The sequence below is a fragment of the Brevibacterium siliguriense genome, assembly GCF_900105315.1.
Lineage (GTDB): Bacteria > Actinomycetota > Actinomycetes > Actinomycetales > Brevibacteriaceae > Brevibacterium > Brevibacterium siliguriense.
The window spans coordinates 2,124,117-2,239,459 of record NZ_LT629766.1 but is presented as its reverse complement, the minus strand read 5'-3'; the positions used below and the strand labels follow the sequence as shown (position 1 = coordinate 2,239,459).

Here is a 115,343-nt window from a genome sequence, read left to right as displayed (position 1 = left end):
TGCCTTCCTGGATGAGGTCGAGGAAGAGCATTCCGCGGCCGGTGTAGCGCTTGGCCAGAGACACGACGAGTCGGAGGTTGGCCTCCAACAGATGGTTCTTCGCGATGCGACCGTCGTGGATGATCCACTTGTAGTCCATCGTTTCGCGTGGGTCGGTGACCTCTCCGCAGTCGAGCAGGTGCTCGGCGTACATTCCGGCTTCGATGCGCTTGGCGAGGTCGACTTCCTCGGCGGCGTTGAGCAGCGCCACCTTGCCGATCTGCTTGAGGTAGTCCTTGACCGGGTCCGCGGTCGCGCCGGCGGAGACGACCTGCTGGGCGGGCGCATCCTCTTCGTCGGCGTCGGAGACGATGAAGCCTCCGGCCTCGGCCACGGCCGCGTTCTTCTCCTTCTCCTCCGAGTTCTTCGTCTCGGTCGCCTCGGCGGGGCTCTCCTCTGTGGCCAGAGCGTCCGCTGCCGATTCGACCTCCTCAGTGGTGTCGATATCGTCGTCGGCCTTCTTCGCCTTCTTGGCTTCCTTAGCCTCTTTGGCCTCCTTGGCGACGGTGGCCCTCGTCGTAGACTTATTCGACGCAGCGGTCGACTTCGTTGCTGTCGTCTTCTTCGACGCAGCCGTCTCGGACTTTGCGGCAGTCGACTTCGCGGGCGCTGTCTTCTTGGCTCCGGCAGCGGTCGTCTTCTTCGCAGTGGACTTCGACGCCGCAGTGGTCTTGGTTCCACCGGTCGAGGTCGTGCCGGCCGTTCCCTCCGACTTCTCCGTCACCGTTGTGGATTCCTTGTCGACTCTGGGCACGTGTTCACCTTTCGCGAGCGTTGAAACTTCCCCATGCATTCGGACAGTACTAAGACCCAAGTCAAGTGGTCCGCGTGCGGTCCGGGGCGAACGCACAGTTCGCCCATCGTGCAATGACTGGGTCAACGCTTAATTTTCTCACGTTATTCCCCGCTTTGCGAATCGGCCGGGCAAGACTCCGCGGCTGTGCCGCCGGTCAGTCCTTGAGAACAAAAGGACCTGCAAAGCTGTTCCCGTCTGATTTCCTCCTTTCGCTTTCCCCTCGCCGAGGCGGCCGACCGTCCCAGCCGATCCGTCAGTGACGGAACCGGGCCCACGGTGACAGCGTCGATCACAGCGATCCGCTCAGATGGTCGAACTCTGAGTCTCCGTCAGCCAGCGGGGCAGGCATCCCATATTCACCGCACTGACGATGAGTTCGGCCAATCCGTGTTCGGCTTCGAGTTCGATGGCGGCGCGCGCATAGTTCAGCGCCATCGTCGATCCGCCCAGCGACCATTCGAACCAGGCGATGACGGCATAGGTGTTCGCTCTCGCCCGGGGGTGGCCGACCCGCAGATAGTCCTTGAGCAAGGCGATGGTGAGCATAATGTCTCGCGGCCGCGGGGCACGCGGAGAGAGCCCGACCAGCTGCTGAGCGGCCGTGGCTCGGGAGACGATGCGGCGGCTCATCGTGCAGAGTTCGTCTCCGTCGAGTTCCCTGATGAGGCTGGGCGGGAAGTCGGGGTGATCGAAGCTGAGGATCATCTCGAGTGCGTCGCGTGACCAGAGCTCTACGAGCAGTGTGTCGAGGGCCATCACGGTCGGCAGGTCCATCAGATCGTGGATGCGTGCCTCGTCGATCGCCTCCTCCTCGTGCCGCATCGCGTCCAGGCGCGGGTAGACGTCGGCGAGGATCGCAAACGCCTCGTCCGTGCCCATCCACTCGTCGGCGTGTCCGCGACGACTGTCGGCGAAGGCCCCGGCGGGCATCGGAGAGATGACGAGATCCTCCGGGTCGGTGACGGGGTTGGAACCGCCGGCGACGAGTTCAGTGGCACACGCCGAGGTGGTTGCCTCGATCAGCGGTGTGCAGTCATAGCCGTCCTCGTCGATGCGTCCGAAGTGGTCCTGATTGACCCACCATGCGCTGAGAGTGTCAACGCTCCTGGCGGCGAACGTCAGAGCCAGCTCATCGATCGCCGCCCGGATGAGACCACGGTGGACCTCGGCGTACTCGGCGTCGGCACCGGGGCCGAAGGCGCTGACCGGCTGATAGTCGTCATCGTAGAGGACGAGGAAGACTCCGGTGACAGTGCAGGCGCGCATGATGAGGTCGGCGTACCAGCTGCCGCCTTCGGACAGCGTCTGCGCCGCGCTCTCCCTGTCGAAGTCGATGCGCATCGTCGTCGAACTGGTCTGGGCCCCGTTGTTCTCGGTGCCGACGACGACGGCGACGAGACTGCGACGCGGGGTGTATCCGAGAGTGTGAGGGATGATCCCGATGATGTCCTCGGGTGTGCGGGCCGGTGTCTTCACTGCGTCCTCCTGTGTCGGTTCGGGACCTGCCGGTTATCGGGGTTCCCGTAGCTGGGGCGGCTCCCGTGGCTGGGGTCAGGCCCATTCCTCGGGTGGGCTTCCTATCTGGGTCCCACTCCAACCGGTCCGGGGCCGTTCCTCCAGGCTTCGATCAGCGCCTGTGGAACGGACTCAACCGTCCACAGCGCAACGGTGGTCGAGTCATCACCGTCTTCCCCACGAGAATCCGAGTCGAATTGCCTCTGTCGCCTCACTGACATACAAGTAGGGGGTGGCGAAGAGACGGATATACACAGCCCCTGGTTCTCAAGTGGTCGACATCTCGACGGGCGAAGCCCGGTTGGAGAAGCTCGACGGCGAGGCCGATTCCTATGTTCTCCACGTCAACGGGGTCCCCTCCTCGTCGATCACCCTCAGCGATCCGCAGCGATTGGACTTCGAGTACCTGGACTGGATGCGACGCATCATCGACGTCGAGCTCCCTGACCGGACTCTGCGGGCCGCGCACATCGGTGCCGCCGGCTGTGCGCTGGCACGGGCACTGGATTCGGCACGACCGGGGTCGAAGCAGACGGCGATCGACATCGATGCCAAGCTGCTCGACTTCGCCCGCGACTGGTTCGACCTGCCCCGCTCCCCTGCCCTGGCTCTGCGCGCCGGCGACGGGGCTGTGGAGATCGGCAAGTTCCGGCCCGACACCCTCGACGTCCTCGTCCGGGATGCCTTCGACCATGACTCGGTTCCCGTATCCCTGCAGACTTCCGGTTTCTTCGCCGCCTGCGCCGAGTCGGTCAAGGACTCGGGAATCTATGTCGCCAATGTGCCTGATGCCGGCGACCACCACGTCCTCCGGTCTGAACTTCGCAGCCTCGGCGAACACTTCGCCCATCTTGCCGCCGCTACGGAATCGGCGATCCTCAAAGGACGTCGACGCGGCAACGTCGTCGTCATCGCCTCCAACACTCCGCTCGATGCGGAGGGTCTCGATCGCAGTCTGCGCACCGCCGCCTCCTCGGCGACATTCCTGGCTGGGGCGGGCCTGCGCTCACGATTGGGGCTCTGACCTTCGCGCCTGCCTGCGCAGAACGGGAATGTGAGATACGCCCCGATCCGAAATGACGTTGCGACTACAGACACCGAGGAAAGTTCGGCATAATTGAATGCCGACCCAAGAAGGTGAGATGACGGAAACTTCAGAAATTCGTGTTGAGCAGACCAAGCTCGACGAGCTCTATGCCCGCCTCGATGAGCTCCGGGAGGAGACGACAACCCGCCTGGGCACGGTGAGGACCTCGGAGGTAGGAGGCAATCACCAGCACCGCACCGAACGCGATGCCTTCGCGACGCTGTACGAAGATCAACTCATCCGCCTCGACGGCGCCGAGGAGGGACTGTGCTTCGGTCGCCTCGACATCGTCGACGAAGACGACCCCACATATATCGGCCGGATCGGACTCACCGACGAACAGCGTCAGCAGATCCTCATCGACTGGAGGGCACCCGCCGCCGAACGCTTCTACCAGTCGACTGCCGCAAACCCGGAGGGAATCGCCCGCCGCCGTCACCTCGTCACCGCGAACCGAAAGGTCACCGGCATCGAGGACGATGTTCTCGACATCGACGCACTCGATGACACTCAGCGGTCGAATCTGCAGGGCGAAGGCGCCCTGCTCGCAGCACTGACCACTCATCGCACCGGTCGGATGGGCGATATCGTCGCCACCATCCAAGCCGAACAGGATGCGATCATCCGCCGCCCGCTCTCCGGCGTCCTCGTCGTCCAGGGCGGGCCTGGCACCGGCAAGACCGCCGTCGCTCTCCACCGTGCCGCGTTCCTGCTCTACCGTCACCGGGAGAGGATCGCGAAGTCCGGCGTCCTCCTCGTCGGCCCGTCCACGGTGTTTCTCAAGTACATCGAGAAGGTCCTGCCCAGCCTCGGCGAGACCGGGGCCGTCCTGCTCACCCCGGGTCAGCTCTATCCGGGACTCGACACAGATGCTGCAGATACGCCGACCGTCGCCGAGATCAAGGGCCGCTCTGTCATGGCACGGGTGCTGAAGAACCATATCGCGAACTACCAGCGCATCCCCGATGACGATGTCGAGATGCGGGTGCGTTCCCACACGATTGTGCTGCGTCGCCGGGACGTCCAGTCCGCGCGCGATCGGGCTCGCCGCAGCGGAGATCCGCACAATGCCGCCCGTACCGGTTTCGTCACCGGACTGCTGAAGATCCTCGCCGACGATCTCGCCCGGGAGATGGGCTTGGACGCGCCCGGAGAGCGACTGCCGGAGCTGCTGGACGATCTGCGATCTTCCGTCGACGTGCGTCGCGCCCTCAACCTCGCGTGGTTCCCCATCGGTCCCGCCGCCGCTCTGCGTTCCCTGCTGAGCAGACCGCACAAACTGCAGGCCGCGGCTCGCAAGCTCCTCACTCCCGCCGAACAGTCGACCCTACTCGATCAGCGTCGTGACGAGTTCACGGTCGACGATGTGCCTCTGCTCGACGAGCTGGCCGAGCTACTCGGCTCCGCTCCGCAGCAGACCCAGGCTCGGGATGACTCGGCGCGCGAATACGCCGAAGCCGTCGTCGACATGACCGAGACCGGCGGAATGGTCTCCGCCGAGACGCTTGCCGCCCGCTGGGAAGAGCAGGGACCGGCGATGACCCTGGCCGAACGCGCCCTCGAGGATCGGGAGTGGACGTACGGCCACCTCGTCGTCGATGAGGCGCAGGAGCTCTCCCCCATGCAGTGGCGCATCCTCTTCCGTCGCGTGCCGTCGAAGTCGGCCACCGTCGTCGGCGACCTCGCGCAGTCCTCGCAGGTCGACAACGCCCGCACCTGGTCGTCGATCCTCGACGAGTTCGTCGGCGACCGGTTCGCTCTCCAGGTGCTCACCGTCTCCTACCGCACCCCGCAGTCGGTGATGGATCTGGCCAATCGCTACCTGCATCGGCACTTCCCGCAGCTCGAGCTCGTCGAGTCGGTGCGTCAGGGTGGCTCGGATCCGCAGCTAGACTCCTTTGCCGACGAATCCGAGATGCTGGCAGCATTGCCCGAGGCGGTTGCGGCCGAGGTGTCCGCCGCCGAAGGCGGGAAGATCGCTGTCATCGCTGATGAGGGGCTCATCGAGCCCATTGCCGAGGCAGTCGCGGACTTCGATTTCGGGCGTTCGGTCACGGGCTTGGACCACCAGATCGCCCTCATCACCCCTCAGCAGGCCAAGGGCCTCGAGTTCGATTCGGTGATCATCGTCGAACCCGGCCGCATCGCCCGGCTCGGCAGCGAGGAGGGCGTCGGTGGTCTCTACGTGGCACTGACCCGAACGACGGAACGCCTGCGTGTCCTGACATCCGTATCCACGGAGCTGACCGAACTCTTCTCCGCCGAGGCGGTCCGCCAAGCCGGCTGACCCCAAACCCCTTTTACTACCTGACGGCGGCCCAGCAACCTCGCGCGAGGTTGCTGGGCCGCCGTCAGGTAGTAACGAGGGTGAATATTGAAAGGCCGCTTGGGTTCGGCTTCCCCTCCGAACCGCAAGCGGCCGCGCGCCGCAGCGCGCACGTTCAATACTACACAACTGTTTCTGTACCACGGTACTCGAAACGGATATTTCTGACGGAAATCTCAGCAGTCTCAGGATCCGGTCACGCGAACGCTCCGCGAAGCTCAGTCGGCGAAGTCGTCAGGGGTGGGTTCACGGGTCTGCCCGGACTGCAGCAGCGCATCGGCACGCAGTGAATCGATTGCGGCTTCGAAGTCCTCGAGCGAGTCGAACCCCTGGTACACGCTGGCGAATCGCAGGTAGGCGACCTGGTCGAGTTCGCGCAACGGGTCGAGGATCGACAGACCCACTTCGTCGGCGTCGATCTCCGCGATCCCCTGCGACCGGATGTTCTCCTCCACCCGCTGTGCGAGCTTCGCGAGATCATCGTCGCTGACCGGACGTCCCTGGCAGGCTTTGCGCACTCCCGACATGATCTTCTGACGGGAGAACTCCTCGGTGACGCCGGAGCGTTTGATCACCGACAGACTCGTGGCCTCCATCGTGGTGAAGCGGCGGCCGCAGTGACGGCACTGCCGGCGCCGGCGGATCGCTGCGCCGTCTTCGCTGGTCCTCGAATCGACGACCCGCGAATCGGACTCACGGCAGAACGGACAGCGCATCTCTACTCCTCGAACCTGATGTCGACAGCCCGGCCGTGGGCCGGCAGCTGTTCGCTGGCGGCGAGAACACCGATGTATTCGGCCACCTCGTTGAGGGCCGCCCGGTCGTAGTCGATGACCTGGCTGACCTTGATGAATGAGTGCACACCCAGGCCCGAACCGTGAGCGGCGGTGCCCATCGTGGGCAGCACGTGGTTCGATCCGGCACAGTAGTCGCCCAACGACACCGGTGCCCAATCGCCGAGGAAGACCGCTCCCCCGTTCGTGATCCGTGCCCCGACCACGGCGGCATCGGCCGTGTGGACTTCGACGTGCTCACCGGCATAGCCGTTGACGACGGTGATCCCGGCGTCGAGGTCGTCGACGAGGACGATCGCCGACTGCCGTCCGGCCAGAGCCGTGGCGATCCGCTCGGCGTGCATCGCCTCCGGCACCTGTGTCTCCAACTCCTTCTGCACCGCTTCGGCGAGTGCGTCGGAGTCGGTGACCAGCACCGAGGCGGCCAGTTCGTCGTGCTCGGCCTGGCTGATGAGGTCGGCGGCGACGAAGCGCGGGTCTGCCTGATCGTCGGCGAGGATGATGATCTCCGTGGGTCCGGCGACCGCGTCGATGCCGACCCGCGAGCGGACGAGTGACTTCGCCGCAGCCACATAGGCGTTTCCGGGTCCGGTGATGAGATCGACGGGTTCGAGTTCCTCCCCGTCGTCGAAGCCGTAGGCCAGGGCGCCGATCGCCTGTGCGCCACCCATCGCCCAGACTTCGTCGACGCCGAGGATGTGTGCGGTGGCGAGCACGGTCGGGTGCGGCAGGCCGTTGGACTGGGGTGGACTGGCGATCGCAAGTGAGTGGGCACCGGCAGTCTGCGCGGGCACGACGTTCATGATGACCGTCGAGGGGTACACGGCCAATCCGCCGGGCACATAGAGTCCGACGCGTTCGACCGGCAGGTGACGGGTGGTGACGAAGGCGCCGGAGGCCAATTCGGTGCGGACATCGACAGGGCGCTGATCGGCGGCGACCTTCCGAGCTCGGGCGATGGATTCGACGAGCCCGGCTTTGACCGCCGGATCGAGCTCAGCGGCGGCCTCAGCCAGTGCGGATTCCGATACGCGCAGGGCGTCGGGGCGCACTCCGTCGAAGCGTTCGGTGAAGTCCTTCACCGCTGCCGCTCCCCCGCCGGCGACGGTTTCGAGCAGTTCGGCCACACGTCGTTCGATATCGGCATGGGTCTCGGCGGCCCGAGGCAGCTTCTGCGCCAGGAATCGCTTGTTGAGGGTCTCACCACGGAAGTCCAGAATGTTCACCCGCACCATTCTAGTCTCCACGGCAAGACGTCAGTCCTCCGGCCCGAAGTGCGGACGGACCTCAGACGCTGAAGCAGCGGGAGCCCAGCAGCGCCTTGAGATCTCCGTAGAGGCTCGGATTCGGATCGACCCGGATCGACCGGTCCAGGCGCATCACCGTCTGCCGCCCCGGCTGGGACAGGGTGATGTGGACGTCCGTATGGCCCTTGTTGGATTCGAGGATCCGTTTGAGCTTCGCGGCCATGTCTTCGGTCGCCTTCTCCATCGACATGATGAGGTTGAGCGGCCGGTCGTTGGGGTCGGTGACATCGGGAATCGTCATCGACATCGCCATCAGCGAAGTCGGCCGGTCTTCTGAGGTGCGGATGCGCCCGGTCAGGGAGATCACGAGGTCGGTGGCCAGCAGGCTCGCCACCGGTTCGTAGGTGTCGCCGAAGAACATCACTTCGATCTCGGCTTCGAGGTCCTCCAAGGTCACGATCGCATAGGGACGTCCGGAGTTCTTCGACACCTTGCGGGTGACCTGTGTGATCATTCCGCAGACCTTGATCTGAGATCCGTCGTGACGGTGCGATTCCGGATCGATCACCTCAGCGATGGAGGCATCGGATTCGGCAGCCAGCACACCTTCGAGGCCGTTGAGCGGGTGATCGGAGACGTAGAGACCGATCATGTCACGCTCGAAGGACAGCTTCTCCTTCTTCTCCCACTCCGGACGGTCGGGAATGGTCACCGAGAAGCCGGGCGAGTCATCGTCTCCGCCGAGCCCGGCGAAGAGGTCGAACTGTCCGTTGGCTTCCTGCCTCTTGACGCCGATGACCGAGTCGACGGCCTCCTCGTGGACTTCGACGAGTGAGCGGCGGCTGTGGCCGAGCGAATCGAAGCCGCCGGCCTTGATGAGCGATTCGATCGTGCGCTTGTTGCACACGTGGCTGGGCACCTTGTCGAGGAAGTCCGTGAACGAGGTGTAGGCGCCCTTCTCTCCACGGGCTTCGACGATGCCCTCGACGACGTGAGCGCCGACGTTGCGGACCGCTCCCATGCCGAAGCGGATATCGGTGCCGACCGGCGTGAAGTGGAGCGCGGATTCGTTGACGTCCGGGGCAGCACGGTGATGCCGAGGCGCCGGCACTCGTTGAGGTAGATCGCGAGCTTGTCCTTGTTGTCACCGACCGAGGTGAGCAGGGCCGCCATGTATTCGGCCGTGTAGTGGGCCTTGAGGAAAGCGGTCCAGTAGGACACGACACCGTAGGCGGCCGAGTGCGCCTTGTTGAACGCGTAGTCAGAGAACGGCAGCAGGATGTCCCACAGGGCCTGAGCGGCGGCTTCCGAGTAGCCGCGTTCCTTCATTCCGCCGAAGAAGCCGACCTGCTGCTTGTCGAGCTCGGACTTCTTCTTCTTGCCCATCGCACGGCGGAGGATGTCTGCCTGGCCGAGGGAGTAGCCGGCGACCTTCTGCGCGATCGCCATCACCTGTTCCTGGTAGATGATGAGACCGTAGGTGGTGTCGAGGATCTCCTTGAGCGGCTCCTCGAGCTCCGGGTGGATCGGGGTGACCTCCTGGAGCCCGTTCTTGCGCAGCGCATAGTTCGTATGCGAGTCCGCACCCATCGGACCGGGTCGGTAGAGAGCCAGGGTGGCGGAGATATCCTCGAAGTTGTCCGGCTTCATCATCCGCAGCAGAGCGCGCAGGCCGCCGCCGTCGAGCTGGAACACACCGAGGGTGTCGCCTCGGGTCAGCAGCTCATACGCCGCCGGATCATCGAGGCTCAGATGCTCGAGGTCGAGATCATAGTCTCGGTTGGCTTTGATGTTCTCCACTGCGTCGGAGATGATCGTGAGGTTCCGCAGCCCCAGGAAGTCCATCTTGATGAGCCCGAGGCCCTCAGAGGTCGGATAGTCGAACTGGGTGATGACCTGACCGTCCTGGAACCGACGCATGATCGGGATGACGTCGATGATCGGGTCCGAGGACATGATGACACCGGCGGCGTGGACGCCCCACTGCCGCTTCAGCCCTTCGAGGCCTTTCGCGGTCTCGAAGGTCTCACGGGCCTCCGGGTCGGTGTCGACGAGTTCGCGGAACTCACCGGCTTCCTTATAGCGCTTGGATTCGGTGTCCTCGATGTCCTTGAGCGGAATGTCCTTGGCCATCTCGGCCGGCGGCAGCGCCTTCGTCAGCCGCTCACCCATCGAGAAGGGCTTGCCGAGCACACGTGCGGAGTCCTTCAGCGCCATCTTCGTTTTGATCGTGCCGTAGGTGACGATCATCGCCACACGCTCATCGCCGTACTTCTCGGTCACATAGTCGATGACCTCGCTGCGGCGGCGATCATCGAAGTCGACGTCGAAGTCGGGCATGGACACACGGTCCGGGTTGAGGAAGCGTTCGAAGAACAGTCCGTGCTGCAGCGGATCGAGGTCGGTGATGCGCATCGCGTAGGCGACCATCGAGCCGGCTCCCGAACCACGGCCGGGCCCGACGCGGATGCCATTATCCTTCGACCAGTTGATGAAGTCGGCGACGACGAGGAAGTAGCCGGGGAAGCCCATCGAGATGATGATGTCGAGCTCGTAGTCGGCCTGCTTGCGAACTTCGTCGGGAACGCCGTTGGGGTACCGGTAGTCGAGTCCCTTCGCGACTTCCTTGATCAGCCACGAGGTCTCGTCCTCACCGGGAGGGCACGGGAACTTCGGCATATAGTTCGCCGAGGTGTCGAAGGAGACTTCGCATTTCTCGGCGATCTCGAGGGTGTTGTCGCAGGCTTCCGGGAATTCCCTGAACAGGGACCGCATCTCTGCGGGGGTCTTGAGGTAATAGCCGGACCCGGAGAAGGCGAAACGCGAACCGCCCTGGTCGTAGGTGGGTTCGATCAATTTGGAACCGGACTGGATGGCCAGCAGGGCTTCGTGCGCCTTCGCATCCGATTCGTGCGTGTAGTGGAGGTCGTTGGTTGCCACCAGCGGAATGTCGAGTTCCTTCGACAGTCGGATGAGGTCCTTCGTCACCCGCTTCTCGATTGACAGGCCGTGGTCCATGAGTTCGACGTAGTAGTTGTCCTTGCCGAAGATCTCACGGTACTTCCCGGCGGCTGCTTTGGCCTCTTCGTACTGGCCGAGCCGCAGCCGCACCTGGACCTCTCCGGACGGGCAGCCGGTGGTGGCGATGAGTCCGTCGGAGTAGCTCTCGAGCAGATCCTGGTCCAGCCGAGGCCATTTCGCGGTCACCGAATCCAGGGAAGCATACGACGATGCCTTGAACAGGTTCCGCATGCCCGTGTTGTTCCGCGACAGCAGCGTCATATGAGTGTAGAGACCACCTCCGGACAGGTCGTCGCTCTTCTGCGATTCGTCGGTGCGCCACTTCACGCGGGTCTTGTCCCGGCGGTCGGTGCCGGGGGTGACATAGGCTTCGACGCCGATGATCGGTTTGATCCCGGCGGCAGTCGCCTGAGACCAGAAGTCGAAGGCTCCGAACAGGTATCCGTGGTCGGTCGTGGCGATCGCGGACATGCCCGATGCCTTCGTCGCCGCCATCAGATCGGCGAGCCGGGCCGCACCGTCCAACATGGAGTATTCGGTATGGACGTGGAGGTGGACGAAGTCCTCGTTCGGCACTGAGCGCCGCCTTCCTGAAGTTGCCGGTGTTGCGTCTCCAGCTTAGTCCATCGGCAACAAAGGAGAGGGACTCCCGACCTCAGTTCGGCCGGATGCGGTCGAGAGCGGTCTGCAGATCCTCGGGGTAACCGCTTTCGAATTCGACCCACTTCTGCGTGTCGGGATGGTGGAAGCCGAGTTTGACGGCGTGCAGCCATTGCCGTTCGAGACCGAGTTCCTTCGCCAGCACCGGATCGGCGCCATAGGGCAGGTCGCCGACGCAGGGATGCTTGGTGGCCGAGAAGTGGACGCGGATCTGGTGGGTGCGTCCGGTCTCCAGATGGACTTCGACGAGGGCGGCTCGGCGATGAGCTTCGATCACTTCGTAATGGGTGATCGCGTTCTTGCCTTCGGTGCGCACTGCGTAGAGCCCGTCATGCTTCGGGTGCCGGGCGATCGGGGCGTCGATGGTGCCGAGCACGGGATCGGGCAGCCCCTGCACGACCGCGTGATAGGTCTTCTCCACCGTGCGTTCCTTGAAGGCGCGTTTGAGCACGCTGTAGGCGTATTCGCTCTTCGCCACGACCATGAGCCCGGAGGTTCCGACGTCGAGTCGCTGCACGATGCCCTGGCGTTCGGGCGCGCCCGAAGTCGCGATGCGGAAGCCCGCTGCGGCGAGCCCGCCGACGACGGTGCGTCCGGTCCAGCCGAGGGCCGGGTGGGCTGCCACGCCGACGGGCTTGTCGACGACGACGAAGGCATCCTCGTCGTGGACGATCCGCATTCCCGGCACGGGGTCGGGCACGACCTCGAGCGGCTTCCTGGGTTCGGGCATCATGATGTCGAGCCGTTCGCCGGCGATGACGCGATCGGATTTGATGACCGGGCGACCGGACATCTCCACTCCCCCGTCGGCACAGATATCGGCGGCAGCGGTGCGGGAGAGGCCGAGCAGCTTCGACATCGCAGCGTCCACACGCTGTCCGTCGAGTCCCTCGGGGACGAGGATGGAGCGTTCAGTCATGAGAGTCCTCTTTCACACGGGTGGAGTCCGAGCCGTCGATGTCGATACCTCTGAGGCTGACGATGACAAGCGTCACTGCGGCGGCGGAGATCGCGATGTCCGCGACATTGCAAATGAACAGCGACAGATCGATGAAGTCGACGACGGCTCCGTGCAGGAATCCAGGTTCCCGGAAGAGCCGGTCGACGAGGTTGCCGAAGAGACCGCCCAGCAGCAGACCGAGTCCGATCGCCCAGGCTCGCGAGCCGAGCTTGCGGGAGATCACGAGGATCGCGATGAAGACGCCGATAGCGATGATCGGGAAGACCCACGTCACGCTCGATCCGAGGCCGAGTGCTGCACCGGGATTGCGGTAGAAGGTGAATCCGGCCAGAGAGCCGATCACAGGCACCGGAGGCCGATCTTCGAGAAGGCTGACGGCGAGGAACTTCGTGAACTGATCGATCACGACCACGATTGCCGCGATTGTGAACAGCAGGGCCATCATGGCGGCGCGAGGTCTTTTCACCCGTGAGGCAGGATCGTTCATTTGGTTCATTCTAGCCCACCGCCACTCGGCTCCGGCGCAGGCTTGAGCTCGCCCGGGGCGCGAACATGACGGAGGCCCGGGTGCTCCGCAGAGTTCCCGGACCTCGGTCGGTGATGCTTGGAGATCAGAGCTTGTGGTTCGAAGAACCGCCCAGTGGGCCGTTTCCGTCGAGGGTCTCCGGAGCCAGGCTCGTGGAGTTCTCGAGGTCTCGCAGCTGATCGTTGAGGTAGCTCTTGAGTCGAGTGCGGTACTGGCGCTCGAAGTTCGACAGCTGGTCGATCGAACGCTCGAGGGTCGACTTCTGCGTTTCGAGGGTCGACAGCGTTTCGTCGCGCTTGGTTTCGGCCTTGCCGACGATGTCGGCGGCTTCCTTCTCCGCGCCCTTGATGAGCTCGTCGCGCTTGCGCTCACCTTCGGCAACATGCTCGTCGTGGACGCGCTGAGCCAGAGCGATGAGACCATGAGCGTCTCCGTCGCCGCCGGCTGCGACAGCACCGAGACCGGCGCCTGCGGCTCCACCGGCAGCACCGGCGGCGACCGCTGGTGCAGCAGAGCTGTCCTTCGGAGCGGGAGCAGCTTCCTTGACGGCCGGAGCCGGGGTCTCTTCGACCGGTGCCGGAGCGGCAGGTGCCTCGGCCTGAGCCGGAGCCTCCTCTTTCTCTTCCGGTACGGGAACAGCGGCGGGCATCGCCTGAGTGGCGTCGATGTCCTGTGCCGGTGCGGTGGAGGCGCCGCCGGCTTCGAGTTCCTTCACACGCTGTTCGGCGGTGGAGAGCTTCTGACGCAGTTCGTCGTTCTCCTGGTAGAGACGGCGAATCTCAACGACGACCTCATCAAGGAAATCGTCGACTTCGTCCTGGTCGTACCCGTCGCGGAACTTCACATGCTGGAACCGCTTGTTTACTACGTCTTCAGGCGTGAGCGCCATGAGGTCACCTTCGGTCGATCTACATTCATTACGCTGCCGTCCAGAAGGACGGCTTCAACGTCACATTAGCGTAACACCTGCAGTTTTGTCCCGCAGTAATGGCGTGTCTCGCATTCAGTGACGAAGTTCTACGCATTCGAGGCTAACAACTCGGACATGCGAACAGCCAATCCCGGTCAGCATATTCATCATTTACCGGGTATTCACTCAAACGAATAGCGGTAATCGACCGGCGCATTCTGCAGGAAGCTACCGACTCCGAATCACAGTGACTCGTCAGGCGAGATCACTGCCAGGACGGGGATCAGGCGGAGGCGTGCGAGAGGTTGAAGAACACCGACGCGATGATCTGGATGCCGATGAGCAGAACGATGAATCCCAGATCTAGCGAGACCTGCCCCAGACGCAGCGGCGGAATGATCTTGCGCAGCAGCTTCAGCGGCGGATCGGTGAGTGTGTACACGATCTCGGCGAGGACGAGGAGGAAGCCGGTGGGCCTCCAGTCGCGGGAGAACACCTGGACCAGGTCGAGCACGACTCGCGCCAGGAGCACGTAGACGTAGAGGCTCAGCGCTGTACCGAGGATGTAGAAGATGATGGCCACGTGGGTCCCCCGCGCCTTTCGTTGTTGCTTGAGGTCTGAGGCTTCAGCCTATCGTCTCCAGCTGAGGACGAGTTGAGAGATTCGCTGGAGTGCTCAGCTTTGGTTGAAGAAGCTGGCCTGAGTATCCGAATCAGCTTCGGTCTCGCCGGCGACTTCGATGTTCTCGGGCGTCAGCAGGAACACCTTGTTCGTGACTCGTTCGATCGATCCGTGGAGGCCGAAGATGAGGCCGGCGGAGAAGTCGACGAGGCGCTTGGAGTTGTTCTCGTCCATCTCCGAGAGATTCATGATCACGGGGGTTCCCTCGCGGAATGCGGCGCCGATGACCATGGCGTCGTTGTAGCTGCGGGGGTGGATGGTCCTGATGCGATTCATTGAGGTTCCTGGCGCCGGGGTGTCTACGGGACGGATCGGTGACGGATGGATCGGTGTCACCGGTGCCGGAGTCCGTTCCTCCGCCGCTGCCGGTTCATCGTACTGTTCGGCGTCATCGAAGGTCTCGACGACCTCGCGCTCCCGGTGGGTCGGTTCACGACGGTCGGTGTGCTGAGTGGTCTCGTCCTCTTCTTCGACGAAACCCAGGTATTCCAGCGTCTTCTTGATTGCTGACATGTCTAAAGCTCCTCGGACTTCGGCACTTGCTCACCTGTCGCCCAAACTATCGCACGCGAGCATCTGGGCCGGTGAGTCCTATGGGTGTGTCGCGGTCTTTTCTTCCTGGAGCCAGATGATCCCGGCGAACCGGCCCGTCCGCTTCTGCCTGCGGTAGGAGAAGAGATCATCGGATTCCTTCGTGCAGGTGCGTGAGAAGTGATCGATGGTCACGTCCGCCCGGCGCAGCTGTTCGGCCACGGCTCCGGCGACATCGAGTGCCGGTGTGCCGGTCACCGACACCGAGGCGGCCGTCGGCTCGATCGCTGCGACCTCGCTCCTCAGCTCTGCCGGGACCTCGTAGCAGCGGGGGCAGACCGAGGGTCCGATGACCGCGTGGATGTCCCGTGCACCGGCGTCGCGCATCGCGGCAACCGTATTTCCGACCACGCCCGCGGCCATCCCCGGGCGTCCCGCATGGACTGCGGCGATGACGCCGGAGTCGGCGTCGGCAAGCATGACCGGGGTGCAGTCGGCGACCATGATCGCCAGTCCGAGCCCGGGAACCGCCGTCAACTGGGCATCGGCTTCGACCGGCGTCTGCCGCAGCTGCGCTTCGTCGTTGATGGTGTGCACATCGGTTCCGTGCACTTGGGAGACGAACGAGAGCCGCTCCCCGCTCAGGCCGATGACCTGAGCGAGAGCGGCTCGGTTCGCTGCGACGAGTCCATCATCGTCTCCGACGTGGCGGGCGAGGTTGAACGAGGAGAAGTCCCCGCTCGAGTATCCGCCGTGCCGGTCGGTGAAGGCGACGTGGGCGGTGCGACCGCCCGGGATGACGAACCTCGAGCGCAGCATACTACTTGAGGAAGTCTGGGATATCGAGGTCGGAGTCGAAGTTCGAGCTGCTGCGCTCACCCGGCAGCGTGGCGGGAATCTGGTGTTCCTCGCTGCGACGCGGAGCAGCTGTCGGCTCTTCGGCTTCCGGTGTCTCGGTCTCGGATTCGGACTCGGCGACGACGGGCGACTCGGTCTCGGTCTCCGCCGGAGCGGAAGCCGGGATCGGTGCGGGAATCTGGTCGGACCCGGCGGTCTCCGCGTTCGGCGAGGTGTTGTCGAATCCGGCGGCGATGACGGTCACGCGGCATTCGTCGCCGATGTTGTCGTCGATGACGGCGCCGAAGATGATGTTCGCCTCGGGGTGCGCGGCTTCCTGGACCAGGCGTGCGGCCTCGTTGACCTCGAAGAGTCCGAGGTCTCCGCCGCCGGTGATGCAGAAGAGCACTCCGTGGGCGCCGTCGATGCTGGCTTCCAGCAGCGGGGAGGCGATGGCGGATTCGGCGGCCTGCACTGCGCGGTCGTCTCCGGTTGCCGCACCGATGCCCATGAGCGCGGTGCCGGCATCCTGCATGACCGACTTGACGTCGGCGAAGTCGAGGTTGATCAGGCCCGGGACCGAGATGAGGTCGGTGATGCCCTGAACACCGGAGCGCAGGACCTCATCGGCGGAGCGGAAGGCTTCGACGACGGAGACGCTTCGATCGGAGATCGAGAGCAGACGGTCGTTGGGGATGACGATGAGGGTGTCGACCTCTTCGCGCAGGGCCGCGATTCCGGCTTCTGCCTGAGCGGAACGACGACGTCCCTCGAAGGTGAAGGGGCGGGTGACGACACCGATGGTCAGTGCGCCGAGCGACCGGGCCACGCGTGCCACGACGGGGGCGGCGCCGGTTCCTGTGCCGCCGCCTTCGCCGGCGGTGACGAAGACCATGTCCGCACCTTCGAGGGCATCGCGGATCGCGTCTTCGGAGGATTCGGCTGCCTTGCGGCCGATCTCCGGGTCCGCTCCTGCGCCGAGGCCGCGGGTCTGGTCGCGTCCGATCTCGAGCTTGACATCAGCGTCGGACAGGACGAGCGCCTGAGCATCGGTGTTGATTGCGATGAACTCCACGCCGCGCAGGCCGACGTCGATCATCCTCTGCACAGCGTTGACACCACCGCCGCCGGTTCCGGCAACCTTGATATCCGCTCCGGATTGTGGGAATTCAGCCAAGTCGGTTCCTCGTCTCAAGCGCTTCGGTCACGCAGGGTCTGCGTGTGCAATCGGTCTGTGTTCTCTGCCCTGAGGCTATTGGGCGGGACAACATCACTGCAACCATTCTCCCCGGAGTGTCGGACTTCGGCCAAACTTCACGCTCGGTGTGTCGGGGCCAAACGGAGGCAATAGTGACGGCTCGGGCGCGCTGAGCCGTCGCGGAAGCCCGACACCGAGTCAGCCCTATGTGGCAGGGCTCAATCCGTCACCGGCACCGAGGGCACGGAGACATCGATCTCGGTGCGGCCCTCGGCGGTGAGCTGGGCGGCGGTGCGCACCTTGAGGCTGGCGTCCGAGGAATCTCCGAAGACGACCGTGGCTTTCTGCTGTCCGGTGTCGAGGCGTCCCTTGAGGCTCATGGCATCCTCGGCCTCGATCGTCACGAGCAGACGGCGCAGCTCCGGTCGCAGTTCGCCCATGAAGCGGATGACCGCGGCCACGGTCTCTCGGTCCGGCTGGTGTCCTCCGCCGCTGAGCACGGTGAGCTTCTTGGGGGCTGTGGCCACCGTGCCGAGATCGACGGCGTCGGAGTCATAGAGTCGATAGCCGGATTCGCCTTCGATCGCAATGACGGGAGTGCGGTCGGTGATTTCGATCTTCAGGGACCGGGGCCCCGCGTAGTGGACGGAGGCCGCTTCTGCCTCCGGGAACTCCCCAAGTACGGAGTCTTCGACCGCGCCGGGGCGCACCTGCGGCAGCGGCTTGCCGCTCTGGCTGTCGAGTACGAAGTTCGTGACTTTGTCGGTGTCGACCAACTTGCTGCCGCTGACCTGCACCTTCTGCAGGGACAGCAGTGGCGAGAACCAGGCGACGGCGACGAGGGCGATGAGCGCTGCCACGATGCCGATGGCGATGAGGCGGCGTCGCCAGGTCTTCAGACGCCGGGCTCGGATGACTCCGGTGAGGTCCGCGGTGGAGTTGTCACCGGCCCGAGCCGGGGGAAGCGGCACCATGGGCCTCAGCTCTCCAGTGCGCTCAACAGCTCGGGTCCGAGGATCGTCACGTCACCGGCTCCGACGGTGAGTACGAGATCACCGGGCTGCACACGGGCTGCGACGAAGGGGACCGCCTCGGCGAAGGACTCGAGGAAGGTCACGTTCTCGTGCGGGACCCGGTCCGAGATGAGCGCGCCGGTGACTCCCGGTACGGGATCTTCGCGTGCAGGGAAGACGTCGAGGACGACGACCTCATCGGCAAGGCCGAGGGCCTGTCCGAACTCCTCGCGGAATTCCATCGTCCGCGAGTACAGGTGCGGCTGGAAGATCGCCCACACCCGTCCGCCATCGGTGACGACTCCACGGGCGGCGCTGAGCACGGCGCGCACCTCGGTGGGGTGGTGGGCGTAGTCGTCGATGACGCGCACTCCGGCGGCGATTCCGCGTTCTTCGAAGCGGCGTCGGGTGCCTCCGTAGCCGGCGAGTCCGGTGGCGGCGCGTTCGACATCGGCACCCAGGCTGTGCGCCACGGCGATCGCGGCGGTGGCGTTGAGCGCGTTGTGCATTCCCGGCTGCCGCAGTTCGACCGGCAGCGCTTCGTCACGGCCGGGCAGGTCGAGGATGAAGGTCGAGCCGATTCCGGAGTCGAGGTCACGCAGCACGATATCGGCGTCCTCGGAGGTGCCGTAGAGGACGACGTCGGCCCCCTGGCTGCGGGAGTGCAGGGCGACGTCGAGGGATCCCGGGTCGTCGGCGCAGGCGATGATCGTTCCGCCGCGGGTCTGGATGCCGTCGCAGAATTCGATGAAGGCTTCTCGCACCTTCTCCGGGGTTCCGTAGTGGTCGAGGTGGTCGGCTTCGACGTTCGTGAGGATGCCGATGGCCGGTTCGTAGAGGAGGAACGAGCCGTCGGATTCGTCCGCTTCGGCGACGAAGACGTCGCCGGTGCCCAGGTGGGCGTTCGTGCCCGTCGTCGACAGCACTCCCCCGATGACGAAGGACGGGTCGACTCCGCAGGCCTGGAGCGCCACGGTGGTCATCGAGGTGGTCGTAGTCTTCCCATGGGTGCCGGCCACGGCCACGGCCCGGCGGTCGACCATGAGCGAAGCGAGTGCTCCGGAGCGGTGGAGGATGCGCAGCCCCCGTCGCTGTGCTTCGACGAGTTCGGGGTTGTCCTTGCGGATGGCTGAGGAGATGACGAGGGTGTCGGCCTCGCCGAGGTTGTCCGCCGAATGTCCGATCGTGACTTTGGCGCCCAGTGTGCGCAGGACGTCGACGACGTTGGATTCCTTCGCGTCCGATCCGGTGACTTCGACTCCGTTCATGACCATGATCCGGGCGATTCCGGACATACCCGATCCGCCGATGCCGATGAAGTGGACGGCTCCGAGGCCGCCGACGGGAACGATGTTCTCGGGGCTTGTGTTCGCAGAGGTCATGTTCAGCCTTCCAGCGCGTGGTTGACGATGGCGGCCATGCGGGCCGCGGCATCGGTGGGGTAGTTCAGCTGCAGGGCCGCCCGGCTCATCTCCGCGAGTCGGGGCTCGTCGGCGAGCAGCGGCAGGATGGTGTCGACGACGGTCGACGGGGAGAATTCTGCGTTGTCGACCATGAGTGAGGCACCGACCGAGACGCTGCCGGAGGCGTTGAGGCGCTGTTCGCCGTTGCCGATGGCCAGGGGCACGTAGAGGGCCGGGACTCCGGCGACCGTGGCTTCGGAGACCGTGGCGGCTCCGGATCGGGCGACGAGGAGATCGGCGACAGCGTAGGCCCGATGCATTCCGTCGACATAGTCCACGACGTGGTAGTCGCTGAGTTCGGCGGCGACCTCGCGCAGTGCGTCGCCCTTTCCGGCTCCGGTGATGTGGAGGACCTGGATTCCGGCTTCCTGGCAGGCGGTCGCGGTGGCGAGAAAGGCTTCGTTGATCTTCTGTGCGCCGGAGGATCCGCCGGTCACGATGAGGACCGGACGGTCATCGCGCAGCCCGAGGTCGGCACGGAATCCCGCGCGCTGTCCTTCGTCGCTGCGGTCGAGGTCCGTGATCTCCGTGGGCATGGGCATGCCGACGAGAGTCGAATTGCGCAGTTCGGTGTCCGGGAAAGTGATGCCGACGCGTCCGGCTGAGGTCAGTCGGGCGCCGAGGCGGTTGGCCATTCCCGGTTTCGCGTTGGCTTCGTGGACGATGAGCGGGATCTTCGTCTGTTTGGCGGCGAGGAACGCCGGTGGGCACACATAGCCGCCGACGCCGACCACGGCGTCGATGCTGCGGGAGGAGATGATCTGTTTGACGGCGGAGACGTTGCCGCGGAATCGTCCGGGGAATTTCAGCAGGGCGGGACTGATCGACCGCGGCATCGGCACCTTGTCGATGGTGAGCAGTTCGAAGTCTGCGCGGGGGACGATATCGGCTTCGAGCCCGTCGGGGGTGCCCAGAGCCACGACATCCCAGTCGGGATGCTGCCGGCGCAGCTCGCGGCCGATCGCCAGCATCGGCGAGATATGGCCGGTGGTGCCTCCACCGGCGAGGAGGATGCTCGTCATCTCATTTCCTTTTCTTGCGGGCAAGCACGGCGAGGGAGGATCGCAGGCGATCCTTGTTGGCGGCGATGGCCGCCTCGGCGCCCGGCTCTGTGCGGGCGAAGGACAGCACCACTCCGACTGCGAGGAGTGAGGCGATGATCGAAGAGCCGCCGTAGGACACGAACGGAAGCGGCAGACCGATGACCGGCAGCAGCCCGGTGACGACGCCGATGTTGATTCCGGCCTGGCCGACGATGAGGGCGAAGAAGCCGGCGGTGGCGACCTGGACCATGAGGCTGTTCGAACGCATCACGACTCGGACCATTCCGTATCCGAGGACGGCGAAGATGAGGATGACGACAAGGGAGCCGACGAGGCCCAGCTCCTCTCCGATGATCGCGAAGATGAAGTCGTTGTGGGCTTCGGGCAGCCACGACCATTTCTCACGGCTGGCGCCGAGTCCGACTCCCAGCCATCCGCCCGATGCTAAGGAGAACAGTCCGTGGTTGGACTGCCAGGCTTGGCCCATCGTGTCCGCCGAGGTCTGATCGGCATGCCCGGTGAGCATCGCCTGGATGCGGTCGAGGCGGTTCTGGGAGCTGAGGACGAAGAAGACGACGGCCGCGGCCAGCACGCTGCCGAGCAGCAGGAAGTACTTCATCGGGAATCCGCCGACGAACAGGCAGACGACGGCTACGGCCATGATGACGAGTCCGGTGCCGAGGTCGTTGCCTGCGACGACGAGTCCGGCGGCGGCGAGTATTCCCGGGACGATGGGGATCATGGCGTGGCCGAAGGTCGTCATCTTCCCGGCCTTCTGGGCCAGCATGAAGCCGAGCCACAGGGCGAGGGCGACTTTGAGGAACTCCGAGGGCTGGATCTGGAATCCGCCGAAGCCGATCCAGTTCGCATTGCCCTTCGTCTCTTTGCCGAGCCCTGGTGCGAAGACCAGAGCCTGCATGAACAGCCCGCCGAGGATCGCGAACCACGCGATCCGCTTCCAGAACTGCAGGGGCATCCTGCTCGCCGCGAACATGAGGACGAGGCCGACTCCGGCGTACATCGCCTGCTTGTTGAAGTAGGCGAAGGAGGAGCCTGCTCCCCCGTCGTATGAGGTGATCGATGAGGCTGAGAGCACCATGACCAGGCCCAGCCCCGTGAGCAGCACGACGCAGACGAGGATGAGGAAGTAGGTCGTCAGCGGATGAGCGGAGAGGCCGGCGATGTCACTGCGGAGATGTTTCCATGCCTTCCTGATCACCGAGGCGGTCTTCTCAGGACTCTTCCCGGCGGCCTTCGCGGGCTTCCTCACCGGCTTCTTCACGCCTGTGGAGTTGGCGGCGACCTTCTTCACCGAAGCGGATTTCGAGGCAGACCCCGTGGTGCGGGATTTCGCTGCGGGAGCTTTCGGTGCGGGCTTCACGCCGGAGCGCTTCGTCGCAGCCGTCGTTCCGGCGTCTCTCGTCCGTGTCGGAGCGGATGCGGAAACAGTCGTCTTCGCTAGCTTGCGGCGGCGACGTTCATCCGCCTTCGCGGTGGTCTGCCGTCCCATCTCAGCGCTCCAGGTGCGAGTTGACGGCCTCGGCGAACAGTTCGCCGCGAGTGTTGTAGTTGAGGAACTGGTCCATGCTCGCGGCCGCAGGTGCCAGGAGAACCGTGTCTCCGGATTCGGCCAGGCCAGCGGCGGCGGCGACGGCGGCCGCGGCGACGGCTTCACCCCGGCGCTTCGGAACACCGGAGTCCACGGCCAGGGCCGGTTCGATCCTCACGACTTCGAGGTCGGGCATGGTCGCAGCGATGGCCTCGCGGAAGGACGAGTCGTCGGAGCCGATGAGCACGAGTGCTTTCAGACGGTCGCGATGGTCGGCGAACAGCGAGGTGAAGTCCGCACCCTTGGGCAGTCCCCCGGCGATCCAGATGATCGAGTCGAAGGCGGCCAGCGAGGCATTCGCGGCGTGGGTATTCGTCGCCTTCGAATCGTCGACCCAGCGGATCCCGTCGGCTTCGGCGACGGTGACCATGCGGTGGGCACCGAGTGAGTGGCTGCGCAGTCCTGCGGAGATCGCCTGGCCGGGCACGTCGATGGCGCGCGCCAGACAGGCGGCAGCCAACGCATTGGCGATCTGGTGCGGAGCCGGCCGCGAGCCCGCGACGCCGGTGGCGGCAGCCACATCATCGAGGGAAGCGAGCTCGGCAGCCGATGAGTAGCGCTGAGGGATGAACGCCCGGTCGACCAGCAGGTCCTCGACGACGCCGAGCTCACCGGGGCGGGGCACACCGGAGGTGAAGCCGATGGCTTTGGCCCCTTCGATGACGTCGGCGTCTTCGACCATGTGCAGGGTCACTTCGTCGGCGCAGTTAAACACGCAGGCGAGCTTCGCATTGTGGAAGATCTTCGCTTTGTCGTACGCGTAGGCTTCGGGGCTGCCGTGCCAGTCGAGGTGGTCGGGTGCGATGTTGAGCACGGCCGCGGCGTCGGCGCTCATCGACTCCTGCCAGTGCAGCTGGAAGCTCGAGAGTTCGATTGCGAGGACTTCGAGTCCGGGTTCGAGCACCGCTTCGAGCAGCGGGGTGCCGATGTTGCCGCAGGCCTTGGCCTTGAGTCCGGCGGCCAACAGCATCGATTCGAGCATCGTAGTAGTCGTCGTCTTGCCGTTGGTGCCGGTGATGGCCAGCCATTTCGCGTCGTTGGTGCCGCGGATTCGCCACGCGAGTTCGACTTCGCCGATGATGGGGATTCCGGCCTTCGCGGCCGCCGCGAGCACGGGCTGGTCGGGGCGCCATCCGGGTGAGGTGACGACGACGTCGAGTTCGCCTTCGGGCAGACCTTCGACGTGTTCGGGTCCGCGTCGGATGTCGACGTCGAAGACCTCGAGGATCTGCGCCTTCTCACTGACATCGGCGGTGGCGTCACCGTCGATGACGACGACGTCGGCTCCGCGTTCGCCGAGGTGGACGGCTGCGGGGATTCCCGTCACGCCGAGGCCGGTGACGAGGATTCGCAGTCCGGCCAGGGATGAGCTCGGTCCGTTCAGTGCGGCCGGGATCTCCTTGGGGGTGATGGGTGCATCAGCCAATGCGGGCCACCCAATCGGCGTAGAACAGGCAGATTCCGGCGATGACGAACAGGGCTGCGATGATCCAGAACCTCACCACGATCGTCACTTCCGCCCAGCCCTTGAGTTCGAAGTGGTGCTGCAGCGGCGCCATGCGGAAGACGCGTTTGCCGGTGGTCTTGAAGGAGGCGACCTGGATGATCACCGACAGGGTGATGATGACGAAGAGTCCGCCGAGGACGATGAGCAGCAGTTCGGTGCGCGACATGATCGCCAGTCCGGCGAAGGCGCCGCCGATGGCCAGCGAACCGGTGTCGCCCATGAAGATCTTCGCGGGCGAGGTGTTGAACCACAGGAAGCCGAAGCAGGCCGCGGCCATGGCGCCGGCGACCATGGCGAGATCGCGGGGGTCGCGCATGTAGTAGCAGGCGTTCGTGGCCTCGGACATGAGGTTGCAGTTCTGCGTCGACTGCCAGGTGCCGATGACGACATAGGCGGCGAAGACGACCACCGAGGCGCCGGCGGCCAGACCGTCGAGACCGTCAGTGAGGTTCACCGCGTTCGACACCGCGGTGACGATGAGGTTCGCCCAGATGACGAACAGGATGAGTCCGAGGATCGCCGAACCGAACGCGAGGTCGAGGTTCGTGTCGCGGATGAACGAGATCTTCGTCGACGCCGGGGTCTCGCCGAAGGAGTTCGGGAACTGCAGAGCGAGGACGGCGAACGAGATTCCGACGAAGGCCTGGCCGATGAGCTTCGGTACGGGCCGCAGGCCCAGCGACCGCTGCTTCTTGATCTTGATGAAGTCGTCGAGGAACCCGACGACCGCCAGTCCCGCAGCCAGCCACAGGACGAGCAGACCCGATGCCGTGGGCACGGAACCGGTGAACAGGTGTCCGAGCAGGTAGGCGAGCACGGCGGCACCGATGATGACGACTCCGCCCATGGTCGGAGTCCCCCGCTTCGTCGCGTGCGAGGTGGGGCCGTCGTCACGGACGAACTGGCCGTAGCCCTTCTTGACGAGCACCCGGATGAACAGCGGGGTGCCGACAAGGGCGAAGATGAGAGCCAGGCAGGCTGCGAGCAGTACGGCAATCATTGGGCCCCCGATACTCCGGCGATTTCGTCTCCCAGGTACCGCAGACCGGCGTCGCGGGAGGATTTGAACAGGACGATGTCGCCGGGAGCGAGTTCGGCGTTCAGGAGATCCTTCGCCTCGGCCGCGGTGGCGACCCAGGCCGCCTCGTTGCCCCAGGAGCCTTCGAGGTTCGCGGCGTTGAAGATCGGCTTGGCGCCCTCTCCCACGACGATGGTGCGGGTGATGTTGAGGCGCACGACGAGTTCGCCGATGTCCGAGTGCGCGGACACCGACTCGTCTCCGAGTTCGAGCATCTCGCCGAGCACGGCGAAGGTCCGGCGCGGGCTGGTCTCCTCGTCGCCGCGCCCCATCGAGGCCAGGGTCTTCAGGGAGGCCCGCATCGATTCGGGATTCGCATTGTAGGCGTCGTTGAGCACGGTCACGCCCGATGGCGAGTCGATGAGCTCCATCCGCCAGCGGCTGGCCGCCGAGGAGGTCGACAGGGTCGTGACGATCGACTTCGTCGTGACTGCGCAGGCGTGGGCGATGGCGGCTGCCGCCAGGGCGTTGCCGACGTGGTGTTCGCCGATGAGCGCCAGACGCACATCCTTGGGCTCCTCACCGGGCAGGGTGAGGGTGAACGTCGGGTGGCCGGAGGAATCCGTGGACACAGAAGTTCCGCGCACGACGTGGTCGTCGACTCCGACCCATTCGGGCAGGGACTCCCGCTGCGAAAACCACAGTGTGCTGACCTCGGGGGCGAGGACCTCGCGCATCGCGGACACGCGGGTGTCGTCGGCGTTGAGCACGGCGGTGGACCCGGCGATCAGAGACTCGACGAGTTCGGCCTTGGCCCGAGCGGTGTTCTCGATCGAACCGAAGACTCCGGTGTGGGCGGTGCCCACGGCGAGCTCGACGGCGATATCGGGTCGGATGAGGCTGGTCAGGTAGGCGAGGTTGCCGATCGACCGCGCCCCCATCTCGAGAACGAGGAAGCGGGTGGACTCGACCGCCCGCAGGGCCGTCAGCGGGACGCCGACCTCGTTGTTGTAGGAGTTCGGCGGCCACACGGTCTCAGCCTCGCCTGACAGGAGGTCGGCGGCGAGGTCCTTCACCGTGGTCTTGCCGACGGATCCGGTGATCGCGATGACGGTGAGCTCACCGTCTGCGCGCAGAGCTTCGATGCTGTGCTTGGCCAGCTGGCCGAGCGCTTCGGTGGCATCGGCGACGACGACGACCGGCAGCGGTTCGTCGTCGATGGTGGGGACGGATTCGCCGATGATCAGGGCCGCTCCCGCCTCGACGGCGGCGGCGGCGAATTCGATGCCGTCGAAGCTCTCGCCTCGGCGGGCGACGTAGATATCGCCGGGTCCGACTTCTCTCGAGTCGGTCACCACACCGGCGGTCAATGGGGTCTCGGGGTCGATGCCGTACAACTCGCCGCTCAGGGCGGTTGCGATTTCGGCTGCAGTCAGTCGCTTCATATCATCTGTGAACTTTACCTGGTTGTGCGCCGCCCAGTCGCATGGACAGCGCTGAGCGTGTCCTGGCCCGGTCGTCGAAATCGGTGACCGTGGTGCCCACGGTCTGGCCTGTCTCATGCCCCTTGCCCGCTATCAGCACGGTCGCGCGGGGGTCAGCTTCGGCAATCGCTTCATCGATGGCGGCACCGCGATCGGGGACCTCGATGATCTTCTTCACACGTGCCCGACCCGCATCCACCTCGGCGTCAATCCCCTGCCTGATGGCAGCGCGGATCGTGTCGGGATCCTCGGTGCGCGGATTGTCGTCGGTGAGAACGATCACATCAGCCTCACGGGCAGCCGCCTGCCCCATCCCGAAGCGCTTGCCGCGGTCACGGTCACCTCCGGCGCCGAAGACGACGATGAGCTCATCGGAGTCCGCGTGCAGAGTCGCCAATGCCTTCGCGATCGCGTCGGGCGTGTGCGAATAGTCGACGATGGCCCGCGGCAGGATCTCCGGGTGCGATTCCTCGAGCGCCCGCGGTCCGGAGACATCGATGATCTCCATCCTCCCGGGCACCGTGGCCACGAAGCTGCGGCCGATCGCGTCGATCTCTGTTGCCGGGATCCCGGATTCGATGAGCATCGAGGCCGCCAGAGCCGTGTTCGTGACGTTGAAGTCGCCGGGCAGCGGTGAGCGCAGCCGGATGCTCTGCCCGTCGTCGAGGTGGAGCACGAACTCCGCTTCGCCGGGGGTGTGTTCGATGCGCCATTGGCTGCGATCGTCGCGGCCCAAGGTGCGCGCAGGCACCTGCGCGGCCTCGGTCATCCGCTCGCCCCATTCGTCTTCGATGACGATGACGGCCCTATCGGCGAACGTGCGAGTGAACAGCAGGGCCTTCGCCTCGAAGTACTCCTCCATCGTGTTGTGGAAGTCGAGGTGGTCCTGTGACAGGTTCGTGAACCCGGCGACGGCGAAGTGCGCCCCGTCGACGCGGTGCTGGCTGAGCGCGTGGGAGGAGACCTCCATCGAGCAGGTGTCGACTTCGGCCGCGCGCATCTTCGCAAACAGAGCGTGCAGTTCGGGAGCTTCCGGTGTCGTGCGCACACTGGGCACGGTGTCGCCGGCGATGAGGATCGCAACCGTGCCGATGACGGCGGTGCGGTGGCCGAGTGCTGCGAGCATCCCGTCGGCCAGGTAGGTCGTCGTCGTCTTCCCGTTCGTACCGGTGACTCCGATGAGCTCCGGCACCGAGGCGGTCCCGTAGACGGCTGCGGAGACGAACCCGAGCACGGCACGGGGCGCCTCGACGATGAGCGCGGTGACTCCGGAGAGGAGCTGCCTGTCGGATTCGTCCGCGCTCAGTGTTTCGGTGATGAGCTGCCAGCCGGCGTCGTCGGTGAGCACTGCGTTCACCCCGGCACGGATCAGGTCGGGGGCGAATTTCGCACCGTGGACGTTCGCGCCCGGCAGGGCCGCGTAGAGCTGACCGGGTGAGACCGCTCGAGAGTCATGGGAGACTCCGGTGACCTCTGTCTCGGGGTCACCGTGGAGGGTGCCGGGTGCGATCGGCAGCAGCTGTGAAAAACGCATCATTTCCATTCTCGAGCGGGTAGGTCGGGCTTCTGCGTCGACGGGGGGATCTTCAGATGCCGCATCGCGAAGCCCGCGACGTCGGAGAAGACGGGAGCTGCGGCCTGTCCACCGTAGTAGCCGTTGCGAGGCCTCTGCAAAGTCACGGAGATCGCGAGCTCGGGATCTTCGGCGGGCAGGACGCCGACGAAGGAGGCGGTGTATCCGTCATAGCCTCCGCCTTCGGCGGCCGGTGCCTGCGCGGTACCGGTCTTCCCTGCGACTCGGTAGCCTGAGACCTGGGCGGACTTGCCTGTGCCCTCGGCGACGACGCCCTCGAGCATCCGCAGGGTCTCGTCGGCTGCCTTCTCACTGACGACGCGCTGTTTCTCTCCGGCGGGAGTAGAGACGGCGCGTCCCTTCGGTGAGACCATTCCGTCGACCAATCGAGAGGGGACGTGGACTCCTCCGTTGGCGATGGTGGAGATGACGTCGGTGGTCTGGACAGCGTTCGCCGCCACACCCTGACCGAACATCACGGTGTACTTCGTGCGTCCGTCCCATTCCTCGTACGGGTGCAGGATGCCCGAGGTCTCGGCGGGGAAGCCGATGCCGGACTTCGAGCCGAAGCCGAACTTCTTCATGTATTCGTAGCGCTGAGCCTCGGTGAGTTCCTTGCCGGCCAGCACGGTGCCGGTATTCGAGGATTCGGCGAGGATACCGGCGAAGGTGAGCTTCTCGTCGGGGTGCTCGTGGGAGTCGCGGAACTCTTCGCCGTTCGGCGCCTTCCACTTGTCCGGGACGGTGAACTCCTGCTCTGGAGTGACGAGTCCCTTGTCGAGCAGGGCTGCGGCCGTGACCATCTTCGCGGTCGAACCGGGCTCGAACATGTCGGTGAAGATGCGCGAACCGCGGTCGGGGCCGTCGACTTTGCCCGGAGAGTTCGGATCGACCGTGGGAGCATCTGCGGCGGTGATGATGCGTCCGGTCTTGACCTCTTTGATGACGATCGACGCGGACTCGGCTTTGTGCTTCCTCCGCTGCTCTTCGATCGCCTGCTGAGCGTAGTACTGCATCGCGGGATCGATAGTCGTCTGCAGTCCCTGACCGTCGACGGCGTCCTTCATATTGTTGTCGCCGAGGGGGATGATCTCTCCGCGTGCACCGCGTTCGTACTGCTGCTGACCGTCCGTGCCCGACAGCTGTTCGTCATAGGCCTTCTCCAGTCCGGCTTGGGCCGTGCCGTCGGAGCTGAGGAAGCCGACGAGGTTGCCGGCGACTCCGCCGGCCGGGTAGGAACGCACAGAGTACTCCTCAGCGGAGACGCCGAGGACGTCGAGTTTCTTCACCTCACGCCAGGTCTCCGAGGTCAGTCCCTTGGCGACGGGGTTCCAGCGCTTCTCACCGACGAGCTTGGGGTAGAGCAGACCCGGGTCGGTGTTGAGCGGCTTCGACAGGGCCTCGGCCGCACCCCACGCACCGACGAGTTTGCCGTCGACTTCGTACTGGGCGACGTTCTGCTGATCGACGACGAGCTGGTAGCGGGAGACGCTGTCGGCGAGCACAGTGCCGTCGGAGGCCAGGATCTGTCCGCGATCGGCCGGCAGGGTCTGAGTGACGAGTCGGTTCGACAGCGCCTTCTCCGCGAGCTTCATCGAATCCATGCCCTGGATCGACACGAGCCGACCTGAGGTGATGAGCAGAGCGAGGACCGACACCGCGGCGATGATACCCATCCGCCAACGCAGATTGGGGCCGTCGCCCTTGCGTTTCCTCTTCAGTCGGGTCTTGGCTGAGCCCATTGCTCCGTCCTCGGTCCTTGGTGTGGTCGGCGAATGTTTCGGTCAGGCCGTTCCCTGGTCCCGGTGAGCTCGGACTATTTCGGCGCCTCCTGGCTGGGAGCCGCCACGTCCTGGCTCGGGCTGCCCCCGACGACCGGGAGCTTCTCATCCGATCGTAGATTGGGTCGGAGGTCATCACGTGTATCGGCACGCGGGCCGGGCACGACTGTGGGCTCTTTCTCACCGCTGACGTCGATTCCCGGCGCATCGATGATCTTCCCGGTCTTCGCATCGAGGAATTCCGGTGAGGAATCGCGGACGAGGCCGAGCTCCTCGGCGGCTAGGGAGATGTTCTGCGGGGACTCGCGGTACGAGTTGTCCTCGACGAGGCGGTCCTTCTGTTCGGCCAGGGCTTCCTTCTGACTCGTCAGCTGGTCGACCTTATAGGAGGTGTTGGCCACGAAGATGTTGAGCAGCAGCACGGCCACGAGGGTGGTGAGGAGGATCCCCACACACAGCATCGAGAAGGGCAAACGGGACTTCGGCAGCTCGAACTTGAGCAGCCGCAGCTTCGCTCCGCCCTGCTGACCACCGGCTTCGTCGGGCCGGCGGGAGCGTTCGGTGAAGTGGGGCTGACCTGCGGCCGCCTGGGAATTCCTCACGATCGTGCCTCCCTGATCTTCTGCACTGCCCGCAGCCGGACGCTCGCCGCCCGCGGATTGCTCTCTGCTTCGTTCTCGTCAGCCATCTCGGCGCCCCGGATGATCTCCTTCAGCCAAGGCTGGTGCTCCTCGGGCACGACCGGCAGGTCCGGCGGTGCCGAGGAGGTCGTGGCCGTCCGGAAGGTCTTCTTCACGATCGTGTCCTCCAGCGACTGGTAGGACTCGATGACGGCCACTCCCCCGATGTGCAGTGCTTCCAGTGCCGCCGGCAGTGCGGTGCGCAGGACTCCGAGTTCGTCGTTGACCTCGATGCGCAGGGCCTGGAAGGTGCGTTTGGCGGGGTGGGACTTCTTCTTCGTCTGCGGAATCACCCGCGAGAGCATGGCCGCGAGCTGATCCGAGGTCACCCACGGAGTGTGGGCTCGGTCGGTGACTATGATCTTCGCGATCCTGCCGGCCAGTTTCTCCTCGCCGTATTCGCGGAGGATGCGGCGCAGCTCGGATTCGGAGTAGGTCGCCAGAACCTTCTCAGCGGTGAGCTCCTGAGTGCGGTCCATGCGCATGTCCAGGGGCGCGGGCCGGGAGTAGGAGAATCCGCGTTCGTCTTCGTCGAGCTGCAGGGAGGACACTCCGAGGTCGAGCAGGATCGCGCTGATCGCGTCGATGCCGAGGTCGGCGAGGACGTCTGGCAGCTCGTCGTCGACGGCGTGGACGATATCGATGCGGTCTGCGAAGGGGGCCAGACGTTCGGTGGCGATCTCGATGGCCTGCAGGTCACGGTCGATGCCGACGAGGTGGACATCGTCGAAGGTCGTGAGCACTGCCTCGGCGTGCCCGCCCATTCCCAGGGTGCCGTCGACGACGACAGGGGCGAGTCCAGCTTCCCTGGCGGCCTCGACTCCGACGCCGATGAGGTCGACCACGCGCGTCAGGAGCACCGGTACGTGCTGAGCTGTCATTCGTGGGTCCTTCATACGGGGGTGGTCGGGGGGGGTGTGCTGCTGGAGCCAGAACCTTGACCGCCGTGGCCCTGCCACCGGGGAAGTGTGTCAGGACGTCCGAGCTTCGGAAACGGGGAAGTTCCCCGAAACTCGAGCACGGCGGGCAAGGATCAAACCCGAGCAGAATCAGATCACTCCGGGGATCACCTCCTCTTCGCGTTCGGCGAAGGCCTGCTGAGCGCCGACGAGGTAGTCCTCCCAGGTCGGTGCATCCCAGATCTCGACTCGGTTGCCCATGCCGATCACTGCGACTTCCCGTGTCAGTGATGCGTACTGCCGCAATATGTTCGGGACCGTGATGCGTCCCTGTTTGTCAGGTTGTTCCGCAGATGCCGCCGACAGGAACACACGCTGGTAATCGCGGGCTTCCTTATTCGTCTTCGGCGCGTTCTGGATTCGCGCGTGCTCGGCTTCGAACTCCGTGGTGGGGAACAGGGTGAGGCAGTTCTCCTGGCCACGGGTCAGAACGAGTCCGGGCGACAGCTCCTCGCGGAACTTTGCGGGCAGGATGAGGCGACCTTTGTCGTCGAGCTTCTGCATATGAGTGCCCAAGAACATGTCGTCTCACCCCTTTCGAAACCCATCGGCTCCGATAGCAACCACAGTACTCCACTTCCCTCCACAGATTCCAGCATTTCTCCCCACCGATGCTCAAAGTCCATCGTTTCCCCAGGTCAGATAGGTGGAGGAAAGTGGGGAAAATTTCCCTGAGGCGCGTCGCAGGAGTGTCGGGTGCAGCGAAATCGTTGCGTTCACGGTGGGGGTGGGCCGCCTCGGCGAGGGCGACGAAATCGCCCGCAATCCGTGAGAATCCGCGGATCTCAAACGATCCCCGCGCCGAGGTGGAGGTGAGTGGGGAGGAAAGTGGAGGGGCCGCGTGGAGCGAAGTGGGGAGGAGGGTGGGGAGTGGTGTGGGGGCGCCTCGGGGAGGGAATGGGAGCGGGAAGGGAATGCGAGCGGGGAGAAGTGGGAGTGACGAAGCTGAAAGAAACTCGTGTGGCTGGGGTGCCGGCTTTAAGGGACAATGGAGGGTATGTCGACCAGCCAAGAAGGTACACAGACCAATTCCGTGATCGGTGCCGAGCACATCGAGTGGGTTCAGAATCTGACCTCTCGGGCACGCACAGCGATGAACTCGGTTCTCGAGGGCAAGGATGAGGCCGTCGGGCTCTCACTCATCGCGCTGCTCGCCGGCGGACACGTTCTCCTCGAAGACGTCCCCGGCGTCGGCAAGACCCTGTTGGCCCGCGCCATGGGCAAGGTCGTGGACGGCTCCGTGCGCCGTATCCAATTCACTCCGGACCTGCTGCCCACCGATGTCGTGGGCGTGAATCTGTTCAACCAGGAGACTCGTCACTTCGAGTTCCGGCAGGGACCGGTGTTCGCGAACATCGTCATCGCCGATGAGATCAATCGTGCGTCCCCGAAGACGCAGTCGGCGATGCTCGAGTGCATGGCCGAGGGCCAGGCGACGATCGACGGGCAGACCTATCCGATGCCCACGCCATTCATCGTCGTCGCCACTCAGAACCCGATCGACATGGAGGGCACCTACGCTCTGCCCGAGGCGCAGCGTGACCGCTTCCTCACCCGCATCTCCCTGGGGTATCCGGCGACGTCCGATGAGGTCGACCTGCTGGACAACCAGATTCAGAACGATCCCCTCGAGTCCGCCGCCGCGGTGACGAACCTCGAGCAGATCACTCAGGCGCGCACTATCGTCCGCCATGTCTCCGCGAGCCGGCAGCTGCGCGAATACATCGTGGCGATCCTCCATGCCACCCGCAACGATCAGGCGATCCTGCTCGGCAGTTCCCCGCGCGGCGGTGTCCACCTGCTGCGAGCGGCGAAGGCTCGCGCGGCTCTGTCCGGGCGCACCTTCGTCACTCCCGACGATGTGCAGGCACTGGCCCCGTACATCCTCGCCCACCGCATCATCCCCCGCGACGGCGACGACGCGGACCTCGCTGCCGACCTCATCGGTCGGGTGCTGTCCCGCGTGCCTGTCTCGACGAACCAGTGACAGCATGCGACTGAGCACTTCGGGCATCATCTTCGTCCTTGCCGGGGCGGCCCTGATCATCACGGCCTACCGCTTCGCGCTGCCCGGCCTTCTGCCGGCCGGTCTGCTGCTGCTCGGCCTGGTTCTGCTCTCGGCGCTGCTCATCCTGTGGGGCACCCGTCGGGTGTCGATCGCGATGAGCACGAACCTCCACGAGGTGACGCTGTCCCCTTCGGGTGGCCGCTACCCGCTGGCCGCCGAGGGCAAGGAGGTCGAAGTGCAGGCGAGCGTGACCAACATCGGCCAGCTCGCGATTCCTGCCGCGACCATCGACTTCGTTCCGGCCGAGGGATTCGGCGACTCCACCTCCGGCGACGTTCCGGCTCTGGCCCGTGGGGCGTCGCAGACGGTGCTGACGTCGTTCACCCCGAACCGCCGTGGTGTCTCCGGGCTCGATTCGGTCCTCATCACGGTGTTCGGACCCTTCGGCCTGGTGAAGATGAAGAAGAAGGTCCACGGGACCTTCCCCGTGGCCGTGTCAGTTCCGATTCTGCCCGCACGCATCCCTCAGGATTCCTCGATCCGGCCGGCCCGCCTCGATGACGGCAAGGTCCGCACGGGACACACCACGCGCGATTTCCACACGCGTGAATACGTACCCGGCGATGATCTGCGGCACGTGCACTGGCCCTCGACGGCGAAGTCCGGCGAGCTCATGGTCCGGCACGAAGCCGATGAGGAGACGCTCTATTCGCTCATCCTCATCGACCTCGTCGCCGATGAGGGAGCCGAGGAGCCGAGCGATCTCGAGATCGAGTTCCTGCTGGCCGCGGCGACCGCCGCCGGAACGGCGTTCCTCCGGGCCGACTACGAAGTCAATGTCGTCGCGCCCGGACACCGGATCAGATTCAAAGGAGCCCGCGAGATCGACAAGCTGCGTCTGCTCTCCGCCCTTGTGCGTCAGGGCAAGGTCGAACTGCCCGCACACGACAACCCGAATCACATCGTCATCTGCTCCGTCGGTGATCGACGCGGGCAGGAACTCGCCTCGCACTTCTCCCGTCGCGTGCCGGTGACTCTGCGCACCCTCAGCGAGATCGACGATCTGACGATGCTCGGCCTCAGCGAGGATCTGCCGGAGTCATGGACGACCTTCGAGTCCAAGCGATCCCGGTCCGGCACCGGCCGGACTTCTGCCGAACCCGGACCGGGCACCGCCGGCTCCGGTGCTGCCTCCGCAGCTGACGGCAGCGCAATCTCGACTCCTCAGGGGGTGCGCCGATGAGTCTCGATGCCCCTGTCACCCGTCCGCACGGAGCCGATTCCGGGCCTCCGACGCAGGACCATTCGGCACCCGTATCGACGACCGATGAGCGTCCGAGCACGGGATGGCTCGAAGCGATCGTCGTCTTCGCCGCCATGGCCCTGACCGCGGTCGCGGTGTCGGCTGTGTTCAAGGACTTCGCGTGGCTGCCTCCCGTCATGGTCTCCGTCGCCGTCGTCGTCATCATCGGCGCCGTCTTCCGCACCATTCCCGCGCTGCGTTCGACCGGAACCGCGGTCATCGCCCAGTGCGTGGTCGGCATCATCGCCGTCTTCGTCGTCTGCGCCGGAGATTCGCTGGTGCTCGGGTTCATCCCGACCGGTGAGTCCTTCGGTACGGTGATCGACCTGCTCTCCGAGGGAGTCAGCGACCTCTATGCGACCGCTCCCCGGCAGCGAGCACACCGGGCTTCATCGCGATGCTCACGATCACCTTCACCCTCATCACGATCCTCATCGACGGTCTCGTCTCGGATCTGCGGGCGCCGAAGGTCGGCGGCGTGCTGCTGCTCGTGCTGTGGATGATCCCCGTCTACTTCGCCGCCCAGGAAGTGAAGTGGTGGCATGTGGTCGCGATCCTCGCGGCGTTCCTGCTGCTCATGCTCAGCCCCTATCTGCCCGCAACCCGGTGGCGCGGAGGGATGACGGCGATCCTGGCCGGAGCGCTGGCTCTGGCCATCGGCATCGGCCTGCCACTTCTCCTGCCGCCGGTGCCGACTCTTCCGGATCGGGCGTCGAAGGGCCAGGGCGATCTGACGGTGACGAACCCGTTCCTCAACCTGCGCCAGAACCTCGGCGATCGCGATGATGAGACGCTGTTCAGCTACCAGACGACGGCCGAGGAAACGGATCCGATCCGGTTGACCTCGATCGATGACTTCGACGGGGAGAACTGGGCACCGAGTCCGTTCAGCCTCGATCCCTTCGCGATCGCCGCCGACGGCATGCCGTGGCCCGAGGGGATGCCGCGGGACAAGAATTTCAACGAGGAGACGATCAGCGTCGCCGTCGGCGACAACTACAACCAGCAGTACCTGCCGTCACCGTATGCTCCTCAGCAGCCGAAGGACCTCGACCGCCGGTGGATCTTCGACGAGAAGACTCTGACGGTCGTCGGCAACGGTGAGAAGACAGGTGGTCTGCAGTATTCGATGGACTATCTGTCCCCGAATCCCGACGTCGAGGATCTGCAGTCGGCGACCCCGGTCTCCGAAAGCGACTTCGAGACCGAACTCGCCGTCCCCGAATCCCTGCCGTCGAGCGTGAAGGAGACCGCGGAGAGAGTCACTGCCGATGCCGACAATCAATGGGAGGCCGCAGTCATGCTGCAGGCATACTTCCGCGGCGGCGATTTCGAATATTCGCTCGATGCTCCCGAACGAGCCAGCGGCGATGCGATCTCTGACTTCCTGGCCGACAAGAAGGGCTACTGCGTCCAGTTCTCCTCGGCCATGACGATCATGGCCCGCACAATGGGGATCCCGGCGCGCATCGGTGTCGGATACGCCGGCGCAGATCAGGGCGAGGACGGCTACGACGTGAGCATGCAGGATTCGCATGCCTGGCCGGAGCTGTACTTCGAAGGCGCCGGTTGGGTGCGCTTCGAGCCCACCCCGGGCGGCCCTGCCGGCGATCCTCCGAAGTGGACTCTCGCCAACGGCACCGACCAGCAGAAGGAGAGCGACGAGACGGAGTCGGCGAGCCCGAGCGAAGAACCCACAGAGTCCGCGTCACCGACCGGCGGTTCCGAAGAGCCCACCGAGGAGGAGACGAGTACCCAGGCCGCAGAGCCTGCCGGTTCGGATCTCAGCACTGTCTTCGGCATTGCGGTGATCGTGCTCGTCCTGCTGCTGCTCGCCGCACTGCCGGCAATCTGGCGTTCGATCCTGCGGTCGCGCCGGACAAAGGATCCGCACAATCTCGAAGCCGTGTGGACCGAGGTGCGCGCTCTGGCCACCGACTACGGGCAGAGCCTGGATTCGAGTCGGACGCTGCGCTTCAATGAGCTCGTTCTCGCCGGTGCCGCCCCGGCTGCCGGAGCTGCCGGTGGCGCTGCCGCCGGTTCCGCGGACACCACGAGTTCGAAGAGTGCAGATGCGGGGTCCACAGCGCCTGAGATCGACCCGGACACCGGGGAACCTGTGCGCAGGTCCGCCGCTGAGGCGGCCGTCGGTTCCAGTGCCGCCGGAGCAAGTGCAGAGGCTGCGGGTTCCTCGTCGCCCGATCGTTCGGACGAACGGCTGCGGCGGCTGAGCAGTCCGGCTCCGTCACGTCCGACCGAATCGGATCGTGATGACTCGGCTCTTGGTGCGTTCGTCGATGCTCTCGAGTCCCAGCGCTACGGAGCTACCTCGGAGCCTCTCGACGACTCCGAGGTGCGTGCACTCGTCGACGAGGTGAAGAGCGACCTGTCGGAGCGAGCCACGCCGGGCAGTCGGATCTCCGCGAAGATCTGGCCGGCGAGCCTGTTCAATCGTCCGAATTGACGGCCCCGAACTGATGGCCTGACGACTCTGGTCGATGCACGAAGAGGCGGTCCTCCGGGGCCGCCTCTTCGCATTCCGGTTCTCCGCGGCGACGTCCCATGCGCGGCCCGCTTCAACTCTGTGCTTGAGCCTTCCCGTCAGCTAGCTCCTGAGAGCCTGCCTCGCGTTCTCTCGGTCGAGCGCTTTCAAGGCAATCAGTCCGCGCACGGCGGCGATTGGTTTGATCAGCGGATGTTCCCCGAATCGAAAGTCTCCGCCGCGAACCAGTCGGCGCGCCAGGTCCGGGCGCATCTGACACAGGTGGTCACGGGCTTTCTCGGCATGGTGGGAATTGGAGACGATGCTGATCGTCGCAGCCGGGGTGAGTTCCCGGTCGATGATCGGGATCGCATTGGCGATGTTCTCCCACGTCGTTGTGCTCTGCGTTTCCACCAGTGATCTGCCGGTGAAGCCGAGTTCCTCTCGGGCGAAGCGTTCGAGGATGAGGGCCTCAGGTGTTCTGCCTGTGACGGCTCCTCCGCAGAAGATGAGGAGGCTCGAACGCGCAGTCGGATCGATCGTCCGCAGACCGGCGCTGACCCGGAAACGGTTGATTCCGTTCGGCCGCTCCCCACGGTTGGCATATCCGAGGACCACGATGATCTGGTCGCTGTCCGCCGATGTCAGCGTCTCGGAGCCGAGACGCGAAGAGGGCGCTGCTCCGAGGCGGGTCCGGTGATCGCTCCGTGATCGCCTGCCATGAGCAGGGTCGAAGTCTCCCAGACGTCGGTGGCTCGATCTCCAGTGGGCCGCCTCGGCGAATGCGAAGACGCCGGCAAGGACGGCACCGGCGGTCACGAGTACCCGAGTGGGGATTGAAAAAGGCACTCTCATATCGAGAGTGCCTTGATCGTGTCGAGCAGGATCATTCGTCGCGCTGGCGCTTCTCCCACCGGTCTTCCATTCGGCTCATGAATCCGGAGTTGCCCTTGCCGCCGGACTTCGTTCCGGAGTTCCGAGTATCGGTCTGAGTCGTGTGCACACGACCGGGACGACTGAACGCCCAGTACATACCAGCGACCATGAGGCCGAATCCGACGACGCCGAGAGCGATCCACCATGCCGAACTGGAGACGAGCGAGATCGCGAGGATCGTCGCGGCCAGTCCGGCAAGAGCGATGAGGATGCCGAGGACGAAGCGTTTGGCGGAGAATCCGGGCCCCGTGGCAGCGGCCTGGGTTTCCGAAATATTGCGTGCAAAACGAGGGTCTTCGCTGCGCAGCTGCTTCTCCAGTTGATCCAACAGCTGCTGTTCGTGATCGGAGAGTGGCATCTCGAACCCCCGTTTCAATACTCAAGTCTTTCACTCAATCATAGTCTCTGAGGCCCGAAAAAACATCTCCGGCGGCCGTCTGGAGCCGGATTCCCACGGGGTCTTCAGACTGTGCTCCCGCTCACCCGCGCTCAGGTATCGGGACGTTTGCGCAGAAGCGAGGCCTGCGAGATCGCTTCGCTGCCGAACCGACGCCTCACCTCGTCGAGGGCGACCTCGGCCTCACGTCCGGAATGCTCCGGTTCATCCAAGGTGGCCTGCCGCCCGGTGACGGCGAAATCGCTGAGGCCGGCGGCCCGGACTCCGAGCAGCCTCACACCCTGGGAACGCTGCTCGCGCAGCTTGCGCAGCGCCGGGCGCAGCCCCTCGTACATCTCCCTTGCCAGATCCGTCGGAGCCGACAGCGTCACCGACCGCGACAGAGTCGTGAAATCGCCGAGGCGGTACTTCAGTCCGAGGCTCGTCGCCACTTTCCCTTCCGCCCGGACCCGGTATGCGACCTTGTCGGCAAGGCGCAGCAGTTCGTGTTCGAGCACAGCGATGTCCCAGATGTCCTCGCCGAAGGTGTTCTCCGCACTGATCGTGTGTTCCTTCGCCTGCTGGTCGAATCCGGAGGAATCCTGGCCGTGAGCGGCCCGCCACAGGTGATGTCCGTGGGCGCCGAAGACGCGTGCGGCCCAATCCTCGTCCACGGCGGCCAGATCGCCGATGAGCCGGATTCCGTAGCGGGCGAACCCTTCTTGTGTCTTCTCCCCCACCCCGGGCAGTGCTTCGATCGGCATCGGGTCGAGGAACTCCTGGGTCGCTGCCGCGGGCACGAGCAGCTGACCGTTCGGCTTCGCCCTGGTTGAGGCGAGTTTGGCCACGACCCGGCTGACGGCGATGCCGACTGAGGCGCTCAGACCGGTCCGCTCCCGGATCTGTGCCCGCAGCTGCGTGGTGATCTCCACCGGGGAGCCGAGGCGGCGCACGGCTCCGGAGACGTCGATATAGGCTTCGTCGACGCTGACCTGCCGCACATCGGGGGTCACCTCGGCGACGAGGTCGAAGACCTGGCGGGAGTAGGAGGAATACAGGCCATGGGATGGTGGGATCACCTCGGCGATGGGGCACAGATTCATGGCCCGCGACATCGGCATGGCCGCGTGCACTCCGAACTCGCGCGCTTCATAGCTGGCTGAGACGACGACTCCGCGGCCGCTGCGTCCGCCGACGATGACCGGGCGGCCGACGAGGTGCGGAAGACTGAGCAGTTCCACGGAGACGAAGAACGAGTCCATGTCGAGGTGGAGCATGGTGGCACCTGTGTCGTCCGTGCCCAGTCGGCTCAGATCACCACCGGATCGTGCCAGCTGCTTCCGACTCATCGCCCGCCCCTTGCGCTCGTTCCTTTCGGCTCCGCCGAACAGTCCGGGTATTCTTGAAGTATGGTATCGCGCACCGCTGTCATGACATTGCCCATCGTTGCCGCTCTCGCTCTTGCGGGCTGCTCGGGAACCGGTGGGGATCAAGCCGAAGCGACCCCTTCGGCATCTCAGGAGACCTCGACCTCCGCCGCCCCGTCCGAGACCGAGGCTGCCTCGGCCGAAGCATCGACCGAGGCCACCGGCTCAGATCCCAACACATCGAATGACGTGAAGGATCTGCCCGAGTACATCAAGCCGTACCCGGGTTCGGAAGTTCTCTCAGCTGCGACGGTCAAGGCTCATAACGACAAGGACAAGAAGCTGCCCGAACAGGTCAGCCTCGTCGTGCGCGCCAAGGCCGATGCCAAGGACATCTTCGCGTTCTACGAGAAGGAGCTCGGCAAGGCCGACTTCGAGCCCCTCGGCGAGGAGACGAAGACGAAGAGCGCCCGAGTGGTCAATTTCAAGCACAAGGACAATGACAGCGTCCTCGTCGTCACTGTCGCCGAGGATTCCGCTGACAAGGCGAATTCGATCGTGACCGTCGGCGGAAACATCGGTTCATGACCTCGCACCACTCAGCGACGCCCGGCGACGCCCCTGACTCCGCCGCGCCGGCCGGTACCGACACTGTCCCGTCCACCACGACAGGTGCGCTTCCTGCCCTCGTCGAGTCCCTCGACTCTCCGGAGACCATCGCCACCGCGGTGTCTGCCCAGCTGGAGGCGTTCCTCGCCGAGAAGGCCGCCGAGTTCGAAGCGATCTCCCCCGATGCGACAGCGATCGGCGAAGCACTCATCGAGTTCACCCGCGGCGGCAAGAGGATCCGTCCCGTCCTGCTGTGGTGGGGTTTCCAGCTCGCCGGCGGTGAGGTCCGCGCCGGCACGTCGAACGGTGCCCCTGCCGGTCCCATGACCGAGGCCTCTGCCGATGTCGCCGTCGGCCTGGCTCAGGCAGCCGGTTCGCTCGAGCTGCTCCACGCCGCCGCGCTCATCCACGATGACGTCATCGACAATTCGGACACCCGTCGCGGCCGGCCCGCCCTGCACCGTCAGTTCGAAGCCCGACATCGGACTTCGGGATTCCGCGGCGACGGCGCTTCCTTCGGCGTCTCCGCCTCCATTGTCATCGGCGATATCTGCCTGGCGCTGAGCGAGGAGCTCTTCGAGCGGTCGCAGGAGGTTCTGGGAGACAGCCGTTCGGCCCGTGAGCTGCGCGGAACCGTGCGCCGCGATGTCATGGTCGGCCAGTATCTCGATGTGCTCGCCGAGGTCATCCCCCTCGAAGACGAGCGGATCGCCGATCGTGCGTGGGAAGTGCTGAGCTTTAAGTCAGCAAAGTATTCGGTCGAACAGCCGCTCCTCCTCGGTGCGGCCCTGGCGGGAGCCGACTGTGTACTGCTTGAGGAGATCTCCGGTTTCGGACTTCCCCTCGGTCAGGCGTTCCAGCTGCGCGACGACGTCCTCGGCATCGCCGGTGATCCCGAGGCAACGGGCAAGCCTGCCGGGGACGATATCCGCGAAGGCAAACGCACAGTGCTCATTGCCGAGACTGCGGCCCGGATCTCGGCCGATCAGCTCGGGGTCCTCGCCTCCCGTCTGGGCGATCCGGATCTCACCGACACCGAGGTGGCCGAATGCGTTGACATGATCTCGGCCTCGGGCGGCCTCGCCGCCGTCGAATCCTTCATCGCGGACAAGCACGCCCACGCAGCGACGATCGTCGATACGTGGGCGGGAGGCGACGCCAGTGCAGTGCCAGCGGAAGGGTCGACCGCCTCGGCGCGGGTGCGCATCGGGTCGGCGGCGCAGGAGCGACTCAAGGGATTTGCGAAAGCGCTGAGCTACCGTTCCAGCTGAGCCCGGCAAAGCGCACGGGCTGAGCCCGTCAGATCAGAATGCGAGGGCCTGAGCGCGGCGGCGCACTTCCTTCTTGTTGCCGGCACGAAGCAGGTCGATGGGACGACCGGGCAGGGACTCGTCGTGGGTGAAGAGCCACACGATGGCCTCTTCATAGTCGAATCCGGCGTCATAGAGGGTATGCAGGGTGCCCTTGAGCGATTTGACGACCTCGCCGTCGACGAAGAAGGCCAACGGAACCCGCAGAACCTTCGGTGTGCCGATCTTGATTCCACAGATAGCGCCGTCTTCGAGCAGCCTGCGCACCTGGGAGATGCCGAGCCCGGTCATTTCGGCGATATCGGGCAGCGGGGCCCAGTCCTGGACGAGTTCTTCAGTATTCACGCCCTCAAGCGTAGCAATATTCGGCAGAAACACCCCGCCATGCGGTGCCGAATGCTCGGGTCGGGCCTGCCTACTCGTTAGGCTGGGGAGCGTAGCTTCCCCACTCGACATGAAGTCAACAGGTGACAGATGACACGACCGCGACGGCATGAGCCCGTCACCGCCGCTCCTGACATCCGCGCCGCATCGAAGGTGAATTCGACCGGTCCGATCCCAGGAGCCGAACGGGTCGACCCCGAAAACGAATCCCCCACCGAGGTGGCCCCCACCACCGACTCCCCCGACGAGGACGCACCGGCCGCCTCGGCGACAACGCAGGGACCGGGCTCCCCCGCGACCGCTGACGAGAACGCCACGTCCCATGACGAGAACGCGCCGGCCGCGACCACGGGACCGCAGTGGATCTCCGGCACCGCGAGTGCGACCGTGCCCGTCACCCACGGCGGTCGCACATATAAGGTCAAACAGGGCGACACCCTCTATGGGGTGGCCAGCAAGCACGGCGTCTCCGTGCCCGCATTGGCCGAGCTCAACCGCATCTCGCCGCGTCAGAATCTCCACCAGGGCCAGGTCCTGTCGCTGCCGGAGAAGAACGATCTGCCCGATGACGACCCCTCACACATCGTCGCTCCCGGCGAGACGCTGCAGGCAATAGCCGCACGGCACGGAATCTCACCGGCGACCCTACGGCAGGCCAATGCCATGGGCGACGACTCTTTCATCAAAGTCGGCGAACTGCTCCTGCTGCGCCCATCGCAGGCCCGCCCGCGTCGCACCGCCCCCGAAGCGCCGAGTGATATCCCCCGCGTCGCGGCCAGCGCACAGGTCGAGGGCATCCGACCATCAGTGCTCCACGCGGCGCGGCTCAACAAATCTACTCTGCTGCACCGTCGCCATCCGGCCCCGGCGCAGGCGAAGCTGCTCGTCGCCTCTCTGGCGCTCGAACTCGGCGCCGATCCCGCCCTTATGCAGGCAGTCGCCGCGCAGGAGTCCGGTTTCCAGCACACGACGGTCTCGGCCGGCAATGCGATCGGCATCATGCAGATCACTCCCCGCTCCGGTCGCTGGGCGTCCGATATCGTCGGCCGCGGACTCGACCTGCTCGACGTCGAGGACAATATCGTCGCCGGTACCGTCATCCTCGGCTGGCTCGTCGAAACCGCCGAATCGGAGAACGAAGCCATCGCCGGCTACTACCAGGACCTGCGCTCGGTCCACGCGGACGGACTGCTGCCGGAGACGAAGGCCTTCGTCCGCGCCGTCCAGGTGCAGCGTACACGTATGCAGGAGGCCCTGTGACCGCCCGCCGAGATCCCCGCATCGGCATGGTGCTCAATGACCGCTATCGCATCGATGCCAAGATCGCCCGCGGCGGTATGGCCATGGTCTACCGAGGCACCGACCTGCGTCTCGACCGTGAGATCGCGATCAAGGTCATGCACGAGCACCTCATCTCCGATGACACCTTCGTCGAACGCTTCCGTCGGGAGGCGATCAACGCAGGTCGCCTCACCCACCCGAACCTCGTGGCCATCCACGATCAGGCGCGCGACGGCGATATCGTCTACCTCGTCATGGAGCACCTGCCGTCGGTGACTCTGCGCCGTGAGCTCAAACACCGCAGCACCTTCACTCCCAGGCAGGCGATCGTCGTCCTCGACGCGATCCTCGCTGCACTGGAGGCCGTGCATTCGACGGGCATCATCCACCGTGACCTCAAGCCAGACAATGTGCTGCTGGGCACCGACGGTCAGGTCAAGCTCGCCGACTTCGGTCTGGCGCGTGCCGTGACCACGGCGACCACGACGAAGACCCTGATCGGCACCGTCGGCTATGTCGCTCCCGAGCTCGTCACCAGGGCCGGAGCAGATGCTCGCACCGATCTGTACACGGTCGGCATCATGTTCTACGAGATGCTCACCGGCGCTCAGCCCTATACCGACGATGTGCCCATCCAGGTCGCCTATCGCCACGTCCACGACACGGTTCCGCCGCCGTCTGACGTCGTAGCCCATCTGAGCCCGCGACTCGACGCACTCGTGCTGTGGGCGACGTCGAAGGATCCCGAGGATCGTCCGGCCGATGCCGCCGAATTCCGCCTGGCGTTGGCCGAAGCCCGAGCGGAGATGAGCGACGCCGAGCTCGACCTCGGAGATCCGCAGATCGCAGCAGGCGAGCACTCCCCCGTGCTCACCGCGAGCATCGACCTCGGCGAGGTGGCCCCGAAGGAGAAGCGCTCCCGCACCGACGAGATCCCGTACCTCGAAGGCGAAGAGGACGACGCAGCGGGTGCTCCTGATGCAGCTGATGATGCCGATGGTGACGACTCTTCCGCCGAGGCGGCAACCACGGATGGATCCGATGACGCCGATTCGGACGATGACTCGGACGAATCTGCCGGTGGCGCCATCGCCGCGGCCGGAGTCGGTGCGGCCGGTGCCGCTGCAGCAGCCAGTGCTGGCGCAGAAGGCAACTCCGCCGACGCTCAAGCTTCAGACGACGCGGCTTCCGACGACCATGCAGATGCCGACGAAACGGACGATTCCTCTGCAGAGGAGGACTCCGACGGCGAGCAGGAATCGAAGGATTCGGATTCCGACCGCGACGATGACGATGATCGGGACGGCAAGGACAAGGCCGCGGTCGTCGCTGGTTCCGCGGCCGCTTCGGCGGGGGCGCCCCCTGCCCGACGTCGTCGACGTCGGGTCCTCGTGGGTCTCGTCGCCGTGGTTGCCGTTCTCGCTTTGGTCGCGTGGTTCGTCGTGGCGAACCTGCCGGCTCCGACGTCCATCGTCCCCGGCGAGTTGGCGGGCAAGTCCGTGGAAGAAGTCACCACGCAGCTGGAGGACAACGACCTCAAGGCTGAGCCGAAGAAAGTCTTCGACGACAAGGTACCCGCCGGAACGGTCATCGGCACCGAACCTGTCAGCGGTGCAGAGCTCGCCCCCGACTCATCCGTCACGGTCGTCGTGTCCAAGGGTGAGGAGAAGTTCGCGGTCCCGAAGCTCGAAGGCCTGAGCCGCGACGAGGCAGAAGGCGCGCTGAAGAAGGTCAACCTCGAAGTCGGCAAGGTCGACGAGGAATACAGCGACACGGTCGCCGAGGACACCGTCATCTCGGCTTCGCAGAAGCCCGGGACGAAGCTGTCGAAGGGCGAGAAGATCGACCTCGTCCTCTCCAAGGGCGTCGCTCCGATCCCGGTTCCCAACGTCGAGGGTCTGACCTTTGATGCAGCGTATGCGACCCTGGCCAAGCGCGGGTTCCGCGTCGGCAAGGACGAGGTGTTCTCCGACGACGTTCCCAAGGGCAAGGTCGTCTCGCAGTTCCCGAAGAGCACCGAGGCGAAGCCCGCGAACTCGCTCATCATCGTCCGCGTGTCCAAGGGCAAGGAGAAGAGGGAAGAGTCCGACTCCAAGGACGACAAGAAGGACGAGAAGAAGGACGATTCCAAGGACAAGAAGTCCGACGATAAGAAGGACGAGGACAAAGACAAGTAGGACTCGTCAGCGATACGAGTGGCACGTCGGTCAGACGAGTGTCTTGTCAGTCATAAACGTGACTCATCAGTCACAGACAATTCCGGGGGCTCCGCAGAGATTCTGCGGAGCCCCCGGAATTGTCTGTGGCGGCTGTTACTTCCGGCGAGTGAGGTACTCGGCGACCTGGAACGCCATCTCCAGAGACTGATCGTGGTTGAGGCGCGGGTCGACGAGGGTCTCGTAGCGGCGCCGCAGACCTTCATCGTCGATCTCCGTGGCTCCGCCCATGATCTCGGTGACGTCATCGCCGGTGAGTTCGATATGCAGTCCGCCGGGGATCGTGCCCGCATCGCGGTGGGCGTTGAAGAATCCTTCGACCTCGGCCATGACGTCTTCGAAGCGCCGGGTCTTGTACCCGGTGTTCGAGGTGATCGTATTGCCGTGCATCGGGTCGCAGACCCAGGTCACGTGCGGCAGTCGGTCGCCGACCCCTGCCAGCAGAGCCGGCAGCGACTCGCCGATCTGTCCGGCACCCATGCGGGTGACGAAGGTCAGGCGGCCAGGTTCGGCATCCGGGTCGAGCTTCTCGGCCAAGGCCAGAGCGTCGTCGGCTGTGGCCGTGGGGCCGAGCTTGACGCCGATGGGGTTGCGCACCTTCGACAGGAAGTCGACGTGGGCACCGTCGATCTCGCGGGTGCGCTCACCGATCCACAGGAAGTGTCCGGACACGTCGTAGGCTTCGCCGGTGCGCGAATCGATGCGGGTCAATGCACGTTCGTACTCGAGCAGCAGCGCCTCGTGGGCGGCGTAGAACTCGGTGGTCTTGAGCGCATCGAAGTCGGCTCCGCAGGCATCCATGAAGCGGATGGCGCGGTCGATCTCGGCAGCGGTCTGTTCATAGCGCTGGTACCCGGGATTCGATGCGAGGAAGCCGCGGTTCCAATCGTGGACGAACCGCAGATCGGCGAAACCGCCCTGAGTGAACGCACGGATGAGGTTCAGAGTCGAGGCGGAGATATGGTACGCCTTGAGCAGACGCTCCGGATCGTGGCGGCGGGATTCCTCGGTGAACTCGTAGCCGTTGACGATGTCGCCGCGGAACGACGGCAGGGTGACTCCGTCGCGGGTCTCCATATCGGCCGACCGCGGCTTCGCGAACTGACCGGCCATGCGGCCGATCTTCACCACAGGCATCGATCCGCCGTAGGTGAGCACGGCCGCCATCTGCAGGACGGTCTGCACACGCGCCCGGATCTTATCCGCCTGGGCTCCGTCGAAGGATTCCGCGCAGTCGCCGCCTGCCAGGACGAACGCTTCTCCGCGCGAGGCGGCTGCGATCCGCTGTTTGAGCACATCGGCCTCACCCGCGAAGACCAGCGGAGGAGAGCTGCGCAGATCGGTGAGCACCTCGTCGAGCGCGGCACTGTCGAGATACGTCGGCTGCTGCTTCGGATCCATTTCGCGCCAGTCGTCGAGACCGCGGAGATTATCGTGACCGGCAGCGGCGATTTCTCTGTTGGACAGAACCGGATCTGTGTGGAGACTCACTGTTTCACTTTCATGTGTTTTCGGTGCCGGTCTCGAAGTCCTCGGCCGAGACGTTGTCGAGGAAGTCTCTGAATTGCGCGACTTCCTCTTCATCGGCCTCGGGGGCTTCGATTCCGGACTCTTCAAGCAATTGTGTTTCGACGTAGACGGGGCAGTGTGCTGTCAGCGCCAGAGTCACCGCGTCCGAGGGGCGCGCGGAGATCGACTTCCCGTCGTTCGTGTGCAGCTCGGCCAGGAAGATCTGGCCGTCCTTGCCGGTGATCGTCACGTCCTGCAGCTCAGCATCGTACGTCTCGAGGACATCGAGCAGCAGAGCATGTGCCATGGGACGGGGCGGGGTCAGCCCCCGCTGCGCGATCGACAGCGCATTGGCCTCGATCGCACCGACCCAGATCGGCAGATAGTACGCAGGTTCGCTGGCTTTGAGCAGCAGAATCGGTTGGTTGGCGGGCATTTCGATGCGGACGCCGACAACCTCGACTTCAACTTTTGACATTATCCCCCGGTCAGGAGCGCGGACGCTGCTGGAAGATCATTCGGAACTTGCCGATCTGCACATCGGCTCCGTTCTGCAGTTCGATGGAGTCGATGAGCTGACGACCCACATAGGTGCCGTTGAGCGAACCCGTGTCGCGCAGAGTGAAGCCGCTGGGCGTACGGACGAACTCGGCATGCTTGCGCGAGACGGTGACGTCATCGAGGAAGATGTCGGCGTTCGGGCTGCGGCCCACCGTGACCACGTCGGTGTCGAGCAGGATCTGCGAACCGGAGTCCGGTCCGGAGACGACGACGAGCAGAGCGTCGGCATCCTGCAGACCTTCAAGGTCGGGCACGGGGTGGATCTCTCCGGTGTGCGGATCCAGGATTCCCTGGAACTGCTGGCTGCCCGAATCGTTCATCGCATCCTGACCGCCGTTCGACGGCACGCCCTGTGGCTGACCGGACTGCGGCTGGCCCGACTGGGGTTGACCGGGCTGCGGCTGACCATACTGTCCGGGGCCAGGCTGACTGCCCTGCTGCTGGTTGGGATCGAACTGGCCATACTGGCCGGCACTGTTCGAACCGTACTGCTGCTGGCCGCCCTGCTGCGGATAGTTACCGTACTGCTGCTGGCCCTGGCTGCCCTGGGGCTGCGCAAACTGGCCAGCGCCGTTCGAACCGTACTGGTACTGACCTTGGCTGCCCTGCGGCTGGCCGCCTTGGGGCTGTCCGGATTGCGGCTGGCCGAAGTTCTGCGGCGCATTCTGGTTCTGCTGCTGATACTGCGGCTGCCCCTGGCTGCCCTGACCGTTTGCGGCATAGGGCTGGCTGGCCGGCTGGGGCGCGCCATAGTTCTGACCGTTGCCGTACTGCGGTGCCTGCGGAGCGCCGTTGGCCGGCTGTTGTCCGTAGGGAGGGGTATTGCCCTGGCCGTTCTGGTCGACCTGGGGGTTCATCCGAGTCGCCGACTCGTCACCGCCGTTGCCGCTGCCGGCACCGAACGGGAACTTCTTCGACTGCGGGACCTGTCCGTTGTCATACCAGGGCTGCGAGGGGGTCGGACGATTCTGATCGTGATTCTGCGACATTACGCCTCCTCGCTCTGAATGAGCTCTTTGTACGCCTCGCTGTCCATCAGCGATTCGAGCTGTGCGGGGTCACTGAGTTCGACGAGATACATCCACCCGTCTTCGAAGGGCGACGAGTTCACGGTCTCAGGTGAATCGTCGAGTGAGTCGTTGACCTCGGTGACGGTCCCCGACACAGGTGCAATCAGGTCAGAGACACTCTTCGTGCTCTCGACTTCGCCGCAGGACTCCCCTGCAGTGACCGAATCCCCGGCTTCAGGCAGGTCGACATAGACGACGTCACCCAGCTGTTCCTGGGCGAAATCAGTGATACCCACTCGGACTACTGCATTGTCATCCGTGGTCGCAACCCACTCATGGTCGCGCGAGTACCGCAAAGACACTGGATAATCCAGATCTGCCATGTCGACTCCTCTAGTTTGTCGGTGTACCAAGCATAGCGGCCTAGTCCACTTTCATAACAATCACGAAACGGAAATGTTACCGGGTCACCCTGTCAGGCATCAGCAAGTCCCGCTTCTTCGGTATCTACCTGGGATGATACCTGTTTTTCGAAGGTCACGGAACGCGGTTTTGGCAGTTGGCCGCCGATCGGTATAAGCTAGTTCTCGTTGCCCACGAGGGAGTACGGTAACGGGCTATGGCGCAGCTTGGTAGCGCGCTTCACTGGGGGTGAAGAGGTCGTGGGTTCAAATCCCGCTAGCCCGACCACCACATGTGTCGCCACTTCGATTGAAGCGAAGCAGCGGCACATTCTTCGTTTCCAGAACCATTCCGCGCTTCCGGCTGTCCCGAGGCCACCCACACCCAGCGCAGTCTCGAGCCCACCTCTCTGCCGTGCGCATTACCGAGCCCACTCGCACAGATTTCAGGCTCTGCGAACGTCCAGTCGGTTCGCCAATACCATCGTCAGAATGCCGACGAGAACGAGAACCCCGAGACCCCATCGCAGTCCGGCTCCGGTGGCGATGACTCCGACCAGCGGACTCGTCCCGAGGTAGCCGACCCGCATCAGCCAGTTAACGAGCGTCACTCCCCCGGCCCGTCCGACGCCGGGCAGACGGCCGGCGGCGCCGAGTGCGCCGGGCACGAGCGTCGCTGACCCGAAGCCGATCGCACCCATTGACACGAGCAGCAGGATCGGTTCCTGGGCTGAGACGATGCCGAATCCGCCGAGCGCGATGAGCCCGCCACCGAGTCGCGCGATCCGACCGGCCCCGAACCTCATCACGAGCGCGTCCCCGCTGAACCGTCCGAGGCATTGGCTGCCGATGACGATGCTGAAGGCGATCCCCGCCGAGGAGGCCGGAACGTCCGCGAACTCGACCGCAGACAGTCCCGCCCAGTTGTTCGCAATGTCTTCGACCGCGGCACCGCAGATCGCCACGATCGCCAAGGGCAGAGCCGCCAACAGGATCGCCCGCTTCGAACGCCCTGCAACCTCCTCTCCGCTGCTGCTCCCCTGTGAGGATTCGTCATCCGCGACCCGTCTCGGCGAAGCATAGCCGCCGATGAGTCGCCTGCCCACGATCGTGATGAGCACGGTCGCGACGCCGATGAGCGCCAACCACACTCGCATATCGGCACCCGCGCTGGCAGCCGCGGTTGCGGCGGCACCGCTGACCAGTCCGCCCAAGCTCCACAGCGCGTGCATCGATGACAGGATCGAGCGACCGGCCCATTTCTGCACGGTGATGCCGACGACGTTCTGCGCGACGTCGACGATCGCATCGCAGCACCCCAGCAGGAGCAGGCAGATCGCCATCATCACGCCGTTGACCGACCACGCCGTCGCCGAGGCGGCCACACCGAGCATCACTGTTCCGCCGATGACGACCCGGTGAGCTCCGAAGCGGGCGATGAGTGCAGCTGGCAGAGCCGAGGACAGCAGCGATCCGCCGGCGAAGCAGGCGACGACGAGTCCGAACTGCCAGGAGCTCAGGCCGAGCCGGTCGACCAACAGCGGATACCACGGCAGCAGCGCTGCGAACACGGCTCCGTTTCCGGTGAAGTACAGGCCGACTCCGGCAGCGACTCGCACGCCGCCGCCGTCTCCGCCATAACTGCGTCCGGCGTCACCGCGCGGACTCAGAGTCCCACCGCATCCGCACTGCGCGACTCAACTGTTCCGAGCATGTCGGCTCAGTCCGCCTTCACGACTTTCGCCGCTCGCAGGTCTCGACCGGCCTGTCCGAGGATCACGAGCGCGACCAGCACTCCGAGCAGGATCCACCACAGGGAACCGGTCATGAAGATGAGCACCAACGAGGCGAGGATCGGCACGAGGCGGCGCAGCGACCACCACACGTAGCCGCCGAAGCTCGGCATTGCCACGTTCGCCGAGTCCGCGACGGATTTGACCATGAAGTTCGGCCCGTTGCCGATGTAGGTGATGGCCCCACCCATGACGGCACCGAGCGAGACCGCGATGAGCAGGGTCTCGGGCACACCCGCCACCTTCGGTTCGCCCGGCACCTGAGCCGCCATCTCGAAGAAGGTGACATAGGTCGGAGCATTGTCGAGGACGGAGGAGAGACCGCCGGTGAAGATGAACAGAGAGATCTCGCCCAGCGGGATCTTGTGGGCGATCTGGCTGAGGTACTGCAGTGCCGGCATCATCGTGAGGAAGATGCCGATGAACAGCGCCCCGACCTCAAGGATCGGCGTCCACGTGAACTTGTTGAGGTTGAACCTGGCACCGCGGTCGCCGACGAGGAACGACGTCACCGCGGAGACGAACATGACGACCTCACGCCACGGCACATAGTCCGAGGCAGTCGAATGCCCCGTCTCGATCGCATGCATGTCGACCGACGGGATGAACGCGACGGCGATGATGATGATCGCCAGGAACAGCAGACCGCTGGCACCGCGCAGGCCGAGTTTCGTCGCATATTCGGCGTCCTTGGCCAGCGCTTCGGCCGGCTCCTTGGCGTACATCTTCGAGTCGAGGGCGAAGTAGCTGATGAGCAGCAGAGCGTTGACGAAGAGCCAGTACGGCCACAGCCCGAACGTCCATTCGAAGGGCACTCCGCGCAGCATGCCGAGGAACAGAGGCGGGTCACCCAGCGGCGTGAGCAGACCGCCGCAGTTCGCGACGATGAAGATCGTATAGATGACCGTGTGAGTGCGGTGCTTGCGGTCCTGGTTTGTGTTGAGGATCGGGCGGATGAGCAGCATCGCCGCACCAGTGGTGCCGATGAATGAGGCCAGCACGCCGCCGATGGCGAGGAAGATCGTGTTGTTCCGCGGTGTCGCCTTGATGTCGCCGACGAGGAAGATTCCTCCCGAAGCGACGAAGAGGCTGCCGATGAGCATGATGAATTGGAAGTACTCGAGCAGCGCGTGGATGACGGTCGTGGACTCCCCGCTGAACAGGAACCACACGGCGATCGGCACACCGAGGATGAGCGCGACGATGAGTTTGACGAGGTTGCGATCCCAGATCTTCTCCGTGGCCGGGATGAGCGGAAGCACCGCGATGCACCCGAGCAGCAGAACGAACGGAATGATGCTCCACCAGGCCACGACCATCCGGGGACTCCTTTACTCACTGTCGACGAGCAGTCTCGTCCTGTCGACGTTGACGCTGTCCCACTTTACTGAATTCGCCGAGGGCTCCGGACCACGGTCTGCCACACGGACGCTTTCGACCGTACGCATGCAAGCGCGCAGAGGCGACAGAGCAGATCGGTCAGTTCGCCGAGGCGGAGGTCGCCTCCTCGGCGGGAGTTCGATCCTTGCGCAGTCCGATGACCAGACCGATGATCGCGATGACGAAGACGAGACCGAGCCCGACGGTCAGCCCCGGTTCGGCCTGGTAGGCCTTGGCCACCGCTTTGAAGCCGAGGAATCCGACGGTCGAGTAGATGAGCGCCCACAGCGATCCGCCGACGGCGAGCGCCGGGACGTAGCGGCGGTATCGCATCCCCGTGGTTCCGGCGGCCAGATTGACCACTGTCTGCAGTCCGACGGTGAGGAAGCTCAGTGCCACGACGGGTGCCCCGAAACGGTCGATCGTATCCTCGGCGCGCCGGTATTTGGGTCCGGACATGATCTTCTCGACTCGGTCGAACTTGCGGATTCCTTTGCGGGCGAAACGTCCGAGGAGGAAGGTGCCGCCGGCCCGGACGATGATGATGCCGAACATGATCAGCCAGGTCACGGCGATCGGAAACGACCAGTCGAGCGGATTCATCGTTGAGATGCACTCCTCTCACTGGGCATATCCGCCGCGTCGACACGCCAGGGGTCTATGGATCGGTCAATCCCATGGTAGCCCCATTAGGTTAGGTTTCCCTCACCAGAAGATCGGTCGAGACCGATCTCACCCACCGAGGCGGCTGTGCCCTTGCGGACGTACGATCCGGGCGCACCGCCTCGGCGACGTTCCGATCCGCTCAGCCGCTCAGACGAGCTCACCGTCGAGGTAGACCGCGTTGACCCGGTTCTCGATTCCTCGGACGTCGGCAGTGCGCAGGTCACCGTCGATGACGACGAGGTCGGCCCGACCGCCCTCACCGAGGCGACCGACTCGATCGTCATCGAGCAGGCGAGCCGCCACGGAGGTCCCGGCGGCGAGCGCTTCCGTCGTGGACAGCCCCACCCCGGCCAGCAGGCTGATCTCCTCGAGGTTCTCACCGTGTGGGCCGACTCCGGCATCGGTGCCCAGCGCGATCGGGACTCCGGCTTCGTGGGCCCTGGCGATCGACTCCTGGTGTGCTGCGACGACGCGGTGGGCCTTGTCCACGACGGAGGCGGGCAGTCCGGCACCGGAGTCGGCGGCCTTGATGACGGCCTGGGGTGCCTGCAGAGTCGGGACGAGGAAGGTTCCGTGTTCGAGCATGAGGTCGATGGCTTCGTCGTCGAGGTAGATTCCGTGTTCGATCGTGCGCACCCCGGCGCGCACGGCATTCTTGATGCCCGGCGCCCCCTGGGCATGGGACATGACAGCGGCACCTTGGGCGGCCGCCTCGGCGACGATGACGGAGATCTCAGCCTCGGTGAACTGGGAGTGGCGCGGGTCGTCACGCGGGGAGAGCACTCCCCCGGTCGAGCAGATCTTGATGTGGTCGGCGCCGGCCCGCAGGAGCTCGCGAGTCTTCCTCTGCACCCCTTCGAGGCCGTCGGCGACTCCCGACGGCCGGCCCGGATGCGGTGCGAGGAACGGTGAGTCGGCTCCGGAGACGAGGTGGAAGTCTCCGTGCCCGCCCGTCTGGGACATGATGTTGACCGCGATCGTCATCCGCGGCCCGCGCACCACCCCGGTCTCCACGGCCACCTTCGCCCCGAGGTCGGTGCCGCCTGCGTCCCGTACGGTAGTGACTCCGCCTCTGAGGGTGGCTTCCATATTCGCCACCGAGTTGTAGAACTGCAGCGAGAACGGATCGTGGAAGTTCGAGGCGGCGGCTGCTCCGGAGCTCGTGAGGTGGACGTGGCAGTCGATGACTCCGGGAATGATCGTCATGCCCGTGCAGTCGATGTAGTCGTCTCCGGCGTTATGTGATCCCTGTCCTCCTTCGGCTACCGAGGCGATCCGTCCTCCGTCGATGACGACGTCCCGGGTGCCGGGCAGGAAACGGGTGCCGTCGAAGACGGTGGCGTGGGTGAGAACTGTGACCATGGGCGTGCTCCTCATCGTTGAAAATCAGCTGGTCGACCGCGGACGGCCGTCTCCTCACATCTATCACGGATACCCAGGTCATGACGATCAGGACTTCGTTTCGATCACAGACGCCCGCAGTGTGACGATCGCTGCTTCGCCGCGACGATGGCGACTGCGCTGTGACGATAACTGACGCGCCACGCCGATCGCACTCGCATCGTGACGATAGGATCATTGTCCGGGACCGGACGCGCTCTCGCGCCCCGACCTGTGTTCACGTCCGCGACACCTTACTGGGTTAGGGTCACCGGCGATGCCGGTCGGCCCGGCATCAGTCAGCTCCCGATCGACCCGGAAGACCCGTGAGAGAATTCGCACCGCAGTTCCCGTCCCCCTTACGGCCCCGTGAGGACCGCACCCTCATCGACGTCCTCCTCGAGTCGGCTGCTGCCAATCCCGATCAGCCTGCCCTCGATGACGGCACTCGGGTGCTCAGCTACTCAGAGCTCATCATTGCGATCCGCGATCTCGCACTGGAGATGGCCGAAGCGGGCATCGGCCCCGGTGACAAGGTCGGCATTCGTGTCCCCTCGGGTTCGGTGGACCTGTATCTGACGATCCTCGCGACTCTCATGCTCGGCGCGGCCTACGTTCCCGTCGACGTCGACGACCCGGATGAGCGGGCGCGCACCGTTTTCACCGAGGCGGCCGTGACCGGAGTGGTCACCGCCGGACCACACATCGAGTCCCGCACCGAGCGCGGACCACGCAGCCGGTCTGAGCTGCGTTCCCCCACCCCCGATGACGACTGCTGGGTGATCTTCACCTCCGGTTCGACGGGCACTCCGAAGGGCGTGGCCGTCACCCACCGTTCGGCTGCGGCCTTCGTCGATGCCGAGGCGGCCCTGTTCTGCGCCGAGGACCCGCTGGGTCCCGGCGACCGCGTCCTGGCCGGCCTGTCCGTGGCCTTCGATGCCAGCTGTGAGGAGATGTGGTTGGCCTGGCGGCACGGTGCGTGCCTCGTCCCCGCCCCGCGAGCACTGGTGAAGTCCGGAATGGATCTGGGGCCGTGGCTGTCGTCGCGGCAGATCACCGTCGTCTCGACCGTGCCGACCTTGGCCGCTCTGTGGCCGGCGGAGAGCCTCGACGATGTCCGCCTCCTCATCTTCGGCGGTGAAGCGTGTCCGCCCGAGCTCGGACGTCGGCTCAGCGACGACGACCGTGAAGTGTGGAACACCTACGGCCCCACCGAGGCGACCGTCGTCGCGTGTGCGGCCAAGCTCGATGGATCCTTGCCGGTGCGCATCGGCCTGCCGCTCAAGGGTTGGACTCTGGCCGTCGTCGATGCCGAGGGTGTGCCCGTCGCCGAGGGTGAGACCGGTGAGCTCATCATCGGCGGAGTCGGGCTGGCCCGCTATCTCGATGCGGCCAAGGACGCCGAGAAGTTCGCCCCCATGCCGAGCCTCGGCTGGGACCGGGCGTATCGGTCCGGCGATCTCGTCATCAATGATCCGGCCGGGCTGATCTTCGTCGGTCGTGCCGATGAGCAGATCAAGCTCGGGGGCCGGCGCATCGAACTCGGCGAGATCGATACGGCTCTGCAGGCTCTGCCCGGTGTCGAAGGCGCTGCCGCCGCGGTGAAGAAGACCGCGGCCGGCACGGACGTCCTCATCGGCTACCTCGCGCCCGGCGCCGGTTCCGTCGAGGCCGACCTTCCCAGCTGGGAGGCTCGCCTGCGTGACGAACTGCCGGCCGCACTTGTTCCCCGTCTGGCCCTCGTCGAGGATCTGCCTACGAAGACCTCCGGCAAGGTTGACCGCAACGCCCTGCCCTGGCCGCTGACCGGCGAGGCCGAGGCGGGTGGGTCCGATGAGGTCTTCGACGAGGATATGGAGTGGGTCGCCGGGCAATGGGCCGCGGTCCTCGGTGCCCGACCGGGCAGCGACACGGACTTCTTCACCGCCGGCGGCGGCTCGCTCGGCGCCGCTCAGCTCGTGTCCCGACTGCGCACCCGCCATCCCAGCGTCACCGTCGGCGATATCTACGCGCATCCGCGCTTCGGCGCCCTGGCCAAGCTCTGCCTCGGCGAGGAAGGGTCCGGCATCGGACCGTCGGGACCGAAGCGCACGATCACACGGACCTCCCGGGGGATGCAAGCCTTCCAGGTTCTGCTCGGGATTCCGGTGCACATCCTCGGCGGGATCAGGTGGGTCGTGCTGGCGATGCTCGCGGCCGATATCGGTGTCGGCCTCGGCGCGGACCTGCCGTTCACGCCGTGGCCGGTCCTGCTCGTCCTCTTCCTCGTCTTCGTCACCGCGTGGGGGCGGATGCTCATCTCCGCGGGCGCGGCACGCCTGCTCATGATCGGAATCCGGCCAGGTGTCTATCCGCGCTCGGGGTGGGTGCACAAGCGGCTGTGGCTGGCCGAGCACATCGCGGACCTCGCCGCTGCGGTCTCGGTGGCGAGCGCGCCCTGGGTGACCTGGTATGCGAAGCTTCTGGGCAATCGGATCGGGTCCGATGCCGATCTGCACTCGGTTCCGCCGGTGACTGGCTTCCTCACCCTCGGCGAGGGTGCGGCGGTCGAACCGGAGGTCGATCTCAAGGGCTGGTGGGTCGACGGCGATCTGCTGCGCATCGGACGCATCGATGTCGCCCGCAATGCCACGATCGGTGCCCGGTCAACGCTCATGCCCGGCGCCGAGGTGGGGGTCGGGGCCCTCGTCGAACCCGGATCCGCGGTGACCGGTCGGGTGCGGAAGAACCAGATCTATTCGGGGTCGCCGGCCGTGCGGGTCGGGAAGGCGAAGAAGTCCTGGCCGGATCCCCCGCCTCGGCGTCGTCTGCCTTTTCTGTTCTATGCCGTCGGGTCGCAGATCAATGCGCTGCTGCCGTACCTTGCGGTGGTTCCGGGTGTGGCGATTATGCTCGGGGTCTCCGGGATCGAGGTCGTCGAGTCTTCCTGGCTGATGGTGGCGTGGTCACCTGTGGTCGCGTGCCTGTGGTTCCTCACCACCGCACTGCTCGTCCTCGTGTCCGTGCGGATTCTGGCGATCGGGATGGAAGAGGGAGAGTTCCCCGTCCGGTCGGCCCGCGGCTACCGGGTATGGGCGACGGAGCGGCTGCTCGACATGGCCCGGGATCTCCTGTTTCCCCTCTATGCGTCGATGCTCACCCCATGGTGGCTGCGCCTCCTGGGTGCGAAGGTGGGGCCTGGTACAGAGATCTCGACGGTCGTCTTCGTTCCGAAGATGACGACGATCGCGGCCGGTGCCTTCCTTGCTGATGACACCATGGTCGCCAGCTACGAACTCGGGCACGGCTGGATGCGCGCCGGTCGTGCGAAGGTCGGCAAACGCGCGTTTCTCGGCAACTCGGGAATCGCCTCCCCTGGCCGCAGGGTACCGAAGAACTCCCTCGTCGCAGTGCTCTCTGCGGCACCGGCGAAGGCGAAGAAGGGATCGTCGTGGCTCGGCTCTCCCCCGGTGCAGCTGCGCCGCGCCGCCGTGGAATCCGACGAGTCACTCACCTACTCCCCGGCCTTCGCGGTCAAGGCCGCCCGTGCCTTCTGGGAGACGCTGCGGATCTCGTCGATCATCGCAGGCGGCGTGCTCATCACCGGGGTCGTCCTCACCATCTGGTTCTTCCTCGGGTTGCCGGGCGGAGTGGCCGCACAGTCGACGACGTTCTTCGCCTCGGTGCTGCTGGCCCTGCTCACCTCGGGGATCGTGATGATGGCCGCTGGTGCCGTGGCGGCGGGATTGGCCGTGGCCGCGAAATGGATCCTCGCTGGTCCCATCCGTGCCGGAGAACATCCCCTGTGGTCATCATTCATCTGGCGCAATGAGGTCGCCGACTGCTTCGTCGAACTCGTGGCCGCACCCTGGTTTGCGCGAAATGCCGTGGGCACGCCAGCGATCGTGTGGTACCTGCGGGCGATGGGAGCGAAGATCGGCCATGGAGTGTGGTGCGAGTCGTACTGGCTTCCGGAGGCCGACCTCGTCCGCCTCGGGGACAATTCGACGGTCAACCGCGGTTGTGTGGTCCAGACTCACCTGTTCCACGATCGGGTGATGAGCCTCGACACCGTTCAGCTCGATTCCGGTGCCACCTTGGGGCCCAACAGCGTCATCCTGCCGGCATCCACGCTGGGCGAGAACGCCACTGTGGGACCGACGTCGCTGGTCATGCGCGGCGAGTTCGTGCCGGCCCATGCCTACTTCAGCGGCAATCCTGTCATACCCTGGGTGGATGCCCCAGAACTTCCCGCACTCGAAGAAGAAGGCCGAGACGGACAAGTCCGCGACGGCGCCGGCCGCGAGGAAGACGGCCACGGCGAAGTCCGATCGAGGCGATCACATGCTTGATACCTATACGCAGGGGGTCGGCAGCGCGGACCTTCATATCGACCACTACGATCTCGACCTCGACTACCGGATCGGCCCGAACCGGCTCTCGGCCAGGGCCGTGCTCAAGGGCCGGGTGCTCACGGACACCTCTGCGATCGTCCTCGACCTCACGGGGCTGCGGGTGACCAAGGCCAGCGTCAACGGCAGGAAGGCCCGTTTCGCCTCTCGAGGGAAGAAGCTGCGACTGACCACCCCGGCGCTGAAGAGCGACCAGCCGGTGGTCATCGACATCGGCTACGCGGGCAACCCGGAACCGGCGATCGGGACCTGGGGCGACATCGGCTGGGAGGAGCTCGAAGACGGGGTGCTCGTGGCCGGCCAGCCCGTGGGTGCTTCGACCTGGTTCCCGTGCAATGACCATCCCTCGAACAAAGCGCAGTACAGGATCTCCGTGCTCGTCGAGTCCGAGTACACGGTGGTCTCCAACGGGTCTCTGACGAAGAAGACGCGCAAGGCCGGGCGGACCCGCTGGACCTATGAGTCGACGACTCCCCTGGCGACCTATCTGGCGACTGTGCAGATCGGGCGCTACAAATACGGGCAGATCCCGCTGAGTTCCCGGGCGACGCGGTTCGGTGCAGCGATGCTCGGCGCGGCGAAGGATGCTGCCGCCGGATCGGCCAGAGACGCCCTGTCGAGTGCGGCCCGAGGAGTCGCCGGCGCCGCCGGCACGGACGTGTCTGTCCACGAGGCATCGGGCAGACGCACGACGCACAGCCGCACCGAGTCCCCCGTTCCCCTCGGCGTCTATGCCGGCGATCATTGGGATGTCGCCGTCGAACGCCTCGGTGTCCAGCACGGAATGATGAACCTGTTCATCGAATGCTTCGGCCCCTACCCGTTCGACGTCTACGACGTGGTCGTGACCGATGACGTGCTCGAGATCCCGCTCGAGTCGCAGCCGCTGTCCGTGCTCGGTCCCAATCATCTGGGGCCCGAGTGGGAGGCCGAGCGCCTCATGGCACACGAGATGGCTCACCAGTGGTTCGGGAACTCGCTCACGCCGTCGCGGTGGAAGGACATCTGGCTCAACGAGGGCTTCGCCTGCTACGCGGAGTGGCTGTGGTCGGAGGAGTCCGGGCGTGCGAGTGCCGATGAGCGTGCGCGTCAGTGGTGGGAGGATCTGTCCGCTCAGCCCCAGGACATTCTGCTCGGCGACCCGGGCGGGCCGGATATGTTCGACGACCGCGTATACAAGCGCGGCGCCCTGTGTCTGCACGCTCTGCGCCTCGAGCTCGGCGATGCGGACTTCTTCACGGCTATCGGTGAGTGGACGAAGCGCTGCCGTCACTCGTCGGTGAGCACAGAGGAGTTCATCCGCTGTGTCTCCGATGTGGCAGAGCGCGACATCGCCGAGGCGGTCCGCCCCTGGCTCGAGGAGCTGGAGCTCCCGCAGCTCCCGCAGCTGCCGTAGTGGCCGGGGTGGCCGGGATGCGGTTCTGCCGAGAGAGTTCGGGGTGCGGCTCAGCCGAGACGGCTTGACGTTCTGCGGCTGAGATCAACCATGCCTCAGCCGAGCTTGCGGACGAGCACGTCCGAGGTGCCATTGCGTCCGACGGACACGAAGCCGTGGTCAGCGTAGAGCTTCGCCGCCCCATTGCCGTCTTCGACAGACAGACTGATCGCAGGGAATCCGCTCATGCGGGCCAGCGCACAGACCGTGTCGAGGAGGACTCCGCCGATTCCCTGCCCCTGGTGATCGGGCAGCACCGCCATCGAGAGTTCGGGAATGTCGGCTGCGACCCAGCCGTAGCCGGTGAAGGGCGCTCGATCGCCGCTCGGCGTCAGATCGGCGGCCGCTGGCTCAGTGGGTTCCGGCTCGGCGGCTGCGCTGGCTGCCTTGGCTGCCTCAGCAGACTTGTCGGTGCCGGTGACGGCCGGTGCATCTGAGACGACCGCGGCCTCCGCGTCGGCTTCTGAGTCGATCTCGGCCTCCGCGTCACCGCCGGGCACGACTTCGCTGCGGACCACCTCGGTGCCGGTCTTGTCCAGGGCAGAGGCGAAGTCTCCGCCCACTCGCTCGTCGGCTCGCCCGACGACATCTTCGATATCGGCCAGGCGCACCCAGGCTAGTCCGACGATCGGCGACTGCGCATCGGCTTCGGCGTGCGCCGCGACGGCGATGTCACCGTCGCGCCCCCAGTCGCGGTAGTAGAAGACGGCGTCGCTGCGGTGGCGGAGATCGTCGAGTTCGATCCGGGGTTTGTCCATCGACCAGTTGAAGCACAGGTGGAGGAACGGCAGGAAGGTCTCGTCATCGGTCTCAGCGGGAAGCGGACGGATCCGTCCGCGCAGGGAGGCGGCGGCCGCCTCGGCGGAGGTGTTCTGCGAATCATGAGCGTCAGTGTGCGCAGCGTTCATGAGATTCCTTTCTCGACGGCGCGTTCGATCCACGCCCGGTTGCGTACTCGCCACCCCAGGGTCAGGGCGCGGAAACCGACGAATCCGATGCAGAAGCCAGCCCAGAGTCCGGGGGCTCCCGGCCAGATGCTGATGATCGGGATGAGCAGAATCGCGTATCCGATCACAGCGACCAATTGTGCCAGAGCCAGATACCGCGCGTCCTCGGCTCCCATCAGCACTCCGTCGAGGACGAAGACAAAGCCTGCGATCGGCATGCTCAGCGCCAGCACCGGAAGGAGTGCGGCCAGCACCGACACCACGTCCGGGTCGGAAGCGAAGGCGCGGGGGATGATTCCGGCCCCGGCGAACAGGACGACCCCGACGACGATGCCGAAGACGATCCCCCACAGGCACAGGCGGCGGTTGATCGCGGCGACCGCCTCGGTGTTCTTCGCGCCCAGCTCGAGACCGATCATCGCCTGGCCCGCGATGGCCAATGAGTCGAGGGCGAGCGCCAGAGCGAAGAAGATGCTCTGGGCGACCTGGATCGCGGCGAGATCCGTCGTGCCCATCGCCGTGGCCAGGAAGACGAGGAGGATGAGGGCGGCGCGCAGCGAGGCGTTGCGCACGAGCAGCCACCCGGAGGTCTTCGCCGAGGTGAACACGCCGGTCCAGTCGGGACGGATGCTGGCGTGGAGGCGGCGGGCGGCGCGGACGGAGATGGTGAGGTAGACAGCGCACATTCCGGCCTGCGCGATGACCGTGCCCATCGCAGATCCCGCGACACCCATGCCGAAGCCGTAGATGAAGAGGGCGTTGAGGCCGATATTGGCGATGCAGCCGGCTGCCGCGACAATCAGCGGGGTCTTCGTGTCCTGGAGTCCGCGCAGCAGTCCGGTGGCGGCGATGACCATGAGCATGAACGGCAGACCCCACCATGAGATCGCCAGATAGGAGTGTGCGCCCTCGGTGATCGTCGGATCTGGGTCGAAGGCCTCGATCGCCGTGTTCAGCATGGGCAGTCCGATGATGATGAGCAGGATGGAGGTGCCCAACGCCAGCCAGATCCCGTCGAATCCGGCCGTGATCGCGCCCGGCCGGTCTCCCGATCCCATCCGTTTCGCCACGCGCGGAGTTGTGGCATAGGCGAGGAAGATCATCAGACCGAGCACCGTCTGCAGGATCGTCGAGGCGATCGCCAGCGATCCCAGAGCACCGGCACCGAGGTGGCCCACCATGGCCGTGTCCGTGAGCAGAAAAATGGGTTCGGCGATCAGGGCTCCGAGCGCGGGGAGTGCCAAACGGAGAATGTCTTTGTCGATCGCTGCCACGCCCCCGATTCTATCGAACCAGGGCTGCGGGGACCGTTTCGTGGGACCCCGGCAGCATGGATGCGGGTTCAGATCCGGTCGGAATGTTGTGTCAGTGCCGAACTGTAGAGTCAGAGGACAAACAACGCAGTTCTGGAAAACACAGGCTACAATCGCTTCGTTGTTGATACAGGCGAACTTATCTTCTATTTGTAATCGTATTGTGACGTCTTTTTCGATCCGCAGACTCTATAATTGAGATAGGCGACTTCCCTGACGATCAACTTCCACAGAGGCGTGGAGAGGTGAAAGACCGATGAAGAACATCGGAGACAACGACGGACGGGAATTCGGCCTGCCCGCTGCTCCCCCTGCGGAGGCAGACCACCGGGCTCTGGCCCGGTTCCGCCGAGCCCACGGACGTCGCTTGGAGATCGCCGAGGACAATGAGCTCGTCGACCTGCTGGGTGTCTATGCTCAGAGCAGCCTCGCCCAGATCAATTCTTTCATCGCCACAGGTGAAGTCGTGGCTCAGGACGTCGCCTACGCTCTCGGGCTCACGGGCAGTCAGCCCGACTCGGTCTATGAGTTCGCGTCTTTCACAAGAACTGCAGCACGTTACCGCCTGCCCGTGGACAAGCGAGTCGCGGCTGCCATCAACAGTGACGACTGCATAGTCGACGTTCCTGCCGACGACGTGTTCTCGTCGCTCAGACCCTGGACCCGCAGAGAAGCTCTGGCGTGGACGCAGGCTGTGGCCCAGGTCGAATCCGAAATCGGGGCGAAGGTCGGCGCAATCACAGGACGAAAGAAGAATCGTGCCACCGGCCGTCAACACCGTAGAGTGCGGAAATTGGCCGAGCAATTCCTGATCGATCCCACTTCCCTACCTGACTTTCCCGGTTACGACCCGAAGCTGACCTTCTTCACGTGGCTGCGCGGCAATATCGAACCGACCGAGGCCGGTGTCTATTCGAGTCTTCTGGGCGCGACGACGAGCAATTCGCTCAGGCACATGACTTCGTCGATGACACTGGTGCACGGACTACCGCAGTTCCTCAAGCGATGCCTGGATGGAGACTTCACGATCGAGCACGTCGATTATGTCACTCGCGCGTGTCGTGACCTGCACTTCGAGCATCTGCCGGAATTAGATGACTATCTGACCCACAGGCGCGCAGACATCACGATTGAGACGTTCAAGCGGTCGGTCGCCCTGAAGATAGCGGTGATCCAACCGGCCGAGGACACTCTGAAGAGCGTTTCGCTGCGTCGTCGGGTTGACTTCAGCACCGGAGATGGCGGAACCGCGTACCTCACTCTGTCCGGGCCCACTCCTGAGCTTCAGGCCTGTTTCAGAAGGCTCGACGCTTTTGCCAGGGCAGTTCATAAGAACAATACGAGTGCGTTTTCAAACCAGCTGAAGGCAGGAGACTGCTTTGATGAGGAGCGTTCGATCTCAGCACTGATGTTCGACATCCTCACGCGCACGCGTCCGCAGATGAAGCTGCGCATCATCCGCACGAACGACACCGACAACTCGTCGACAAGCACTGATTTCCCTCTCGACGGCCTCTTCGCCGGACCCGACGGCACCCCGATGCACGAGGGTGAGTCCCTGCTCGACTACATCGAGCGGGTGTTCGACAACTTGGACCAGAACGGCTGCGCCGGACAGACACAGTCTGCACCAGTCGGTTCTGGGACCACCGCATACGGTGACACCAGCCGCCAGGCTTCCGTCGAACATAGTGAATCTGAAGGTGCAACCCGCTCGCCGCAAGGCGATTCATGCCAGGCACACACCGCTCCGGCCGATCGCACCTTCGAATCCCAGTTGCTCGAGGCCATCCTCGGCAGCAACAGCACCACGGATCGCGACACGTCCGAAGCGCTTTCGGCGCTCGTCGGCTCGCGTGCCAGCGGAGCTCGACCCGCAGCTGGGGGAACAGGAACTGCAGTCGAGGGATCCGGAACTTCAGCATCGAGAGCCGTCGATGCCTTCGGCAATCCCATCCTCGATATGGGCGAACGCCGCATCAGCTTCGAGTTCCTCCTCGATATGCCGACCAACGAATATTGGCTGGCGAATCAGGCGAGCACCTTCATCACCGTTCCTTTGCTGACTCTGCTCAGCCAATTCCAGTCGGATGATGACGATCCGCCACCACTCTTCGCGCCTGTAGATCCACCGCCGCCGACAACGGATCCTCCGAGTCCACCACCACTATCTTCCGATCCCCCAAATTCGGCGTGGCCTACCGAGCGGCCGACGCAAGCGCTCGACTCAATCACACCGCCCGCATCTCCAAAGCGCCAACCGTCCGCGCTCTCCCCTGAACCGCCAGCATCCCATGCACCGCTATCGTCAAGTGAGGTGTGCGATCTGGCGGGCATGCTTCCAAACGGGTCACCGATCCCAGCCGACATGGCACGACGTGTCGCTGGCTACTCGACCACGTGGACCAGGCTGCTGACTGACCCTGCGACCGGAACACCTGTCGATGCCAAGGCAATGACCTACGCAATTCCCAACAGCGTGCGCAAGACTCTTGTCGCTCAATTCGTGACGTGTACCTTCCCGGGATGCACTCAGCCCGCTGAAGTGACAGAGGTCGACCATATCGATCCGTTCAATCACTCCGACCCGACTCAGGGTGGTCTCACTCGCTTCGGAAATCTCCATTGTCTCTGCAAGGCCCACCACTTGCAGAAGACCAACGGCAATTTCGACGTGAGGATGACCGAACCCGGCCATCTGGAGTACGTCTTCCGCAGGGGCGTCACCGCGGAGGTCGTTTCACCGGACAATCCCATCAGCGTTGAGCATGCCCGCCTGTTCCTCGAACGGTTCGGCGCTGGCCTCTCCCGGGCTGGTCGAGCATTCGTGCCGAAGCAGTCGAGCACCGACGATCCACTTGCCGACGAGAGCGGTCCACCCAACGAGCATGAATCTGATGTCGAGGGTGACTCTGATTCTGTCCGTCAATCTGACTCTGAAACGACGTCTGCCCACAACAACGGTGCAACTGCGAAACACCCTGTTCCCGGCGATCGGAAACAGGCTCGGGAATGCCCAGAACCAGCTGCGGCCGACGGAACTCCCGGCTGGAGAGAGCTCGTTGCCGAGGATCTCTGTGCATTCACACCCACGCCTGCACTGGGCAATCCCGACGCAACATCTGACGCCCCGACCGCGGCCGGGGACAGCTCCGAGCTGCGTGACTGGTTCTGGGACTCCGGCGAACCCCCGCCGTTCTGAGAGCCGTCCGGTACCCCACACGAAGTCAGCCTCCGCACCACTCGAGCATGCAGAAAGGGCCGACGACATTCGGTCAGAATCGACCCGAATGTCATCGGCCCTCAACGTTTGTTGAATTGCTGGCGGAATGCCTCAGCAGACCTCGAACAGTCCGGCTGCACCTTGGCCGCCGCCGATGCACATCGTCACGACGACGTACTTCACACCACGGCGACGTCCCTCGATCAGAGCATGTCCGACGAGGCGGGCACCGGTCATTCCATAGGGGTGTCCGACGGAGATGCCGCCGCCGTCGACGTTGTACTTCTCCGGGTCGATGCCGAGGCGGTCACGGCAGTACAGTGCCTGTACTGCGAAGGCCTCGTTAAGCTCCCACAGTCCGATGTCATCGATTGAGAGACCGTGGTTCTTCAGCAGCTTCGGAATGGCGAATACGGGACCGATGCCCATTTCATCCGGTGCACAGCCGGCCACGGCCATACCACGGTAGATGCCCATCGGTTCGAGTCCGCGACGGCTGGCTTCATCGCTCGACATGACCACTGAAGCAGACGCACCGTCGGAGAGCTGAGAAGCGTTGCCCGCCGTGATGCTCGGAACCTTCGATGCCGCACCGGGCTCGAGCACAGGGTTCAGACCAGCGAGGCTTTCGAGAGTCGTCGAGGGACGATTGCCTTCGTCAGCCTCGAGGACCACGTCCTGACGTGAAGTCTCCTTCGTCTCCTTGTCGACAACGACCTTCGTCGTCGGCAGGGGAACGATCTCGTCATCGAACCGTCCGGCTTCCTGAGCAGCGGCGGTGCGCTGCTGCGACGACAGAGAGTACTCGTCCTGAGCCTCGCGACTGACACTGTAGCGCTCGGCAACGACCTCGGCGGTGGCAAGCATCGGATAATAGATTCCGGGAACGTTCTCTTCGAGCCACGGATCCTTTGCCCGGAACGTGTTCATCTTATCGTTCTGGACCAGCGACACCGATTCCACGCCACCGCCGACGACGATCTCCTGACCGTCGAAGAGGATCTGCTTCGCTGCGGTCGCAATGCCCATCAGCCCGGACGAGCACTGCCTGTCGATCGACATTCCCGGAACCGTCACTGGCAGGCCCGCGCGCAGTGCCGCCTGGCGAGCGACATTCGTACCTTGGCTGCCCTGCTGCAGAGCGGCACCGAAGACGACGTCATCGACCTCACGGCCTTCAAGACCGGCACGCTCCACGGCGTGCTTGATCGCATGGCCGGCCAGCTCCTGAGCCTGGGTGTCGTTGAACGCACCACGGTAGGCCTTGCCGATCGGCGTACGTGCCGTCGACACAATGACTGCTTCTCTCATGGGTCTCACCTTTCGAAGATGTTCGTTGACTCGTCGTGACGACGGTGGCGATCAGTCCTTCGGACCGCCGGCGACGTAGATGACCTGTCCGGAGACGAATCCGGCGCCTTCGGAGGCGAGGAACGATGCAGTGTGGGCGATGTCCTCGGGCTTGCCCGATCGGGCAACGGGAATCTGTTTGGCCGAGGCCTCGACGAATTCCTCGAAGTCCATACCCACACGCTCGGCGGTCGCCTTGGTCATATCGGTTTCGATGAAGCCGGGAGCGATGGCGTTAGCGGTGATGCCGAACTTGCCAAGCTCAATCGCCCAGGTCTTCGTGATGCCCTGAATGCCTGCCTTGGCAGCGGAGTAGTTCGTCTGACCGCGGTTGCCCTGTGCCGAAGTGGAGGACATCGAGATGATGCGACCGAATTTCTCTTCGACCATGTAGGACTGCACGGCCCGCGCCATGAGGAATGCTCCGCCGAGGTGGACGGAGAGGACCTTGTTGAACTCCTCGTAAGACATCTTGAACAGGAGGTTGTCGCGCAGGATTCCGGCGTTGTTGACGAGAACGGTCGGCGAGCCGAGTGTCTCGGCGACCTGCTTGACCGCAGCATTGACCGAGTCCTCGTCGGAGACGTCGGCTTCGAGTCCGAGCGCTTCGCCACCGGCTTCCCTGATGGCGGCAACGGTCTCGTCGGTGGGGCCCATATCGAGAACGGCGACCTTGAGTCCGTCGGAACCGAGTCGCTTGGCGATGGCGGCTCCGATGCCGCGGCCTCCACCGGTGACGATTGCTGTACGAGTCATGAACAAGCTCCTAAAGATGTGATGCGTCATTGCCGTGGGGAACCGAGCGGTCAACTGCGGTTCGCACCTGCGTCGGGGCTGATGTGATCCAGCTCTCCCACGCAGTTAAGGCCACTGTAGACCACTTCGGCCACTGAACGAATGTTTGCTCACCTTTCAGACATAGAGTCAGAGCGAGCACTGCGGAGCCATGGAGTCATTCTGATGAATTCAACGCGCAGGCACCCCAACCTCGCCTTTTACCCCCCCCTCAGCAGGGCTCGGCCGTGCAGATTATCGAACGTTCAAAAATCTAGCGCAAAACCAATGACTTCACCAGGGCAATTTGGAAGTGTTCACATCAGTCGAAGTCCGATGAGGATTGACGACGACTCCGAGAAAGGTCGCTGACGACATCTCGGACACCGTGTGGAGCAAGCTCGCTCCAGGAGCTCTTCAAAGGAGAAAAGATGAACTCTGTCTCGCGAAGTCGCCGCCGCAGACTTTCGGCAGCCGCAGTTATGGGCGCAATCGCATTGACCGCCACAGCCTGTGGAGGCGGCGGCTCAGGTGAGGGTGACACGGTCATCATCGGCTATACAGGACCGCTCAGCGGAGGTGGCGCCGCGTACGGTGAGAACGTGAAGATCGGTCTCGAAATGGCCATCGACGACCTCAATGCAGACGGCGTCGAGATCGATGGCACTCCCGTGACGCTGGAGCTGAAGTCCCTCGACGACAAATACGCTCCGTCCACTGCCGCAAGCAATGCTCAACGGCTGGCCGATCAGGACAAGGCCCCGGTCGTCGTCTCCCCGAACGCCGGAGCGATCAAAGCGATTCAGCAGATCAACAGCGGCCGGTCGAACTTCCTCATCTCCGCGTACACCTCGGACCCGGCGATCATGCAGGCGGACAATCCTCTCACGATGATGATTCCTCCCAATTTCGAGTCCTACGCCGAGGAGTTCTCCGAAACTGCCATGGAGCATGGAGGCAAGAAGCTCGCTCTGCTCGGAACTCAGAGCGAGTACGGTCAGCAGTGGACCAAGTCGATCAAGGATGCGTGGAGCGAGGCCGGAGGGAAGATCGGCAGCGACAACAGCGTCGACTACGCCACCGTGTCCGACTTCGCCGGCCCCGTCTCCAAGGCGCTGGCAGAGAAGCCCGACGCGATCTTCGTCGGCGGACCATCCCAGCCGACCGCCCTGATCATGGAAGAAGCTCGCAAACAGGGCTTCGAGGGCAGCTTCCTCGTCATGGATCAGGCGAAACTTGATGAAATGGCCACGGTGACGAAGCTCGACAATCTCAAGAACTCGGTCGGCGTCCTGCCCGTCTCCGAGTACGAAGATCCGGGCACCAAGGACTTCCTGAAGAAGTTTGCCGAGAAGGCCGGAGAGAAGAAGGTCCCAACCAGCGAAACGGCACTGAACTACCAGGGAATTGCGATCATCGCGAAGGCCATGGAAGCTGCGGGAACAGCGGATGACCCCAAGAAGATCCGAGAAGCCATCGGCGACGCTCTTCCAGAGGTCGATGACAAGTACAAGGTCAACGGCTTCCCCGATGAGATCACAGAACAGGGCCACCTCCTCAATCCCGATCTGGAGGCGACCTTCCTCGACGAGGACGGCAAATACACCAAGGTGCCCATCGAACAGGTATCCGACGACAAGTAATCACCGTCAGCGGCTTTCCGAGGTGAAGCACACCCATGTGCCTCACCCGAGCCGCCCTCATGCCTGCAGAGGACCCGAACAGATACGACCCTCTTCATCCAACAGCTCTTCAACGGCCTCGCACTCGGCGGCGTCTACTGCCTGGCTGCGATCGGCCTGACATTGGTCTTCGGAGTGCTGCGCATTCCCAATCTGGCCCACGGTGCGCTGTATATGCTCGGCGCGTACATCACCTATTTCTTCCTCACCACCGTCGGCGTTCCGTATATCGCCGCAATCGGCATCGCGGCGATCATGCTCTTCATCGTCGGAGTCGGGCTCGAACGCCTCGTATTCCATCCCTTGCGCAACTCCCCTCATACTCACCACATGATCGCGGCCGTCGGTGCGATGTTCTTCTTCCAAGCACTGGCCCAGGCAATCTGGGGCGCTGACTTCCGCCGCATGGACACACCAATCACCGGCGAACTGCGCATTCTCGGTGCCGAGATCTCTGCGCAGCGGATCGTCAACATCGTCACCGCTGTGATCGTCTTGGCCCTGCTGGCAATGTTCATCAAACAGTCCATCCATGGTCAGACGATCGAAGCGATCGAACAGGACCGCATCGGAGCATCACTCGTCGGCATCAACCCATCCATGGTCTCAATGCTGACGCTCGGGCTGTCCGCCCTTCTGGCCACCATCGCGGCGGGCCTCGTCGCGCCGATCAATCTCCTGTCTCCGACGATGAGCGACGCACTCAATCTCAAGGTGTTCGCCATCATCATCCTCGGAGGTCTGGGGTCGCTTCCGGGCGCCATCGTCGGCGGCTTCGCACTCGCGATCGCAGAGACCATGACGGCGACCTACATCTCCTCAGCCGTCGGAGAGGCCGTGGCATTCATCGTTCTCGTCGCCGTACTGGCCATCAAGCCGAACGGCCTGTTCACGAAGGCGGTGCAGCGATGATCGCAATGAAGAATCCTCGAATCATCGGCACCATCGCCGTCATCATCCTGCTCGGCCTGACGCCCCTGGCATATTCGCAGGAGAACTACGCGATGCGCGTGATCACCGTCGGCATGTGCGCGGCGATCGCTGTCTACGGCCTCAACATCATCCTCGGCTTCACGGGACAGCTGAACCTGGCCCAAGGCGGGTTCTCGGAATCGGCGCCTACGGGGTGGGGCTGCTCACCACCGATCACGACTGGAGCTTCTGGGCAGCATTCGTCGTGTCCGTCATCGGGACAGCGGTGATCGGCTACCTCTGTGGGCTGATAGCCCTGCGGACCAAGGATGAGTACTTCGCCATCTTCACAATGGCCATCGGCTTCATCATCTTCCTCGTCATCAGCCGCTGGGAATCCGTCACGCACGCCCATTCCGGAGTCAACAACGTGAAGTTCCCCGAAGGCGGGGAGCTCATCGACTTCGAATCTCCGGTCGCGATGTTCTACCTGGTATTCGCAATCCTGCTCGTGTGTGTCTACACGACATATGCAATTCGGCGCTCAAGTGTCGGCCGGACGCTGCTGACCATCAGGACAAGTGAAGACCTGGCGGATGCGATCGGCGTGCGCGTCGGCTTCAGCAAACAGCTCGCGTTCGCCGCATCGGCTGTCTTCGGAGGGGTCGGCGGCGGCCTCTATGCTTCAGTCGTCGGTTTCATCGGACCCGATTCGGCATCGATCGACAAGACCTTCGAATTCCTCATGTTCATTCTCGTCGGAGGGATGGGCACGGTTGCCGGTCCTCTGCTCGGCAGCATGATCGTGACATTCCTGTTCGAACTGTTCCAGGACTTCCAGGCCTATCGATTCATCGTCCTGGGACCCATCATCGTCGCGCTGGTGATATTCGCACCACGGGGAATCGTCGGATACCTCGGCGGATTCGTCGACTGACGCCATCGACGACGCAGGGTGGAAATAGCTCGCGGATCCGAAGAGAATCCTGGTGCGACGGACTCGACGACGGCGGAACTGTCCGACGACCGTCGCGAACGGAACGCCACCGGCGGTCCCGAGTCGGATGTCGGCCATCACGGAGGCACCACCTCGTCCGAGGAGATGAAATGACGCTGCTTGAAATCCGCGATCTCGGTAAGCGCTTCGGCGGACTCGATGCGGTCAGAGACGTGAGCCTGGACGTGGAAGAAGGTCAGATCACCGCAGTCATCGGTCCCAATGGTGCGGGCAAGTCGACGCTGTTCAACCTTGTCCATGGTTTCTATCGGCCCACAGCGGGGGCCATCAGATTCAAGGGTCAGGACATCACTTATTCGTCCCCGCACCGAACCGTCGCCGGCGGCATTGCCCGCACATTCCAGACAACGAATCTGTTCGACGACAGCACCCTGCTGGAGAACGTCCTGGCCGGTCGGATCGTCCGCTCGAAATCCACTGTCTTCGACGCGGTCTTCCACACGCCTCGCCACCGTCGTGAATCACGCATCAACGAGGACAAGGCCATGGAAACGCTTGAATTCTGCGGGGTCGCGGAATATCGGCACGATCTGGCGTCCAATGTTCCGCAGGAGGTCCAGAAGCGCACTGCGGTGGCAATGGCGCTGGCCACGGAGCCTGAGCTGCTGCTTCTCGACGAACCCGCCGGAGGCATCCCCGAAGAGGAAACCGTCGGTTTCGGCAATCTCATTCGTTCATTGCCGCAGCGAGGGATCTCCGTCCTGCTCGTCGAACACAAGATGTCGATGATCATGGGTCTCGCGGACACGATCCTCGTCCTCGACCACGGGCAGAAGTTGGCGCTCGGTTCGCCAGCGGAGATCCAATCGAATCCGGACGTCATCCGCGCGTATCTCGGTTCGACAGCACAGGAGGAGAACTGATGCTCACGCTCGACGAAGTCAGCACCGGATACGATGCCACGGATGTGCTCCACGGAGTCAGCATCACTGCGCGGCCCGGAGAGCTCACCGTGGTCCTCGGGGCGAACGGCTCCGGCAAGACGACGCTGTTCAAAACCATCAGTGGACTGATGCGTGTCCGTGCCGGAACCATCACGTATGAGGGGCGTCAGCTTCATCGGGCGCGCCCCAATTCCGTCGTCAGGGCCGGTATCGCGCACTGCCCCGAAGGTCGCCACCTGTTCGGCAAGATGTCAGTGGAGAAGAACCTGCGACTGGGGTCGTACCCTCACCGGAACAGTTCTCGAACCGAGAAGATCTACAGTGACGTCCTCGAGATGTTCCCGATCCTCAGGGAGAAGGCCAAACAGCCGGCAGGCTCTCTGTCCGGCGGACAGCAGCAGATGGTTGCGATCGGAAGGGCACTCATGTCCGATCCGAGCCTGCTGATCCTGGACGAGCCGTCGATGGGCTTGGCTCCCATCGTCGTCGAGCAGGTTCTCGAGTCGGTCGCTCAGATCAACCGAAACGGCATCGGCGTCCTGCTCAGTGAGCAGAATGCGAAGGCATCGCTGGCGATCGCTCACAGGGGATATGTCCTGGCCGAGGGGCGGATCGTCCTCGCCGATGATGCTTCCCGGCTGATGAACAACCCCGAGGTGCAGGCCGCCTACCTCGGCCTCTGACGAACACGGGGCTCTCCCGTCCAACAAGGCACGGTGCTCTCCCGTCCAGGAGGGCACGGTGCTCTCTCGCCCAGTGGGGCACAGTGCTCCCCCGCCCAGGAGGGCACCAGGACAGAAAGGGAATCTCGCCGAGGCGGCTCAGCCACCTCGGCGAGATTTCGCTGAGTTGATCGGTCCGACCGTTCGTAGAGCTGCTCACGCTGTCCGGCCGGGGCTTGCCCGGTCGCTCAGTCCAGCCTTTCGGTCCGGGGTGTGATCGGTCGTGATACGTCGTCCGCCGAAGTCAGTGCCACCGACCCCGGCGGCCACCTCACTCGTCGAGGAACCGGGAGACGTCACCGGCTCCGACGCGGGCCACCTCGGGGAACTTTCCGGTGAAGTCGACGACCGAGGTCGGCACGACTCCGGGGACTCCGGACTCGATGACGATGTCGAGGTCATTGCCGAGCTGGTCCATGACATCCTCGGCGTGGGTCAGCGGATCCTCATCGCCGGGCAGCAGCAGCGTCGAGGACAGGATCGGCTCCCCATCGCCTCGACGAGTGAGAGTGCCGTGACATTCTGCGGAATCCGAGCACCGACCGAATGCTTCTTCGGATGCATCATCCGGCGCGGAACTTCCTTCGTCGCCTTCATGATGAACGTGTACGGCCCCGGCGTCATCGACTTGATGGCACGGAAGTCGGAATTGTCGACGATGACGAACTGGCCCAACTGAGCGAAGTCGTGGCACATCAACGTGAAATGGTGCTTCGACCCGAGATGCCGAATGCGGGTGATCCGTTCGATTCCGTCCTTGTTGTCCAATGCGCAGCCGAGGGCATAACAGGAATCCGTCGGATAGGCGATCAGGCCACCGTTCCTGAGTGACTCAGCGGCCTTCTCGATCAGTCGGTCCTGCGGGTTCTCCGGATGGATATTCAGTAGTGTCGCCATACTTCATGCTAACCACTCTGTCGCCACAGTGCGAGGGGTTGACGGACAGTCGATTCGCAGAGCAGGAGACTGCGTCACGTCAAGGTGATTCCGCGGGCAGCGTCAGACCGCAGCCGCAGGATTCCTCAGACCGCAGGCCTGGGCATCGTCAGACCGCTGCCGCAGACTTCTTCATGCCCCTGACCAGTTCGGCACGCGCGGTGTGCGGATCGGAGGCGAGAAGGATATTCACCCACCGGGCCCGCGGATCCGCGTCGACCAGCAGAGCCTTGATCAGCAGAGTCGCCGGCAGTGCCAGCAGGGCTCCGAGCCAACCAAGGATCCATACCCAGAACAGCAGTGAGAGAAATGAGATCAGCGGGGTGACGCCGACAGATTCGCCGGTGAACTTCGGCTGGATGATCGCCTGGATGACGAAGTTCAGCACGCAGTAGGCGATGACCACCCACAGTGCCGACTGCCATCCGCTGTCGACCAGCGCCAACAGCGCCGGCGGTACGAGGCCGATGACGAAGCCGATGTTCGGAATGTAGTTCGTCAGGAATGCGAGCACGCCCCACACCCAGATGAGCGGGACGTCGATGATCGCCAAGGCGATGACGTCGAGGAATGCGACGATGAGGCCGAATACGGTGGCCACCACCCAGTAGCGGCGGACACCGCTGGCAAAGTCACCGATCGACGCCGACAGTGTGGGCTTCACGTCAAGCAGCATCGTCATCCGCTTGTCGATGCCCATCGAATCCATCGCTACGAAGAACACCGCCATGATCACCGTAGTCAGCAGTCCGGCGACCGACGAGAGATTCGTCAACAGGGGGTACACGGCGTCGAGGACGGAACGGACGTCGAAGGCCGAGAGCTGCTGCTGGATCACCGAGGAGGTCACTCCGATGTCCGAGAGCAGCGCCAACGCATTCTGGTACGTGTTGACGAGTTCGTTGCTGTAGCTGGGGATGAGGATGACGAGCTCGGCGACCGACCAAGCGGTGAGACCGAAGAACGCGAAGATCATGCACAGCACGAGCACGACCGAGATGCACGCCCCGATCGCCCGCGGCACCTTGATCCGGGTGAGCGCCCGCTGCACCGGGTAGACGACGATATAGAAGTTCAGCGCGAGGAACACCGGCGCCACGATGTCCTGGAGTCCGCGAAAGAACATCAGCGCGTACGCCAGACCCGCCATGGTCACCGCGATCATCAGCGCTCGCGCCGGCTGCCTCGCGTGCCAGGGCTTTGAATCGTCTGCCGCGTCGGCTTCTGGTCCGGATTGTGCGCCGGCGGCCCTGCCCGATTCAGCAGTGGAACCAGCGGATCCCACCATCACCGAGGCGGTCGAGCCCGTCCGATCCCTCGCCGAGGCGGCCTGTCCGTCCGCCCCCGGCTCAGTCGCCGGTCGTGAGGACGGCGCAGACTCGGCCGCGCGCGCGGCATCGCCGGTTGATCCGGTCGCACCGTCTGCGGCGCCCGACGCATTCGTCTGCTCGTCCTCGTTCACTCAGCGTCCCCGACGCTTCTCGCGGATGCGCATCGACACCTCGATGGGGGTGCCCTTGAAGCCGAAGGTCTCGCGCAGACGGCGGGTGATGAACCGCCGATAACCGGGATCGAGGAAACCGGTGGTGAAGAGCACGAACTTCGGCGGACGCGACTGCGCCTGAGTGCCGAAGAGGATGCGCGGCTGTTTGCCTCCGCGCACCGGGTGCGGGTTGGCTGCGACAAGCTCACCGAGGAACGCGTTGAGACGTCCCGTCGGAATGCGGGTGTCCCAGCCCTCGAGCGCGGTCTCCATGGCCGGCACGAGCTTCTCCGCGTGACGTCCGGTCTTCGCCGAGATGTTCACGCGCGGCGCCCAAGCCACATGGCCGAGGTCCCGTTCGACCTCCCGCTCGAGGTAGAAGCGACGTTCGTCATCGAGCAGGTCCCATTTGTTGAACGCCAGCACCACGGCACGTCCCGCTTCAATGGCGGTTGTGACGATGCGGACGTCCTGCTCGCTCAGCGGATCCTGGACGTCCATGAGGACGAGAGCCACCTCGGCGCGTTCGAGCGCGGTCTGCGTGCGCAGAGCGGCATAGAAGTCTGCGCCGCTGGCCTGATGGGCACGACGGCGGATGCCTGCGGTGTCGACGAAGCGCCACTGCTTCCCGCCGAGCTCGATGAGCTCGTCGACGGGGTCACGAGTTGTGCCGGCGACGTTGTCCACGAGTACCCGGTCGGAACCGATGAGCTGATTGAGCAGGGAGGACTTGCCGACGTTCGGGCGACCGACGAGGGCCACACGACGCGGTCCGCCCTCTTCGACACGAGTGTCGACGGCCGAGACCTCGGGCAGGATCGTGAGCACTTCGTCGAGCAGGTCGGCGACTCCCCGACCGTGCAGAGCCGACACAGTCCAGGGCTGACCGAGGCCCAAGCCCCAGAGTTCGGCGGCCATGAGTTCCCCGCGCTCGTCGTCGACTTTGTTCGCGGCGAGGAGGACCGGCTTCTTCTTCCGGCGCAGCATCTTCACGACCATCTCATCGGTCGAGGTCGGACCGGTTGTGGCATCGACGACGAGCAGGACGGCATCGGCCATGTCCACGGCGACTTCGGACTGGATCGCGATGCGCGAGGCCATGCCCTTCGAGTCCTGGTCCCAACCGCCGGTGTCGACGAGGGTGAACTCCTTCGTGTTCCACTCCGCCCGGTAGCTCACGCGGTCACGGGTGACTCCGGGAACATCCTCGACGACGGCTTCGCGGCGGCCGAGGATGCGGTTGACCAGCGTCGACTTGCCGACGTTCGGCCGACCGACGACGGCCAGGACCGGTGCGGCACCGAGCGCCTCGTCTTCGTCGTCATCGAAGCCGTAGGCGCGCAGCAGCGCACGGTCCTCGTCTTCGAGCTCATAGCTTTCGAGTCCGGCCTCGAGCGCGGTCGCCCGCTGGTCGGCCTCCTCGTCGCTGATGCTCTCGACACGCTCGACGAGGTCTTCGTCGGGTGTCTCGTGGAATTCGGGTTCGCTCATTGTGAGTCCTTCACCAGCTGCAGCACCGTCTCGACCACCTGGTCGAAGTCGATGTCGCTGGTATCGAGTGTGAACACTCCGTCGGCGGCCTCCAGGAAGCTCGTCGTAGCGGAGTCCTTGGCGTCACGGCCGGTGACGAGGTCTTGGGTGGCGGCGATCGCCTCGGCGTCGGCATTGCCGTGCACTTCCTTCGCCCGGCGGGCCACACGGACCTCATCGCGGGCGGTCATGAGGATGCGAACGTCCGCATCGGGCGCGACCACGGTCGTGATGTCCCGGCCTTCGACGACGATGCCCTCGGGTGCGGCGGCGATGTAGGCCCGCTGCATCTCGATGAGCTCCTCGCGGGCGTCGATGACGCCGGAGACTGTCTGCACGTTCGCTGACACGTCCTCACCGCGGATCTCCTCGGTGACGTCGATATCGTCGACGGAGACGAAGAATTCGTCAGGGCTGAGCGAGATCTCCAGGTCCGCACCGCGCACCTGTTCGAGCACGTCGACGGGGTCGGTGACCCCGCGGTTGAGGCAAACCCACGCCATCGCCCGGTACATCGCACCGGTGTCCAAGTACTGGTATCCCAGCCGACGCGCCACCTCCTTGGCGGTGCTCGATTTGCCCACTCCGGACGGTCCGTCAATGGCTATGACGCTCATGCAGTTCCTTCTTTCTCGATGGCGGATTCGGGGATCTGCCATCCCTTCGACAGCAATCCGATCTCCAGCTCCTGCTGGATGGCCGGGACAACGGACACGTCGACCATGCCCAGTTTCCGACCGGAGGCGTGATCCATCCGGAAGTCCTCGACATTGACGCCGAGGTCGCCGATGTCCTTGAACAGCCGGGCCAGGGTTCCGGGGGTATCCGGAACCAGGATCGTGACAACAGCATAGGTGGTCGGCGGCTGCCCGTGCTTGCCGGGAATCCGGTCGTGCCCCTCATTGCCCAGGGCGATCGCCTTGGCGAGCAGTCCCGTCGAGCCGGGTCCGAGTTCGAGGGCCCCGATGACCTCGTCGAGCTCGGTGCGCAGATCGATGAGCACGGAGCGGACCTCATCGGCGTTGCCGGTGAGGATCTGTGTCCACAGGCCCGGGTCCGAGGCGGCGATGCGGGTGACATCGCGCAGTCCCTGCCCGGCCAGCGAGATCTCCTCCAAGGGAGCGTGCCGCAGCTGGGAGGCGACCAGGGAGGACACGATCTGCGGCACGTGCGAAACCTTCGCGACCGCCGCATCGTGGATGCGCGGATCCAGGTGAAGCACCGAGGCACCCGTGCCCTCTGCCATGGCGATGACCTCGCCGAGGCGGTCGGCCGGGGTGTCCTCATCCGAGCAGATCACCCAGGGCCGGGCCGTGAACAGGTCCGACTGGGCTGCGATCGCCCCGGACTTCTCGCGTCCGGCCATCGGATGGCAGCCGATATAGCGATCGAGTTGAGCGCTGGTGACCAGTTCGCGCACCGCTTCGAGGAGGCGGGTCTTGACGCTGGCGACATCGGTGACCGTGGCGTTCGGGTAGTCCTCGAGCGCTGCGGCGATGACCCGGGCGGCGACGTCGGGCGGGGTGGCCACGACGACAATATCCGGGTGTTCAGGTGCACCGACCTGACCGGCACCGAGGTCCGCGGCGAGCTGCTGCGCGGTCGGCGAGGTGTCTTCGAGGGTCACCTGATGGCCTTGTGCGCTCAGCGCCAACCCCAGGCTGGCACCGAGCAGGCCGGTGCCGATGATATGGACCCTCACAGACCGACGGCCTCGAACAGTGCGCCGACCTCATCGGAGCGCAGCGGGCGGATCTTGCCCTGCTTCTGCTCGTCGAGGACGATCGGTCCGAACTTCAGCCGCACGAGGCGCTCCACCGGGTGCCCGATCTCGGCGAGCAGGCGGCGCACGATGCGGTTGCGTCCGGAATGGAGGGTGAGTTCGACGACGGACTTGCCCGGGGTCGAATCGACGAGTTTGAAGTCGTCGACCTTGACGAAACCGTCTTCGAGGTCGATTCCGGCCTTGAGGATGGCACCGGCGTCCTTCGCCAGCTGCCCCTTGACCTTCGCAATGTATGTCTTCGGGATCTCGTAGCGCGGGTGGGCCAGGCGGTTGCTCAGCTCTCCGTCGTTGGTGAGCAGGATGATGCCTTCGGTCTCCGTGTCGAGGCGACCGACGTGGAACAGGCGTTCGGTGTTGTTGCGCACGTAGTCGGCCAGACAGGGTCGGCCTTCGGGGTCGCTCATGGTCGACACGACTCCCGCGGGTTTGTTGAGCACGAGGTAGACCTTCTTGGTCTGTGTCGAAATTCTCACTGTGTCCACGTACACGGACTGCGTTTCGGGGTCGATCCGGGTGCCCAGTTCGGTCACGATGCTGCCGTCGACCTCGACACGGCCGTCGACGATGAGCTGCTCGCAGGCACGACGTGATCCCAGTCCCGCCTCGGCGAGTACCTTCTGCAGCCGCACACCCCCGCTGACGTGGGCATCCGATGTCTGACCGGCACCTGTACCGCCCTTGTTCGAGGCCTGGTTGGCCGTCGCTGCGCGCTGTTTTCGGCTGGGTCGGTTCTGGCGCCCGCCGGGGGCGCGGTGATCACGGTAGGGACTCATACTTCTATTCTCTCAAATCAATCAGCGACTCGTGACATCTCGGCGGACGAATCAGAATCGTCGTCGAGTGCGCCGTCGATCTCGGCGAGGACTTCGGTGTCTTCGGCACCGAGTTCGGCGACATCGGCGTCTTCGGGTAGGTAGGGAGCGATATCGGGCAGATCGTCGAGCGCGTTCATGCCCATCGTGTCGAGGAACTCACGCGTGGTGGCATAGAGCAGCGCTGAGGTGGACGCCTCCTTGCCGGCTTCGACGATGAGTCCGCGCAGCAGCAGGGTGCGGATGACGCCGTCGACGCTGACTCCGCGGATGGCTGCGATGCGGGGCCGTGAGATCGGCTGCCGGTAGGCGATGACCGCGAGCGTCTCGAGCGCGGCTTGGGAGAGCTTCGCGCTATGCCCGGCGGTGAGGAAGTCCTTGACGACTTCGTGGTAGTCGCCGCGGGAGAAGATGCGGAAGCCACCGGCGACGTGTCGGATCTCGAACCCGCGCTGCCGCCGGTCCTCATCCCCGTCGTAGTCGGCTTTGAGGGTGCGAATGGCATCGAGGACGGTGTCCTCGTCGAGGCCGAGGGAGCCTGCGAGGTCTTCGGCAGTCACGGCCGAATCGGTGATCATGAGCACGGCTTCGATGCCGGCGAGGATCTCATCGTCGATCATTCAGTGCTCCCCCATCGTCGTTCGCAGCGAGTTGGCCTGCAGAATCCGCTGCGTCTTCATCCCCGCTCCAGTCGCCTTCGGTGCGCAGGTCGACTCCGTCTTCGTTCATCTCGGTCCGGCGGATGAGCAGCCGGCCCAGAGGCTCGGGCTGGTCGAAGTCGCAGAGGCCGACCTTGAACAGCTCGAGCAGGGCGAGGAACCTCGCCACGACCACCAAATTGTTCTCTGCCGTTTCGAGCAGGTCTTGGAAGTCGACGTCTCCGGCGCGCAGCAGAGCGAGGATGTGCCCGCGCTGCTCTGACACACTGACCAGCGGCAGGTGGATGTGGTCGACGGCTACGCTCGGAGGAGTGTGATCGCGTTGGAGCACGGTGGCGAAGATTCCGGCCAGCTCACCCGGACCGATGTTGAGTTCCAAAGGCGGCAGAACATCTTGGAACTCCGGTTCGAGGTCGACATCGCGTGGGGCGCGGATCGATCCTGCGGCCATCGCCTCAGCCAGATATCCGGACACGGACTTGTATGCCTTGTACTGCAGCAGCCGGGCGAAGAGGAGATCGCGGGCCTCAAGCAGTTCGAGGTCGAGGACCTCATCTCCCTCCTCGTGCGGCAGCAGTCGTGCGGTCTTGAGGTCGAGCAGAGTCGCCGCGACGAGGAGGAACTGGGAGATCTCGGCGAGGTTCGCCTGGTCCTTCAGCTCCGTGGTGTAGGCGATGAACTCGTCGGTGACCTCGGCCAAGGCGATCTCCGTGACGTCGAGGCGACGTTTCGAGATCAGACCGAGCAGCAGGTCGAAGGGGCCGGTGAAGTTGTCCAACCGCACCTGGAATCCCTGTGCAGCGTCGTCGTCAGAAGCGACTGCAACACCCGAAGCGGCCTCGGTTGAAACGGGGGCCGCTTCCTCCTCGTCGGCTACGGAGTCGCTCAGGGTGCGCCTCCACGAGCGATGAGTTCCCGAGCCAGTCGACGATAGGCTTCGGAACCGGCGTGCTTCGGTGCGAAACTCGTGATCGGCTCGGCGGCCACAGAGGCGTCGGGGAACTTCACAGTGCGGTTGATGACGGTCTCGAAGACCTTGTCGCCGAAGGCTTCGGTGACTCTGGACATGACTTCCTTCGAGTGCAGGGTCCGCGAGTCGAACATCGTGGCGAGGATTCCGTCGACCTCGAGTGAGGGGTTGAGTCGGTCCTGGACCTTCTCGATCGTCTCGACGAGCAGGGCGACGCCGCGCAGCGCGAAGAACTCGGTCTCGAGCGGGATGACGACACCATGCGCGGCGGTCAGCGCGTTGACGGTGAGCAGGCCGAGCGAGGGCTGGCAGTCGATGAGGATGACATCGTACTCGTCGGCGACCTTCGACAGGGCGCGGGCGAGCACCTGCTCGCGGGCGACCTCGCCGACGAGCTGGACTTCGGCGGCGGAGAGGTCGATATTGGCCGGTAGGATGTCGATATTGTCGAAGTCCGTTTCGACAATCACCTCGTGCGGGTCCAAACGCGGGTTCATCAGCAGGTTGTAGATGCTGATGTCGAGCTCATAGGGGTTGAGTCCCAGACCGACGGACAGGGCGCCCTGCGGGTCGAAGTCGACGAGCAGCATCTTGCGGCCGTAGGCGGCCAGGGCTGCACCGAGGTTGATCGACGAGGTCGTCTTTCCGACCCCGCCCTTCTGGTTGACCATCGCGATGATGCGGGCGGGTCCGTGCGAATCCAGGGGTGCCGGCTCCGGGAAATCCTGGGGCTCGGCTGCTGCGGTCCTCTGCTGGGGGATCTCCAACGCCTCTTGCGTATTCATCACTCGGATGGCCACCTTTCGTTGCTCTTCGTCCAACCCTACCGCGCCCGAGGGTGCGAGGTCGCGTACACTTCCCGCAGTGTTTCCTCGGAGACTTTCGTATAGATCTGAGTCGTCGTCACCGAGGCATGCCCGAGCAGCTCCTGGACGACTCGGATGTCCGCCCCGCCCTCGAGAAGATGCGTGGCGAATGAGTGCCGGAACGTGTGCGGAGAGACCTCAGCGGCGATCTTCGCCGCCTCACCGGCGTCCTTGACGATCTGCCACGCGGAGACCCGGGACAGTCGGGTTCCGCGCGCGTTGAGGAACAGTGCCCCGGCCGGCGCAGAGGACTTCGCCTTCGCCGCCATCGACGGCCGCACTCGTGACACCCACGCTCCCAGGGCTCGGGCCGCATGGGATCCGAAGGGCACGATCCGCTCCTTCCCGCCCTTGCCGTAGAGTCGGACGAGCCCGGCGTCGAGGTCGAGATCATCGAGGTCGATCCCCACGGCTTCGGAGATGCGCGCCCCCGTGGCGTAGAGGAGTTCGAGGAGGGCGGCGGCCCTGATCTGCGCCGGTTCCTCGCCGTCCGTGGTCGCGATCATCGCTTCGATGTCGTCGAGCGCCAGAGCCTTGGGTAGGCGCAGTCCCTCCTGCGGCGGGCTGACCTCGGAGGCCGGATCCGTGGACGCGAGATTCTCCCCCAGCGCAAACGTGTGGAATCGTCGCACTGCGACGAGCGCACGTGCCCGACTCCGCGATGCCAGTCCCGAATCGAGCAGGTGGAGTGCATAGCTCTCCACCTTCTGTCGATCGACCTCGCCGAGGCGGCTCACCCCGTCCTCGGTCAGCCAGGTTCCGTACCGGGCGAGGTCACGGGCATAGGCGTCGATCGAGTTCATCGACAGTCCGCGTTCGAAGCGCAGGGAGGCGAGATAGGACTCGAAGGCGCGCCGCAGGTCTCCGGGCAGGTTCTCCGGCAGGAGTTCGGCGCCATGCCGAGCCACAGGGTCTCAGTCCTCGCCCGAGCCGACTCGTGTGGCCAGGCCGCCCTCGCCAGCGGAGCCGGTCGTCTCCGCCGATGCCGAACCAGTCGTCTCGACGGTGGCACCACGGCCGAATCCGGGACGGCCGTCGACGAGTCGCCTCGGCGCATCGACGGGACGGAACTCCACCGGTGCTCCCGACGCTTCGGCGCGCAGCACTCGGTCGACCTGGAAGATCGCAAGCTGGGCGATCGCGTTGGTGATCCGCCCATCGGCCACGGCCGCGAGTGCTTCGTCGATGCCGACCCAGGCGTAGCGGAACCCTGCCTCTTCCTCGCCGCGTTCGTGACGGTCAGCTTCGGGCACAGAGGACAGCCCGCGGGCCAGGTAGAGACGCATCGTCTCCGAGCTGCCGCCCGGGGTCAGGCAGGAGTCGCTGAGGACGTCCCAGCGGTCGGCCGTGAGGTCGGCTTCCTCGACGAGTTCCCTCTTCGCCGCTTCAAGCGGGTCCTCTCCGTCGATGTCGAGCAGACCGGCGGGGACCTCCCACAGTCGAGCCCGGACGGGGTGCCGGTACTGCTGGGCCAAAAGGATCCGCTGCTGGTCGTCGACGACGGCGATCCCGACGGCTCCGGTGTGAGCCATGAGGTCGCGGACGAGTCCCGAGGCTTCGGGCAGGTCGAAGGTCTCCTTGCGGATGTCCCACACTGCGCCTTCGTAGACGACTTTGGAAGAGGTGATCGGTGGGGTCACCGGTTCGTCCTGCAGGATCTCTTCATTCGGTGTGCTCATCGGCTGCCTCCCGGAGTTCGACGGTGGTGGAATGGCGAATGCCGCCGGCGCTGTCGCCGACGGCATTCGCTGTGAGATTGGACAACGGTCACTGACGCTCGAGCGCCGCGGCGACCAGACCCGCGAACAGCGGGTGCGGTGAGGTCGGACGCGACTTCAGTTCGGGGTGTGCCTGAGTGGACACGTAGAACGGGTGCAGTTCAGAAGGCAGTTCGACGAATTCGACGAGCTCACCGTTCGGTGAGGTTCCGGAGAACTCGAGCCCCGCCTCGGCGAGCTGGTCGCGGTAGGTGTTGTTGACCTCGTAGCGGTGACGGTGACGTTCGCTGATCGTCGTGTCTCCGTACACGCCGGCCACGACGCTGCCTTCGGTGAGCTTCGCCTCGTAGGTGCCCAGGCGCATGGTGCCGCCCAGGTCGCCTTCGCCTTCGACGATCGAGAGCTGCTCGGCCATGGTCGCGATGACCGGAACCGTGGTCTCGGGGTCGAATTCGGACGACGACGCCGCCTCGATTCCGGCGACGTTGCGTGCGTATTCGATGACCATGCACTGCAGGCCCAGGCAGAGGCCGAGGGTCGGAATGCCGTTCGTGCGGGTGTATTCGAGTGCGCCGAGCTTGCCTTCGATGCCGCGGATGCCGAAGCCGCCGGGCACGCAGATCGCGTCGAGGCCCTCCAGAGCCCCTGCGGCTCCGGCTTCGGTGGAGCAGTCATCCGATTGGATCCACTTGATCTTGACCTTCGCGTCGTTGGCGAAGCCGCCGTGGCGCAGAGCCTCGGTGACGGAGAGGTAGGCGTCGGGCAGGTCGATGTACTTGCCGACGATGCCGATGGCGACTTCCCGTGACGGGTTGTGCACGCGTTCGAGTACCCAGTCCCACTTCGTCCAGTCGACGTCGCGGAAGGGCAGGTTGAGGTTGCGGATGACGAACACGTCGAGGCCGCCGTCGTGGAGGACCTTCGGGATGTCGTAGATGCTCGGGGCGTCGACGCAGGACACGACTGCTTCGGTCTCAACATCGCAGGCGCCGGCGATCTTCGCGCGGATCGAATCCGGCAGTTCGCGGTCGGAGCGGAGCACGATCGCATCGGGCTGGATGCCGATGGAGCGCAGGGTGGCCACCGAGTGCTGGGTCGGCTTCGTCTTCAGCTCCCCGGAGGGCCCGAGGTAGGGCACGAGGGAGACGTGGATGAAGAACACGTTGTCCCGACCGATATCGCGACGGACCTGGCGGGCCGCCTCGAGGAAGGGCTGGGATTCGATATCGCCGACGGTGCCGCCGATCTCAGTGATGATGACATCGGGGCGGTCCGCCTCTGGGCGTTCGGCCTGTGCACGCATTCGCGCCTTGATCTCATCGGTGATGTGCGGGATGACCTGGACTGTGTCACCGAGGTACGCGCCGCGGCGCTCTTTCGCGATGACCGAGGAGTAGATCTGCCCGGTGGTCACATTCGCTGCACCGTCGAGGTTGTTGTCGAGGAAGCGCTCGTAGTGGCCGATGTCGAGGTCGGTCTCTGCACCGTCCTCGGTGACGAAGACCTCACCGTGCTGGAAGGGGTTCATCGTGCCGGGATCCACGTTGAGGTAGGGATCCAGTTTCTGCATGGCCACGGTGAGGCCGCGCTGAGTGAGCAGGTGGCCGAGGCTCGATGCCGTCAGACCCTTGCCCAATGAGGAGGCGACGCCTCCCGTGACGAAGATGTGCTTTGCCGTATGTGTGCCGCCGGGGCCAGTTCGATTCACCACGGGATTTGATTCTATCAAAGTCCGGCTCACGAATCCGAGACGGCGTCGACCTCGGCGTACAGATCGAGCAGCGTCTCGGAGATCGCCGCCCCGTTGCTCACGTCGATGACCCGCTTCTTTGCTGCCACGGCGGAGGTTCCGCGTCCGGCCGGGTCGTCGAGAAGATGATTGATCTCACGCAGCAGCGCTTCCGTGTCGTCGGCGGGAACGGCCTTCGCGGCTTCTCCCCAGATGCCGGCGCGGCGTTCGCTGCCGATGAAGACCGCGGGCTTCGACAGCTGCATGAGGTCTTCGTGAGACAGTCCCGTCATGGTTTCGCTGGCGATGACGACATCGGCGGCGGCCGCCACGTCGACAAGATCGCCGGCGGGGGCGACGAGGACGCCGCGGTCGGAGAATTCGCGGGAGATCGCCGCGCGGTCCTTGCCGGTGCCGGTGAGGACGAAGACGACGTTGCGGTCGCGGCGGCGCTGGTTGATCTGATCGGCGGCGTCGAGCACCGTCGCCAGGGCCGTGTGGTCGCGCAGCGCGATGGGGCTGGCGACCATCCAGGTGCCTTCGGCCAGCCCGAGTTCGCGGCGGACCTCGGCGCGCGGCGTGCGCACGGTGAGGTCGACGTCGATGTCCGGGTGGACGAGTTCGGCGCGTTCGACGACGGGGACACGGCCGCCGTAGTAGTCGACGACGGGTTCAGTCGTGCCGAGCACTGCCGTGGCAGTGCGGCCGACGATCTCGGCTCCGGTCTTCTCGATGACGTTCGCGGAGTCGAAGGATTCGATGGTGGCGACGACCTTCGGGTGCAGGCGGGCGGGCAGACCGGTGAAGGCCAGACCGGCGAGGGTCGCCGCATGCAGTCCGTGTGCGTGGACGATGTCCACGTGCTGGTAGTACTTGTGAAGAGTGAAGGCGGTGTTCGGGTCGGCCATCGTGAAGCGTCTGCGTGCCGCGAGTTCGATCTCACGGAATTCGCCGGCCAGTTCCTCGGGGACTCCGAAGGTGCCCAGCAGTGACCGGTGTGCGGCGACGGCGACCTTATAACCGGCCCGGAGGTGACCGAGCACGGCGAGCTTCGCCACTTCGACAACGGGACCGGTGGTCTCGGCGAGCACGTGCAGAATCCTTGTGTCTGCGCTCAGTGGGTTGACCTCGCCGGATTCGCTCATTTCCTCATCCTCTTCTTTCGTTCGACGCTGGTTCTAGCCTACCTGGGCAGACACGAGTTCCGTGTAAAGACCTGCGAGTTCTTCGGCAACTTCCCTCTCATCGGGAAGCTCGGCTCCACGTGCCCGGGCACGTGCCCCGAGTTCGGCTCGACGGGCGGGATCGACGGCGAGTTCGGCCACAGCTGCGGCGAATGCGGCATCGTCGTCATGATCGATGAGCACCCCGGCGTCGCCGACGAGTTCAGTGCTGCCGCCGGTGGCGGTGGCCACGATCGCCTTGCCGGCCATCAGTGCCTCCTGGAGCACGAGGGCGCGGGCCTCCCACACGCTGGTGAGTGCGAAGATGTCCGCGGCGGCCGCGAGTTCAGCGACGTCGTCGCGGGGTCCGAGGAAATGCAGGGCGGGAATCGCCGAGGCGGCTGCGACCTCCTCGTACTGAGCGCGGACTTCGGCTAGCACCTCTTGGTCGGCGGCACCGGCGATGAGGGCGACGATCTCGTCCTGCCGGTTCCCCTCGCCCTGCCGACTCCCCTCGCCGAGGCGAGCGAGTCCGCGCACGAACATCGGGTAGTTCTTCTGTCCGGCGACGCGACCCACGGCGAGCACGATGAGCGCCCCAGGATCGAAGTCGAATTCCTCGGACAGGCTCGCACGGGTAGCGGCGGCCGCCTCGGCGGACACGGGCGTCACCGCGGGAGCGGCGGCGGGGACGAACCGGGCGGACTGTGCGCCGAGCTCGCGGGCACGATCGACGAGGTCGGTGCTGGCGCCGAGGACGAGGTCGGCTCCGCGGGCGAGCATCGTCTCGACCCGGGTTTCGACGCGACCGCGCAGTCCCTGGCCGCTGGCCTGGTTGTGGAGGCTGAGGACGAATTTCGGTCGGGTCCGCAGCGTGCGCTGGGTCAGCAGGGTGATGAGCCCCGCCCGGAAGCCGTGGGCGTGGACGATCTGTGGGGAGAAGCTGCGCAGCAGTGTGCGCTGCCTCCGGATGAGAGCGGCGTCGGAGGCCCCGATTCCGGTGCCGAGCTCGAGGACGCCGAACCGGACTCCGGGCAGCAGGGAGAAGCCGAAGTGTTCGTCGGTGGCAGCCGGTCCGATGACGCCGATCTCGTGCCCGGCGGCGGCGAGGTCACGGGCGAGTGCGTGCACATGGGTGCCGACTCCCCCGGTCGAGGTGCCGATGGTGAAGACGATTCTCATGAGTCTTCCTCCCTGTCGGTGTCGCTGGATCCGTTGTCTCTATTGTGCGTGCCGGCCGCCTGGACTGTCGTTTCGTCGTTGACGCCGGCCCGATTGCGGTCAGCGAGCAGACTGCGGACTTCGCCGAGGAAGCCGCGATCGGCGATGAGCACGATGAGGCCGAAGACCGCACAGCCGATGAGTGCTGAGACGATGCCCGCGATGACGGCCGAGCTCGCGGAGTTGTCGAAGAGTCCTCCGAACCACTGCGATGTGACGACTCCGGCGGTGCCTGCGACGAGAACGGCTCCGAGTGCGAGCAGAGACCGACGCCCGACGAGGGCGAGTCCCGCGGGACCGAGGACGCGGCGCATGTTCACGAGCAGGAACACTCCGGCCACCGTCATGCCCAAGGCATAGCCGCTGCAGATGCAGATGAGGGTCAGTCCCGGATTCCCGTTCGCATTCGTCACGAGGATGGCCCCGATCATCCCGACGATGACGAGGATCCAGCCTGTCGTCGAGGCAGCCGCTGAGTGCCGGGAGCGTTCGAGCGCGTAGAAGACGCGGGTACCCCAGGCGACGAAGCACCACCCGGGCACGGCCAGGGCCATGACCATGATCGCCGGTGCCATCGAGTCGAAGGGAGCGGCGGATGTGCTTTCGGCGTCGATGGCAATGAAGAAGGTCTGCAGGGGGCCTGCCGCAGAGAGCAGGATGACCGTGCCCAGTCCTCCGACGGCGATGATGAGCGCGGTCGTCGTCGAGGTCACGGATCGCATCCGGGCCCCGGCTTCCGCGCGTCTGTGTTCGGTCGCCTCGGGGTCGGTGGATCGCCCCACCCAGGTTGAGAGGGTCGGGAAGATCACGGTCGCTACGGTCACTGCGAGCACGGCGTAGGGCAGGAGGTAGACGGCGTTGATGTAGCTGAAGAGGACGAGCGTGCCGTCCCCGCCTGAGTGGTTCGCGAGGCTCAGGGTCGCGAGCACCGCTGCCTGCTGGGCCAGCAAGGCCGACATTCCGGCGCCGGCCAAGCGCAGCGCACGGTGGGCGACTCCGGGCGGGAAGGAGAACGTGGGGCGCAGCTTCAGACCGGTCGAAGCCATCGGCAGGGCCAGTGGCAGAGCGAGGGCCGCGACGCCGATTGTGGTGCCCCAGCCGAGCCAGCCCAAGTGGGTCTGCCAGGTGTCGTCGCTGCCGCCGACGGTGCTGTACGCGATATAGCTGCCGATGACGACGAGGCTGGACAGCAGCGGGGCGAATGCCGGCCACAGGAATCTACGGTGAGCCTGCAGCACTCCGGTGAGGACGGCGCCGATTCCGTAGAGGACGAGCTGCGGGGAGAACATGAGCAGCAGCTCCACGGTCGCCTGCACTCCCGCGGCGCTGGTCGTCGTATCGACGAGGATCCTCGCGATCTGCGGGGCGAACACGGCCAGCAGGATCGACAGCGGCAGGGTGACGCTGATCGCCCAGGTCAGCAGGCCCGAGGCGATGCGTCCGGCGGTCTCTCTGTCCGATCTGGCCAGAGGCACCGCGAGCAGCGGAATCACCGCTCCGGCCAGGGCTCCGCCGGCGACGACCTCGAAGAGGATGTTCGGGACCTGGTTGGCGCTCTGGTAGGCGGTGCCGACAGTGCCGGCGCCCACATTTGCCGAGAACACCAGCCAGCGCAAGAAGCCGACCAGTCGGGTCAGCAGAGTGATGATCGATACGAGCAGCGCCGTGGAGGCGATGACTCGAACGAGCTTGTTCACACGACCTCGCGGCCGAACGAGTCGATCCCCCGCAGTCCCGGGGTCGATTCGATGACGGTGGTGAAGGAGACCTTCTCGCTGGCAAGGGTGAGCCAGGCGAGGACGGCGAGGATGAGGCGTCGTTGTGCAGGGGTGGCGGTTTCGGCGAGAATCACGCCGATCGCCGCGCCCAGGGCGTTGGCTCCGGTGTCACCGAGCATCGCGTCCCCGGCGAGGTCGTCGGGCCAGGCGGCGGCCGTGGCTCCGACGATCGCACCAGAGGGCGCCCAGGACACGCGGCGTTCATGGTCGGTGAAGGCCAGGGTGAGCGCTCCGGCCTTGAGTGCCCTGCCGGGCCGCAGGTCGAGGAGGTTGAACAGGTTCGCCGATCCGGCGATCACTCCCCCGGTGACGATGATATCCGCGGTGGCCGCGTACCAGGGACGGTCTTCCTTCTGGCTGAATCCGAAGAACCCGGTCGGGCGGGTGCGCCCGCGCAGGATCGCGGCGGCCGCGATCGATGCGAGCGGGATGCCGGTGACCTTGATCGTGCCGGTCGTGATCTCCCCGCGGACCAGTGCCGACAGATGTCCGCGCAGGCCCTTGGAGGATCCGGATTCACAGAAGTCGTCGACGGCACCGAGGCCGCCCGCCGCGGCCGTGGCCAGCAGGGTCGCCGTCCGCTGGCGGGGATCTTCGATGAGCAGGCTGCCGGCCAGCAGTCCCGTCGCGACGGCGGGGCCTTCGGCGAGCGAGACGTCGTGTCCGGCGTGGTTGGTGCGCACCACGCTCTGATGGGTGCGCAGCCGTGATCTGAGCACGGCCTTCGTCGCGGTGTATCCGGCGAGTCCGGCGACGACGGTGTTGACGATGGAGCGGATCATTGCGCGTCTCCCTTCTGCGTGTCATCGGACGGCTTGTCTTCGATCTTGCCCGGCAGGATGCTTTCGGCGTCCTCGGCGAATCCGAAGTGCCCGTGTCTTCCGTCTTCTCCGGACGCCAGTGCCCGCACGGTGATGACGGGGCCGGCACCGAGGCCGAGTCCGTCGACGGTGCTGGCGCGGGATTTCTCCGACCGCAGCACGTTGACGAGTCCGTTCTGTGCCGATCCGGCGTCACCGGCGACGACCACCGAGGTGGCTTCGGCGGTGAGCGCGGTGATGAAGTCGGTGACGAGGGTGCGGGTGCCCTTGTCGTCGCTGGCCTGCGGGCTGGGCTGAGTATCCTCGGCGAGGGTCGAGTTCTCATTGTCGATGACGATGAACAGCGAGGTCGTCTTGTGGTCCGTGTCGGTGCGCAGGCGGTCGGCCTCGACGAAGGCGTCGTAGAGCTTCGCGGCCTGCTTCTCCGCGTCGGCCTGGTCGTCCTCGTCTTCGAGCATCGAGGCGTCGCCGGTCAGGGCGATGACGAGGGCGGCGCGGATCGCGGTCGAGTCGTCCTTCGGCAGGTTCGGCACAAGCTTGCGCAGCTTCTTGAGGAACTGTGCGGAATCGGCGAGGCTGAGCGTGTTCGGCACGAACGAGACGTCGCCGGCGATGGTGCCGTCGGCTTCCTTGACCCGGTTGCTGACCTCTTCGACCTGCTCGGAGTCCGCCTCGGGGGCGGCGATGATGCTCACTTCCTGCCCGTCGAGGGTGCCGTTGATGAGTTCCGGAGCGGCGGCGGTGACGAATTCGTTCTGCTTGTCGATATTGCCCTTGGCCGCGTCGAGATCCGACCGCAGGTTGTCGCGGTCCGAGCGCAGAGCGTCGACCTGGCTCTGCAGGGACTCCCCGATCGGCTCCTTAAGCGGTCCCGCACCGAGGACGATGCCGACGGCGAGGGCGAGGAACACCGAGACGAGGGAGACGAGGTGGTAGCGGAAATCAATCACGGGGTCAGTCCTTGGATGAGGCCGGCGGATTCGGTCGATGCTGCAGGGTCGCCGCCGAAGAGGGAGCCGATCCAGCCGAAGAGGCCGTCGAGTTGGGCGCCGATGAGGCCGAGGAACGTCTGTCCGGCCGAGGTCGCGGTCAGCGCCACACCGAGGGCGACGAGTCCGGCGATGATGAGAACGGCCAGCTGCAGGCTGGAGATGCGCTGCCGGTAGAGCAGGGACACGCCCTTGGCGTCGATGAGCTTCGAGCCCACGCGCAGTCGGGTGATGAACGTCGAGGCCATGCCCTTGCGGCCTTTGTCGAGGAACTCCATGACGGTGTCGTGGGTACCTACAGCGACGATGAGCTCGGCGCCTTTGTCATCGGCGAGCAGCATGGCGATGTCTTCGCTCGTGCCCGAGGCCGCGAAGGACGCGCATTCGACTCCGAGGGCTTCGACGCGTTCAGTGCCCGGAGCGGTGCCGTCGCGATAGGCGTGGACGACGATCTCGGCGCCCGAGGTCAGGGCGGTGTCGGACACGGAGTCCATGTCCCCGACGATCATGTCCGGTCGATAACCCGCCTCGATGATGGCGTCGGCTCCGCCGTCGACGCCGATGAGCAGCGGCCGGTATTCGCGGATGTAGGAGGCCAGCATCGCCAGGTCCTCCTTGTAGTGGTACCCGCGGACGACGATGAGCACATGCCGGTCGGTGAACTTCGTCTTCACCTCGGGCACGACGAGTTCGGCCGAGAGCAGGTCGGAGTCCTTGCGGATGTATTCGATCGTATTGTCGATGAAGTCCACGAGCACGGAGTTCATTCCGGCCTCGGCGGCATGCATGTCCTCGGCGATCGTCTCGGCCGTCTGCAGGACTCCCGTGGCCACCTCGGTCTCGCCCGCGTACACGGTGTCGCCTTCGATGGAGATCTCGGCGTTCTCATCGACGGCGTCGAAGATCTCCGCTCCGGCGGCGTCGATGAGGGGGATGCCGGCGTCGACGATGATGCTCGGGCCGAGGTTCGGATATCGGCCGGAGATCGATTTGTCCGCATTGATCACCGCGGCCGGTCGGCAGGCGACGAGAGCTTCGGCGGAGATGCGGTCGATATCGGAGTGTTTGATGATGGCGATATCGCCTGCTTGGAGGCGTTTCGTCAGATTCTTCGTGCGTCGGTCCAAGCGGGCAGGGGCGGGACCGGACCGAGTCGGTGCGGTGAGGTTCTCACGGTGTCTGCGCACTTTCATGGTCCGCCCATTCTCTCATCTGCTGCCAACGCCGGCCTCCTTGACCTGCCGTGCATTGTCAAGCAGTTCGGCCGCGTGGGCCTTCGCCGAGGCGGAGTCGTCCATCCCTGCCAGCATGCGGGAGAGTTCGACGACGCGTTCGGCATCGGACAGCTCCTGTACGCCCGAGCTAACGGTCTCCGCGTCATCGTCCTTGACGATGGTCACATGGGTGTCGGCCCAGGCTGCGACCTGGGGCAGGTGGGTGACGACGATGACCTGAGCATTGCGGGCGAGCTTGGCCAGACGGCGGCCGATCTCCACGGCCGCCTTGCCGCCGACTCCGGCGTCGACTTCGTCGAAGACGTACGTGGGGATGGATTCGCTGGCGGCGCGGACGACTTCGATGGCGAGCATGACGCGGGAGAGCTCACCGCCACTGGCGATCTTCGCGATGTCATCGGGGATGGAGGATTCGTGGGCGGCGAAGGTCAGCCGGACCTCGTCGGCTCCGTGGGTGGTGGGTTCGCGTTCGGAGATCTCGAAGGCGACCGAGGCCTTCGGCATCGACAGGGCGGCGAGTTCTTCGCTGACAGCTTGGGAGAACTCCGCCGCGGTGGCTCTGCGGATCTCGGTGAGCGCCGAGGCGGCCGCCTCCATGGTCTCGCGGGCCTCGGTGAGCTCGGCATCGAGTCCGTCGAGGTCGCGGTCCTCGGCTTCGAGTTCGGCCAGCTCCGCTGCCGATCGGGATTCGAAGTCGAGGACTTCGGCGACGTCCTGACCGTAGGGGGCCAGAGACCCGAGTTCCGCACGCCGTGCTTCGGTCTCCTCCAGCGAGGTCTCTCCGAGCTCGTCGAAGCCGGAGAGGTAGTTCGACAGCTCCGCGGCGGAGTCCGACAGGCGCAGCACAGCGTCGTTGAGAGCTTCGCGAATGGTGACGAGTTCCTTGTCGGAGCCTTCGACATCGGAAATGGTGCTGATGGCCTGGTGGACGAGGTCGACGGCCGCTCCGGCATCGTCGATCTCCGAACCGAGCAGCAGGTCGTGCGCGGCACCGACGGCACGGGTGATCTCAGCAGCGGAACCGAGCTTCGCCGCTTGCGCGGCCAGGGTCTCGTCCTCGCCGGGTTCGGGACGGACCTTGTCGATGGCCTCCAAGCAACCGCGCAGCCACAGGATGCGTTCCCGGCGGGCGGCGGTCGAATCTTTGATGCGAGTGACGCGGGCTTCGGTCTCGCGCCAGTTCTCGAAGGCGGCACGATAACGGTCGGCCACCTCGGCGAGAGCAGTGCCGCCGGCGGCATCGAGGAGGTGACGCTGTTGGGCGGCACCCTTGAGGCGCAGCTGTTCGGACTGGCCGTGGAGGGTGATGAGGTCCGAGGAGATGTCGGTGAGCACGGAGATCGGCACGGTGCGTCCGCCGGCCGTGGCCCGGGCTCGGCCCTTGAGCGCCACGGTCCGCGAGATGATCGCTTCGTCGTCGGCGCTGCCGCCGGCATCGGTGATCCGTTCGCGCACGGGTTCGGCGACACCGGTGAAGATGCCTTCGACTTCGGCCTTCTCCGCGCCCTTGCGCACGACTCCGGAGCCGACCTTGCGGCCCATGAGCAGGGACAGGGCAGAGACGAACATGGTCTTGCCCGCACCGGTCTCACCGGTGACGACGGTGAAGCCGGTATCGAGTTCGACGGCGGCTTCGGCGATGACGCCGAGGTGGGAGATGCGCAGTTCGGAGATCATTCAGGCCTCCTTGATCGGTCCTCGCCAGCCGGAGACGGGCAGGCGGAACTTCGCGACGAGTCGGTCGGTGAACGGGCCGGTGTGCAGGCGGGCGAGCCGGATCGGGGATTTCGAACGCGTGGCTTCCACACGGGCCCCGGACGGCAGTTCGAGGGCTCGGCGGCCGTCGCACCACAGCACGGCTGAGAATTCGGGGTTCGACTGGGAGATCTCCACGCCGAGGCGGGAGGCCGGGTTGACGACCAGAGGTTTGGAGAACAGGGCGTGGGCGGAGATCGGGACGAGGATGAGTGCTTCGACCTCGGGCCAGACGATGGGTCCGCCGGCGGAGAACGAGTACGCGGTCGAGCCGGTGGGGGTGGCCAGGATGACGCCGTCGCACCCGAAGGAGGACACGGGGCGGGCGTCGACACCGAGGACGACGTCGATCATCCGGGACTTCGAGGTCTTCTCGATGGTCGCCTCGTTGAGGGCCCAGGCATTGAAGATGTTCTCGCCTTCGTGCCATACGGACACGTCGAGGGCGAGCCGCTCCTCGACGGAGTAGTCGCGTTGGGAGGCACGGTGGACCGCCTCGGCGAGGTCTTCCTTCTCGCTTTCGGCGAGGAATCCGACATGGCCGAGGTTGACGCCCATGAGCGGGGCGCCGGAGCCGTGGAAACGTTCGGCGGCACGCAGGATCGTGCCGTCGCCGCCCAAGACGATGACGAGTTCGCAGGCGTTCTTCCACTCCCCCAGTTCGGAGGGATCGATGATGATGCAGTGGTGGAGGATCGGTTCGTCGTCGACGGCTTCGGCCTGTCGGGCGCGGATGCCGACGATCTCGTCAGAGAGGACGACGGGGGTGACTCCGTCGTCGAGGAGGGCCTTGAACACGCTGACGGCGGCCACGGCCGACTCATCACGTTGGGGGTGCAGCAGCACCATGATATGTCTGATCACGACTCTCCTCTCATCATTTCGTCCAGGTGGGCGGGGATGTCTGCTTGGTCGAGCCTATCGGACTGGTCATGTGTTCGGCCTGGGCGAACACGCAGGAAGTACTCTCGGTTCCCGCTGGGACCCGGCAGCGGTGAGGGTGCGATGTCGGTGACGCGTCCGGCGTGTTCGGTCACTGCGTCGAGGACGGAGTCGATGGCGCGGCGGCGCTTCTCTCGGCTGGTGACGACTCCGTGTTTGTCCAGGGATGCTCGTGCCAGCTCGAATTGGGGTTTGACCATGAGGAGGAGCTCTCCGCCTGCGGCAGTGGCGGCCAGCAGCGGGCCGATGAGCAGGCGCAGGGAGATGAAGGAGACGTCGGCGACGACGAGGTCGACTTCGGGCACGTCGGAGTCGGCGAGGTCGCGGAGGTTGAGTCCTTCGCGGACGTGCACGCGCGGGTCGTCGCGGAGGATCGGCGCCAGTTGGTCGTGACCGACGTCGACGGCCCAGACTTCGCCGACTCCGCGGGTGAGGAGGACTTGAGTGAAGCCCCCGGTGGAGGCTCCCGCGTCGAGGGCGGTCAGTCCGTTCAGTCGGTCGGTGAGGTCGAAAGCCTCGAGCGCACCGAGGAGTTTGTGGGCGCTGCGGGCGACCCAGGGATCGGGTTCGGTGACGGTGACGTCGTCAGTGGCTTTCACATCTTGAGAGGCTTTGGCCGCGGTGCGGCCGTTGACACTGACGCGGCCGGCCGCGATTTCGCGGGCGGCCCGGGAGCGGGAGTTCAGCAGTCCGCGGTCGACGAGTGCCCGGTCGAGTCTGCTCACAAGGAGCCCACCTGCGCGTCGAGGTCACCCAGCAGAGAGTTCAGGTGTTCGTGGCGCTCGGCGGCCGGTGCCTCTCTGGCTTCGGCGAGGCTGGCCCGCCAGTTCTCGACCGGCACGTCACCGCTCACCGAGGCGGGTGTCGGGCTTGAGGTCGGGCCGGGTGTCGGGGTCTCGCTCATGAGTCCTCCTCGATTCGGCGGGGCAGGCGTCCTTCGGCCAGGACCGCCTCGGCGTCGGTCTCCCCTGCGTCGATCGACGCCCAGGCTCGGCGGAGTTCGCCTTCGATCCGGGCCGAATCGCCACGGTCGGTGCCGGTGATGAGGGCGTCGAGTCCGCGCAGATTCGGCAGGATGAAGGTCGGGCGGCGCTCGGGTCCCGCGCGCAGGGCATCGTGGATGTCGTGGATTCCGGTGAGGACGAGTGCCGTGTCGATTCCGGCGGCACGGCCGCCTTCGATATCGGTGTTGAGTCGATCGCCGACCATGAGCGGGCGATGCGCACCGAGGCGGCCGGCCGCGAAGTCCATCATGTGCGGGGCGGGTTTGCCGACGATGACGGGGGTGGTGTCGGTGAGTCGGGCGATGAGCTCGACGAAGGCACCATTGCCGGGGACTTTCCCGGTTTCGGTCAGGAGGGAGAAGTCGGGGTTGCTCGCCCACCATTCGGCGCCGGAGCGGATGATGTCGCAGGCGCGGACGATCTTCGCGTAGTCGATCTCCGGGTCGAGTCCTTGGGCGACGGCGACGGGTTTCGCATCGAGTGAGTCGGTGATCTCGAGACCTGCTTCTTCGAGAGCGATGCGCAGCCCGGTGGTGCCGAGGAGGTGGACGCGGGTGCCGGGGCCGAACCGTTCTGCCAGGCGTTCGGCGAGTACCTGCGCCGAGGTGGTCACCTCATCAGCGGAGGCGTGGACTCCCATTCCGGTGATCTTCTCAGCGGTGGCAGCGGCAGTGCGGGTGGCGTTGTTCGTAACGTAGTTGACCGGAATCGACTGCGAGTGGAGCCAGTTGATTCCGTCGGCGGCACCGTCGATGGCGTGGTTGCCGTGGTAGACGACTCCGTCGAGGTCGAACAGGACACAATCGATGGGCGTGCCCTGAGACTCGGGCAGGCACCCATCTGCTGTGTTGTCCTGTTCGGCGGTCAGTGTCACTGGTCTCCGTCTGCCTCGGCGGGGGTTGCGTCGGAGTCGGAAACTGCGTCGCAATCAGATTCTGCGACGGCATCAGACCCTGCTTCGGCATCGGCAATGATCTCGTCGAGTTCGGCTTCGATCTCGTCGTCGGTGACCTTGACCGACTTCAGTTCCTTCGCCGAGACATGCGTCTTCGACTTCGGAGCTGCGGCCGGAGCTTCGGTCTCTGCGTCGGCTTCCTCGGAAGAGTCCGCCTCTGCCTGGAGCTCGTCGGCCTCTTCGGAGGAGTCGTTCTCGGGGGCTGCGTGCTCGTCTTCGACCTCTTCGACGGTTTCGATCTCGACGCCGGCGTTGAGGTCCGGCATCTCGTCGCCGAAGAGGGTGCCAGTCGCCTTCGCGGTCCGGCGGGAGAGCTCTTCGTACTTATCGGCGAGCTCGGTTTCGCCGTCGATGCGCAGCACCTCGGCGTAGGCGGCCATGAGTCGGACGAGTCCGCCGCTGGGCTTCTGTGTGAAGTCTTCGGCTTCGATGAGTCGGCGCGCGCCGGCGATGTCGTCGAGGTCGGACTTGGCTCCGGCCGCGACGATGACGAGTTCGGTGCGGGTGTCGTTGTCGAGGTCGAGTTCCTCGGAGTTCTTCAGCAGCTCGAGGGCCTTCTCGGGCTTTCCGCGGCCGCGTTCGGCGTCGGCGATCAGCGCGATGTTGTCGTTCGAGCCGGAGATGCGACGGTGGGTGCGCAGTTCGCGGACGGCTTCGTCGTAGTTCTCCACGTAGTACGCGGCGATGCCGAGTGCTTCGCGGACGACGGCGACACGACCGGCGCGAGCCATGGCGGCCTTGGCGTGTTCGTGGGCACGTTCCGGGTCGAGGTCGAGCAGCCCGCCGGCGGCGACGAGATGCTTGGCGACCATGACGGCGTTCTCTTTATCAAGCGAACGCAGCTGTGACGAGATCTCTTTGTCGAGTTCGCGACCGGTGACGCCTTCGGGGATCTCGGGTTCCTGAATACGCGGACGGCGCGCGCGCTGATCGCGTGCGTAGTCACCGGTATCGGTCTTGCGTGACGCACGACGATCATTGTCGTTGCGACCGTGGCCGCCGCGCCCTCCGCGGTTGTCGTCGCGTCGGTTTCCGCGGTATCCGCCCCGGCGATCGTCACCGTCGCGGCGATCCCGATTGAAACCACCTCGACGGTCATCGTCGTTGCGACGGTTCCGTCCGTAGCCACCTCGGCGATTGTCGTCGTTGCGACGGTTGCCCTGGTAGCCACCACGACGGTCGTCACCCTCTCGGCGGTCGCGGTTGAACCCGCCCTGACGATCGTCGTCATTCCGACGGTTGCCTCGGTAGCTACCACGACGGTCATCGTCGTTACGACGGTTCTGCCTGTACCCGCCCCTGCGGTCATCGTCATTGCGGCGATTGCCCTGGTAGCCGCCTCGGCGGTCGGAATGGCGTGGCCCACGGCTGTCCCGGTTGTCCGGTCGACGGTTGCGATTGCTGCCGCGATCTGAGCGGTGACCGCCATCTGCGCGGCGGTTGTCCTGGCTGTCTCGCGAATCCCCTTGGGCCACGATTCTCCCTATGAAGTCTTTTCGGTGTTCCGCTCTATTCTAGTCCACTCACCGCTTCATCGCCGTGTGGGCGGGGACACGTCAACACCCCGCTTCTCCCCCTCACTGTGCCCGTCGTTCTGCGAACCGATGCCCAGGTCACCGCCTCACCGCTCTGTTAGAATCAAGGCGAATCCAGGGGAATGGCCGACGGCAATCGAAGAAGTTCGGCGGCAGCGGATGTCCGCGCTGCCTCGACACTAGGGGATGAATGACATCTGACGTGGAAGCTCATTATGCGGATGACGGATGTCTCCGCGATTCCACGATCAGAATTTCCGGCCCTCTTACCTGTCGGTCCCGCGATGCAGCTGTCATTCACTCCCGCACGATGACCAACTTCACTTGCCTCTGTGACCAGCATCATCGAATTGCGCATCCGGCCCACGAGTTCGCCTATTGTGATTGCCGGAAGCATCTGAATGAATGCCGCCGAAGCAGTTCACATCGCGGCCAGACGGCAGTTCCGCGGCCATCGGGAAACTCCGTGACACCGTAGGCTCCTGTGCTGCGACCGCGCCTTCGGACCTTCAGATCTCACAACCGTTCACCCGCTAGGAAAAGGAGAAATCGTGCCGAACACACTCTTCATCGACGGACAGTGGGTTTCAGCCGTCAACGGTGGAACCCGGAAGATCCACAACCCCGCCGACGGCAGCTTTGTCGCCGAGGTGGACGAAGCCAGCCCCGCGGACACCGAGCTGGCGATCAAAGCCGCCCGCCGGGCCTTCGACTCCGGCGTCTGGTCGTCGGTTCCCGCCAGCGAACGCGGCGACCTGCTGCTGAAGTTCGCCGCCGTGCTGCGTGAGCGCAAGGACGAATTCGCGAAAGCCGAGTCCCTGGACACCGGCAAGCGCTTCGTCGAATCGCAGATCGACATGGACGACATCGCGAACTGCTTCGACTACTTCGGCAAACTCGCCGGAAACGATGCCGGTCGGGTCGTCGACGCCGGAACGGACACCGTGGCCTCGAAGATCGTGCACGAGCCCATCGGTGTCTGCGCGCTCATCACCCCATGGAACTACCCGCTGCTGCAGGCCGCGTGGAAGATCGCCCCGGCCATCGCCGCCGGCAACGCCTTCGTCCTCAAACCTGCCGAACTCACCCCGCACACCGCGATCCTGACGATGCAGGTCCTCGAGGAGCTCGGTCTGCCGGCCGGAGTCGGCAACCTCATCCTCGGTGCGGGTGCCGATGCCGGTGCCCCGCTGTCGACGCACGAGGACATCGACATGGTCTCGTTCACCGGCGGACTCGTCACCGGTCGTCTGCTGGCACGCAATGCTGCGGACACGATCAAGAAGATCGCCCTCGAACTCGGCGGCAAGAACCCCAACGTCATCTTCGCCGATGCCGACTTCGAGGCGGCTCTGGACAATGCGCTCAACGGCGCTTTCGTCCACTCCGGTCAGGTGTGCTCGGCCGGTGCCCGACTCATCGTCGAGGAATCCATCGCCGAGGAGTTCGTCAACCGCCTCGTCGAGCGTGCCGAGCAGATCCGCCTCGGCGGGCCCTTCGATGACAACGCAGAGACCGGTCCCCTCATTTCCGAAGCTCACCGCGACAAGGTGCATGCCTACGTCGAGAAGGGTGTGGCCGAAGGTGCGCGTCTGCGCTGCGGCGGCAAGTTCGGTGAAGGTGATCTGGCCGACGGCTTCTACTACCTGCCGACCGTGCTCGACCAGGTCAAGCGCGGAATGTCCGTCGTCTCCGATGAGGCCTTCGGCCCTGTCGTCACCGTCGAGACCTTCTCCACCGTGGACGAGGCCGTCGAGATCGCCAACGACACCTACTACGGTCTGGCTGGAGCCGTGTGGAGCCAGGATGCGGGCAAGACCCAGCTGGTCGCTCAGCGTCTGCGCCACGGCACCATCTGGATCAACGACTTCCACCCCTACCTGCCGCAGGCCGAATGGGGCGGCTACAAGCAGTCCGGCTTCGGTCGCGAGCTCGGACCCACGGGTCTGGCCGAGTACCAGGAAGCCAAGCACATCTACCACAACCTCGAACCGGCAGTCACCGGCTGGTTCCCCGACCACACCAAGTGATCAGTCGCGGTCTGAAGACGCATACCTCAGTACAAGGAGAGATGAACAGTGAAGACTACTCATAGCTTTGACTACGTCGTCGTCGGCGGAGGTTCCGCCGGCGCAGCGGTCGCAGCCCGGCTGAGCGAGGACCCCGAGGTCACCGTCGGACTCCTCGAAGCCGGCCCCACCGACACGGACAAGGACGTCGTCCTCCAGCTCAACCGCTGGATGGAGCTCCTCGAATCCGGCTACGACTGGGACTACCCGATCGAAGAGCAGGAGAACGGCAACTCGCACATGCGCCACGCCCGCGCCAAGGTGCTCGGCGGCTGCTCCTCCCACAATTCGTGCATCGCCTTCTGGGCCCCGCGCGAGGATCTCGACGAATGGGAGAACAAGCACGGCGCAGCCGGATGGGGGTCGAAGGACACCTTCGGTCTGTACAAGAAGCTCGAGAACAATGAGCTGCCCGGCGACCACCACGGACATGACGGCCCGGTCAGGCTGATGAATGTGCCCCCGGTGGACCCCTGCGGCATCGCGCTGCTCGACGCCTGCGAGCAGGCCGGCATCCCCCGCGTGCAGTTCAACGAGGGCCAGACCGTCATCAACGGTGCGAACTTCTTCCAGGTCAACCGCAAGGACGACGGCACCCGGTCGTCCTCCTCGGTGTCCTACCTCCACCCGGTCCTCGACCGTGAGAACCTCACGATCCTCACCGATACTCAGGCCAAGGAGCTCGAGTTCGACGAGAACGACAACTGCACGGCCGTGCTCGTGGTCAACAACGCCTTCGGCAAGACCAACCGGATCGAGGCGAAGAAGGAAGTCATCGTCTCCTCCGGTGCCATCAACACCCCGCAGCTGCTCATGCTCTCGGGCATCGGCCCGAAGGACCACCTTGCCGAAGTCGGCATCGAATCCCGCGTCGACTCCCCGGGAGTCGGCGAGCACCTGGGCGATCACCCGGAGGGCGTCATCTCGTGGGAGGCCAAGAAGCCGATGGTCGAGGATTCCACCCAGTGGTGGGAGATCGGCATCTTCTCCCCCACCGAGGACGGGCTCGACCGTCCCGACCTGATGATGCACTACGGTTCGGTGCCTTTCGATATGCACACCCTGCGCCAGGGCTACAAGACCTCGGAGAATTCCTTCTGCCTCACCCCGAACGTCACTCATGCGAAGTCGCGCGGCACCGTGCGCCTGCGCTCGAAGGACTTCCGTGACAAGCCGAAGGTCGATCCCCGCTATTTCACCGATCCGGAAGGCCACGACATGCGCGTCATGGTCGCCGGCATCAAGAAGGCCCGCGAGATCGTGTCCCAGGACGCCATGGCCGAATGGGCCGGTGAGGAGCTGTTCCCCGGCAAGGAGGTCCAGACCGACGAGCAGATCGCCGACTACATCACCCGCACCCACAACACCGTCTACCACCCGGTCGGCACGGTGCGCATGGGTGCTCACAATGACGAGATGTCGCCCCTGGATCCGCAGCTGCGGGTCAAGGGCGTCAACCGCCTGCGCGTCGTCGACGCCTCGGCGATGCCGGAGATCACCACGGTCAACCCGAACATCACCGTGATGATGATGGGTGAGAAGTGCGCGGAGATGATCAAGAACGGTCAGTGATCCGACCTGGTCGTCCGATGCTCAGTTCGCCGAGGCGGCCCTGCGCTGAATCTATGACCTGAGCGGGACCTTCGGCCCAGAACCGAAACGACGAAGGGGGCGCTGCGATCGCAGCGCCCCTTCGTCATGCCGGGTCGCGACGATCGGGCTGATCAGTCCGGGTCAGGTGAACCGCCTCAGTCGGCGTCGTCGTCCTGTCCTGGGCCGCCGCCCTTGCCTTGGCTCGAGCTGCCTGAACGGCTGCCGGTGCGACTGGCCAGCGTCCCTTCACGCCGGCCCTTCTTCTCGCGGGCTGATTCGATATACGGGTCGCGGAACTCGGGTGCCGGTTCGACCGCCTCGGGTTCGGTGACGACGTCCTCATCGTCGTCGTATTCGTGACCGAACTGTTCGTCCCCGCCTTGTCGGCGTTCGACCTCTTCGGGCGGCAGGACCTTCTTCCAGCGGCGCATGCGCACACGCGGCAGAACGCCTGCGTCCTCACGCAGGGCGCGCATGAGGGCGTAGATCTGGAAGTACGCGATGATGAAGAACGGCAGACCGACGAGGATGATCGTCGACTGCAGAGCCTCGAGACCGCCGGTGCCGGAGAACACCAGCAGCGCAGCGGTGACGACGGCGACGGCCAGGGCCCAGAAGATTCGCTGCGGCAGCGGGTTGAAGTCCTCGTGGCCGTTGTTCATCGTGTCGACGACGAGAGCTGCGGAATCCACCGAGGTGACGAAGAAGATGACCACAAGGACGATCGCGATCACCGATATCGGACCGGCCAGCGGATAATGGTCGAGGAACGCGAACAGCGCACCGGGGATGTCGCCCTGGTCGACGACCCGGTCGACCAGTCCTCCACCCTGATTGAGCTCGATGTCGAATGAGGCATATCCGAAGATGCCGAACCACAGGATCGAGAAGGCGGAGGGAACGGCAAGCACGCCGATAACGAACTGGCGGATGGTGCGTCCGCGGGAGATGCGGGCGATGAAGATGCCGACGAACGGCGACCAGGTGATCGTCCAGGCCCAGTAGAAGACCGTCCAGGTGTTCTGCCAGCCGGTGTTGGCGAACGTGTCGTTCCACAGCGCGAGTTCGGGCAGCTGCTGGACATAGGTGCCGAGGGATTCGAAGACGCCCTTGGCCATGAACAGGGTCGGGCCGAAGACGACGATGAAGATGAGCAGCAGCACCGCCATGACGATGTTGATGTTCGACAGGACCTTGATGCCCTTGTCGAGGCCGAGCGAGACCGAGATCGTGGCCAGCCCGCAGACAACGCCGATGATGATCAGCTGCCACAGGGCGTTCTCGGGAATGCCGATGACCTGCGCGAGTCCGCCGTTGATCTGCAGTGTGCCCAGGCCGATCGATACGGCGATGCCGAAGACGGTGCCGATGATGGCGACGACGTCGATCGTCTTGCCGATGGGTCCGTGGATCCTCTCACCGAGGATGGGCTGGAAGATAGAGCTCACGCGCGGCGGCAGGTTCCTCTTGTGGATGAAGTAGGCGAAGCACAGCGCGGGCAGAGTGAAGATCGCCCAGGTGTGCAGGGTGAAGTGATAGTACGTGAAGTTCATGGCGTCGACCGCAGCGGCGGGCGTTCCCGCTTCGATTCCAAGAGATGCGCGAGGTGGATCGCCGAAGTGGCTGACGGGTTCGGCGACACCCCAGAACATGAGGATCGAGCCGATGCCGGCTGCGAAGAGCATGGCGAACCAGGCGCCGTTGGAGTGCTCCGGCGGTTCGTCGTCGGGTCCGAGTTTCGCACGTCCGTAGCGGGAGGCCGCTATGTAGATGAGGAACGCCACGAAGACGGTGACGCCGAGGATGTAGAACCAGCCGAGGTTCGTCAGCAGCCAGTCCGAGGCGACCGAGACGCCGGCGTCGAGCTGATCGGTGAAAAAGATCGTCCCGAGGACGAAGATGATGATCACGGCCGCGGAGGAGAAGAAGATGGCCGGATTGGTCCGCAGTTTCAGTGCGTCGTGCAGCTTATCGAGCATGGCGTACCTTCCGTAGGGATGTTGCCGTACACACTACAGAAGCATCTAACGTTTTCAACAGAATCGGTTGACACGAATCCGTGTCGTTTTGCTCGAAGCAAACCCCTCGCGAAGAGGGCCCGCCCAATGCTCATCCCGTTCGTCTGCGGTTCCTGGAAGAGCGAAATACACGATACGGTGCCCGAACCGTGTGTGGTTCGAGCACCGTCTCGTGTCAGCCAGTCTTAACGTGCGTCAGTGTTTCGGAGCGCCCTCGCTCCCTCTGTCATCAATCGGATCCATCCGCCGATCGTTCTGACCGTAGGGATCGGGTCGCGCTGCATCCTCTTCGACAGGCTGTTCAGGACGGGGAGCGTTGCGCTGAATGGGCTCAGCCGGACGGAATCCATCTTGTGCGCCGTCCGGCTGACGCTGAACGTCAGCATCTCGGGTACCAAACTGCGGCGAATCAACAGCACGGCGGGAGTCCCCCGAGTTCTGTGGCGTATCAGGATCCAGTTCGTCGGCACGTTGCAGTTTGCGCTCGTGTTCGAGACGTTCGGCTTTGACCGCTTCTTCGCGCTTCGCGGCCTCAGAGTCCAGCCGTTCGGCTGCTTCCCTCTGCCGTTCACGTTTCTTCGCAGACGCGCTGCGGCTGACTGCGATGATGATCCGACGATGATCAGGACCACGACGATGGCGACGACGATCCAGATGATGGTTGGTGCGTTCATGCGGTCTCTCCCTAGCTGTCTTTTCGGATGTCGCTATTCACTTGCATCCAGCACAGCGGACAACTTCATCGCGACATGGCACACACCCGTCGACAAGCATTTGAGGTCGAGGACGAGTCTCCAGCTCGCGGTCGGCTCAAGCCCGGCAGTCTGGCAGTGACAGATACCTGGACGACGGCCGCCCAGATCAGATGGGGTTGCCCCGCTCCATCAGTTCCATGACGATCCATTTGGCCAGATCTTCCGGATCGACAGTGAGCATATGCGGCAGACGCAGCGTCCTTCGCCGGTCAGGGGTGTCGGGAGTTCTGATGCTCACGTCGATGTAGGAGCTGACGTTCACCTTGGTGATGTGCACTTCGAGGATGCGGGCCCAAGGAACGCCTCCCTCGGGGAAGCCGTCGGAAGCGGCCCACAGACCGAAGTCGTTGACGATCACTTGCGGAGCAGGCGGGCCCGACCGGCGCCATCCCAACAATCCGACAGGATTGCGCAGAAACTGCTTAGTCCGATTGAAGCCGATCGTGACCTCGCCGTCACGCGCGAGTTCAGCACTGAGAGTGTCGATTGTCGTCGTCATTGTTTCCGTTCGTGAATACAGTGATGGCCCCGCCCAAAAACTGGACGAGGCCATCACCCCAAAAAGAATATTGCGGCAGTCACTTACTCTCCCACAACCACCAAGTTGCAGTACCATCAGCGCGAATGGGCTTAGCTACCGGGATCGGAACGGTTAACCGGGCGTTTCCCCACCACTATCACCACCGCAAAACCAACAAACCACCACCACAACCCCACACAAGGTCATCAGCGGTAATGGTCCAAGAACCGCACAGCGAACGCGAACACCAAAAAACCTATGCAACATGCACACCCACAACGGGGCATGAACTCTTCCAGCCACAACTAGAAAAGACTACTCACAAAACAAACTCGCACACACACCAACCCCAACAAAAAGAAAGTGGTTGATGAGTGATCGGTGTATTAGTACCAGTCAACTCCACACCTCACAGTGCTTCCATACCCGGCCTATCAACCCCATCATCTATAGGACACCTCCCCTGACAACAGTCAGTTGGAAATCTCATCTCGGAGCCGGCTTCCCGCTTAGATGCTTTCAGCGGTTATCCATCCCGAACGTAGCCAACCAGCCATGCTCCTGGCGGAACAACTGGCACACCAGAGGTTCGTCCGTCCCGGTCCTCTCGTACTAAGGACAGACCTCCACAAATTTCCTACGCACGCAGCGGATAGGGACCGAACTGTCTCACGACGTTCTAAACCCAGCTCGCGTACCGCTTTAATGGGCGAACAGCCCAACCCTTGGGACCGACTCCAGCCCCAGGATGCGACGAGCCGACATCGAGGTGCCAAACCATGCCGTCGATATGGACTCTTGGGCAAGATCAGCCTGTTATCCCCGAGGTACCTTTTATCCGTTGAGCGACCACGCTTCCACAAGCCATGGCCGGGTCACTAGTCCCAGCTTTCGCTCCTGCTCGACACGTCCGTCTCACAGTCAAGCTCCCTTGTGCACTTACACTCGACACCTGATTGCCAACCAGGCTGAGGGAACCTTTGGGCGCCTCCGTTACTCTTTAGGAGGCAACCGCCCCAGTTAAACTACCCATCAGGCACTGTCCCTGAACCCGATCAGGGTCCGAAGTTCAGGAATCCACTATGGTCAGAGTGGTATTTCACCGATCGACTCCACCCCAACTAGCGTCAGGGCCTCTACGTCTTCCACCTATCCTACACAAACCACACCGAATCCCAATACCAAACTATAGTGAAGGTCTCGGGGTCTTTCCGTCCTGCTGCGCGTAACGAGCATCTTTACTCGTAATGCAATTTCGCCGAGTTCGTGGTTGAGACAGCAGAGAAGTCGTTACGCCATTCGTGCAGGTCGGAACTTACCCGACAAGGAATTTCGCTACCTTAGGATGGTTATAGTTACCACCGCCGTTTACTGGGGCTTAAATTCTCCGCTTCACCCTTACGAGTTAACAGGTCCTCTTAACCTTCCAGCACCGGGCAGGCGTCAGTCCGTATACATCGACTTACATCTTCGCACGGACCTGTGTTTTTAATAAACAGTCGCTTCTCTCTGGCCTCTGCGACCACCACCAGCACATCCCCACGCATGGTGAGTTCACCGGGATGGTCCCCCTTCTCCCGAAGTTACGGGGGCATTTTGCCGAGTTCCTTAACCACGATTCTCTCGATCACCTTAGTATTCTCTACTCGACCACCTGTGTCGGTTATAGGGTACGGGCAACACACACCCTCACGTCGATGCTTTTCTCGGCAGCAGAGGATCACCAGATCACCCCACCCATGTGGGGCGCCCATCAGCTCTCACACTCTGTGTGGGGACGGATTTACCTACCCCCACGTGCTACAACCTTAGACCGTGACTACCATCGCACGGCCTGGCTACCTTTCTGCGTCACACCTCACGCTTACCGACTCCACACTCAGGTCCCCCACTCAAACCCAACCACAGACCCGAAGGCCTGACGGGATCATCACAGGGTTAGTTTCATGTGTTTTGGTACTGTCGGTTGTGTGTCGGTACCAGAATATCAACTGGTTGTCCATCGACTACGCCTGTCGGCCTCGCCTTAGGTCCCGACTTACCCAGGGCGGATTAGCCTAGCCCTGGAACCCTTGGTCATCCGGTGGACGGGTTTCTCACCCGTCTTTCGCTACTCATGCCTGCATTCTCACTCGAATCGCCTCCACCACTCGTTCACACGGCAGCTTCACCAGCAACTCGACGCTCCCCTACCCAACACCACACCATTACGGCTATACGTGATGCTGCCACAACTTCGGCGGTGTACTTAGCCCCGCTACATTATCGGCGCTCAATCACTTGACCAGTGAGCTATTACGCACTCTTTCAAGGATGGCTGCTTCTAAGCCAACCTCCTGGTTGTCTTCGCAACTGAACATCCTTTCCCACTGAGCACACGCTTAGGGGCCTTAGTTGATGGTCTGGGCTGTTTCCCTCTCGACAATGAAGCTTATCCCCCACTGTCTCACTGCCACGCTGAACCTTGACTGGCATTCGGAGTTTAGTTGACGTCAGTAACCCGGTAGGGCCCATCAGCCATCCAGTAGCTCTACCTCCAGCAAGAACCACGCAACGCTGCACCTAAATGCATTTCGGGGAGAACCAGCTATCACAGAGTTTGATTGGCCTTTCACCCCTAACCACAGGTCATCCCCTCCATTTTCAACTGAAGTGGGTGCGGGCCTCCACGCGCTCTTACACACGCTTCACCCTGCCCATGGCTAGATCACTCCGCTTCGGGTCTAGGACACGCGACTAGAATCGCCCTCTTCGGACTCGCTTTCGCTACGGCTACCCCACACGGGTTAACCTCGCCACGCACCGCTAACTCGCAGGCTCATTCTTCAAAAGGCACGCCATCACAGTCATCAAGATACTGCTCTGACGGATTGTAAGCACATGGTTTCAGGTACTCTTTCACTCCCCTCCCGGGGTACTTTTCACCATTCCCTCACGGTACTCATCCGCTATCGGTCATCAGGAAGTATTTAGCCTTACCAGGTGGTCCTGGCAGATTCACACGAAATTCCACGAGTTCCGTGCTACTCGGGCAACGCACACACTGCGACAGGCTGACGTTTCGTCTACGGGACTCTCACCCACTCCGGTCCTGTTTCCCACCAGGTTCGACTACACCAACACACATCACAGACCAGCCATGCTGAACCAGACCATGCACACCCCACAACACCCCGCCAGCAAAACCAGCACGCTTGACACTGACAAGGTTTAGGCTCATCCAGTTTCGCTCGCCACTACTCCCGGAATCATTGTTATTTTCTCTTCCTGCGGGTACTGAGATGTTTCACTTCCCCGCGTTCCCCCCACATGCCCTATATATTCAGACACGGGTCACCACCCTCACGAGTGGCGGGGTTTCCCCATTCGGACATCCTCGGATCAACGCCTGTTTATCGGCTCCCCGAGGCTTATCGCAGATTTCCACGTCCTTCATCGGCTCCTGATGCCAAGGCATCCACCATGCGCTCTTACACACTCACCCAACCCCTCACAGGGACTGGCTGACGTGCGCGCGAAAAATTGTTTCATTCACCTTCACTAGATGATGACAAGAAAAATCACATTACATAAACAACACTCACGTGTTATTTGATGCTCGCGTCCACTATACGATTCTCAAACCACTACCAAACACCCACCACCACACAACCGCTTCACGCCGCCGCCCGGTAGTCGGGTTGGTCCTGTTGGTTGAAACCACACCCACACCTACTGTGCGGGGTTTGTGATTCCAGGACCCAATAACGTGTCCGTTCTAGCCCATACAACAATCAACGTCGACACGGCAGTCACCGGACAACGCTGGAAGGTATGAGCGGAAGAAGTGATGTTCCACCCTTGAGCACCCAACACCAACACGCACGGCCGGTTCATTGGGGTTCCTATGTATGCTCCTTAGAAAGGAGGTGATCCAGCCGCACCTTCCGGTACGGCTACCTTGTTACGACTTAGTCCCAATCACCAGTCCCACCTTAGACGGCCCCCTCCACAAGGGTTGGGACACCGGCTTCGGGTGTTACCGACTTTCGTGACTTGACGGGCGGTGTGTACAAGGCCCGGGAACGTATTCACCGCAGCGTTGCTGATCTGCGATTACTAGCGACTCCGACTTCACGTAGTCGAATTGCAGACTACGATCCGAACTGAGACTGGCTTTAAGGGATTCGCTTACCCTCACGGGTTCGCCTCTCTCTGTACCAGCCATTGTAGCATGCGTGAAGCCCAAGACATAAAGGGCATGATGATTTGACGTCATCCCCACCTTCCTCCGAGTTGACCCCGGCAGTCTCCTATGAGTTCCCACCATCACGTGCTGGCAACATAGAACGAGGGTTGCGCTCGTTGCGGGACTTAACCCAACATCTCACGACACGAGCTGACGACAACCATGCACCACCTGTACACCAGCTCCAAAGAGAAGAACTGTTTCCAGAACGGTCCAGTGTATGTCAAGCCTTGGTAAGGTTCTTCGCGTTGCATCGAATTAATCCGCATGCTCCGCCGCTTGTGCGGGCCCCCGTCAATTCCTTTGAGTTTTAGCCTTGCGACCGTACTCCCCAGGCGGGGCACTTAATGCGTTAGCTACGGCGCGGAGAACGTGGAATGCCCCCCACACCTAGTGCCCAACGTTTACGGCATGGACTACCAGGGTATCTAATCCTGTTCGCTCCCCATGCTTTCGCTCCTCAGTGTCAGTTACAGCCCAGAGTCCCGCCTTCGCCACCGGTGTTCCTCCTGATATCTGCGCATTTCACCGCTACACCAGGAATTCCAGACTCCCCTACTGCACTCTAGTCAGCCCGTACCCACTGCACGCGCAACGTTAAGCGTTGCGTTTCCACAGCAGACGTGACCAACCACCTACGAGCTCTTTACGCCCAATAATTCCGGACAACGCTCGTACCCTACGTATTACCGCGGCTGCTGGCACGTAGTTAGCCGGTACTTCTTCTGCAGGTACCGTCACTTTCGCTTCTTCCCTGCTGAAAGCGGTTTACAACCCGAAGGCCGTCATCCCGCACGCTGCGTCGCTGCATCAGGGTTTCCCCCATTGTGCAATATTCCCCACTGCTGCCTCCCGTAGGAGTCTGGGCCGTGTCTCAGTCCCAGTGTGGCCGGTCGCCCTCTCAGGCCGGCTACCCGTCGTCGCCTTGGTAGGCCATTACCCCACCAACAAGCTGATAGGCCGCGAGCCCATCCCCAATCGAAAAACTTTCCACCACCCAACATGCGTCAGATGGTCATATCCGGTATTAGACCCAGTTTCCCAGGCTTATCCCGAAATCAGGGGCAGGTTACTCACGTGTTACTCACCCGTTCGCCACTCATCCACCAGGTGCAAGCACCCGGCTTCAGCGTTCGACTTGCATGTGTTAAGCACGCAGCCAGCGTTCGTCCTGAGCCAGGATCAAACTCTCCATAAAAAAATTATGTTACGAATGAATCCCAGCAAGACAGCCAACACACGACCACGGGGTGATCGCAGTTGACCAAAAAATACTCCCAACCAAACACGAAGACCACCCCACCACATGCGGACGGTTCAGCGAAGAACCACCCACACCAGGGTGAACCATGTTCGATCAGGTGATTGTCTCACCAGAAAAATACATGTTCTGGCATCACAACTTGTTCAAACAAACACGCTATTGGATTCTCAAACCACAAACACACACCCATCACCACACCACACAAAAAACAGCATGTTCACTGGGGGTATCAGTTTCATTTTCCGCTGCCCACCCGATGTTCTGACCCCCGGATCAAACCGTGTTTGTCCTGGTCAGACCCGGTAGAAACCCTGTCTCAGTGACGGTGTTTCCGGCGGGGCAACGAGATATAACTCTAGACCACCCCAGACCAGCCGTGCAACTCGAAAGCGGAAAATCCGCTGTGACACCCGTCACCGTCTTCAGAAGCCCTGTTTCCCGCCCACTTCCGAGGGCACGGCTGCACCGTTCCTGAATCCCGTTGGGCTCTGGTCGGCGGGAGCCGATTGCCCTCACTGTGCAGGTGATTCCCAGCGTTTCGGCCCGCCCATGCCCCTACACTGACGGGATGACTCAGAAAGAGCAGCGAGAACGGCTTGGCCGCAACGACCTCGATCTCGAAGACGCCCTCATCGACGAGGCGGCCAATACCGTCTCAGAAGGTGCAAAGCGGCTCAACCGGAAGTGGCCGGAACTCATCGTCACCGGACTCTTCGGCGGCATCGATGTCGGGCTCGGCATCTTGGCCATGGTCCTCGTCAAGCAGGCGACCGGGTCGACGATCCTCGCCGGGATGGCGTTCGGCATCGGACTGTTGGCATTGAAGCTCGCGCATTCTGAGCTCTTCACCGAGGAGTTCCTGTTGCCGATCAACGCGGTGATCGCCGGGCAAGCGAGTTGGATCCAGGTCTTTCGACTTTGGTCGGTGACTCTCGTGACGAACCTGGTCGGTGGCGCGGTCTTCGCCTGGCTCATCGTCGTTGCCCTCCCCGGTTACCACAAGACGATTGCGGATATGGCGCTCGGGTATATCAACCAGTCTTCGCTCCTCGTCATGCTCGCCCTCTCTCTTCTGGCCGGCGCGACGATCACATTGTCGACACGGATGCAGCAGGGAACACAGAACGACGTCGTCAAAGCGGTCGTCTGCATGATCACCGGTCTGCTGGTCATCGGGGTCAGCATGCTGCACGGAGCCATCAATGCGATCGTCATCGTCGCCGCCATGATGACGGGCGCAGACATTTCGATCCTCGATTTCCTGCAGTGGTTCGCAATCGTAATCCCGTTCAACATGCTCGGTGGCCTGCTGATCATCACCTTGCCCCGAATCATTCGCACGCGCCGCGTGCTCTGGGCAGTGCGCAGAGGCCGCATCTCGCTCGAGGAACTCGAGGAGCAGAGCGCTTGAGTCGTTGACTCAGGCTCCGCGGTAGCCGGGCATCAGCCGGTCGCTGTCGACGATCTGTTTGCCGAGCGGCATGAGCGATACGGGTATGAGCTTGATGTTCGCCCAGCCGAGCGGGATGCCGATGATCGAGATGAACAGCGGGATCGAGGTGACGACGTGGCCGATGGCCAGCCAGATGCCGGCGACAATGAGCCAGATGATGTTGCCCAGGGTTGTCGCCACCCCTGCCGGACGGGTCTCGATGACCTCGCGCCCGAAGGGCCACAGTGCATAGTTGCCGATCCGGAAGGATGCGATGCCCCAGGGGATGGTGACGATGAAGATGCAGGCGATGATGCCGGCGGCCCAGTATCCGAGTGCCAGCCAGAGCCCGGAGAAGATGAACCAGATGATGTTGAGCAGGGTGCGCATGATCTCCTCGTGCGTTCGTCAGTCGGTGTTCGTTCGGTTGTCCGTCATCTGCCAGTCTGCTCGATGGCCGCATGCTTTTCCATGGTGATGGCCATACACCGCTGGTCCGGTTGACCGCACGCCGGAGCACACACTGATTGATCGCATTCCCTTGGCCGCCATGCCGCTGCCGGAGCTCGCTCTACAACGCATCCTTTTGTATTCGACGATGACAAGGCCTCCCGTTGTTGCACGTGCACAGTCGTCTCGAGACAACAATGCCGCGCCCTCACAGTGAGGACGCGGCATTGTCAGGGTATGAGGCTGATCAGCCGACGATGTCGACGGCGCCGAGCGTCTTCTTGCCCCGGCGCAGGAGGACGACTCCCCCAACCTCCGTGGAGAGCACATCGGCTGAGGTCAGAGTCTGCTCCTGGTCGGCGACCTTGACGTTGTTGACATAGGCTCCCCCGTCCTTGATGGCGCGGCGGGCCTCGCCCTTGGACTTGACGATGCCGGCGGTGACGAAGGCGTCGGCGACGGGCATACCCGCGGCCAGCTGGGCCGCGGACACGTCCCCGCGGGGCAGCTCAGACGTGGCGGCACCGAGCGTGGATGCGTCGAGGCCGGCGAGTTCTCCCCCACCGAAGAGGGCGGAAGCCGCAGCGATGGCCTGCTCGTAAGCCTGGCGTCCGTGGACCAAGGTGGTGACATCCTCGGCGAGGGCCTTCTGCGCCACGCGGGTGTGCGGGGCCGCGGTGAACTCGGCTTCGATGGCGTCGATCTCGTCGAGCGGGCGCAGCGAGAACACCTTGAGGTACTTCACCACGTCGCGGTCGTCGGCATTGAGCCAGAACTGACTGAACGCGTACGGGCTGGTCAGTGACGAGTCGAGCCACACGGTGCCGGATTCGGTCTTGCCGAACTTCGTTCCGTCGGCCTTCGTGATCAGCGGGGTGGCCAGGGCGTGAACGGACTTCTGCTCGACACGGCGGATGAGGTCGACGCCTGAGGTGAGGTTGCCCCACTGGTCGGAGCCGCCGGTCTGCAGGGAGCAGCCGTAGCGGCGGTTGAGCTCGAGGTAATCGTTGCCCTGCAGGATCTGGTACGAGAACTCTGTGAAGGAGATGCCGGCTTCGCTGTTGAGGCGAGCGGAGACGGATTCCTTCGCGAGCATCCGGTTGACCGGGAAGTGCTTGCCGATGTCGCGGAGGAAGTCGATGGCCGACAGCTGGGAGGTCCAGTCGAGGTTGTTGACGATCTGCGCGGCGTTGGGGCCGTCGAAGTCGAGGAACTTCTCGACCTGAGCGCGGATCTTCGCCACCCATTCTTCGACGACCTCACGCGGGTTGAGTGTCCGCTCCCCCGACATGCGCGGGTCGCCGATGAGACCGGTGGCGCCGCCGACGAGAGCGAGCGGATTATGTCCGGCTTTCTGCAGGCGAGCGGCGGTGAGCAGCTGCACGAGGTTGCCCATGTGCAGGCTCGGCGCCGTCGGATCGAAACCGACATAATAGGTCAGCGACTCCTCAGCCAGAGCTTTCTGCAGGGCGGTCTCGTCGGTGGAAACTGCGACGAGCCCGCGGGCCTTGAGTTCGCTGAAGATGTCGGTCACTTCGTTCCTTTCGAATCTGTGGTTTGTGCCAGCGCGGAGCCGACGGGGTCAATTCTACGTGGTCGCCGAGGCAGCGGTGACCTTGGCTCGAAACCGCCGCGTTCCCCCTCATCGATAGACCTCCCGACGGTGCCCAAGATGGAGGACCAACTCGACGAGCTCGCTGCCGAAGATTTCATAGATCACCCGATAGTCCCCGACCCGAATCCGGAGCTCGCCGGAACCGCCCCTCAGCTGCACGCACCCCGGAGGGCGCGGTTCATCGGACAGCTTCTTGATCGACGCGACCAGGCGTCGAGCGATGGGGCGATCAAGTTTGCGCAGCGCCTTCGCCGCTGAAGGCACGTAACTGATCGAGTACGACACAGTGGCGGGTCAGAGACCGAGCTCTTGTTCCAGCTCTTCCTGAGACACTCGTTCGCTCTCTTGTCGAGCCGCAGCGGCAGCCTGCACATCCGCCTGATCTTCGAGAGCCCGAAGCGCTCGGTCATAGAAATCAGGGGAAACAACTACCGCGCGTCGGACGGCGCCACGAGACGTGATCTCGACGGGCTCGCGCTGAGCGGTAGCGATGAGGCTGCTCTGCTGGCTGCGGAATTCGGACATCGTTACTGAGCTCATATCGCTATTGTACAACTTGTACAAGTTGTACGGAAGAGCGGATGCCTCATCAGATTGCCGAGCGCGACGCCGGAGCCGATCCCAGAAGT

The 115,343-nt window shown here is 64.2% G+C and carries 93 protein-coding genes, 1 tRNA gene, 3 rRNA genes and 2 pseudogenes (1 of these 99 only partly in view); 26 read left to right on the top strand and 73 right to left on the bottom strand.

The features are described 5' to 3' along the window. Positions 1–832, bottom strand: the 5' portion of a protein-coding gene (locus tag BLU88_RS09875; protein ID WP_407922828.1) for an RNA polymerase sigma factor. It extends 614 nt beyond the left edge of the window; the window shows 832 of its 1,446 coding nt (coding positions 1–832); it begins with the start codon at positions 830–832; its stop codon lies off the left edge, out of view. 306 nt (positions 833–1,138) lie between these two features. After that, positions 1,139–2,311: a DUF4192 family protein gene (locus BLU88_RS09870; RefSeq protein WP_092013094.1), complete on the bottom strand. Its 1,173-nt coding sequence runs from the start codon at positions 2,309–2,311 to the stop codon at positions 1,139–1,141. Between the two features lie 310 nt (positions 2,312–2,621). Here BLU88_RS09870 and BLU88_RS09865 point away from each other — a divergent pair, with 310 nt between their 5' ends. Next, positions 2,622–3,374, top strand: coding sequence for a spermidine synthase (locus BLU88_RS09865; protein ID WP_231939349.1), 753 nt, complete (start codon positions 2,622–2,624; stop codon positions 3,372–3,374). A gap of 118 nt (positions 3,375–3,492) precedes the next feature. After that, positions 3,493–5,724 (top strand): HelD family protein, encoded by a 2,232-nt coding sequence (locus tag BLU88_RS09860; RefSeq protein ID WP_092017392.1) that lies wholly within the window; start codon positions 3,493–3,495, stop codon positions 5,722–5,724. A 257-nt stretch (positions 5,725–5,981) separates the two neighbouring features. On the opposite strand, the gene nrdR is transcribed toward BLU88_RS09860, so the two are convergent. The 22 genes and pseudogenes from nrdR to mraZ all read right to left on the bottom strand — a co-directional run bounded on the left by nrdR (position 5,982) and on the right by mraZ (position 31,782). Next, on the bottom strand, positions 5,982–6,479 hold the full coding sequence (nrdR, locus tag BLU88_RS09855) for a transcriptional regulator NrdR (protein WP_092013088.1): 498 nt from the start codon (positions 6,477–6,479) through the stop codon (positions 5,982–5,984). Between the two features lie 2 nt (positions 6,480–6,481). Further along, entirely contained in the window at positions 6,482–7,792 is a 1,311-nt protein-coding gene (gene hisD / locus BLU88_RS09850; RefSeq protein ID WP_092013085.1) for a histidinol dehydrogenase, read from the bottom strand. A gap of 52 nt (positions 7,793–7,844) precedes the next feature. Beyond that, a pseudogene (gene dnaE / locus BLU88_RS09845) lies at positions 7,845–11,353 on the bottom strand (DNA polymerase III subunit alpha). Between the two features lie 127 nt (positions 11,354–11,480). Next, positions 11,481–12,404: an RluA family pseudouridine synthase gene (locus BLU88_RS09840; protein WP_092013082.1), complete on the bottom strand. Its 924-nt coding sequence runs from the start codon at positions 12,402–12,404 to the stop codon at positions 11,481–11,483. Continuing rightward, entirely contained in the window at positions 12,397–12,933 is a 537-nt protein-coding gene (locus BLU88_RS09835; RefSeq protein WP_092013078.1) for a signal peptidase II, read from the bottom strand. Before BLU88_RS09835 ends, BLU88_RS09840 begins: the two co-directional genes overlap by 8 nt. 124 nt (positions 12,934–13,057) lie before the next feature. Continuing rightward, on the bottom strand, positions 13,058–13,861 hold the full coding sequence (locus BLU88_RS09830; protein WP_092013075.1) for a DivIVA domain-containing protein: 804 nt from the start codon (positions 13,859–13,861) through the stop codon (positions 13,058–13,060). A gap of 304 nt (positions 13,862–14,165) precedes the next feature. After that, the gene (locus BLU88_RS09825) at positions 14,166–14,465 is read right to left on the bottom strand and encodes a YggT family protein (protein ID WP_062243070.1); all 300 of its coding nucleotides are present in this window, start codon (positions 14,463–14,465) and stop codon (positions 14,166–14,168) included. Between the two features lie 93 nt (positions 14,466–14,558). Further along, on the bottom strand, positions 14,559–15,077 hold the full coding sequence (locus tag BLU88_RS09820; RefSeq protein ID WP_092013072.1) for a cell division protein SepF: 519 nt from the start codon (positions 15,075–15,077) through the stop codon (positions 14,559–14,561). A 78-nt stretch (positions 15,078–15,155) separates the two neighbouring features. Next, positions 15,156–15,914: a peptidoglycan editing factor PgeF gene (pgeF, locus tag BLU88_RS09815; RefSeq protein ID WP_092013069.1), complete on the bottom strand. Its 759-nt coding sequence runs from the start codon at positions 15,912–15,914 to the stop codon at positions 15,156–15,158. 1 nt (position 15,915) lies between these two features. Further along, positions 15,916–17,109, bottom strand: a complete 1,194-nt coding sequence (gene ftsZ / locus BLU88_RS09810) for a cell division protein FtsZ (protein WP_092013065.1) — start codon at positions 17,107–17,109, stop codon at positions 15,916–15,918. Positions 17,110–17,348: 239 nt separating this feature from the next. Next, a complete protein-coding gene (locus BLU88_RS09805; RefSeq protein ID WP_092013062.1) occupies positions 17,349–18,104 on the bottom strand; it encodes a cell division protein FtsQ/DivIB in 756 nt (251 codons plus the stop codon). A 5-nt stretch (positions 18,105–18,109) separates the two neighbouring features. Further along, positions 18,110–19,525, bottom strand: coding sequence for a UDP-N-acetylmuramate--L-alanine ligase (murC, locus tag BLU88_RS09800; protein ID WP_092013059.1), 1,416 nt, complete (start codon positions 19,523–19,525; stop codon positions 18,110–18,112). A gap of 2 nt (positions 19,526–19,527) precedes the next feature. Continuing rightward, positions 19,528–20,628, bottom strand: a complete 1,101-nt coding sequence (locus BLU88_RS09795; RefSeq protein WP_092013056.1) for a UDP-N-acetylglucosamine--N-acetylmuramyl-(pentapeptide) pyrophosphoryl-undecaprenol N-acetylglucosamine transferase — start codon at positions 20,626–20,628, stop codon at positions 19,528–19,530. Position 20,629: 1 nt separating this feature from the next. Continuing rightward, the gene (gene ftsW / locus BLU88_RS09790; RefSeq protein ID WP_092013053.1) at positions 20,630–22,159 is read right to left on the bottom strand and encodes a putative lipid II flippase FtsW; all 1,530 of its coding nucleotides are present in this window, start codon (positions 22,157–22,159) and stop codon (positions 20,630–20,632) included. A gap of 1 nt (position 22,160) precedes the next feature. After that, complete coding sequence (murD, locus tag BLU88_RS09785; RefSeq protein WP_092013050.1) at positions 22,161–23,684, bottom strand: UDP-N-acetylmuramoyl-L-alanine--D-glutamate ligase; 1,524 nt, start codon at positions 23,682–23,684, stop codon at positions 22,161–22,163. Beyond that, on the bottom strand, positions 23,677–24,765 hold the full coding sequence (mraY, locus tag BLU88_RS09780; RefSeq protein ID WP_039208360.1) for a phospho-N-acetylmuramoyl-pentapeptide-transferase: 1,089 nt from the start codon (positions 24,763–24,765) through the stop codon (positions 23,677–23,679). Before mraY ends, murD begins: the two co-directional genes overlap by 8 nt. Next, positions 24,762–26,228 (bottom strand): UDP-N-acetylmuramoyl-tripeptide--D-alanyl-D-alanine ligase, encoded by a 1,467-nt coding sequence (locus tag BLU88_RS09775; RefSeq protein WP_092013047.1) that lies wholly within the window; start codon positions 26,226–26,228, stop codon positions 24,762–24,764. The genes mraY and BLU88_RS09775 overlap by 4 nt, the downstream gene beginning before the upstream one ends. 1 nt (position 26,229) lies before the next feature. Continuing rightward, positions 26,230–27,801 carry a UDP-N-acetylmuramoyl-L-alanyl-D-glutamate--2,6-diaminopimelate ligase gene (locus BLU88_RS09770; RefSeq protein ID WP_092013044.1) on the bottom strand — a complete coding sequence of 524 codons (1,572 nt, stop codon included), beginning with the start codon at positions 27,799–27,801 and terminating at the stop codon, positions 26,230–26,232. Continuing rightward, the gene (locus BLU88_RS09765) at positions 27,801–29,582 is read right to left on the bottom strand and encodes a peptidoglycan D,D-transpeptidase FtsI family protein (protein ID WP_092013041.1); all 1,782 of its coding nucleotides are present in this window, start codon (positions 29,580–29,582) and stop codon (positions 27,801–27,803) included. The genes BLU88_RS09770 and BLU88_RS09765 overlap by 1 nt, the downstream gene beginning before the upstream one ends. 74 nt (positions 29,583–29,656) lie before the next feature. Continuing rightward, the gene (locus BLU88_RS09760) at positions 29,657–30,223 is read right to left on the bottom strand and encodes a hypothetical protein (protein ID WP_092013038.1); all 567 of its coding nucleotides are present in this window, start codon (positions 30,221–30,223) and stop codon (positions 29,657–29,659) included. Further along, positions 30,220–31,182, bottom strand: a complete 963-nt coding sequence (gene rsmH / locus BLU88_RS09755) for a 16S rRNA (cytosine(1402)-N(4))-methyltransferase RsmH (protein ID WP_092013035.1) — start codon at positions 31,180–31,182, stop codon at positions 30,220–30,222. Before rsmH ends, BLU88_RS09760 begins: the two co-directional genes overlap by 4 nt. 168 nt (positions 31,183–31,350) lie before the next feature. Beyond that, positions 31,351–31,782: a division/cell wall cluster transcriptional repressor MraZ gene (mraZ, locus tag BLU88_RS09750; protein ID WP_092013032.1), complete on the bottom strand. Its 432-nt coding sequence runs from the start codon at positions 31,780–31,782 to the stop codon at positions 31,351–31,353. Between the two features lie 475 nt (positions 31,783–32,257). On the opposite strand from mraZ, the gene BLU88_RS09745 reads away from it, so the two are divergent. The 4 genes from BLU88_RS09745 to BLU88_RS09735 are packed head-to-tail and all read left to right on the top strand — an operon-like array spanning position 32,258 to position 37,035. Next, entirely contained in the window at positions 32,258–33,247 is a 990-nt protein-coding gene (locus BLU88_RS09745) for an AAA family ATPase (RefSeq protein WP_092013030.1), read from the top strand. 4 nt (positions 33,248–33,251) lie between these two features. Beyond that, positions 33,252–34,511, top strand: a complete 1,260-nt coding sequence (locus tag BLU88_RS09740) for a DUF58 domain-containing protein (protein ID WP_092013027.1) — start codon at positions 33,252–33,254, stop codon at positions 34,509–34,511. After that, complete coding sequence (locus BLU88_RS18705) at positions 34,508–35,074, top strand: hypothetical protein (protein ID WP_231939348.1); 567 nt, start codon at positions 34,508–34,510, stop codon at positions 35,072–35,074. Before BLU88_RS09740 ends, BLU88_RS18705 begins: the two co-directional genes overlap by 4 nt. After that, a complete protein-coding gene (locus BLU88_RS09735; RefSeq protein ID WP_231939347.1) occupies positions 34,969–37,035 on the top strand; it encodes a transglutaminase family protein in 2,067 nt (688 codons plus the stop codon). Before BLU88_RS18705 ends, BLU88_RS09735 begins: the two co-directional genes overlap by 106 nt. Positions 37,036–37,176: 141 nt before the next feature. On the opposite strand, the gene BLU88_RS09730 is transcribed toward BLU88_RS09735, so the two are convergent. The 3 genes from BLU88_RS09730 to dinB form a co-directional block, all read right to left on the bottom strand. Beyond that, the gene (locus tag BLU88_RS09730) at positions 37,177–37,902 is read right to left on the bottom strand and encodes a YdcF family protein (RefSeq protein WP_231939346.1); all 726 of its coding nucleotides are present in this window, start codon (positions 37,900–37,902) and stop codon (positions 37,177–37,179) included. A gap of 37 nt (positions 37,903–37,939) precedes the next feature. Next, complete coding sequence (locus tag BLU88_RS09725; RefSeq protein WP_092013021.1) at positions 37,940–38,347, bottom strand: DUF3040 domain-containing protein; 408 nt, start codon at positions 38,345–38,347, stop codon at positions 37,940–37,942. Between the two features lie 131 nt (positions 38,348–38,478). Next, positions 38,479–39,714 carry a DNA polymerase IV gene (gene dinB, locus BLU88_RS09720; protein ID WP_092013018.1) on the bottom strand — a complete coding sequence of 412 codons (1,236 nt, stop codon included), beginning with the start codon at positions 39,712–39,714 and terminating at the stop codon, positions 38,479–38,481. A 60-nt stretch (positions 39,715–39,774) separates the two neighbouring features. Here dinB and BLU88_RS09715 point away from each other — a divergent pair, with 60 nt between their 5' ends. Next, on the top strand, positions 39,775–40,320 hold the full coding sequence (locus BLU88_RS09715) for a hypothetical protein (protein WP_231939345.1): 546 nt from the start codon (positions 39,775–39,777) through the stop codon (positions 40,318–40,320). After that, complete coding sequence (locus BLU88_RS09710; protein WP_092013015.1) at positions 40,317–41,612, top strand: polyprenyl synthetase family protein; 1,296 nt, start codon at positions 40,317–40,319, stop codon at positions 41,610–41,612. Before BLU88_RS09715 ends, BLU88_RS09710 begins: the two co-directional genes overlap by 4 nt. A 33-nt stretch (positions 41,613–41,645) precedes the next feature. Here the strand turns inward: BLU88_RS09710 and BLU88_RS09705 are convergent, their stop codons facing one another. After that, positions 41,646–41,996 carry an Rv2175c family DNA-binding protein gene (locus BLU88_RS09705; protein WP_092013012.1) on the bottom strand — a complete coding sequence of 117 codons (351 nt, stop codon included), beginning with the start codon at positions 41,994–41,996 and terminating at the stop codon, positions 41,646–41,648. A gap of 129 nt (positions 41,997–42,125) precedes the next feature. Here BLU88_RS09705 and BLU88_RS09700 point away from each other — a divergent pair, with 129 nt between their 5' ends. Further along, the gene (locus tag BLU88_RS09700) at positions 42,126–43,295 is read left to right on the top strand and encodes a lytic transglycosylase (RefSeq protein WP_092013009.1); all 1,170 of its coding nucleotides are present in this window, start codon (positions 42,126–42,128) and stop codon (positions 43,293–43,295) included. Beyond that, positions 43,292–45,493: a protein kinase domain-containing protein gene (locus BLU88_RS09695; protein ID WP_092013005.1), complete on the top strand. Its 2,202-nt coding sequence runs from the start codon at positions 43,292–43,294 to the stop codon at positions 45,491–45,493. Before BLU88_RS09700 ends, BLU88_RS09695 begins: the two co-directional genes overlap by 4 nt. 135 nt (positions 45,494–45,628) lie before the next feature. Here BLU88_RS09695 and BLU88_RS09690 read toward each other — a convergent pair whose 3' ends face one another. From BLU88_RS09690 to gcvH, 4 genes are read right to left on the bottom strand one after another with little or no spacing between them, the layout of a single operon-like run. Next, a complete protein-coding gene (locus BLU88_RS09690) occupies positions 45,629–47,023 on the bottom strand; it encodes a class II 3-deoxy-7-phosphoheptulonate synthase (protein ID WP_092013002.1) in 1,395 nt (464 codons plus the stop codon). A gap of 10 nt (positions 47,024–47,033) precedes the next feature. Further along, positions 47,034–47,519 (bottom strand): bifunctional nuclease family protein, encoded by a 486-nt coding sequence (locus BLU88_RS09685; protein WP_092012999.1) that lies wholly within the window; start codon positions 47,517–47,519, stop codon positions 47,034–47,036. A gap of 10 nt (positions 47,520–47,529) precedes the next feature. Then, positions 47,530–48,591: an FHA domain-containing protein gene (locus BLU88_RS19025; RefSeq protein WP_092012996.1), complete on the bottom strand. Its 1,062-nt coding sequence runs from the start codon at positions 48,589–48,591 to the stop codon at positions 47,530–47,532. After that, entirely contained in the window at positions 48,591–48,995 is a 405-nt protein-coding gene (gene gcvH / locus BLU88_RS09675) for a glycine cleavage system protein GcvH (RefSeq protein WP_092012993.1), read from the bottom strand. The genes BLU88_RS19025 and gcvH overlap by 1 nt, the downstream gene beginning before the upstream one ends. Before the next feature lie 230 nt (positions 48,996–49,225). Between gcvH and BLU88_RS09670 the strand changes: the two genes are divergently transcribed. Further along, positions 49,226–49,302, top strand: a tRNA-Pro gene (locus BLU88_RS09670). Between the two features lie 157 nt (positions 49,303–49,459). On the opposite strand, the gene BLU88_RS09665 is transcribed toward BLU88_RS09670, so the two are convergent. The 4 genes from BLU88_RS09665 to BLU88_RS09650 form a co-directional block, all read right to left on the bottom strand. Further along, on the bottom strand, positions 49,460–50,632 hold the full coding sequence (locus BLU88_RS09665; protein WP_092012990.1) for an MFS transporter: 1,173 nt from the start codon (positions 50,630–50,632) through the stop codon (positions 49,460–49,462). A gap of 101 nt (positions 50,633–50,733) precedes the next feature. Next, positions 50,734–52,125, bottom strand: coding sequence for a sodium:proton antiporter (locus BLU88_RS09660; protein WP_092012987.1), 1,392 nt, complete (start codon positions 52,123–52,125; stop codon positions 50,734–50,736). A 160-nt stretch (positions 52,126–52,285) separates the two neighbouring features. Then, positions 52,286–52,789, bottom strand: a complete 504-nt coding sequence (locus BLU88_RS09655) for a DedA family protein (RefSeq protein WP_092012984.1) — start codon at positions 52,787–52,789, stop codon at positions 52,286–52,288. 210 nt (positions 52,790–52,999) lie between these two features. After that, positions 53,000–54,214: a metal-dependent hydrolase family protein gene (locus BLU88_RS09650; protein ID WP_092012981.1), complete on the bottom strand. Its 1,215-nt coding sequence runs from the start codon at positions 54,212–54,214 to the stop codon at positions 53,000–53,002. Between the two features lie 344 nt (positions 54,215–54,558). Here BLU88_RS09650 and BLU88_RS09645 point away from each other — a divergent pair, with 344 nt between their 5' ends. Beyond that, positions 54,559–58,563 (top strand): Pls/PosA family non-ribosomal peptide synthetase, encoded by a 4,005-nt coding sequence (locus BLU88_RS09645; RefSeq protein ID WP_092012978.1) that lies wholly within the window; start codon positions 54,559–54,561, stop codon positions 58,561–58,563. Continuing rightward, the gene (locus tag BLU88_RS18695; protein WP_407922827.1) at positions 58,448–60,019 is read left to right on the top strand and encodes a M1 family metallopeptidase; all 1,572 of its coding nucleotides are present in this window, start codon (positions 58,448–58,450) and stop codon (positions 60,017–60,019) included. The genes BLU88_RS09645 and BLU88_RS18695 overlap by 116 nt, the downstream gene beginning before the upstream one ends. A gap of 95 nt (positions 60,020–60,114) precedes the next feature. Here BLU88_RS18695 and BLU88_RS09630 read toward each other — a convergent pair whose 3' ends face one another. Next, complete coding sequence (locus BLU88_RS09630) at positions 60,115–60,966, bottom strand: GNAT family N-acetyltransferase (RefSeq protein WP_092012975.1); 852 nt, start codon at positions 60,964–60,966, stop codon at positions 60,115–60,117. Next, a complete protein-coding gene (locus BLU88_RS09625) occupies positions 60,963–62,279 on the bottom strand; it encodes an MATE family efflux transporter (RefSeq protein WP_092012972.1) in 1,317 nt (438 codons plus the stop codon). The genes BLU88_RS09630 and BLU88_RS09625 overlap by 4 nt, the downstream gene beginning before the upstream one ends. Before the next feature lie 610 nt (positions 62,280–62,889). Between BLU88_RS09625 and BLU88_RS09620 the strand changes: the two genes are divergently transcribed. After that, positions 62,890–65,520: an HNH endonuclease signature motif containing protein gene (locus tag BLU88_RS09620; protein ID WP_231939344.1), complete on the top strand. Its 2,631-nt coding sequence runs from the start codon at positions 62,890–62,892 to the stop codon at positions 65,518–65,520. 132 nt (positions 65,521–65,652) lie between these two features. Here the strand turns inward: BLU88_RS09620 and BLU88_RS09615 are convergent, their stop codons facing one another. Both BLU88_RS09615 and BLU88_RS09610 read right to left on the bottom strand, forming a co-directional pair. Beyond that, on the bottom strand, positions 65,653–66,852 hold the full coding sequence (locus BLU88_RS09615; protein ID WP_092012966.1) for an acetyl-CoA C-acyltransferase: 1,200 nt from the start codon (positions 66,850–66,852) through the stop codon (positions 65,653–65,655). Positions 66,853–66,903: 51 nt separating this feature from the next. After that, complete coding sequence (locus BLU88_RS09610; protein ID WP_092012963.1) at positions 66,904–67,647, bottom strand: SDR family oxidoreductase; 744 nt, start codon at positions 67,645–67,647, stop codon at positions 66,904–66,906. Between the two features lie 449 nt (positions 67,648–68,096). Here BLU88_RS09610 and BLU88_RS09605 point away from each other — a divergent pair, with 449 nt between their 5' ends. The 7 genes from BLU88_RS09605 to BLU88_RS09585 all read left to right on the top strand — a co-directional run bounded on the left by BLU88_RS09605 (position 68,097) and on the right by BLU88_RS09585 (position 72,844). After that, positions 68,097–69,308 carry an ABC transporter substrate-binding protein gene (locus BLU88_RS09605; protein WP_092012960.1) on the top strand — a complete coding sequence of 404 codons (1,212 nt, stop codon included), beginning with the start codon at positions 68,097–68,099 and terminating at the stop codon, positions 69,306–69,308. Between the two features lie 63 nt (positions 69,309–69,371). Next, a complete protein-coding gene (locus BLU88_RS09600) occupies positions 69,372–70,259 on the top strand; it encodes a branched-chain amino acid ABC transporter permease (RefSeq protein ID WP_092012957.1) in 888 nt (295 codons plus the stop codon). A 5-nt stretch (positions 70,260–70,264) separates the two neighbouring features. Continuing rightward, positions 70,265–70,549, top strand: a complete 285-nt coding sequence (locus tag BLU88_RS18690; RefSeq protein ID WP_231939343.1) for a hypothetical protein — start codon at positions 70,265–70,267, stop codon at positions 70,547–70,549. Beyond that, entirely contained in the window at positions 70,474–71,196 is a 723-nt protein-coding gene (locus BLU88_RS09595; protein ID WP_231939342.1) for a branched-chain amino acid ABC transporter permease, read from the top strand. Before BLU88_RS18690 ends, BLU88_RS09595 begins: the two co-directional genes overlap by 76 nt. An 18-nt stretch (positions 71,197–71,214) precedes the next feature. After that, complete coding sequence (locus BLU88_RS18150) at positions 71,215–71,370, top strand: hypothetical protein (RefSeq protein ID WP_157689072.1); 156 nt, start codon at positions 71,215–71,217, stop codon at positions 71,368–71,370. Then, entirely contained in the window at positions 71,367–72,140 is a 774-nt protein-coding gene (locus BLU88_RS09590; protein WP_092012954.1) for an ABC transporter ATP-binding protein, read from the top strand. Before BLU88_RS18150 ends, BLU88_RS09590 begins: the two co-directional genes overlap by 4 nt. Further along, on the top strand, positions 72,140–72,844 hold the full coding sequence (locus BLU88_RS09585; protein ID WP_092012951.1) for an ABC transporter ATP-binding protein: 705 nt from the start codon (positions 72,140–72,142) through the stop codon (positions 72,842–72,844). Before BLU88_RS09590 ends, BLU88_RS09585 begins: the two co-directional genes overlap by 1 nt. A 310-nt stretch (positions 72,845–73,154) precedes the next feature. On the opposite strand, the pseudogene BLU88_RS09580 reads toward BLU88_RS09585, so the two are convergent. From BLU88_RS09580 to BLU88_RS09465, 24 genes and pseudogenes are all read right to left on the bottom strand, one after another. Beyond that, positions 73,155–73,780, bottom strand: a pseudogene (locus BLU88_RS09580) (L-threonylcarbamoyladenylate synthase). 148 nt (positions 73,781–73,928) lie between these two features. After that, positions 73,929–75,281, bottom strand: coding sequence for an AI-2E family transporter (locus BLU88_RS09575; protein WP_231939341.1), 1,353 nt, complete (start codon positions 75,279–75,281; stop codon positions 73,929–73,931). Then, complete coding sequence (der, locus tag BLU88_RS09570; protein ID WP_092012948.1) at positions 75,282–76,793, bottom strand: ribosome biogenesis GTPase Der; 1,512 nt, start codon at positions 76,791–76,793, stop codon at positions 75,282–75,284. Next, positions 76,790–77,449, bottom strand: a complete 660-nt coding sequence (gene cmk, locus BLU88_RS09565) for a (d)CMP kinase (RefSeq protein WP_092012945.1) — start codon at positions 77,447–77,449, stop codon at positions 76,790–76,792. The genes der and cmk overlap by 4 nt, the downstream gene beginning before the upstream one ends. Continuing rightward, positions 77,446–78,534: a prephenate dehydrogenase gene (locus tag BLU88_RS09560; protein ID WP_092012942.1), complete on the bottom strand. Its 1,089-nt coding sequence runs from the start codon at positions 78,532–78,534 to the stop codon at positions 77,446–77,448. The genes cmk and BLU88_RS09560 overlap by 4 nt, the downstream gene beginning before the upstream one ends. Next, entirely contained in the window at positions 78,531–79,391 is an 861-nt protein-coding gene (locus BLU88_RS09555; protein WP_092012939.1) for a pseudouridine synthase, read from the bottom strand. The genes BLU88_RS09560 and BLU88_RS09555 overlap by 4 nt, the downstream gene beginning before the upstream one ends. A 17-nt stretch (positions 79,392–79,408) precedes the next feature. After that, a complete protein-coding gene (gene scpB, locus BLU88_RS09550; protein ID WP_092012936.1) occupies positions 79,409–80,050 on the bottom strand; it encodes an SMC-Scp complex subunit ScpB in 642 nt (213 codons plus the stop codon). Next, the gene (locus tag BLU88_RS09545) at positions 80,037–80,873 is read right to left on the bottom strand and encodes a segregation and condensation protein A (RefSeq protein ID WP_167356883.1); all 837 of its coding nucleotides are present in this window, start codon (positions 80,871–80,873) and stop codon (positions 80,037–80,039) included. The genes scpB and BLU88_RS09545 overlap by 14 nt, the downstream gene beginning before the upstream one ends. Positions 80,874–80,974: 101 nt before the next feature. Further along, positions 80,975–81,844: a ParA family protein gene (locus BLU88_RS09540; protein ID WP_092012933.1), complete on the bottom strand. Its 870-nt coding sequence runs from the start codon at positions 81,842–81,844 to the stop codon at positions 80,975–80,977. A gap of 38 nt (positions 81,845–81,882) precedes the next feature. Continuing rightward, on the bottom strand, positions 81,883–82,833 hold the full coding sequence (xerD, locus tag BLU88_RS09535; RefSeq protein WP_092012930.1) for a site-specific tyrosine recombinase XerD: 951 nt from the start codon (positions 82,831–82,833) through the stop codon (positions 81,883–81,885). Between the two features lie 6 nt (positions 82,834–82,839). Then, positions 82,840–83,604, bottom strand: coding sequence for an NUDIX domain-containing protein (locus tag BLU88_RS09530; protein ID WP_092012927.1), 765 nt, complete (start codon positions 83,602–83,604; stop codon positions 82,840–82,842). Between the two features lie 88 nt (positions 83,605–83,692). Then, positions 83,693–85,372 (bottom strand): CTP synthase, encoded by a 1,680-nt coding sequence (locus tag BLU88_RS09525; protein WP_407922826.1) that lies wholly within the window; start codon positions 85,370–85,372, stop codon positions 83,693–83,695. 8 nt (positions 85,373–85,380) lie between these two features. Next, on the bottom strand, positions 85,381–86,517 hold the full coding sequence (locus BLU88_RS09520) for a glycosyltransferase family protein (protein ID WP_092012921.1): 1,137 nt from the start codon (positions 86,515–86,517) through the stop codon (positions 85,381–85,383). A gap of 33 nt (positions 86,518–86,550) precedes the next feature. Further along, positions 86,551–87,717: a glycosyltransferase family 4 protein gene (locus BLU88_RS09515; RefSeq protein ID WP_092012918.1), complete on the bottom strand. Its 1,167-nt coding sequence runs from the start codon at positions 87,715–87,717 to the stop codon at positions 86,551–86,553. Further along, entirely contained in the window at positions 87,714–89,453 is a 1,740-nt protein-coding gene (gene murJ / locus BLU88_RS09510) for a murein biosynthesis integral membrane protein MurJ (protein WP_092012916.1), read from the bottom strand. Before murJ ends, BLU88_RS09515 begins: the two co-directional genes overlap by 4 nt. After that, positions 89,450–90,316 carry a hypothetical protein gene (locus tag BLU88_RS09505; RefSeq protein WP_092012913.1) on the bottom strand — a complete coding sequence of 289 codons (867 nt, stop codon included), beginning with the start codon at positions 90,314–90,316 and terminating at the stop codon, positions 89,450–89,452. Before BLU88_RS09505 ends, murJ begins: the two co-directional genes overlap by 4 nt. Continuing rightward, on the bottom strand, positions 90,313–91,305 hold the full coding sequence (locus BLU88_RS09500; RefSeq protein ID WP_092012910.1) for a copper transporter: 993 nt from the start codon (positions 91,303–91,305) through the stop codon (positions 90,313–90,315). Before BLU88_RS09500 ends, BLU88_RS09505 begins: the two co-directional genes overlap by 4 nt. Next, the gene (gene steA, locus BLU88_RS09495; protein ID WP_092012907.1) at positions 91,302–92,537 is read right to left on the bottom strand and encodes a putative cytokinetic ring protein SteA; all 1,236 of its coding nucleotides are present in this window, start codon (positions 92,535–92,537) and stop codon (positions 91,302–91,304) included. Before steA ends, BLU88_RS09500 begins: the two co-directional genes overlap by 4 nt. Before the next feature lie 15 nt (positions 92,538–92,552). After that, positions 92,553–94,256 carry a DNA repair protein RecN gene (recN, locus tag BLU88_RS09490; protein WP_092012904.1) on the bottom strand — a complete coding sequence of 568 codons (1,704 nt, stop codon included), beginning with the start codon at positions 94,254–94,256 and terminating at the stop codon, positions 92,553–92,555. Beyond that, a complete protein-coding gene (locus BLU88_RS09485) occupies positions 94,257–95,198 on the bottom strand; it encodes an NAD kinase (RefSeq protein ID WP_197678124.1) in 942 nt (313 codons plus the stop codon). After that, a complete protein-coding gene (locus BLU88_RS09480) occupies positions 95,195–96,001 on the bottom strand; it encodes a TlyA family RNA methyltransferase (RefSeq protein WP_092012901.1) in 807 nt (268 codons plus the stop codon). Before BLU88_RS09480 ends, BLU88_RS09485 begins: the two co-directional genes overlap by 4 nt. After that, positions 95,998–96,180, bottom strand: a complete 183-nt coding sequence (locus BLU88_RS09475) for a hypothetical protein (protein WP_092012898.1) — start codon at positions 96,178–96,180, stop codon at positions 95,998–96,000. The genes BLU88_RS09480 and BLU88_RS09475 overlap by 4 nt, the downstream gene beginning before the upstream one ends. After that, positions 96,177–97,154, bottom strand: a complete 978-nt coding sequence (locus BLU88_RS09470; RefSeq protein WP_231939340.1) for an HAD-IIA family hydrolase — start codon at positions 97,152–97,154, stop codon at positions 96,177–96,179. Before BLU88_RS09470 ends, BLU88_RS09475 begins: the two co-directional genes overlap by 4 nt. Next, a complete protein-coding gene (locus BLU88_RS09465) occupies positions 97,151–98,047 on the bottom strand; it encodes a hypothetical protein (RefSeq protein ID WP_231939339.1) in 897 nt (298 codons plus the stop codon). The genes BLU88_RS09470 and BLU88_RS09465 overlap by 4 nt, the downstream gene beginning before the upstream one ends. Before the next feature lie 180 nt (positions 98,048–98,227). Here BLU88_RS09465 and BLU88_RS09460 point away from each other — a divergent pair, with 180 nt between their 5' ends. The 3 genes from BLU88_RS09460 (at position 98,228) to BLU88_RS09450 (ending at position 102,411) form a co-directional block, all read left to right on the top strand. Then, the gene (locus BLU88_RS09460) at positions 98,228–98,650 is read left to right on the top strand and encodes a hypothetical protein (RefSeq protein WP_092012895.1); all 423 of its coding nucleotides are present in this window, start codon (positions 98,228–98,230) and stop codon (positions 98,648–98,650) included. A 671-nt stretch (positions 98,651–99,321) separates the two neighbouring features. Continuing rightward, on the top strand, positions 99,322–100,800 hold the full coding sequence (locus BLU88_RS09455; RefSeq protein WP_092012892.1) for an aldehyde dehydrogenase family protein: 1,479 nt from the start codon (positions 99,322–99,324) through the stop codon (positions 100,798–100,800). 48 nt (positions 100,801–100,848) lie between these two features. Beyond that, positions 100,849–102,411 (top strand): GMC family oxidoreductase, encoded by a 1,563-nt coding sequence (locus tag BLU88_RS09450; protein ID WP_092012888.1) that lies wholly within the window; start codon positions 100,849–100,851, stop codon positions 102,409–102,411. Positions 102,412–102,587: 176 nt separating this feature from the next. Here the strand turns inward: BLU88_RS09450 and BLU88_RS09445 are convergent, their stop codons facing one another. Next, entirely contained in the window at positions 102,588–104,411 is a 1,824-nt protein-coding gene (locus tag BLU88_RS09445; protein ID WP_092012885.1) for a BCCT family transporter, read from the bottom strand. A 237-nt stretch (positions 104,412–104,648) separates the two neighbouring features. Here BLU88_RS09445 and BLU88_RS09440 point away from each other — a divergent pair, with 237 nt between their 5' ends. Next, complete coding sequence (locus tag BLU88_RS09440; protein ID WP_092012882.1) at positions 104,649–105,284, top strand: hypothetical protein; 636 nt, start codon at positions 104,649–104,651, stop codon at positions 105,282–105,284. A 27-nt stretch (positions 105,285–105,311) separates the two neighbouring features. On the opposite strand, the gene BLU88_RS09435 is transcribed toward BLU88_RS09440, so the two are convergent. The 4 genes from BLU88_RS09435 to BLU88_RS09420 form a co-directional block, all read right to left on the bottom strand. Beyond that, positions 105,312–105,704 carry a hypothetical protein gene (locus BLU88_RS09435; RefSeq protein ID WP_092012879.1) on the bottom strand — a complete coding sequence of 131 codons (393 nt, stop codon included), beginning with the start codon at positions 105,702–105,704 and terminating at the stop codon, positions 105,312–105,314. Between the two features lie 70 nt (positions 105,705–105,774). Continuing rightward, a 5S ribosomal RNA gene (gene rrf / locus BLU88_RS09430) occupies positions 105,775–105,893 on the bottom strand. 198 nt (positions 105,894–106,091) lie between these two features. After that, positions 106,092–109,209, bottom strand: a 23S ribosomal RNA gene (locus BLU88_RS09425). Between the two features lie 417 nt (positions 109,210–109,626). After that, positions 109,627–111,151 (bottom strand): 16S ribosomal RNA (locus BLU88_RS09420). The 16S, 23S and 5S rRNA genes sit together here, the layout of an rRNA operon. 634 nt (positions 111,152–111,785) lie before the next feature. Here BLU88_RS09420 and BLU88_RS09415 point away from each other — a divergent pair. Further along, on the top strand, positions 111,786–112,628 hold the full coding sequence (locus BLU88_RS09415) for a formate/nitrite transporter family protein (RefSeq protein WP_092012876.1): 843 nt from the start codon (positions 111,786–111,788) through the stop codon (positions 112,626–112,628). Positions 112,629–112,637: 9 nt separating this feature from the next. Here the strand turns inward: BLU88_RS09415 and BLU88_RS09410 are convergent, their stop codons facing one another. From BLU88_RS09410 to BLU88_RS09395, 4 genes are all read right to left on the bottom strand, one after another. Beyond that, complete coding sequence (locus tag BLU88_RS09410; RefSeq protein ID WP_092012873.1) at positions 112,638–113,039, bottom strand: YccF domain-containing protein; 402 nt, start codon at positions 113,037–113,039, stop codon at positions 112,638–112,640. Positions 113,040–113,346: 307 nt separating this feature from the next. After that, on the bottom strand, positions 113,347–114,633 hold the full coding sequence (gene tyrS / locus BLU88_RS09405; protein WP_092012870.1) for a tyrosine--tRNA ligase: 1,287 nt from the start codon (positions 114,631–114,633) through the stop codon (positions 113,347–113,349). A gap of 108 nt (positions 114,634–114,741) precedes the next feature. Then, entirely contained in the window at positions 114,742–114,978 is a 237-nt protein-coding gene (locus tag BLU88_RS09400) for a type II toxin-antitoxin system RelE family toxin (RefSeq protein WP_231939338.1), read from the bottom strand. 30 nt (positions 114,979–115,008) lie between these two features. Continuing rightward, on the bottom strand, positions 115,009–115,254 hold the full coding sequence (locus BLU88_RS09395; RefSeq protein ID WP_092017375.1) for a type II toxin-antitoxin system prevent-host-death family antitoxin: 246 nt from the start codon (positions 115,252–115,254) through the stop codon (positions 115,009–115,011). Between the last annotated feature and the right edge of the window lie 89 nt (positions 115,255–115,343).

Excerpts from the sequence above, each read along its gene's own strand:
- BLU88_RS09860 (WP_092017392.1), top strand. The coding sequence starts at position 3,493 with ATGACGGAAACTTCAGAAATTCGTGTTGAGCAGACCAAGCTCGACGAG.
- nrdR (WP_092013088.1), bottom strand. The coding sequence starts at position 6,479 with ATGCGCTGTCCGTTCTGCCGTGAGTCCGATTCGCGGGTCGTCGATTCG.
- hisD (WP_092013085.1), bottom strand. The coding sequence starts at position 7,792 with ATGGTGCGGGTGAACATTCTGGACTTCCGTGGTGAGACCCTCAACAAG.
- BLU88_RS09840 (WP_092013082.1), bottom strand. The coding sequence starts at position 12,404 with ATGACTGAACGCTCCATCCTCGTCCCCGAGGGACTCGACGGACAGCGT.
- BLU88_RS09835 (WP_092013078.1), bottom strand. The coding sequence starts at position 12,933 with ATGAACGATCCTGCCTCACGGGTGAAAAGACCTCGCGCCGCCATGATG.
- BLU88_RS09830 (WP_092013075.1), bottom strand. The coding sequence starts at position 13,861 with ATGGCGCTCACGCCTGAAGACGTAGTAAACAAGCGGTTCCAGCATGTG.
- BLU88_RS09820 (WP_092013072.1), bottom strand. The coding sequence starts at position 15,077 with ATGTCAGCAATCAAGAAGACGCTGGAATACCTGGGTTTCGTCGAAGAA.
- pgeF (WP_092013069.1), bottom strand. The coding sequence starts at position 15,914 with ATGCTGCGCTCGAGGTTCGTCATCCCGGGCGGTCGCACCGCCCACGTC.
- BLU88_RS09805 (WP_092013062.1), bottom strand. The coding sequence starts at position 18,104 with ATGGTGCCGCTTCCCCCGGCTCGGGCCGGTGACAACTCCACCGCGGAC.
- murC (WP_092013059.1), bottom strand. The coding sequence starts at position 19,525 with ATGACCTCTGCGAACACAAGCCCCGAGAACATCGTTCCCGTCGGCGGC.
- BLU88_RS09795 (WP_092013056.1), bottom strand. The coding sequence starts at position 20,628 with ATGACGAGCATCCTCCTCGCCGGTGGAGGCACCACCGGCCATATCTCG.
- ftsW (WP_092013053.1), bottom strand. The coding sequence starts at position 22,159 with ATGGGACGGCAGACCACCGCGAAGGCGGATGAACGTCGCCGCCGCAAG.
- mraY (WP_039208360.1), bottom strand. The coding sequence starts at position 24,765 with ATGATTGCCGTACTGCTCGCAGCCTGCCTGGCTCTCATCTTCGCCCTT.
- BLU88_RS09775 (WP_092013047.1), bottom strand. The coding sequence starts at position 26,228 with ATGAAGCGACTGACTGCAGCCGAAATCGCAACCGCCCTGAGCGGCGAG.
- BLU88_RS09770 (WP_092013044.1), bottom strand. The coding sequence starts at position 27,801 with ATGCGTTTTTCACAGCTGCTGCCGATCGCACCCGGCACCCTCCACGGT.
- BLU88_RS09765 (WP_092013041.1), bottom strand. The coding sequence starts at position 29,582 with ATGGGCTCAGCCAAGACCCGACTGAAGAGGAAACGCAAGGGCGACGGC.
- rsmH (WP_092013035.1), bottom strand. The coding sequence starts at position 31,182 with ATGACAGCTCAGCACGTACCGGTGCTCCTGACGCGCGTGGTCGACCTC.
- mraZ (WP_092013032.1), bottom strand. The coding sequence starts at position 31,782 with ATGTTCTTGGGCACTCATATGCAGAAGCTCGACGACAAAGGTCGCCTC.
- BLU88_RS09745 (WP_092013030.1), top strand. The coding sequence starts at position 32,258 with ATGTCGACCAGCCAAGAAGGTACACAGACCAATTCCGTGATCGGTGCC.
- BLU88_RS09740 (WP_092013027.1), top strand. The coding sequence starts at position 33,252 with ATGCGACTGAGCACTTCGGGCATCATCTTCGTCCTTGCCGGGGCGGCC.
- BLU88_RS18705 (WP_231939348.1), top strand. The coding sequence starts at position 34,508 with ATGAGTCTCGATGCCCCTGTCACCCGTCCGCACGGAGCCGATTCCGGG.
- BLU88_RS09735 (WP_231939347.1), top strand. The coding sequence starts at position 34,969 with ATGCTCACGATCACCTTCACCCTCATCACGATCCTCATCGACGGTCTC.
- BLU88_RS09725 (WP_092013021.1), bottom strand. The coding sequence starts at position 38,347 with ATGCCACTCTCCGATCACGAACAGCAGCTGTTGGATCAACTGGAGAAG.
- dinB (WP_092013018.1), bottom strand. The coding sequence starts at position 39,714 with ATGAGTCGGAAGCAGCTGGCACGATCCGGTGGTGATCTGAGCCGACTG.
- BLU88_RS09715 (WP_231939345.1), top strand. The coding sequence starts at position 39,775 with ATGGTATCGCGCACCGCTGTCATGACATTGCCCATCGTTGCCGCTCTC.
- BLU88_RS09710 (WP_092013015.1), top strand. The coding sequence starts at position 40,317 with ATGACCTCGCACCACTCAGCGACGCCCGGCGACGCCCCTGACTCCGCC.
- BLU88_RS09700 (WP_092013009.1), top strand. The coding sequence starts at position 42,126 with ATGACACGACCGCGACGGCATGAGCCCGTCACCGCCGCTCCTGACATC.
- BLU88_RS09685 (WP_092012999.1), bottom strand. The coding sequence starts at position 47,519 with ATGTCAAAAGTTGAAGTCGAGGTTGTCGGCGTCCGCATCGAAATGCCC.
- BLU88_RS19025 (WP_092012996.1), bottom strand. The coding sequence starts at position 48,591 with ATGTCGCAGAATCACGATCAGAATCGTCCGACCCCCTCGCAGCCCTGG.
- gcvH (WP_092012993.1), bottom strand. The coding sequence starts at position 48,995 with ATGGCAGATCTGGATTATCCAGTGTCTTTGCGGTACTCGCGCGACCAT.
- BLU88_RS09660 (WP_092012987.1), bottom strand. The coding sequence starts at position 52,125 with ATGGTCGTGGCCTGGTGGAGCATCATTCCGTTCGTTCTGCTGCTCGGG.
- BLU88_RS09655 (WP_092012984.1), bottom strand. The coding sequence starts at position 52,789 with ATGAATCCGCTCGACTGGTCGTTTCCGATCGCCGTGACCTGGCTGATC.
- BLU88_RS09650 (WP_092012981.1), bottom strand. The coding sequence starts at position 54,214 with ATGGTCACAGTTCTCACCCACGCCACCGTCTTCGACGGCACCCGTTTC.
- BLU88_RS18695 (WP_407922827.1), top strand. The coding sequence starts at position 58,448 with ATGCCCCAGAACTTCCCGCACTCGAAGAAGAAGGCCGAGACGGACAAG.
- BLU88_RS09630 (WP_092012975.1), bottom strand. The coding sequence starts at position 60,966 with ATGAACGCTGCGCACACTGACGCTCATGATTCGCAGAACACCTCCGCC.
- BLU88_RS09615 (WP_092012966.1), bottom strand. The coding sequence starts at position 66,852 with ATGAGAGAAGCAGTCATTGTGTCGACGGCACGTACGCCGATCGGCAAG.
- BLU88_RS09610 (WP_092012963.1), bottom strand. The coding sequence starts at position 67,647 with ATGACTCGTACAGCAATCGTCACCGGTGGAGGCCGCGGCATCGGAGCC.
- BLU88_RS09605 (WP_092012960.1), top strand. The coding sequence starts at position 68,097 with ATGAACTCTGTCTCGCGAAGTCGCCGCCGCAGACTTTCGGCAGCCGCA.
- BLU88_RS18690 (WP_231939343.1), top strand. The coding sequence starts at position 70,265 with ATGAAGAATCCTCGAATCATCGGCACCATCGCCGTCATCATCCTGCTC.
- BLU88_RS09590 (WP_092012954.1), top strand. The coding sequence starts at position 71,367 with ATGACGCTGCTTGAAATCCGCGATCTCGGTAAGCGCTTCGGCGGACTC.
- BLU88_RS09585 (WP_092012951.1), top strand. The coding sequence starts at position 72,140 with ATGCTCACGCTCGACGAAGTCAGCACCGGATACGATGCCACGGATGTG.
- der (WP_092012948.1), bottom strand. The coding sequence starts at position 76,793 with ATGAGCGAACCCGAATTCCACGAGACACCCGACGAAGACCTCGTCGAG.
- cmk (WP_092012945.1), bottom strand. The coding sequence starts at position 77,449 with ATGAGCGTCATAGCCATTGACGGACCGTCCGGAGTGGGCAAATCGAGC.
- BLU88_RS09555 (WP_092012939.1), bottom strand. The coding sequence starts at position 79,391 with ATGAGTCCCTACCGTGATCACCGCGCCCCCGGCGGGCGCCAGAACCGA.
- scpB (WP_092012936.1), bottom strand. The coding sequence starts at position 80,050 with ATGATCGACGATGAGATCCTCGCCGGCATCGAAGCCGTGCTCATGATC.
- BLU88_RS09540 (WP_092012933.1), bottom strand. The coding sequence starts at position 81,844 with ATGAATACGCAAGAGGCGTTGGAGATCCCCCAGCAGAGGACCGCAGCA.
- BLU88_RS09530 (WP_092012927.1), bottom strand. The coding sequence starts at position 83,604 with ATGAGCACACCGAATGAAGAGATCCTGCAGGACGAACCGGTGACCCCA.
- BLU88_RS09520 (WP_092012921.1), bottom strand. The coding sequence starts at position 86,517 with ATGAGCGAATCCGGCGAGGTCAACCCACTGAGCGCAGACACAAGGATT.
- BLU88_RS09515 (WP_092012918.1), bottom strand. The coding sequence starts at position 87,717 with ATGAGAATCGTCTTCACCATCGGCACCTCGACCGGGGGAGTCGGCACC.
- BLU88_RS09505 (WP_092012913.1), bottom strand. The coding sequence starts at position 90,316 with ATGATCCGCTCCATCGTCAACACCGTCGTCGCCGGACTCGCCGGATAC.
- steA (WP_092012907.1), bottom strand. The coding sequence starts at position 92,537 with ATGAAAGTGCGCAGACACCGTGAGAACCTCACCGCACCGACTCGGTCC.
- recN (WP_092012904.1), bottom strand. The coding sequence starts at position 94,256 with ATGATCTCCGAACTGCGCATCTCCCACCTCGGCGTCATCGCCGAAGCC.
- BLU88_RS09475 (WP_092012898.1), bottom strand. The coding sequence starts at position 96,180 with ATGAGCGAGACCCCGACACCCGGCCCGACCTCAAGCCCGACACCCGCC.
- BLU88_RS09465 (WP_231939339.1), bottom strand. The coding sequence starts at position 98,047 with ATGGTCGCCAAGCATCTCGTCGCCGCCGGCGGGCTGCTCGACCTCGAC.
- BLU88_RS09445 (WP_092012885.1), bottom strand. The coding sequence starts at position 104,411 with ATGCTCGATAAGCTGCACGACGCACTGAAACTGCGGACCAATCCGGCC.
- BLU88_RS09435 (WP_092012879.1), bottom strand. The coding sequence starts at position 105,704 with ATGACGACGACAATCGACACTCTCAGTGCTGAACTCGCGCGTGACGGC.
- BLU88_RS09415 (WP_092012876.1), top strand. The coding sequence starts at position 111,786 with ATGACTCAGAAAGAGCAGCGAGAACGGCTTGGCCGCAACGACCTCGAT.
- BLU88_RS09410 (WP_092012873.1), bottom strand. The coding sequence starts at position 113,039 with ATGCGCACCCTGCTCAACATCATCTGGTTCATCTTCTCCGGGCTCTGG.
- BLU88_RS09395 (WP_092017375.1), bottom strand. The coding sequence starts at position 115,254 with ATGAGCTCAGTAACGATGTCCGAATTCCGCAGCCAGCAGAGCAGCCTC.